This window comes from Ectothiorhodospira variabilis, assembly GCF_022227625.1.
GTDB classification, from domain to species: domain Bacteria; phylum Pseudomonadota; class Gammaproteobacteria; order Ectothiorhodospirales; family Ectothiorhodospiraceae; genus Ectothiorhodospira; species Ectothiorhodospira haloalkaliphila.
Genome location: NZ_JAJNAO010000006.1, coordinates 57,672 through 172,223, shown reverse-complemented (window position 1 = coordinate 172,223; position 114,552 = coordinate 57,672). Strand labels below are relative to the sequence as shown.

Genomic DNA, 114,552 nt, shown 5'->3' with positions numbered 1-114,552 from the left:
TGTAGAGTCCGTCGAACAGCGCCTGGCGACCCTCGAACAGGCAGCGCAGGGTGTCGAGCAACAGGCTCTTGCCGAAGCGACGGGGGCGGGAGAGGAAGTAGTACTTATTCTGGTGGACCAGGCGCTCGATGATCGGCGTCTTGTCCACGTAGTAGTACCCCCCCTCGCGGATCTCGGAGAAGGTTTGAATGCCGATGGGGAGTCTGAGCCGCTGTTGGTCAGCCATGCCTGGCCCTCCAGGGACAAGTCGTGTGCCGGGGGCAGTCTATCATGGTCGGAGGGAGTTAGAGCCTCTCTCCCGCTGGGGGGGAAAGAAGAGAGTCAACGTGGGCTGTCCCGGCCTGACCGCCGACTTCACGCACTGCCTCCATCCCTCTCTGATCGGCTACCCTATGGGCCCACCCACCCCGATACCCAGGCCATGGGCAACACCCTCCCCAACCCCCACGACACCCTGTTCAAGGCCCTGCTCGAAGATCCCGAACGGGCTGGTACCCTGCTGCGCGAGAGCCTTCCCAAGGCCCTCACCGACAAGATGGCCGGTGATCCCCGACCCGGCAGATATTGATTTACATCGTCCGGGTCCACACAATGACCGAAGATGAATTCAGGCAAGGGGTGGCCATGGCCAAACCCCATCTCGTGGAGGCACTCACCATGTCGCTGGCTCAGGAATGGATGGATCGCGGCGAAGCCAAAGGGCTCCAGAAAGGCATTCAACAGGGGCTTCAACAAGGCCTTCAACAGGGCCTTCAACAGGGCGAGGCCCAGACCCTGCTGCGCCAGATCGAGCGCAAATTCGGCGCCCAGGCCAGGATGCACTGCCAACAGCGCGTCCAGCAGGCTGATGAGACTCAATTACTCCAGTGGATCGACAACATCCTCACCGCTGAACACCTCGAAGACATCTTCCAGGACGATTCCTCCCTGCAGTAACCCTGGCCACGGACCTGGCCCACAAAAAGGGGTTTGCCCCCTTTTTGTGGGCCCTTTTGCTCCTACACCCCCGCCGCCACTACCCACCCCCCAGGCAAATACCCCCGCAACGCCTCCGGCGGTGGCGGCAGATCCGGGAACGCCCGCCAAAACACACCACTGCGCGGAAACAACACCACCCACACCGTCAACACGATCAACAAAAAATAATTCCGCAACGTCCGATGCTGCACATACCACTCCTCCAACTGCCCCTTGTACGGCATGATCACCTGGTCATACAACGCATCCGCATTCTCCGCGTCGTGCATCATCCGCTCCTCCGCCCGGAACACGATTGACCCCACACCCGACAACCCCGGCGGCACCTTCACAATCTCCCGCTGCGACGACTCCGGAAACCCCGCAAAACACCGCAACGTCTGCGGCCGCGGCCCGATCACGCTCATATCCCCACGCAGGATGTTGATCAACTGCGGCAACTCATTCATCTTCGTGGCCCGCAAAAACTTCCCCACCGGCAAAATGCGCGGATCATCCTGCAAGGTAATGGTCCCCGTCCCCAGGTTCGGGCTGTCCTTGAGCATGGTGGCAAACTTCAGCAACCCGAACGTCTTCCCGCCACGCCCCACCCGCTGCTGCACAAAGAAAATCTCCCCCTCCCCCGTCAACCGCAGAACGATCACCACCGGAATCAACAAAGGCGACAACACCAGCAGCGCCAACCCAGAAAACAGCACATCGAACACACGTTGCATGGCCACACCCCGAATAGCAGACACGACAAAACACCACGGCCCCTCGCACACGGCGAGCCATGGATTCACTTGAAAAAAAGAGTAAAGCGACGGCCTGCAGCAGGAGGCTGCCCCGTCAAGAAATGGCGGGCGTCACACGCACCTCGAGCCCACGAACCCCCTTCAGCCCTGGACGTCTGAAAACGACCCCGGCCTCACCCCCGAGGTTTCACGCACAACCCCATCAACCAGCAAAAGGCCTCGACCTGTGCGGCGTGAACCACAACAGCACCAACCCGATCCCCGCCCCCAGCAGATTGATGCCCACATCCGTCAACGACGCATAACGCCCGTCCACCAGCAACTGCAAACCCTCAGTCCCGAACGACAGCGTCACCAACAGACCCAGCAACACCCACACCCCCAGATCCGCCCGCCACCAGCACAGCCAGGCCGACACCAGCGCGAACAGGATCAGGTGGGCCCATGCACTGGTCTGCTGGGTGACCAGATCCGACTCCTGAGACCAGGGCCACCAACTGGACACCAGCCCTGCCCCCTCACGGATCACCTCCGGCGGCAGAGTCATTCCCGCCAACAGCAAAGCCATCGCCGCCAGAAAACCCAAACGCCAGAACCACGGCATCGGCCGGGCCAGATACCAGGCAGCCAGCAGCACACCCGCACAGATCACATACACCCAGAGCATCACCTGATCATCCGCCTCCAACCTTCACCCCAGCCCTAGTGGGAGCAAGCTGGCCCAGAAAAGCCCATAAAAGGGGACAGACACCTTTTCCCTTCTGGAAAAGGTGTCTGTCCCCTTTTATGGGCTGCCCCTCTTCTGAAAACCAACCCCCTACATCCGCCCATCCAGATACCTGCCCGTCTCCTTATGGGCAAAATCCGGAATCATCTCATTAAAAAGCGCCACCAGATCCGGCTTATCCCAAACCCCAGCCTCCTTCAACTCACCAATACGCGCCTCAAACCAACCCAGCCGATCCGCATCAAACACCGCCTCGTTCCTGATCACCCCCACCGACGCAAACCGCTCCATGTCCAGCACCTCGCGATCCGTGAAAAACTCCTCGAAATCCTTCTCCCCCGTCGTATCACTGTCGAAGAAATAACAAGGCCAGCGCCCGGTCGGAATCAACTCCGCCGCCCGCCCCCGGGCCTCATCCTCCGTCTCGCACACCTGGGGCTCATACCCCCGCGCCCGCAGATACTTCACCGCAATCTCCGCAAAGGTGATCAGATGCAGCTTCTCACTCAGCTTGGGGAAGAAGATGTCCCGATTCCCCCCCAGCAGACACGACATCAGGCACAACTCCCCCGACTCCTGGGGCGTGACGAAATACCGCCGCACATCCCGGGGCGCCGAGATGGGCTGACTCTTGGCCAGCCGCTGATTGAACCCATGCAGCAAACTCCCATCGGAAAACGCCACATTGGCAAACCGCGCCATGGAAATCGGCAGATGCGCACTCTCCCGCATCAGGAACATCTCCATGATGCGCTTGCTCGCCCCCATCATGTTCACCGGGTTGGCCGCCTTGTCGGTGGACACGCAAAAATACTTCTCACTCCCCTGCTCTCGCGCATAAGAGAGGGTGCGCCGGGTGTTGAGAATATTCACATCCACCATGCGCATCAGCGTGAACGGATCCTTCTCACTGCGCACATGCTTGAGGGCCGACAGGTTGAGGATGTAGTCATACCCCCCACTCCAGCGCATGAAGGCCTCGAATTCCACCCCACCGCAATCGATGGCAAAGGTACGGAAATCCCCCTCGATATACCCCAGCGTGCTGCGGATATCCCGCACCAGCTCCACCATGTTGTTCTCGCTGATGTCCACCACATGCAACACCCGAGGATGGCGCTTGAAGATCTCCCGCACCACCGCCTGGCCAATGGACCCGGCCCCGCCGATCACCAGAAACCGCCCCCCCTGCACCAGGGACGACAGTTCGGCCTCATGGCCCTGGATGTCCACATCAAACAGCGGCTCCGACCGCCCGATCAGGTCAAGCACGTTCATCAATCACCCCATCCATTCACGTCCATCACTCAGCCCCGGCAACACCCGGCAGCGCCCCGTCCGGCACACTGGAAGGCAGATTCACCACCCTATCCTCCAGCCAGCGGGCATTGTCCAGGCCATCGTGCTGACAGTCCTTGAACATCTCCAGGCGATGCATCAAGCGCCACACCGGGCGCGTCATCACCCCCTGGGCATTGGTGTACTCCAGAAAGGCATCCCGCTCGGCACTGGAATCCAGCACCAGGGCATTGAGCCAGTAATTGGCCCGGCCCGCCTCGCGCTCCACCACAAAGCTCAGCCCCCGCGCCTCGCACATCCGCGCATACGCCCCCGCCACCTCCCGCTTGGCCGCCAGCATCTCCGGCAACCGCTCCATCTGCGCACAGCCCAGGGCCGCATTCAGATTGGGCAGACGGTAGTTGTACCCCACCTCATCATGCACATACTCATAGGCATGGGACTGCTTGGCCGTGGTGGTCACATGCCTGGCCCGCAGTGCCAGACCCTCATCATCGGTAAGGATCATGCCCCCGCCACCCGTGGTGATCACCTTGTTGCCATTGAAACTGAGCGTGCCCAGCCGGCCGAAGGTGCCCGTATGCCGATCCCCCGCCCAACTGCCCAGGGACTCGGCGGCATCCTCCACCACGGGAATGCCGTATTCATCACACAGGGCCACGATCTCCCCGATCCGGCACGGATGCCCGAAGGTATGCATGGGCACACAAGCCGCCAGCCGACGCCCCGTGAGCCGGTTGTAACACTCCCCGCCCCGGCGCTGGGCATGAGCCTCCAGGAACCGCCGCAGCGCCTGGGGGCCCAGGCCCAGGGTGTCCCGATCCACATCCACAAACACCGGCTGTGCCCCGCAGTAGCGCACGGCATTACAGGTGGCCACAAAGGTGAGCGCCTGGGTGATCACCTCATCCCCCGGCCCCACCCCTGCCAGGTGCAGGGCCATGTGCAGGGCCGCCGTACCGTTCACCGTGGCCACCGCAAACCGCGCCCCGGTAAACGCCGCCACCCGCTCCTCAAACTCGCCCACCCGGGCTCCCACGGACGACACAAAGTTCGAGTCGATGCAGTCCACCAGATACTGGCGCTCGCGCCCCTCAAACACCGGCCGATGCAGGGGAATGAAGCCCTCGCCATAGAGAGCCCGGACTGCGGCCACCACGGCAGCGAAATCAGCTTGCCCTGTGGGCATGCACACACCTCACAAAAAAATGGGAATCGACAGACAGGAGCCGACACAGCTCAATGATCCAGTTCCAGAGCCATCAGCCCCATGTATTCATAGAGCGCCCGCTCCGTCTTGCGCAGATGCTGGGCAGACGGCAGCCAGAAGCGCAGCGGGGAACCGGAGCGATCGCCAGTCTTGAAGCGGGTGGGCGCCGGGATGGGCTCCAGCCCGGCCCGCTGGAAATGCAGCACCGCCCGGGGCATGTGCGAGGCCGAGGTCACCAGCACAAAGCGCTCCCCCGGTGCCAGCACCTCACGCACGGCATAGGCCTCCTGGGCGGTGTCTACCGGGGTGTCCAGCATCACCACCCGGGAAGCCGTCACACCCAACTCCGCTGCCGCCTGGGAATACCCTGCAGCCACCGGCTCCCGGTCCGGATCACGACTGGCCCCGCTCACCAACAACCGGGCCTGAGGCAGGGCCTGCACCAGGCGCACGCCTTCCAGCAGACGTTGCGCCGAACTCTCGCTCAATCGCATGGAAGCAGGCCCCGGGCCATCCGGGTTCCAGCCGCCGCCCAGGACCACCACGGCGGTAACACCCTCCAGTGAAGCCGTATCCGAGAGGGGTGGATGACGGGATTCCAGCGGCGACAGCAAGCCCTCCGACACCGGCCCCCAGGATGCCAGCAGCAGCCCCAGGATCGCGGTGATGACCAGGGTACGGGCGATGCACCTGCGACCGATCCACCATGCCAAGACGCCGAGCAGGGTGAGCGAGGCTGCCAGGGGGAGAGGCATGATGAGGGCGGCAGTGAGGGGTTTGAGGGTGTCGAGCATCGGGCTTTACTCATACGGCCAATTTGGGTGCTTCCAGACTGCCGGGAGGGAATTCAATCATCAGGTAGTCGTTGGGTAGATCTCCCACAACGCGATACTGGGTGACCGCCTCATGGGACTTCAGTGATGCGGCATTGTGACGACTGATCGTGGAACGGGCGCGCAATCCGGCCATGGAGGCCTGCCAGTAAAGGAAACCGACAAGAAAGCGTCCCAACCCTCGACCTGTGTGGCCGGGCTCAACCAAAAGCCCTATGAACGCGGAACCCGTCGGCGAAAGCTTCAACAATGCGTAAGCCACCAATTCATCCTCAACAAACAACCCATAGGTCATGAAGGCACTGGAGCGCAGCACCCTCTCCAAATCGGCAGGCTCGAATCCGTGAGGATGGAAAAAACACAGATGCGACTCAGGCATCCGCGCCAGAAAACGCCCCAGGCATTCGACATCATCCGCCCCCAATGGCCGCATGAACGCTGCTTGGTCACCCACAGCACCCTCAAGCCGCGCAACCGCCAAAGCTCGTGAGCGGCCACATGAGAACCGAACCCCGGTAATTGCCCGGGCCAGGGCCTCGATGCCGCGGAATATGATGGGGAATCGTTGTTTGATTAGATAGGCTAGGCGTTCCATTGAATGGTCTCCATAGTTCCAGGGGTTACAAGCCCGTCGCCTCAAGAATCTGCTCATTCACCCGATTCACATCAAACCGCTCACGCACCATCCTTACACTCTCATCACCCATGCGTTCCACGGCCTCATCGGGCATCTCCAACACACGCATCATCGCTTGATAAAGAGAATCCGCATCCCTGGGCCTGACCAACAATCCGTTCACCTCATGCTCAACCGTCTCCCGACATCCCGGGGCATCTGTGGTGATCACCGGCCGCCCCATGGCCATAGCCTCAAGCACGGAACGGGGCGTACCCTCCCGGTAGGAGGGCAGCACGTAGACGCGGCTCTCTTCCAATGCGGGCCTCACATCGGATAACTGCCCCCTATATTCCAGCACGCCTTCCGCCTCCCAGTGGCCCAGCTCCGCTTGGCCGATCGAAGCTGGATTAGCATCAAGTGCCCCACCCAGCAGAAACCGAGCCTGCGGCACCTGCTGCTTCACGCGCTTGGCCGCCTCGGCATATTCCCGCACGCCCTTATCGGCCAACAAACGAGCCAGCATCAGAAAAACCGGTGCCTTTGGTAAAGGTTGCCTGGAATACCACTCCATATCCACTCCCGACCCATGGACCCGCACCGTCCGAGCTCGATCTTTCACCAACCCCAGTTCCAGGAATAGATCCTGATCATCCGGGTTCTGGAAAATCACCCGATCCGCCGAAGCCAACGCCTGGCGGTAGAGCACGCGCGTCACGCGATTTAAAAGCCGGCGACGCAAGCCGCCGCCCTCTGTGAACGCATATCCCAACCCGGTAATCATTGGAAAGAAACGTCCGCTCCCACCCAGCCTGAGCGCCAACCCCGCATAAATCACGGGTTTGGCGGTATAAGCAATCACCACATCCGGCTTATCCTTACGAATCAGCTCGCGCAGGGCCTTTAAAGTGCGAAGATCCTCGAGCGGGTTCATGCCACCGCGTGCCACGGGAACAGGGTGGAAGGGTATGCCCCAGGCATCCAGGACTGGCCTCACCTCAAGCGCGAGAACGTCATCCGGGGCTGCTGCCAGGACAGTGTGTTCACGTTTCTGTAAGCACCGGAGTATGGGGCCGCGGAAGTTGATTAATGATTTAGAGATACTGCCGATGACGAGTACTTTGAGGGCTTTTGGGGGCATTAGGTAATATCAATCGCTAAAGAGGTGAATGAAGGATCAAACCTAATTAATCAATTTTCACCCAAACAGTCAGGTTCGTAACAATTTCCGTAAACGCCTACCCGGGAACCTCTTCCCCACGAGTGACTTCGTCAATACCCAAAAAAACCACATCCGCAACTTCATCCATGGTCATCGATCTCATCCCGTGACTCTGCCTAAGCCTTTCGAACTCATCCAATATATCTTCCAACGCTGTCAAGTTTTCGTCCATATTTTTCCCAAAGTTGTGCGGATGCCACCAAAGATGAAAGATCTCCCCACTACGAGCCGCTGCGCGAAGACCTGCCTTAACGCGATGCCGCCGCAATGGCTCGAATGCTCGTAACTTGTGACTGTAAGGCCGAAGCAATTGGCTCGCACGCACATTCACCAATGAACCTTCTCTCAGTGACGACCATGGCACGGTGTGATGGCCTGTGAGATTAACAAAGCTATCAGCAAGTCTTAATCCCCTTATCACTGCCCGCAGTAAGCGATAATTCCCTGGTAGCCCAAATAGGCCTCTAGCTGGGTTTCCACGGTACACATCCAGGCCCACCGTGTGAAGTACCGCTAGATAATCTGGAAGCACCTGATTACGAGGGAACACAAATGATCGACACTGCACACCTTCCCGGGAAGTAATCGTGCATGCAGCCTCCAGATCCGCCTGGAACGAATCCACATCCTGCCCGGCCTCGTCACAGTAGTAGTGTGAAAAAGTATGACAAGCCAATTCCTGACCGGGTGTATCTTTTATCATTTGAACCAAAGATGGTGCGAAATGTAAAGGATCCTCCTGCTCAGAAGTGCCTAAGGGGAGTCGATACGTGTCCACCGCCTTGTTGTGATAGGCTGGCCGCCTCGTCGGCACGAAATGCGCCAGATCCTCTGCCCCATCTGCGAATAACTTGCCCACAGTCGCCCAAGTCGCGCTAATTTTGCGGCGTTGGAATAATTCCAGCAGCCGCGGAACCACCTCCCGTGCGCCGTAAAGGTTTGCGTTGTATGGGTGCTCCGGATGGTCAACACGCTCGCTCACTCCCCAATGAAGCTCAAAATCGAGTGAGATCACAAACGCCGGCGGCAGCGATTCGTGCGCCAGAACTGCATTCTCTGTACTTGAAACCATCAGAATGTCTCCAGATCACCCAATGTGAGTCTCCACGAGGCGCGGTCAAGGTAGACCGGTGCATCACCTGACATGGTCACAGGCTTCACTGCCAGGTTCACGTTACGCCATGGCATAGGAATGAAGCCGCGTGAAATCGCTGCACGACGCATTGGCCCTCTTGGGAGCGGCCCCATAACGAGGTAAGCCCCACGTGTTTGTAAGCGTACTTCGCGAAGTAACGCCCTGAATGAACTGGCAGACTCTGTTGGCAAACTATAATCCACCAAAGCCACGCCCACTTGTCCCTTGCGGCGGTCCTCTCGTAGTATCGCCCAGCCCTCGGATGACTGAAGGACCGAATAGGTCAAATTCGGGTGTTGGCCATATCGCCAATCCAGAAACGCGGCATCTTTCAATACAGCCAGACATCCCGGCGGCACCTTATTAGAAGTAACTTCTTCTAGAATACAACCACAACCATCGTAGCGCTTAAGTCTATCAAGACCCACTCTCCAACTCTCTGCTGAGTGAAGCAAACCGAAACTTGGTCTAGGGCTTACCCACAGTATGGGATGCCCAAGTAAGCTCCACCCCATCTTTTGATTTCCTGGCCCACTGCAACGGTTTGGAGTATTAAATATTATCCCGATACCAAGTTTAACGAGATTTTCGACAGAAAGCTTAGTGAGGTGAGAAAAAATACCACATCGTTGCCATTGGGGGTGCACTACTGCATCCACAGCCCTGACAGCCATCACCTCCGCATTATTGTCATCAATTAACCTCCAACGCATAAAAGGCCTGAGCGCAATCAGCTCGCCCTGCTTGCTATACCCAGCCAAACCCAAAGAAGGGCCCGCAGGATTGATTTGGTGCTTCCAGAGCCATAAGGCTTCACTTTTTTCACGTCCAAATGCGTCACCCATCACCGTCGTTAAAAGCCCCGCTGCATCTCGGGGGGCGACCATCTGAATGGGCTTAACAACCAAATTCTGCCAAACGGAATCTTCTCGTACTCTCATGGCAATCTCGTACACATATGTGCCCGCTCCGCTTTTTGACGAGTTTTGCCACGTCCGGATTGCGCGGTCACAATACCTTGCTGCAATCCCTTGCTCGGTAATCTATCCATATCCGTAGCAGCTCTGTCAATTTACTAATTTTAATAAAGTAAATAGCAGGTTTTTAATAAAGTAAATAGCAGGTGAAGCGATTCTTTTCCCAGCCGAGCGCATTACGCATCATGAATTTCAAACAACCAGCGGCCTCCTTATGATCATGAACTATTATTAGCCCTAAGCCTGCCAGATCTACTAACCACGGCACTGCCCGCATTACGCCGACACTTATTATATTGATACCAAATCAACATAAGGAATATCCAAAACATCGTAGACCGTAAACCCATATGCGTTAACCCGTAAAGCATCGGCGCTCCAAAAGCGATCCACGCTTCAATTGGAGTACCGCGCAAAGCACGCCAAAATACGAGGATTAGCAAACCAAACCCCACTACACCATATGAGAAAAATACATTACCCAAAGATGAGTGAATCTCGCCTACTTTGTAAGGGGCGAATCGATCGTTTACTCCTTCACCCGCACCAAGGACCCAATACTGAGGGAATGCGAGAATTCGTTCATAATTTCTCTCTCCTTCTATATCATCAATCTTTGTCTCCATCCTGTCTATCCGCATGGCAATTCGGTCCGTCAATACACCTTCCTGAAATTGATCAAGATAAAGAAAAGAAATAAAAATAATTGGCACGGGAAGCGCCAACCTTACCACTCCACCGATATTCCGCCAGTTCGCTATAAGTACGGCAAAAATCAGGAGCAAGAGTCCGCCCCAAGCAGCAAGCGAGGTAGGTGCAATTGCACCAAGGGTACCTGAAATCAACGCAGCTACAGACAAAGGACGAAATTCCATATGGAAACGCTGTAGAACCAAAATTGCTCCAAGAGCACACAGCGAGAAATAGGCTAATTGATTAGGATTATTGAAAAACCCAGTTAGCCGCGCTGGAGTCGCAGCATATCCAAGGATGCCACCCCCAACAATTTGAAGAAGCAGCCCTAACCCGGAAATAACCAGCGAAATCTGAATCAGCTTTAGCAAAAAAACGGTAGAATTTGACCTTCTACTCATAAACTGAATTAAAGCAAAAATAATCACCAAATTAAAGAGATAGTAAAGAGGGTGAAGCAATGAAATTTCGGGGACAAAAAACGACCAAGACAACTGAACAATAAATATCCACATCACAAGAACAAGTAGCGGCCCAATAAATTCACGCCCAATTAAGGGCTTCTTGTTGATGACCAAATGACCTAGAATCAAAACTGAAAAGATCACGAGAAAAAGGTCGGTAATTTGAGGCTGACCGCTGGGAAACATATATACTGAAGCGAGCCCCACACCTAGCATCAGAAAAAATTTTTCCATCACGAATACTCTAAATGGACCTTCGACTGAAAAATCAAGCCACTATTCGATGTAAACTTCGAACCAACACCTACGTCGCAACACTTACTGCAACGCGCAAATAATCGAGTCTTATTATCAGCCATTTACAATCCGACTGATGACTAATAAGCACGTAGCTTTGGTTGTACTCAGGCCTTCACAAATCCAAAACCCACATCGACTCAGGCTTTTGAATCAGTAGCAGAAGGAAATTTACCTTGTTTGCAAGCATGAACAATAAGATTTGTGATAAGATCAGTCGAGTCGCCGAGCTCAAGGTGATGACCAACATAGGCTCCCGCCCGCGCTTTAGCCTCTTCTTCAGGCATATCCAGAAGCTCATCTAAGCCGCTGCTAAGATCTTCATTGGCCGAGAGAGGAACAGCGGCTCCAGCGGAAACATAATCGTGAGCGAAGCCGTAGCCGGGAATCTCGAGAACGCCTAATGGTAGATTAGAACGAAGCGCTTCCAAACCTACTGTAGAAGCCAATATGATCGCCGCTTGAGCTGCCCCAAATAAGGTCGATAGCGGAATCCGCGGCGGAAACAGAATGCGATCGTGCAGCCCATGGCTGCGCACAGCGTCCTTAAACGGCGCTAGATTTTCCGCTGGATGTGTTCGGACGGCGATACGCATTTTGGGTACTCGCTCGAACGTAGAATGAATACCCGCCAAAAATCGTTCGAATAGGGCTTCCTTCTCAACAGAGGTACAAAACGCTTGGGCGTCAATAGGGTTAGAGAGATACAGTATTAAGGGGCCATCCAAGCCTTGACTTGCAAGCCAAGCAGATCCCTCATCACGGTTTTTTTCAATGTCTAGAGCCAAGAAACGTGGTGTGCCGGTGACATGTACTCTCTCTCGTTGTACTCCAACCCGAAGAAAGTGTAGCGCGCTGCCCTTCCCCCAAACTGCGAGATGCGCTCCAGAGAGGCCATAGGTGGCACGTTCCTTTGCCGGGAGAGGAAACCTAATCCCTTCTTGCATAACCAAGACAGGACGACCAAGGGCCAGCAATAGCGAACAGATACGGTTGTATGGAAATGCCACATCATTGGGCAGCACAAATACATCGGCTCGAGCAACCCGCGGCAGAAGTAGAGGAAATAACCCACCAAACCACACCGCGTTATGTAACAATCGTCTCCTGCGCGAGGGTCGTCCGGGCATCTCAATACGCACCCCTGGCTGCGACCGAGGTGAGACCGGCCACAGCCTCCTTATGGGAATATCCCACTCACGACAAAGTTCTATGGGGGATGACAAGCCTCTTATTTCGCAGAGTGATAGAATCTGTGACTCGATTCCTTGTTTGCGTAACCGTGCAGCCACAGGCGCCATGGCCTCCGCATGGTGGGTCGGGTTCGTGAGCAGAAAATTCACCATAACCATATTAAGGCCTCTGGCAGTCAGGGTACCCGCCCAACATCGCCACTTCGTATCGCGTGATTGACTGCTCGAGGCAAAACTTCTGCACAGCATCCCTCCCCTTCTCACCCACTGCGCGGGCTTTGGACGGATTAGCCAAAAGCCAGGCCAGGTGATCCCCCATGGCTTCGTCGTCACCCACATTCACTAAGAAACCGTTGTCACCCGGCTGGCTGATGATCTCGCTTGGCCCCGCTGGGCAGTTGGTGGACACGCAGGGCGCCCCAAGGGCCATGGCTTGGATAAGGGCCCCCGGGAGCCCCTCTTCTGTCGACGAAAGTACAAAAGCTCCAGCCCGGGCCATATATCGAAAAGGATTTTCATCGAAGCCTGGAAGATCGAAATCCTCTGAGATCCTCAGGGCCTTGGCATGCGCCATTAACGACTCGCGCAGGGGGCCTTCGCCAAGTATTAAAAGTCGTGCAGGGTGCCGAGCACGTGCCTTCGCGAAGGCCCGCAATAAAGTGGCATGGTCTTTTTGATCCACCAAGCGCCCAGCCGCCACAACCACTGGCACGTCACTGTTGAAGAAAGGATGACCCACAGGCTCCTTTGCCGCCTCAATCACGTCAGGCCCGACTACCGGGTTGTATACGATCTGTACCCTTTCTAGCGGCAGGAACAGTTTCGCCATGAGATCAGCGCGAACACCCTCCGATACTGCGGTTATGCCGTCGGCAAAGCGATAGAGAACAGCCTTGATAGGCACCTGAGCGAGACGTTTCGGATGTCTATTCCCGTGAAGCAAGACGTTGCGCTCCGAGAGAACCAAACGCGCCTTGGGTGCCCCCACGGCTCGGGCAACCACGGCAGGCATATTCATGCCGCTGCATGTCGAAAAAATAATGTCAGGTTTTATCCGACGCAACGTTCTGGAAAGGGAAATCCATGCCGACCAGAGCGATGCCGAGCCTAGATCCAGAACCTCCACGTCTCTTGGTACGCGGGGTAGCAGAGTTCCTTCCGCCCGCATTAAGCCTAGCATCAGCTCATAACGCTCGCGGGAGAGTTGTTCTAGAAGGGTGAGTGTCACCCGATCGGCACCGCCCTGTCCTAATCCCGTCCGCACCAACAACACTCGCTTGCGGCGGGTGATGCTCATAGGCTGGCCTCATTCACGCGAGCAGGCAGATCCTTGAGATCTGGAGATCCGACCACACCTAGGGTCCGCCACCGCTGTTGCATAGACGCCCGAACACGTGCGAAAAATGGAACACCCACTGCCTGCGAGGCAAGGTAATCAGACTCACCATCGCCAATAAAGAGCACTTGAGCCGGCGAAACGCCTTCTTGGCTCATAATTAAACGGAGTAAGGTGGACTTTTCACGGGGTGACCCATAGACGCCGCGGAAGTATTGCGAAAGCCCACGCGCCCGAACAATCTCCAATAACTCATCTTCTGGAGTGCCCGACGCGACATAGAGGGGAAAACAAGGGGCCAAAACCTTAAGCGCCTCCCTGGCCCCGGGAACGAAGGGGCAAGACAGGACTTTAGAAAAGCATAGCTCAGAGAAATGCTGTCCAAGGCGTTGGCTTTCTTCTTCATCCAGTGGTTTGCACAAAAGGTTTTCGTAGATGAACCGAAATTTCTCGAAGCGAGAGATTCCCACATTATCCAGATGATGAGCCCGGATCGCCTCATGATGCTCCGGATATTCTGGAAACAGTGCGGCGAAGGCCTGAGTTTTTATGTCATTAGACTCCAAGATGACACCATCAAAATCAAAGACCAATACCTTCGTCATGAATACCGCCCCTTTGCTTCGATTTCTTCTATCACCTGCAACAGGCCCTGGCCAAGGTCCACATGTGGATTGGCCACCAACTTATAACCGACCTTTGGCGTATAGGCATAAGGTGTTATTTGGTAGTGGCCATGTTTTTCATTCCGATAATCCACTTGTAACGGTGCGCCCAACATCTCTTCGAACATGGTGAAGAGATCCCCGATACGCATACCTGCAGCCCCGGTAAGCACCAAATGCCGATTCCGAAACTCCATATTTAAGGCCTCAACACTCAAGCGAGCCGCATCGAGCACATGGATATACTCCCGCTGATCACCAGGCCCGCCCGGATGGGAGACCCTACGCTCCTTGATTGCCGACTGGAGCAAGCGATACACCCCGTTGCTTTCGTCTGCCCGCGGGCCGTACAGACTGCCATAGCGAAGGATTGTGAAGTCAATGCCAAAATGGCGCTGGTACTCCTCGATATACCCCTCGCAAGCCTGCTTACTACATCGGTAAAAGCTACCTTCACGGCTATAGACGTAGACCGTGCTTGAAAAAAGGAATCGTGAGACGCCTGCCTTACGCGCCGCCTCCAGTACCCTTACCGTTCCCAACACATTGAGCTGCACGGTGTCCAAGGGCCGACTTTTTGCATCATTAAGATCAGCCAACGCAGCCAGGTGGTAAACCACATCCTGACCAACCATTGCCTCACTGAGCACCTCTTCATCAAGCACATCCCCCACGATCTCTAGCTGATCTTTGCGGCGGTGGGGTGAAGGACGCCGATCAAAGAGAGTAACTGCATGGCCCGCATTGCTGAGCGCATCTGCCACATGGCTGCCCAAAAAACCCGACGCGCCTGTGATCAAAACCCTCTTCATACTGCCTCCGCGAACGCTAGTAGCGCATTCTCCACTGCCTCAGCCTCCATGCGCACTCGCGCTTCCATGGCGTAGGAGCCAATATGTGGCGACAGTACGCAGTTACTAAGCTCTCGCAGTGGGCCAAAGTACGGCTCCTGCTCAAAGACGTCGAGATATGCACTCGCGGATGGATTAGCTTGCAAAAAACGCAGAAGATCCTCCTCGACAATCACATCACCCCGCGCGGTATTTACCAAAACAGCCGTTGGAGGTAGTCGTTCCAGCAGAGAAGTATCTATCATTCCCTTAGTATCAGCGCCTCCGGGCAGGTGCAAGCTCACTACCTCCGCGCGTTCGAATAGCTCTTGGATAGTAAGCAATTCCACGCCTTCCGCCTCTGCTACGGCAGGGCTAAGCGCAGGATCAGTTGCCAAAAGCCTTACATCAAACGCCGTGAGCAAATGCTTCAGTGCCCGCGCCACACCTCCATAGCCCACGAAGCCCACGGTTCGTCCGCGTAAAAGTCGCCCCATGGGCTTTTTCCAACTTCCTGACCGGACGCCTCTATCAGCAGCACTAAGTCCTCGGCAGAGATCGAGTATGCCGGCCAAGGCTAACTCCGCGACCGCATCGACATGCGCGGAGGGGGTGTTGCGCACGGTGATGCCCAAGCGGCGAGTAGCGTCGTGATCGATCTTATCCATACCCATGCCAACCCGAGAGATCACCTTAAGGCGCCCCGCGAGCTGCTCAAGGACGGTGGCGCCGAGGGGCTCAGTGCCAGCAATAAGAATGTCATGATCTCGAACCTCAGTGAGTACTTCCTCGGCTTTTAGCGCTCTCCCAAAGGGGTTGAGACTGATCTCGAAGCCCGCTTCCTGCAAGCGGACGATGGGTGCTTGATCGACGGTACCAAATGAGGATGTAGAGATGTAGGCGCGTTTATCAGTCATATGTCGCTCTCCTGGCTTTCGGTACGTGCCCGCGAAGTCCACTCATCTTCGATGGCTCGTTGAATCCGTTCTGGATACCGAATCCACCATTCGTGAAAAGGCACGTCAAAAGGGCCGTTAATATCGCGTCCGGTAATCCATGGCCGCACGATGGGATAAACGTTCTTACCCATCCACCACCAAGGACGTGGACCCTCCTTCGCGTCGACACAAGAGTGACGGAATGCCCACACTCCTTGATCGTAGTAGTAGGCCTTGGGGTAAGACTGCCGCTCGGTTGAAACCGTGGTGTCATTGAGGTTGCCATAGGGACAAACCTGGCCGTCGCGAATCTCCAATGCCCTTAAGGGGTGGTCATCGCCAGCCTCCCAGACTGTCATGACGGAATCAAGCTCATCGCGCGCCTCAAGTAACGACACGGCCTCATCGATAAGAGGTCCATCAATCATCACTGTGTTGCCCAAAAGCACGACAACGTTCCGCAGGTCCGGGTGGCGTGCCCGCACATGATGCACATCGTATTGGATGACATCACCATGATTGACATGGTCACCGGCTAGCTCCTCCGGCCGATCAATCACCTCGACGCCCATATCACGAGCCACAGCGGCTATTTCCGCACCGTCAGTATCAACAAATACACGATCTATTCTTGCGGCTTTTTGGGCGGCATCAATAACATATGCCAAGAGCGGCCTGCCATCCAGCTTCAATATATTCTTTGAAGGGATTGACTTGCTTCCTGCGCGGGCTGTAATAATTACAACGTTCATTATTTATCCTCAATTAGCGAGCAAGGTAGTTCGCTGGCGGCAGCTGTATCTAGAAGAAAGGTGACTTGGGGAGCTCGCCGTAAAACTTCCGCCGCAACCACATCCGACTCGCCGGCAACTGTACGGGCGAGTATTGCGGCCTTCCTATACCCTGATACCAAAAAGTAGATATGCTCGGCACGCTCCAATAAAGCGAGAGTAACCGTTAATCTTGGGATCTCTTCACCTAGTGGATGTACCGCGACGCAAAAAGCATTGGCTGGGGCCTTCGAGGCGGTACTGTCTGGAAAAAGAGAGGCAACATGCCCATCCTCACCAATCCCCAGTAAAATAGTCCCAGGACGCTCCTGCGAGAAACGCTGTCGCAGTAATGCGTCATATTGATTTGCGCCTTTATCCGGAGTGAGTTCACCCTCCATGCGGTGCACTCTTCCAGAACAGGGAACAACGTGATTCAATAATGCATCATGGGCCATGTGATAGTTACTGGCCTCGTGATACGGTGGAACGCACCGCTCGTCGCTGAAGAAGATATCTATCTCGCGCCAAGGCAGATCTTTTCGAGCACGCATTGCTAAATAGGTAGACTGAGGTGTAGAACCACCAGCGAGAAAGAATGTGTGTGGGCCACGCCATCGGCCTAGTGCATGACCTAATACTTCTGCGGCACCTTCGGAAAACTTATCGGGATAAAAGATACGTAGCTGACCAGGCTTTACTAGCAAGATATTCTCTCTCAAATGACCCCAAGCAGCACAGAAAAAAACGCTAAAATGAAATAGGGATATAAGAATTTAAATCTGAAGAATTCAAGGGCAAATAGAGCGCTTGCGGTTCTTTCCAAGTGAGGGGTACAAGGGGGACAGGCACTCTTGACCTTGGCACTCTTGACCTTTTTGCTTAACTATTCGCCTGCTGCCGCTGCGCCCTATGCCCCTTTTTCGCTTATCCTCAAGGCCCTGGGCCTGCCCCCCCATCAGACGCCCATTTCCCCACTATCGGGCAGTGGATTTTGTACGGCTCTTCCGTTCCGGAGTCCGGAGCGGACTCCACCGTCAGGGTGAGTTGGTAGCGCTTCTGGTCGCTCTTGAGACGGGCCATTTGAAGCCGTGTGCTCGGGAGTCAGTGCGAGATGGCGCTGAGCCTCGATTCTGTTTGCCGCCTGATGAGGTGCCCAGCGACGCGCGTTGGCGGCGAGATCCACCCACCGGATCGGCTGCGTCTCGGACTCCAGCCGGGGTATTGCGCGGCGGTCCAACACCCCGGTGCCTGTCCCTGTGTGTGTGTGTGTGTGTGTGTGTGGCCAACACCCCGGTGCCTGTCCCTCTGTGTGTGTGTGTGATCCTGAACAGCTGCACGATCTGCTCGCGGCTATATCCCAGTTCGTACAGCAGCCGAACCAGGGGGATCTTGACCTCCTTGCACGTGGCACCATCCTTGACGCGCTTGGCCTTGATCTGTGCCATCACCACCAGGGCAAAGATGTTGTCGCTGGCTTCCAGGTCCGCCCAGCGGGCTTCCCAGTTGACTTTACCACGCTCTATCCCGCTTCAAGACCGGCCCTTCCCTGCGCTAATCTATCCACAACCCGGCCACCGGATCGGATCGGGAATCATCGTCCAGGAGGGACCCATGCCACGCCCCCGTAGCCAACAGATCTCCATCACCGACACGCCCTACTACCACGTGGTCTCCGCTGTGTACGGCGCACCTTCCTGTGTGGACAGGATCACGCCACCGGCAAGAGCTATGAGCACCGCCGGCAATGGATCGAGGATCGGATCCGGCTGCTGGCCTCCCTGTTCGCCCTGGACATCGCCGCCTATGCGGTCATGTCGAACCACTATCATGTGGTGGTCAAGCTGGACCCCGCCCAGGCCGAGCACTGGTCCGATGACGAGGTGCCCGGTGCTGCGGCGCTGGAGTTGTCTGTTCAAGGGGCCGCTGCTGGTCCAGCGGTATCTGGCCGGGGATCCGCAGGAAAGCTACGAGCTGGCCCAAGTGGCGGAGTTCACCCAGTGCTACCGGCAGCGACTGGCGGACCTGAGCTGGTTCATGAAGTGCCTGAACGAGCCCATCGCCCGGCAGGCCAATCAGGAGGACGGTTGTACCGGGCACTTCTGGGAGGCGCGGTTCAAGTCCCAGGCGCTGCGTACCGAGGCGGCGCTGATCAGTTGCATGGCCTATGTGGATCTCAACCCGGTGCGGCCCGGAATGGCGGCCACACCGGAAGCGTCGGAACACACCAGCATCCGGGAGCGGACCACACCCCGGTTCGACTTGGCCCAGGCCGTGCGTGAACAGGTGCAGATGGAGGCCCTGCTGCGGTTCGATCGCCCGGTGAAGCCGCTGCTCCCGTTTGAAGGGGCATTTGCTGACCGGGAACAGCCCGGCATCCCGTTCGCATTTGAGGATTACCTGGCGCTGGTGGACTACACTGGGCGGGCCATCGACCCGAAGAAGAAGGGCGCCATTGCCCACACCCTGCCGCCGATCCTGCAGCGCCTGGGGTTCACCCCGGATCAGTGGCTGAACCAGAGTACGCGGTTTGAGGTGTTGTACCGGCTACAGCGACGACAATCCATGGTCTGAGAGCCTTTCTCCCGAGTGGTTGCTTCCCTGCGGTGGCCATGCCGAGGCAATACCGTGGGTAGAGTTCAGTGGAGGGGGAGAGATCGGGGAAAATCGGGGCTGAAGACGGTCCAGGACGGGCATCTGGGCTCAGCCGAGCGGGTTCGGGGGTTGTCATAATGGCGCGTTATGCGAATATCCGACTCATACAGTCAAGATTGCCCAAACAAGAGTCAAGAGTGCCTGTCCCTCAGCCAGCCCACCCTCTTTTCGCTAACAATTGGCTCAAATGCTCGCCGGTCTTTGAATCCGATTCTTCCGATCACCCATTTAGCAAGCTGCTGGAAGCTCTTTGACACCGATGATATTGCAGTCAGCCCAAGCACTAGCACCCCTTTTGTGGTGATAGACTCATCGATTGATTTGCGGGCTAGAATTGAGGCGCTATTCAGGTGGCCATAATAAAGGTATTTAGCGGACATCTTTGCATATAGATTTGCGAGACGGCGATCTTTATCTCTGAAAAGGCCAGCCTGCATACCATACATATCAACCGGATCAGAACCCCAGCGATCACGATGAGTAGCGCATTGCCTTGCAAACACGGATAGTGTTTGCTGAGTGAGCACTTTCTTGGCAGATGCAGAGACTCCATCCGCTTCAAAAGTTCGCCGTTGGTAAAGTACCTCGGGGATCAGAGAAAAAGTACCTAGCTCACTCAACCTTAGCCACAGATCTCTATCCTGAGCGAACCGAAAAAATTCACGATACCCACCGACTTGCTCATACTCAGAGCGCCGGAACATCACTTCGCCATGGGTGAATGAATTCGACAACAAAAAGTCATCTCTTGTAATGCCTTCACGAGGGATACCTGTAATTACGACCTCCCCTACCTTGCCGTCTTGATCAATAGTACACTGCTCTCTCAGACAGCCCACACCGACGCAGGTAGGATTTCTATGCAAGTATTCAAATTGCAGCCTCAGTCTCTCGGCAAATGAAATATCTCCAGCACCCTGGGTTGCGATTATCGGAGCTTTAGCCTCTGATATGGCTCGGCGGATGGCCCCAACGAAGCCAGTATTCTTCTGATGAATCACCCGCAAACGGGGGTCATCATAGGAGTCTAGAACCTGCGCAACTCTGGGGTCGGTGCTTCCATCATTGACAATGACGACTTCAAAGTCCCCCAAGTCCTGTGCGAGAAGACTATCAACGGTATCCCGGATGTAATCCGCACGGTTATACCAAGCACAGACGACCGATACCTTTGGGGTTGGACTTTCATCATGATTTACCATTAGCCAATCTCTTTGAATACCTGGGATATTTTAAGAAAGAGCCAGGGGGCGCTGCATTATGAATAGAAATTACTTGCCCTCCAAGTGTAACGTAACGTATTTCTGGTTCCATTCTATACCCGGTGGCGGCACATACGGTATCCCTAACATATAAAATTAGACGTAGCATGTCATCAGCGCTCGCCTTGCCAGCATTAACAAAGAAATTAGCATGACACGGTGAGATAAGTGCATCGCCTATCCTATAGTTTTTTAAACCTAGTTTTTCTATTGCCGCTCCTGGTGGCCCGATATCTGCGTACATCTCAGGGTTACTTTTGAAAACGGACCCGCAATTAGGTTGCTTACGAGGGAATTTACGACTGCGCTCACGCAGGATGGATAGCATCTCTCGACGGATGCTCTCTGGCTTAGGTGCGCGGTTAAACAGGAGCTTGGACGCTGCCACCACCGCGCCATTCCCCTGAAACACTGACTGGCGATAGCCAAAGAGACAGGCATCGCGGTCTAGGGTAAAAACACGGCCCTCAGGGTCGACCGCAGTGACTGAAACCACCGCGCTGCCGATGCCCTTGCGCTGACTACCGCCATTCATGCATATCAGCCCACCTAGAGTGCCGGGGATGCCGCACGTGTGCTCAGCACCAGTTAGGCCCGCCTGCATAAGTCGTCGTGCAAAATGCGGCACCCAGATACCTGCTTGTGCCATAACGGTGTCACCGGAGATACTAATGGATGACATCTTTCGGCCCATGCGAATACAGATAGCTCTGAGTCCCTCATCAGCGAAAAGAAGATTTGAAGTGTCGCCAATGACGATGCTGGATAGGCCTTTCTGAGCAATGAAAGACCTCAATCTGCATAGCTCATCTAGCGAAGAGGGCTCGACAATAACATCCGCTATTCCGCCGATACGCCAGCGGCTGATCTGTGCAAGTGAGACATTTTGGTGCACGCCCGCAGGGCATATATTGGAAAGCTCGGCGATCAGAGTGTCCTGTGACATTCGGCACCCAAACCCTTTAATTTCTCTATAATACGGTCGTATCCACGCAAGATTTGCCAAGAATCGTGGATCTTCGTCTCGCCTTCGGCTGTTAATCCGCAAAGGATTTGTGCCGCACCAGCACGGAGATCAAGGGCGCGCACATCTGCTCCCTTCAGGCATCCACCTTGGCCATGAATACAAAGCATATCCCCTCGCACTTTATACTTAAGACCCATCCGCGCCAGCTCCTCGGCATAGGCGTAGCGGCCTGGAAACCGTAGATCGATGATGCGTGACTCACCTGATGCGTGAGCAGCCCAGGCGGCCAGAATTGGCTGAACGTCCGAGTTGATGCCTGGGTGGGGCCCGGTGCTAATCTCCAGCGGATAGCAAGGCCCTCCCCGCACTATGACTGATCCATCGCCATGATAAAGTCTTGCGCCTGCGGCTTTGAGATGTGCCAATACGACTTCCATGTCGGTGGTTGGAAAGCCTTCGATCTCTATGTCGCCACCAGTGATCGCAGCCCCCACCAGCCATGTGATTGCTTCCATGTTGTCAGGGATGACAGCATGTTCCGCGCCACCAAGTTCCTCGGCACCAGTAATTTCTATATGCTCATGACCAAATACGCGGATAGTTGCGCCCATCTTTCGCAGCAGTACGATGAGGTCGAGGATTTCAGGTCGGATATGCGGGTTCCATATGCGCGTTACTCCCTGGGCTAGACTACCAGCTAAGAGTGCGTTTTCCGTGGCCCCGGTTGACCGGATGCGCAAGTGGATATCAGCCCCGATCAACCCGCGGGGGGCGGCGGCGCATAGCGTATCGTTCTCTGCCCAGACTTCTGCGCCCAAACGGTCCAGCAAGTCTACATGTAAGTCATATTGCCTCTCTCCGAGTTTACATCCGCCCGGCAGGGGTACGGACCCTGCCCCAGTGCGAGCAACCAATGCACCAAGGATCAACAGTGTGTTGCGTATTGAACGACCTTGCCAATTCAGCGTCGAGGACAGTGCTTTGGCCTGCGTAAGGGTAATCTGGTCATGGCCATGCAAGTCGACTCTCTTCCCTAGCAATTCCAACATTTCCACATGAACCTTCGCATCCAGCAAGGTAGAGGGGTAATTATTAAGAATCAGCGGTTGGTCGGTCAGTAGGCTGGCTGCCAGATGACGCAGTGCGGCGTTTTTTGCGCCCGAGAGGCGCACCGTGCCGCAGAGGCGGGCAGGGGTGATGGTCAGTACGTCCGCCTTCTCGGAAGACAGTTGCAAACCTGGCATAGGAATACTCACTTTGTATTTCCTTTCTCAGACTGACATATCAGTACGTTCGATACTATCGAAACTCACTGGGTTGGCTGCTCAAGAATATGCCGTCATGCTGGGTTTTTCGAGGGGTGGGAGTGTCAAGGTACATAGCTCAGGAATTTTTCGGAAACAGTGACGGCTACAAAGAGAGCGTCGAGAAAGCTCAATTTTCATAATTCCAATATGATCCTAATTCAAAGTCAAATTCACAAGGATCAAAAGGAGAAAAGCCATTCGCAGGAGTTTGTGTTATTTCACCAAAGTAAATATCGCCGTCCACTACGTATAAGTCAACTCTCACAAAATCAAAGTAGCCACCAACCTTCTCGGCTGACAGAATTAATTGCGCAAATTGCTCGGGAAGCCTATGGTTTCCGTTTTCTTTTCCGACCCTACGAATATCAAGATGATTTCCCTTAGGGTCAAAATGTGTAACCTTCCTATTCCCTTTGCTACCAGACCAAACCTGTACCAAGCGAACCTTCCCGTGAAAAACAAAAAACTTATAATCGCATAAGGGCGCCAAATCGCCTACCTTACTTAGATCATGTTCAGCAATAAACCTACGTGGCATTTGAGTTTGTGCCCAGACCAAACGCTTCGGGTGATATTCTGCTCCAAGCCATTCAGTGAGCTTACCCTCTATCGCTCGCAAATTATGCGAGTCTTCAGTTGAGATTTTAATATTCTGACCCGATGCCCATGCTGCTTTAATAAATATACTTCCTGAGCAATCTAGCTCGCGCACAAGCGCAGGATCACTAAAAGTAGAAACCATTGGGATTAGGCGCACATGTTTATCCAGTTGTTTTTCTTTAATCCATGTCCTCGCACTTACTTTTTCCGTGACAATTGGCCAAACTGGATTTCTGTCGAAAAGCCTGCGATGAGTCGCTTTTTCATTAAATGAACGCGGACGCTTAAGATCAAACTGATACCCCAGCGCTACATGTGCTTTTTCCCGCGTATATTTGAAATCTGTTCGCATTTCGTAGTCCAACATTTCGTCATAGTTGGAAGGAAAATCTATAAGACGCCACCACTTCATCCGAAGTCGATGCTTTAGTTTTTCGGCACGAATTGACATGATTTCTCCCTGGCTCTGGGATCAACGCGAGTGATATCAAGGCTTGGGGGCTTCGCCTTTCGCCTGCAGGCCAGCTTCCACGGAGGACATGTTGGGTGGGCGGGGGCTGGACACCATCACCCCGCCGCCGATCCCGCCATGGCCTTGAATTCAGCATGCCCATCCAGCAACTCTTCATACCCACCCGAGGCCACCACCTCCCCCTGCTGCAGCATATAGATCCGATCACACCCCTTCACCGTGCTCAGGCGATGCGCGATGAGAATGATGGTCTTCTGTTCATGCAGGCTGTTGATGGCTTCCATCACGGCCTTTTCGGTCACGTTGTCCAGGGCGCTGGTGGCCTCGTCGAATACCAGGATGGCCGGGTCGTGGTAGAGGGCGCGGGCAATGCCGATGCGCTGGCGCTGGCCGCCGGAGAGGCGCACGCCCCGCTCCCCCACTTCCGTGTCGTAGCCCTGGGGCAGGTCATTGACGATGAAGTCGTGCACCTGGGCCATGCGGGCGGCGCGTTCCACGGCGGCGGGGTCGATCTGCTCCCGGGGAATGCCCAGGGCAATGTTTTCGGTGATGCTGGCGTCGCTGAGGAAGATGTCCTGGGGGACGTAGCCCAGGGTTTGCTGCCAGGCGCGCAGGTTGTCGCGGGTGATGGGGGTGTTGTCCACGCTCAGGTGGCCCTGGGTGGGCTGGAGCAGGCCGAGGATGAGGTCCACCAGGGTGGTCTTGCCGGCACCGGTGCTGCCTACCAGGCCCACGGACTGGCCTACGGGAATGCTGAGGTCGATGTGGTTCAGGGCCGGGTTGGGGGCGTTGGGATAGGTGTAGCTGACCTGGTTGAGCTGGATGTGCTGCTGGGGGATGAAGGGGCTGGGGGCGCGTTTGTGGATCTCGGCCAGGGCAGCGCGCTGGGTGAGGTCTTCGTGCAGATCGTCCACGGCAGCGGCGCCGAAGCGCAGGTTGCTCATGCCGGAGTAAATGTGCTGCAGGGCGGGCATGAGCTTGTAGCCGGCGAAGGCATACAGGCCCAGGATGGGCAGGAGTTCGCCGACGTTGCCGATGGTGGCCATGAGGAACAGGGTGAGCGCGAGTACGCCGCCGATGGCCACGGCCTCGATGCCATACCGGGGCACCTGGGAGAGGGTCTGGCTGGTGGCCACGTGACGGGAGAAGCGCACGGAGGCGGGGCGGAAGCGGGAGAGGTAGGCATATTCCCGGCCCAGGAGCTTGATGTCCTTGATGCCGCCCAGGGCCTCGCCGGCGGTGGTGAAGCGCTCGCGGTTGGCATTGGCACGCTCGCGGCCGATGCGGCCCAGCAGGCCCTGCACACTCAGGTAGATGGCCACATACAGGCCACCCATGACGGCGGCGATGGCGAGTGCCATCAGCGGGTCGACGATGAGCAGGAGGGTAATCAGGGCCAGGGCGACGATGATGTGGGACAGGGCCGTGAGGCCCGGTCGGAAGACCTTGCCGACCACCTGATCCACCTCGGACAGGATGCTCTTGGCCATGTCGCCGCTGTGGCGGTTGAGGAAGTAGGCGTAGGGCTGGCGCAGGTAGGTTTCCAGCAGTCGTTCGCCCAGGCTGTGGCGGCGCATCTCGATGAAACGGTTCATCACATAATGGGTGAGGATGCGGAACACGGCGGAGATGAGCATGAGGGCGAAGATGGCGCCGCCCAGGGCCATGAGAAAGGCCTGGGTGCTGGTGAAGCCCAGGCCTTCGTAGAGGCTGGCGAGGATGGCGTTGGTGTGCACCACCTCGGGATTACCGAGTACGGCCAGGAAGGGCATGATGGAGGCCACACCGGCGGTTTCCAGCAGGGCCATGAGGATGACCATGGCGAGCACGAGGCTGCCCCGGCGGCGTTCTCGGGGGGTGAGCAGGGCCAGGGCCTTGGAGAACACTGTGATCAAGGTTTGGGGTCCGGGTTCATGTGGTGGGCTATTGTGGGGACTTTCAGGCACGCTACCGCCATCCCCGTGCACCCTTGAGTGCAAGGAGTTACCTGCTCCGTGGGCGTTTGCAGGCCCTGTGGTGCGGGTCGGCGGCTGTCATGCAGCCCGTATCTTTCATCAGCGGGGGTGGCTGCGAGGTAATTTCCCGGCGCATAGCTCCATCACGGGGTTGATCACGCACTCGTCCAAGCGCTGTCTTGCCGGAGTCATCTCCCCAATACAAAGTGTCAGCCGTGGACCGAGAGGCACTGCGCAGTGCTCCCACACGCGGTAATTGTCGAGGATGACCTGGCGAAGCTTCACTTGGTGGGCTGACAGGATTCTGATGCTTCGTTGGAGTCGCGAGCCTTGAGCATATACATGGGAATGGGGATGGGGGGGATACCCATACGGGCACACGTGCCCTGTACATATTCCCGCCAGTAAGGCCAGATGTGATAGCCCACGTTGTAGCGAGAAAATTCTTCAAGCGCGGGCCGCAGCGTTTCGTCTTCGATGCCGTCACGGATGTCGTATTCGGCGCAGAAATCCGCCGTGATCTCCAGGTACACGTCCTCTTCATCCACTGGGGCAGTTTCCGTCACATTGGCATTGTCCACGAGACGGACACCGGCCTGGAAGTGGCACATGGCTATGCGGCGCGGGATCGCTTTCGTCTGCTCCTCAAAACCCAGGATATCGATCCTGGCGCCCGGCTTGCCACGGAACTGGGGTGTGAGATCCAGTTCATCATCAAGATACGGCGGAAGAACGCCCTCCTTGCAGCGGATGTGGCTGCCGCGCAGGTGAACCGCGCGGATACTCAAGGCCTTGGTGGCGATCTCGATGAGTGAGCGATCCATGCTTCAGGCTGCGGTCTTCCAGCAATCCATGGGGTGGAGCACGTTGCCGGTTTCCGTGTAGCGGATCTTGGTGTGCCCACAAGTGAATTTTTCAACGGGCCTGAATTCCCAGCCGTCCGCCTCGGCGCCATTCAGGGAGATATCAGGGCTTTTGCCCAGGGCGAAGCAGATATCCGCCAGGGTGCGCAAGGTCATGTTGCGGGATCCACTCAGGATCTGGGAGATGTAGCCTCGGGTGGTGCCCATGCGGGCTGCCAGGTCGGCCTTGTTGACTCCAGCCTCTTCCATTTCCTGCCAGAGTGCCTCGGTGACCTCGGTAATGAGGCGTTCCTGGGCTACCAGCCGGGCGTTTTCCGGGCTCTCGGTGGCCCAACGGTCCAGAAAATCGGTCATGTCTGTCACTCCTCAATCTTTCGCCAGTTCTGGATCACGCGATGCGTGTCCTTTTGAGCGAGCTTTTGTCCCTTCTTGAAGGCGAAGTGACTGATGTAAAACACCCCGCCATGGCGATTTGAGTACCATCCGTAGGCCCGGATCTTGCCCACCTTGATGGCATAGAAGTTCTTCCCATTGGGTAAGTCGCCCTCGGTATTCCAGTAATCCGGCGACCGTAGCCTGCCTGTGTTGGCCAATTGCTTGCGGCGGGCGGCAAAACCCGCAAGCCAGCGGGCGTGCTTGCCTGCCTGGATTGAGTCGAGTGCCTCCTGCAGACTCGGCGGCATCCAGGCCTCGGCACCGCTCCCCGGCGGGGGTTGTTCGCAGTAGCGAATGGTCAGCTTGGCACCTTGGTACTCTTCCATGGAGTTTACCAATAAGTAAACAAATGTCCAGGCTTGCGTGCAGGAGTCCGGTCACGCCGCTGGATGCGATCCCAGTTCACGCCCGAGCGCGTGCCCAACGCCACTCGGGTGTAAGGGGCCAGCGCATTGCCCTGCTGGCGGATGTCTCCCGTCTTCTTGAAGGTGATGCCCGACACCCCTGGGAGATGAGTGAGGATAGCGCCCACATTTGCTCCTGACTCTGTACGACGTCTGGCTGCCACGGGGCTGCTGTCGCAGCGATTCGCTGGCAAGGCCAGCTCCCACGAGGGTGAGACTTTTCAGCGCCCAGGCTTGCCTGGTTGAGCGGGTTCGCGTGGCTCGGTTTTCACATCTTCCCCCAGCTCTTTTTTCAACACCTCAATCTCCCCCTGAATCGCCGCGCATTCCTTTTGCTTGCGCGCCAGGAAGGCGCGGGTGATGTGCAGCTTTTCCTTGAGGCCCTTGGGGGTGAGCAGGTAGGCGTAGGCGCGTTTGTTCTGGCTGTTGCGGAAGTTCTCGGCCTTCACCAGGCCCTTGTCGATGAGGGCGCGCAGGCTGTAGTGGGTGGCGCCCAGGCTCACGCCCAGTGCTTGTGCCAGTTCCCGCTGGGTGAGCTGGGGGTTGTCGGCCAGCAGGCGCAGGAGCTGGAGGCGAATGGTGTCGCTGGAGTGCCTCAGGATTGGATCCTTTTGGATGCTGCCTTGCGGGGTGTTGCAGTGCTTTGGGCACGCTCCCGCCATTTCCGCACGTTTTTTTGGGTGCGAATGGGGGGCTTGGGTCCGTTCAGGGGGTGAACGGGAGTACGTTTTGGCCAGTATTAATGCGGGAGCTCGGGATGGCCAGCGGGTTTGGTTCCACTTTGGAGGTTTTTGGGAGGGGTATGACAAGCCGAAGAGGGGAAGGCCCTGGCGCAGATCAGGGGGAAAGGTGAAGTGGCTTCTTGGAGCGGATCTTTCATCATTGGGGGTGCCTCATCACCGTGATGCATGACAGTCAGGGCGTTGAGCGGTCACGGGGAAGTTGGGTTACCATCGGGAAAGGCATTTCAACCGGGCGGTCAGCATGGTCAGGAAACACCTCCACGAACAGGCTCAGGCCATTCTGCGTGACAGGGCCTGGGGGGATTTAGGCCATGAGATGGAGCGGGGTGAAATCGACCTGGATGGCCTGCTGGAGGCGCTGCACATCTACCATGCGGAGCTCGTCCTGCAAAACGAGGCCATGGATGAGCTGAATCAGCGGCTGCTTGAGGAGCAGGAGCGCTATCGAATCCTGGCGCAGTTTTCACCCGACTGGGACTACTGGATGGGTGAGGACGACCGATTCCATTATGTGTCGCCCGCCTGCGAACGGATCACCGGTTACCCCGCGCAAGCGTTTCTGGACGACCCGGATCTGTTGTCTCACCTCATCCATCCGGATGATCGGGCCGATTATCACGGGCATGTGCATGCGGGTAGGCAGGACAACCACGCGCTGCTGCATTTCCGCATCCTTACTCGCTCCGGGGAGGTCCGGTGGATCGAGCATGACTGCCGCGCCGTGAGGGATTCATCAGGCTGTTACCGGGGGCACCGCGGGACCAATCGGGACATCACCAGGCGCAAGCTTGCGGAGGAGTACGGCGAGCGACTGGCCTATGCGGTGGAGCAAAGCCCCGGTGTGGTGATGCTCACCAGCACAGACGGCGTGATCGAGTACGTGAACCAGCGTTTCTGCGACATCACCGGTTTCTCCCGGGAGGAGGTCATCGGGCAACGACCCGGCATGCTGCGTTACGGTGAAAAAAACGTCACACAGTACGAGGACCTCTGGAATACGATCCGCAACGGTGGCACCTGGGAAGGCGAGTTCAACAATCGCACCCGCGCGGGCGAGCCTTACTGGGAGCAGGCTTGGATCTCGCCTATCCGCAATACTCTGGGCGAGGTGACGCATTACATCAAGCTGGCGGAGGATATCTCCGACAAGCGCGCCCTGACCGAGCGCCTGGAGTATCTTGCCTTCCATGACCCGCTGACCGGCTTGCCCAATCGAAATCTGATGCTCGATCGGATCGGCTTGGCGGTGGCACAGGCCCGGAGGGATCAGCGTGCCGTGGCCGTGGTGTTCATCGACCTGGATGATTTCAAGGTGGTCAACGATTCGCTGGGCCATGCCCAGGGTGATCAACTGCTAATACAGGTTGCGCAGCGTCTGCGTACCCTACTTCGGGGTGGCGACACCTTGGCCCGCTTTGGCGGCGATGAGTTCATCCTGCTGCTGTCCAACCTCGCGCATGTGGAGAACGTGATCCCCGTGATCGAAAAGCTCCAGACTGCGTTGAAACAGCCCATATCGCTGTCTGCCCAACAGGTGTCCGTGACGGTGAGTATCGGTATTGCCGTGTACCCCGGCGACAGTGATCGTCCTGAGGAGCTGGTACGTTACGCCGATGCGGCCATGTATCGCGCCAAGGCCGAAGGTCGCCGTTGCTACCATTTTTACACGCCGGAAATGGACGCGGCGCTGCAGGAGCGCATGGAACTGGACCAGGCCATGCGCCAGGCACTGGAACAGAACGAATTCCAGCTGGTGTACCAACCCCGAGTGGAACTGGTCACCGGACGCACCCTCAGCCTGGAAGCCCTGGTGCGCTGGCATCATCCCCAATGGGGCATGATTTCCCCGGGGCGCTTCATTCCCCTGGCGGAGGAGACCGGCTTCATCCTCTCGCTGGGGCCAGAGGTGCTGCGACAGGCCTGCGAGCAGCTTCGCGACTGGAAGGCCCGGGGTGTGCCAACCGTGCCGATGGCGGTGAACCTGTCAGCGCGTGAGTTTCGGGAGCCCGGCGTTGTCGAACGCATCATGGGTGTGTTGGCCGATACGGGTCTGGACGCCAGTGCTCTGGAAATCGAGATTACCGAGAGTGCGGCCATGAGTTCCATCGAACAGACCATAGGCACCCTCACCGACCTCAATGCCCATGGGGTGCGCGTGTCCATTGACGACTTTGGCACCGCCTACTCTTCCTTGAACTACCTCAAGCGCCTGCCGGTGTACGCCATCAAGATTGATCGCTCCTTCGTCTCCGATATGGAGGAAGACCCTGCCCATCATCCCGAGGATGCCGCCATCATCCGGGCGATCATCGGCCTGGGCGAGACCCTGGGCATGAGGGTCATCGCCGAGGGCATCGAGAACACGGTACAGCGGGATTTCCTGCTGGATCATGGCTGCGTGAAGGGACAGGGCTATCTGTTCAGCCGTCCGTTGCCGGCCGAGGAGGTGGAGACACTGTTCTTGAACTCCCTGGATTCGGAAGATTGCTGACCTGAGTGCACCGCCCCACAGCTTCCGACTCACGCCCAAGCAGCCGCTCGGCCGCATCCAGAAATGTGCGACCGCTCATGGGCACGGCCCAGATTGTCCGAAGACCCCAGCATCCACTCCAGAAAACCCACTTCCAGCCACCCTCAAATCGCCACAAATTCACGCAAACATACGCTTTATGGCGCGCAAAAATGCGCCATCATAATCCTTTTTTGCGCAAATTTACGCAATCAGGGTGTCATTACCTGAAGGTCACTCTTTAGGGTTGTACTCATTCTATTGAGTTATTTTGGACAGAGACTTGAGCCCATGCGAGGCCCGAGCTAGTGCCACAAAAACCACATCCTGGCTGGCCTTAAATGACCACAGATGGGCTAAAGTGCTGATTTCACTGGGGAGGGATCTAGAGAGGTAGGGAAACGCAGAAATACGCGAACCATGTCAAGGTAGTGCTCTAACCAGCTGAGCTACGCGCCTGTCGTGTTCGAATGGCGCATTATACAGGCTGCCTTCGGGCTGTCAAACGCTATCTGCCTCATCCGAAATAGCTGAACTCATTCCCCGGCAAGGGCGGCAAATCAATGCCAAAGACCCACCTGATCCAGCCCCGCTCACGCGTTACAATCCTGCCATGACAGGTCATCCCATACAGGCACTCACCGACCCTGTGACTCCCGCAATGCCCGGAGTCACGCCATGAAGCGCGTGTACAGCGCATCGGATGTGGCCGCCGCCGGCTTCATTCAGGGAGTGTTGGAGAGTGAGGGGATTCGCGCCTACGTCAAGCATGCGCTGCTCTGCGGTGCTGCCGGGGAACTGCCCCCCACGGAATGCTGGCCGGAAATATGGGTCATGGAGGATGACGATGAGGCCCGCGCCCTGGAGATCATTGATGCGGTCACCATGACCGTGACCGACAGCGAAAACTGGACCTGCCAACGCTGCAGCGAGCCCATGGAAGCACAGTTCACCCAGTGCTGGAACTGTGGCGCACAACGGCCTGACAGGGAATGGCCCTCGTCACCGCCGCCCGGGAAGGATCCTGGCAGCCTGAAGGGTTGAAGCCGCCCTGCCCCATCACCCCCAGGGGGGATTCACTCCCTCCACCCGGTATTCCCGGCGCAACGCGCGCGTCAGGCTGAAGCAGCAGAACCCCAGGATGATCGCCACCGGCAGGCCGGCCGTCAGCGAGCCGGTTTGCAGGCTGTCCAGAGCCCGTTCGCCACCCACGATCAGCAGCGTGGCGGCCACCGCCCCCTCGGTAATCCCCCAGATCACCCGCTGGCGCTTTGGCGAGTGTTTCGAGCCGCGCGAGATCAGTGCATCGATCACGTAAGTGCCCGAGGCCGATGAGGTGATGAAGTACGTTGCGATCAGCAACGTGGCCACTCCCGAGGCCAGAGTGGTCCAGGGCAGTTGGGCCAGCATCGCGTACAGCGCGACTGTTGTGTCCTCGGCCACTGCTGCCGCAATACCGGCGTTCTCGTCGAACAATTCCATATGCAGCGCGCTGCCGCCGAAGATGGCCATCCACGCGAACACGAACAACGAGGGCAGCGCCAGCACCCCGAAAATGAACTCGCGGATGGTGCGTCCGCGAGAGATGCGGGCGATGAAGATGCCCACAAAGGGCGACCAGGCGATCCACCATGCCCAGTAGAACATGGTCCAGTCCTTCTGCCACTGGGAGCCGCCGATGGCGTCGGCATACAGGGACATTTCAACCAATTGCTGCAGATAGGCACCGGTGGAGTCCAGAAGGAAACGCAGGATGAACAGGGTGGGACCAGCAAACAGCACGAACAACATGAAGACGACTGCCAACCCCAGGTTGAACACGCTAACCCACTTGAGACCCCGATCCAGCCCTGACAACACCGAGAATACGGCCACCAGGGTGATGGCGGCAATGATGCCCACCTGATACCAGTGGGATACCGGCATGTCGAAAAGCACATTGAGCCCGGTATTGAGCTGCATGGCACCGAAACCCAGCGATGTGGCCAGACCAAACAGGGTGCCGAATACCGCCAGAATATCGATCACATGACCGATCGGCCCATAGATACGGTCGCCCAGCAGCGGGTAGAAGATCGAACGAATCGTCAGTGGCAGACGGTGGCGGAAGCTGAAGTACGCCACCGACAGCCCCAGCACCACATACACAGCCCAGGCGTGAAGCCCCCAGTGGAAGAAGGTGTAGACCATGGCCTGGCGCGCGGCCTCCATGGTTTCGCCCTCCCCCGTGGGCGGGTGCTGATAGTGCAGGATGGGTTCGGCAACACTCCAGAAGACCAGCCCGATGCCCATGCCGGCCGAGAAAAGCATGGCGAACCAGGCCCCGTAGCCGAACTCCGGACGATCATCCGGCTGACCCAGGCGGATGGACCCGTAGCGGCTGAAACCAAGCCAGATCAGGAACACCAGAAACACGGTCACCGCCAGCAGATAACCCCAGCCCAGATACTCGGTGATGAAGCCCTGGATCCCCTCGAACACCTGGCTGGCGGTGGCGGGAAAACTCACTCCGAAGCCGACGAACGCCAGCACCATGATCGCCGAGGCGATGAAAACCGTGGGATTGACAGTGGCGAAGAATGCTCCTGGGCGATACGGTCTCATGATCCGTGATCCGGCTCCGGCGTTGGCATGCACAGCGCGCCCGTAAGACGGGCTTCGGCCAGCACGTGCCCCGATGCGGCGTGTTCGAATTGCGAACGGGTGGCACCTGCCTGCAGGTCAAGCTCGGCGTCCAGCGCCAGCAGGCGGAAACGATAATGATGACAACCCTCCGGCGGTACCGGCCCCAGATAGCCGACCTTGCCGAACGCATCCATGCCGGTCCTTGCCTGGCTGGGCAGATTCAGCGAGTCCACGCGTTGGGTGGTCGGGGGTAAATTCCACACCAGCCAGTGGGTCACCTCCCCCAGCGGCGAATCCAGGTCCTCCAGGAGCAGCGCCAGACTGTGGGCATCTCCCGGCACATCATGGATTTCCAGCGGAGGGAGTTCGTTGGCGTGGCGGGCCGAGACATCCACGGGCATGGCACCACCATCCGGGAACGAAGGACTTGTCAGCTTCATGACGGTTCCGCTCAAGCTGCCCTCTCAGCCTCGCATCCTCCCCATTCGAGGCTGCCGGGTCAACTTCAAGAGCCTTTTTCCAGACGATGGCCGGGCGCCAATTGCTCCACCACCCAATCCACCACCTCACGACTCAAGACCTCCATGGCCTGGTTCATCGCCTCCACCACCGCCTCGATCTCCTCACCCTCGCTGGGCTGGCGGACCTGAAAACGTCGGCTGGCAATGATATTGCGGCTGGCATCCTCCATCAGCTGTACATCCAGTCGAACAAAGGCTTCGGGGGGGCCATCAGCGCCTTGAGACGGGTATTCACTACGCAGGGCACCGAGCTGACTCACCAGAGAGACCTGGCTGCGTGCAGAGCTGGAATCGCTGATCACCGAGGCCACTCGGCCATCCTGGCGCAGTGCCTCCACCATGTAGGCTGCCACCAGCGGGGGCGTGCGATCCGCCCAACGAGCCCCCCCATAGAAGCTGATTTCCTTGCCGCTGGGCGCCACCAGGATGCGGGACGTGGTCAACGGGAAGGGGGCCTCGGGTTTCTCCACCCTGAGCACCTTGTCGTGCAGGACTTCGTAAGCCGTCTCCTGCTCGGGTGGCGACAGCAGAAACACCCGTTGCGGTGTCTGTTCGGGCAGCAGGGTGCAGCCCGCCAACCCCAAAAGCCAAAGGGCCGGCACGAGCACGATGAATAGACGGGATATCACGGGTTGAACTCCTGAATGCCATCCTGACCGAGCAGGAAGCGCGCCGGGTTATCTTCCAGTCGACGGATCACGCGGTTAAGGTTGCGCAGGCTGCTCCTGAGATCACGCATGGCCGGGTCCAGTTCACCAAATGACTGTAGCCCCTGGTCCAGCGAACCCTCATGGGTGGCCAGCAGTTTATCCATGCGCGCCGCCGTGGCCTCCACCGAGGCCATGGTCTGGCGAGCATGCTCGAGGATGGCCCTGCCCTCCCCGGCCACCAGGGTGTGCGACTCATCACCCAATCGTTGCAAGGACACCAAGGTCTTTTCCGCCTGCAGGCTGGCCTCTGTGATCGCCCCCATGGCGCTGGCCAGATCGCCACTTTGACCCGCGAGGGCAGAGGTGACCTGCTCCACATCATCCAGGATACGGGTCACCCTATCGGCATTATCGGTGGAAACCAGCCGATTGGCGTTGTGCAGGAGTTGCCCCACCGCCTCGATGAGGCTCTCACTCTCGTCCAGCAAGGTATTGAGCGGAGAGGGGTCCCCCTGGATCCGCGGTGGACTGGAGCGACTGCCCTCCAGCTGCGGGGTATCCGGTGTGCCACCGTATAACTGCACACTCATGGCGCCGGTGATGTTCACCAGTTTGAGGGTGGCACGGGTATCGGCATGCACCGGGATCTCGCTGTCCACACGAACCAGTACCCGAACCTCGTTGGGATCATCGGGATTCAGGCGCAGATCCATCACGTCACCGACGCGAATGCCACTGAACTGCACCATGTTGCCTTCGGCCAGGCCGCTCACTGCCCGCGTAAAGACAATTTCGTAGTAATCATATTCCCGGTCCGAGGCAGCCTTGTGCAACCACAGCCCGAACACCAGCCCCCCCAGAAAGGTGAGCAGGGTGAATAATCCGATCACTACATGATGGGCTCGAGGTTCCATGATCAGCGATTCTCCAGAACATCCGCCGCTTCACGGGCGGCGCGGCCACGGGGGCCATGGAAATAGTCACGAATCCATTCATCAGCGGTGTTCTCCACCACCTCCAGGCGGTCCGCTACCAAAACCCGGCGCTGCGACAGCACGGCCACCCGGTCGCAACTGGTATACAGCGTATCCAGATCGTGGGTCACCAGGAATACGCTCAGTCCCAGCGCGTCGCGCAGGGTCATGATGAGCCGGTCAAAGCCCGCGGCGCCGATGGGATCGAGTCCGGCGGTGGGTTCGTCCAGAAACAACACTTCCGGATCCAGCGCCAGGGCCCGGGCCAGTGCCGCCCGCTTCACCATGCCGCCGGAGAGTTCAGCCGGGTATTTGAGCGCGGCCTCCCCTGGCAATCCCGCCAGGGCCAGCTTGATGCGTGCCAGATACTCGGCATCCCGCCGCGACAGGCCCGCGTGTTCCATCAGCGGCAGGGCAATATTCTCCTGCAGGTTCAGGGAAGTGAACAATGCCCCACCCTGAAACAGCACGCCAAAGCGCCTCTCCACCCGGGATCGCTCTCGATCCGGCAGGCTCTGCAGTTCCTTGCCAAACACCTCGATGCGCCCCGCCGAGGGCCGCATGAGGCCGACGATGCTGCGCAGGAGCACTGACTTGCCTGTGCCCGACCCACCCACCACGCCGAGGATTTCGCCGTGGCGGATATCCAGATCCAGCCCATCGTGCACTACCAGGCTTCCGAATCGGTTCTGGAGCCCCCGCACGCGGATTAGCGGCGGCTGTGTACCCTGATCGTCCGTCACCAGCCCATCTCCATGAAGAACAGTGCTGCCAAGGCATTCATGAGAATGACGATGAAAATGGCCTGCACCACGCTGGAGGTGGTGTGTTCCCCCACCGATTGAGCGCTGCCGCTCACCTTGAACCCTTCCAGGCAGCCCACCACGGCAATCAAAAAGGCAAACACCGGCGCCTTGACCATGCCCACCAGGAAATGCTGGAGAGGGATGTCACGTTCGAGAATGATGAAAAACTGGCTGAAGGGGATATCCAGTGACACGGCACACACCACTGCGCCGCCCATGATGCCACTCATCATGCCGATGAAGGTCAGCAGCGGCAGGCTGATCATCAACGCCATCACCCTGGGCACCACCAGCAGTTCCATGGGGCTCAACCCCTGGGTGCGAATGGCGTCGATCTCCTCGTTGGCCTTCATGGAGCCGATCTGGGCGGTGAAGGCGCTGGCCGTGCGCCCCGCCAGGAGGATGGCCGCCAGCAAGACGCCAAACTCCCGCAGGAAGGAATAAGCCACCAGGTCCACGGTGTAAATGGTGGCCCCGAACTCTTCCAGCACCGTGGCCCCCAGAAAGGCCACCACGGCACCCACCAGGAAGGTCAGCAAGGCCACAATGGGCACCGCATTCAGCCCTGTTTGATGAAGATGGACCACCAGGGCGGTGAAGCGCCAGCGATGCGGGCGCGGCAGCAAACGCAGGATGGTCACCAGCGTCATGCCGATAAAGCCCATGAGCAGCCGTTGCTGATGCCACAGGGCTTCCACCACCTGGCCGGTTCCGGCCAGAAAGTCGCGGATCGGTCGCGACGGGGGTGGCTCGGGCGACCGGGTTGACCCCATGGCGCGGGCCACTGTCTCCAGCAGAGCCCGACGCTCCTCGGGCAGATAAGCCGCCTCGGAGGCCAGAGCCTCCAGGCGCGCCGCCCCCAGTAACTCCACCAGCAAGGCGGCACCGGCGGTATCCAGTTCCCCCAGGTCCTCAAGACTGACCGCGCCACCGAACTCGGCAGCGGCTGATCGCTCCACCTGGCCGCGCAGGTGACGGTAATGAGCCAGCACCCAGTCGCCGGCGATGCTCAGGCGATCTTCTTGCTGGTCAATGCGGCCGGGCGTGGACATCGGGCACATCATTCCTTTGCGTAAAGGTGGGGAATCTGGGATGTTACATTACCGACACCAATGTATGTAACCCGCACTCGCAAGCCCTTCCGGGGGCTAAACCTGATCTTGCTCAACTTTCTCATCCATTCACGAAAGTGGAGTGTTACGCTTGCTTGACATCCAACCCTGTCAACGTAGACTCACACCCATCGCGACAGGCAAGCCGTTGGAACCAAGGTCACCCCGTCGCAGAGCTTTGAGGTTTTCCATGCTCCGGGTCTTGGCGAGAGGCCCGGTTACAAACCAAGAGGGTGTTATCAATGAGCGAATACAGAGCAAGCAAGCCGAGCAACCCCAAGGACGACTGGAAGCTGTGGTTGGTCGTGAATCCTGGCACCTGGCTGATGCCCATCCTGATGGCCGTGCTGGTTGTCGCCCTGGTTGTGCACGCCTTCGTGTACTCCAACGACAACTACAACCCGCTGACCTATGATGCGTCTGCGGAAGTCTCCGAGTAATCTCGAGCTCCAACCGAGCTTCAGACTGACTTTTGTCCTAACTTAGAGGGTATCTACCATGAATGACAGCATTTCCGGTCTGACCGAAGAACAGGCCAAGGAATTCCACGAGCAGTTCAAGACCACGTTCACCGTGTTCATGGTGCTGGCTGCCGCCGCCCACTTCCTGGTGTACCTGTGGAGACCCTTCTACTAAGAAGGCGTTTTCCGCTGCATCACTGAAGTAGCGGTATCAAGCAGAGGAGGGGTTGGCACTGCCACCCCTCCTCTGTTTTTTTGTGCCCGTGCTTTTTTGTGCCCGTCCATCCTGACCACGCCCGTTCCAGCGGCCCCCACCTGGGGCATCGACCTCGTGCCGAATCTCAGGCGCGCTCGTTTTCGCCCTCTTCCTGGTCTGCCTGACCCTCCTCGGCTTTTTGCTTGGCAAGACGATCCCGAATGGTGGCAATCGCCCCTTCGGTGGAATGGAACACGTTGTCTTCGCCCATGAAATCCACCAGGTGGGTGCGCTTCATCACCATCAACACCTGTGGCTTGATGCCGGCAAACACCAGCGTGGTACCCCGCGCCCGTAGTCGCTGCACCAGTGAACGGATCACCTCCTCGCCGGAGGCGTCGATCTCGTTCACGCCCTGGGTGACCACAATCATGTAACGGGCGTGGGGATAGCGGGCGGCCTGCTCCAGCACCGCGTCTTCAAAGTATCCGGCATTGGCGAAATACAGTGAGCGGTCGAACCGCAGCAGGCCGATCTCCTCGTCGGCCCTGAGGCCGTAGCGACGCGCCTCGCGCAGCGTGCCATCCTCGTAGCGTGTCAACTCGGATACGCGCGGCCGCATGGTGCGGTACAGGAACAGACCTACCGCCAGGGCCACACCAATGAGGATGCCCACATCCAGATTCGGTGCCACTGCCAGAGTGGCCACGAAGGTCACAATGGCGGCGATGCCATCATGCCGGCTGGCCAACCAGGCATGCTGAATGGCCTTGAAATTGATCAACCCCACCACTGCCATGACAATGATCGCGGCCAGGACCGCCTCAGGCAGGTGGTAAAACAAAGGCGTGAAGAACAGGAGCACCAGCAGGATGAATACCGCGGTGAACACGGAAGACAGACCGGTTCGAGCTCCGGCATTGAGGTTCACGGCCGAACGGGAGAAGGATCCGCTCACCGGGTAGCCCTGGCTCACGCTGGCCGAGAGGTTGCCCAGCCCCTGGCCAATCAACTCCTGGTTGGGATTGAGCCGCTGGCCGGTTCGTGCCGCCAGGGCACGGGAAATGGCGATGGCCTCAGTGAATCCCACCAGCGCAATGACAAAGGCCGCGGTAAAAAGCGCCGTCAATGTAGCAGGCGTGAGATCCGGCATGGAGATGGACGGCAGACCCGCCGGGATACTGCCGATCACCCGCCCCCCCGCATCCATGCGGATCTGTACCCCATCGACCTGAGTCACTCGCCATTTAGGGTGGACCTCCTCCCCCCTCTCATCCAGGGCTTGAGCTACCACAAAGGCATCCGGCTGCCCTTCTTCTCCGGGAAGGCGAGCAAAACGCACATCCCGCATTTCTTCCCGGTACAACTTGAGCACCCGCGACACGTGCTCCTGACGCAAGGAGAGCAGTTCGATCTTATATCTCAGCGCTGCCGCCTCGGTGGAGTCGGCCGCTTCCAGAAGCGCCTGCTGTTCGCGGATCTGCAGCTCCAGATCGGCTTTCTCTTCCTTGAAGTCGCCCCATTTGAGCAGTTGTTCCGCCACTGCTGGAGGCGACACCTGATCCAGGTGGACATCCGCCTTGCGCTCAAAGCCCATCAGCCAGCTAATGGCAGTGGCCAGTATCACGGCGGCCAGCACACCAGGTACCCGGGGGATGAACCGTTTGAGCCCCACCATGATGAGGATGGCGCCCACGCCGAAGGCCAGGGTGGGCCAATGCAGATAGGCTACATCGCCGAGCATGTCCCACAGGCCCATGAGGAAATGCCCTCCGGTGTCCACCGGAATGCCCAATAGCTTGTTGAGTTGCGAAAGGCCGATGACCAGCGCTGCTGCATTGGTGAAGCCCACGATCACCGGATGAGAGATGAAACTCACCAGTGCCCCCATGCGCAGCACACCCATGGATAACTGCACCACCCCCACCAAAAAGGCCAGCGCCACCGCCAGGGCCACGTATTCGCCGGAACCCGGCGCGGCCAGCGGAATCAATGCCGTTGCCGTGAGCAGCGAGACCACCGCTACGGGCCCCGTGGCCAGCTGATTGGAAGAGCCCCATAGGGCCGCCACGATCACGGGCAGGAGGGAGGCATACAGGCCATAGACCGGCGGCATGCCCGCCAACTGGGCATAGGCCATGGACTGCGGCACCAACACCAGGGCCACGGCAGTGCCCGCCGCCAGATCGCTCTTGAGAATCTCGCGGCTGGGCTTTTGCCAGCGCAGGAAGGGGAACAGTTGGTAGTGGATGGAATTCATTGAACAAGCATATCAATATTCGCTTATGACATATAGATCCTTGTCATGATTCATGCAGTGGGCCGCCCCTCCCTGATCCCATAGCCATGCGAGCGGCCAGCGGAACCTGAGTCAAGAAAGGTTGAAACTCGCCGAGGCGAAGGGTGATTGAGGCAGTCAACCGCCCACCAGGATCGGTAGCCAGTTGAACGAGGCGGGTAGCAGGAAGGCTGTGATGATGCCGGCCAGGGCGAGGCCGAGGCCGGCGAACGCCCCGGCTGTGGCACTGATGCCGAAGGCCTGGGCAGTACCGAACCCGTGGGCTGACAACCCCATGGCGAATCCCTTCACCCGATCATCGCGGATACGCAGCAGCCGGATCAGGCCGGGCGCCAGGATGCAACCAATGGCCCCGGTCAGCAGCACCAGGGCGGCAGTCAGCGAAGGCAGGCCTCCCAGTTTCTCGGACACCCCCATGGCAATGGGTGATGTCACTGACTTGGGCGCCAATGACATCAGCGTGACCCATTCCGCGCCCATCAGATAAGCGATCGCCACCGCACTCAGGGCGGCCGTCGCCGCGCCCGCCAACCCCGATACCAGCAGAGGCAGCAGCAGTGCCCGGATCTGCTGGCGATTCTCGTAAAGGGGGATGGCCAGGGCTACCGTGGCCGGGCCAAGCAGGAAATGGATGAACTGGGCACCGTCGAAATAGGTGTCGTAATCAGTGCCGGTGAGCAACAGGATGCCAATGAGAATGGCCATGGATATCAGCACCGGGTGCAGCACGGGGCTGCCTCCCAGTCGCTTGTTGATCCAGAGGCTGCCCTGGAACACCACCAGGGTCATGGTGAGCCAGAGCAATGGGCTGGCGGCCAGGAAGGCCCAGATGTCCGTGATCTCTTCAGCCATCTTCGGCGCGCCGACTCCGCAGCCGGATCAACCGGCTCAGTATCAGCATGGTCACCCCCAGTGCAAGGGCCGTGCTCACCACCAGCCCCAGCAGGATCGGCGCCCAGTCCCGGGCCACCAGGCCGAAATGGACCATCAGGCCCACGCCTGCCGGAACGAACAACAGGGCCAGGTGACGCAGCAGGGTGTCAGTGGTCTGCTTGAGATACTCGGGCACGCCACCACGAATCAACAGTGCCCCGAACAGGATGAGCATGCCCAGCACCGGCCCCGGAAAGGGCAAATCCAGCCAGAGCACAATCACCTCACCCGCCAGTTGGCAGGTGAGCAGGATGATGATGGCGGTAATCAGTGAGCTCACTCACATTCGCCGATGCGCTCCCCCGTGATGTCCGTGCGCATCACCAGCGGACCCATGGGGCTCTCCAGGTTGGCCGTCATGTGACCTTCAATGCGATCACCCATGAACTGCAGCTCGGCACGCATATCCACTTCCATGCCGTCTTCCACACAGACCATGTCGTAGGTCATGGTGGATGAGGTCATGTCCATATTGGACACCTCGCAGTTTTCCTCCACCTGCAGGAAGTCCGGCCCCCTGGCCACGTCTTCGGCAGTGATGCACTCCGAACTGGTGTGGGTCTGCTCCGGGAACGGGGTATCACCCTCCACGCTGGTCACGTTGGTGAATTCCCATTGCCCGGGCTGGATATCCAGTTCATCGGCCTGAACGCCCAACGGCAACAGCAAGGCGACGGCGGCGGTCAGGATCAGTGGACGGACGCGCATGAGCTCTCTCCGATACATGAATGTCGCGCCATGGTAGCAGTGGGGCCAGATACTGGCCACCGAAGCCCCCATCAGGTAATGACCGGATCCGGGTCCTTCTCGATATCAAACTGCAGCACCGCCAGTGCCTCGTCGTACTTGTCCAGCATGTCTGTCTGATCGCGCCCGCCGATAAAGACATTGGCGATCTCGAAGCTGTACATATCCTGCCCCTGCAGGTCCTTGAGGTGCTGACCCGGCTTGACCGGGATCTTCACATGGGTGCCGGGTTGGCGCTGCCGCAGCTTGTCGATGGCCTTGGTGCTGGGAACCCGCACCACCTTGCCGCTCTCCACGGTACGGAACATGAAGTGGCCGGCCACATTGAACTGACCCTTGCGCTCCATGGGCTTGGGCTTGCGGCCCAGGGCCAGATCCACCATCACCGACAGATGCGATACACCATGCACCTTCTCGAAGATATCCGTATGGGCCTGGGATACCCGGGGGTTGATCTCCAGGAACCACACCTGATCGGATGTCTGATCGTAGAAGAACTCGGCATTGAAAGCGGAATTATCCAGCCCGAACTGCTGCACCACCATGCGTGCCACGTCCATCATGCGATGCTGGATCTCCAGCGGCAGTGAGGAGGGGTATTCATAGCGGGCAAAGGATGAGCTGTCCTGCTCGTGAACCGAGTCCACCACCCCGTAGATGTGTACCCGCCCGTTGTAGCTATAGCCCTCCAGGGTGCACTGCCAACCGCCGATGGGGCTTTCGGCCACGAAGCTCTCGGGCATCTCGGCGATTTCCGGCGGGGCGCCGAAATGACGCATCAGGTAGAGGAAGGGTTCGCCCATGAAACCCACCTTTTCCCGGCACAGGGGCATCACCGCCCTGAACTGACGCTCATCGTTGATCTGGAAGGCCAGGTAGGAGCGGAAGGACTTGATGGGCTTGATCCAGAACGGCGGCAACAGACCCAGGCCACCATAGGCCTCTTCATCAAAAGGATCGAAGGCCCGGAACTGGGGAATATGTTCCGGGATCACCTTGCGCTGCTCCAGGCGACTCCAGTACTTGTTCTCGCACTTGAGCACCGACTCCAGGGTGGGCCCGGGCAATCCAAAGCGCTCGGCCAGGATGGGCGTCATCACCGTGCCGGGGAAGTCGTAGTAGCTGGTGATCGCATCCACCGTACCGTCAAAGGCTTCCATGGTGCGTGTGGCCTTGTCGATCAGGTGCTTGATGTCGTACTGATCCACGTTACGGATGTCACTGATATCCAGTGCCGCGTGGAATTCACATTCCTCAGCCTGGGGCAAGCGTTCGAGCTTGTCCCGGTTGAAGTCGTCCAGACCAATGATGAAGACGTTTTTCTTGGGCACTTGGCTTGTCTCCGCAAAAGCGTTCGTGTTTACACCAGATCACGTGGGAGCGTCTCGTCCCATGTCTTGGAAAAGACGCGCACATCCCCCTCGTAGGCATCCAGCGTGGCACGGATGATGAAGTGGGTCCGGGTGGATGTGAGCACCGTCCGGGTGACCGTGCGTGCATCCCAGTCGCCGCGAGCAAACTGGCGCTCGTGCGTCACCTCGCCCCTGAGGGTATCGTAGCGCTCGTTACTGTAGCTGTAGCGCTCGCGCACCTGGCGCCCGAACGTCAGATCAATGTCGTCCAGCCGAACCTGCGGATCATTGTTCACCACATCCAGGGCCACCTGATTGCTGGCCAGGTTATGCACCACCTGCCACTCACGCTGAGCCGGGGCCAGCAAGGTGTTGGGTGGTGTGGGGGCCTGACGGGGCTGCCCAAGGCTGGGCAGGCTGGCATCGTCGAACTCTGGGCAACGCTGAGGCAGACGCAGGCGGCAACCGGCGGTATGCAGGGTCAACCTCACCGGCTCGGGTGCCGGCCAGGCCAGTGGCCAGTAGGAGCTGGAGATGGCCAGGCGGATGCGATGCCCCGCATGAAATCGCTGAGCCACTTCATTCAGGCGCACGGTCACCCGGTAGGGGCGCCCCGGCTCCAGCGCCTGTGGATCTTCATGGCCGTCTCGATGCGTGAGGTTCAGGATACCGAAGGTCACCCGTGTGGCACGGTCATCCGGGGCCAGATCCGAGATGCGCACCGCCACCATGGCCACGGGCTTGTCGGCACTGATTTCCAGATCCACCTCGGCGGCCCCCAGCATCTGTAGGTCTTCATGCAGGGGTTGTGTGTCGAACACCAACGCGCCGCCGTCCTCCAGACGCTGATCCGAAGGCAGGTCGGTGATCTCGGCATAGGAACACCATTTGCCGGCGAACAGGCCCACGCTCAGGGGGCTCTGGATGGTGAGCGTCTCCGACTCGCCCGCATCATCCTCTCCCGGGACAAGGCGCCCGTTACTGAGTTGGTATTCCCGGGGGCGAATGGCCGGGCTGGGCCAGTGTGGCTCGGCCACCCAGCCTCCGGTGGTCTCGGGTAGCAGGGGGTTGCGGCGGTCATGCATCCACACCCGCAGTATCGGATCCTGCTCCACCTGCCTGTCGATGCCCTTGAGCCAGTGATCCCACCAGCGCACGCATTCCCCCAGGAAGTCGATGGTGGGTCCTGGACCGCCCATATGGGGATACTTGTGGCCCCAGGGGCCTACCAGACCGCGACGCGGCCCCTTCAGGTGACGCATGAGACGAAATACGGTATTGGAATAACCGTCGGCCCATCCGCTGACCGCCATCACCGGCACCTGGATGGCGTCATAGTTCTCGCACACCGAGGCATGACGCCAGAAGGCATCCCGGCGTTGATGCTGCAACCAGTTGTGAATCCACAGACCACTGCCCTCCAACCGCTCCAGCCACATGTCTCGCCAGCGCTCACCCACCACCTGAGGGTCCGGCGGGCAGGAGTTGAAGCCGAACATGGTCGAGGCCCAGGAGAGGTTGTCAGTGAGCAGGCAGCCGCCCATGTAATGCACATCATCGGCATAGCGGTCGTCCGAGGAGCACACGGAGATCACGGCGCCCAGTTCCGGAGGCTGCAAAGCGGCCAGTTGAAGGCCGTTGAAGCCCCCCCAGGACAGCCCGAACAGCCCCACCTTGCCGGAGCACCAGGGCTGGGCAGCGATCCAGCGCAGGATCTCCAGCCCATCGTCCAGTTCCTGCTGCAGATACTCGCCCCGCAGGATGCCCTCGGAATCCCCGCTGCCGCGGATGTCCACTCGCACGCCAGCAAACCCCTGACTGGCAAAGAAACCATGGATTTCCGCATCCCGCAGCGCCTTGTGGTCCCGCTTGCGATAGGGGATGTATTCCAGAACCGCCGGCACGGGATTCTCTTCGGCACCCTCCGGCAGCCAGATCTTCGCCGCCAGACGGCAGCCGTCCGCCATGGTGATCCAGGTGTTTTCGATCAGATGCACTCGGCGCTCGAATGAGGCGTCGTTCATGGTGAGGTTCCTTGACGCTGCGTGTTTGGCCGGCCCGGCAGACAATGACAGGGCGCGTTACAGCGTTATATTATCCATCAAATGACCAGACACAAATGCCTGGAAGCGAAGTTTGTTGTCTTGTTGATCATTCAGCCCGCGGGAGCACCCCATGAGCATTGACGTGGCCATCGTTGGCGGCGGCCTCTCCGGGCTCGCATGCGCCCTCACCCTGCGTGAACAGGGACGCGAGCCTCTCATTCTTGAAGCCTCCGACAACGTGGGCGGCCGAATCCGCACGGATCATCACGATGGATTCCTGCTGGATCGTGGGTTTCAGGTGCTGCAAACCTGGTATCCGGAGGCGCAGCGATTCCTGGACTACGAAGCCCTGGATCTGCGTGCCTTTCAGACAGGCGCCCTGGTGAGGATCAATGGGCGCGCCCGCCGTGTGAGTGATGTCTGGCGTCAACCCACCCGGCTACCGGAAATGCTCTGGTCTCCCGTGGGCCATCTGAGCGACAAGATCCGGCTGCTGCATCTGCGGCACCGTTGCCTGCAGGGCGATCTGAACGATCTTTATCAGCGCCATGAACGGGATGCGGTCACCCACCTGGCGGAACTGGGATTCTCGCAACGGATCATCGATCGTTTCTTCAAACCCTTCTTCAGCGGTGTGTTCTTCGAGCCGGATCTGCATGTCTCATCCCGAGCCTTCGAGTTCGTGTTCAGGGCGTTTGCCCTGGGCGATACCGCCCTGCCGGCCAAAGGCATGGAACAGATCCCCCAACAGATGGCTGCCCGCCTGCCGGCGGATACGTTACAACTGCACACCCGTGTGGAGCGAATCGAGAAGAACCTTCTGCACCTGACCTCAGGCGAGGTGCTGCAAGCACGGGTCATCGTCATTGCGACGGAAGGCCCGGAAACCGCTCGACTGCTGGGGCAGAATGCCGCCGATGTACCCACCCGTGGAACCACCTGCTTTTACTTCTCCGCCAACCGGGCACCCATCGACGGCCCCTACCTCATGCTCAACGGGGAAGGCAAGGGCTGCATCAATAACGTGCTGTGTCCATCGGTGCTCTCCGAACACTATGCACCGCCCGGCAAGACCCTGGTGAGCGTGAACGTGCATGGCGCCGAGCATGATCTTGATGAACTGGAAGCCCGGGTGCGAAGCGAATTGGCCGCCTGGTTTGGTGACGAAGTCCTGGACTGGCAACGGCTGACCGTGTACTCCTTGCCCCATGCCCTGCCGGTGCAGTCACCGCCGGTTCAAAACCCGGCCGAAGTGGCGCTCAGGCAAAGCGAATTCGTGTGGACCTGTGGTGAATACGGGTGTGCCCCCTCCATCCACTGGGCGCTGCACCGGGGCCGGCGCAGCGCACGGGAGATCGCCGCCGCACGGCACTGACCGTACAAGCCTCGGGGTTTTGTCTATACTCGAGGGATCAAGCCCCACGGGAAACCCGCACAGCAGGAAAGGCGCCGCTTATGGTCAAAGCCCAATCCAGGACACTCATCAAACGTCCGCTGGAGCAGGTATTCAGTTTCATCGTGGATGATTTCATCCAGAACTATCCGCGCTGGTCACCCGAGGTCAAATCCCTGCGCGCGCTCACCAGCGGTCCGCTGCGACCGGGTTGGACGGGCCATCAGGTACGCGTGGACCAGGGGCGGCGAACAGAAACGGAGTTTCGCGTGGTGACACTCGAGCCCGGATCACGCGTCTCCTTCCGCGGCATCAAGGATCCTTTCCAGATCGACTATAAGTTCACCCCGCGGGATGGACACACGGAACTGACCTTTACCTTTGAACTGGCCAAGCTGGGTTTTGCCATGCGGCCTTTCGAAAAGCTCATCCGCATTGCCGTGCAGGAAGGTACCGACAGGACGGCGCGGAACATCAAGGGCCTGGCCGAGACCGAACTGGAACCAGCCAGCCCAACCCCGCCCCCACGCTGACCATCGATTCTCTTACCGGAGTCATCGCACCATGCAGTTCACCGCTGAAAAAGACCCGGGCCTGATCCCTTCCGTGCTGGCCCAGATTCTGGACACCTGCGTCAACGGCGTCACCCTGTCGGACCCGGATCAACCGGACAACCCCATCGTCTATGCCAACTCGGTCTTTGAACAGCTCACCGGTTACAGCCAGGAGGAGATCCTGGGCCGAAACTGCCGCTTCCTGCAGGGCGAGGAACATGATCAGCCCGGCCTTGACGAGATCCGCAAGGCGCTGGCGGAGCATCGGCAGGTGGAAGTCACCCTGCGCAACTACCGCAAGGATGGCTCCCTGTTCCATAACCGCCTGAACATCCGCCCGCTGTTCGATTCCGAAGGGAACCTCATCTATTACCTGGGGGTGCAATACGACGTCACCGACCTGGTGGAGGCCCAGGCGGAAGTCGCCCGCCTGGAGGGCCTGTTGAAAAAGGATACCGGCAAGGCCTGACCCTTACACCGGTTCCTCCTGGATCTCACGGGTACGCTGGCCAAAGCCACGGCGTTCCAGGAAGTTCTCCACCAACGAGTAGGCGATGGGGATCAGCAGCAGGGTGAGCACCAGCGCGGCAATCATGCCGGCGATGATGGCGGCCGCCATGGGCGCATTGGTCTCAGCCCCTGCCCCAAAACCCAGGGCCGCCGGCAACAGGGCCAGGATCAGGGTCAATGAGGTCATCAACACGGGGCGCAGCCTGATGGGACAGGCCTCCTGAAGGGCTTCATCCACGCTCAGACCCCGATTGCGGCGGTACTGATTGGTGAGATCCACCAGCAGGATGCCGTTCTTGGTGACCAGCCCCATGAGCAGCACCATGCCGATCATGGAGAAGATGTTGAGGGTGAATCCGCCCACCCATAGCCCGACGATACCGCCCACCAGGGCGATGGGCTGGGCCGCCATGATGATCAACGGCTGGGTGAAGGAATTGAACTGACTGGCCAGCACGATATAGACCAGCGAAACCGCCAGGAACAACACGAACAGCATGGCGCCAATGGCCCGCTGCATCTCCTCGGCCTGCCCCATCAGCTCCACGTTGTAACCCAGAGGCAGCACATCGTCGCCAATGGCCTGGAGTTTTTCCACCGCCTCGCCCAGGGGCATGCTCGGGCTGCCATAGAACTCGGCTGAATAGTTCAGGTTGTAGCGGTTGATCACCGCCGGCCCGATGCCCGCCTCCATGCTGGCCACGGTATCCAGGCGCACCAGTTCCCCGTTGCCCGCCCGCAGATACAGTTTTTGCAGATCATCAGGGCGGGTAAAGGCATCCTCACGGCCCTTGAGCCGGATATCATAACGCTGTCCGCCGCCGTCCGGGTCGTTGAAACGCGCCACGTCGATGCCGCCCACCATCACCTCCACGGCCTGGGCCACCTGACGAGCGGACATACCCAGGTCGTGGGCCCGTTCACGGTCCACGTTCAAGGCCAGTTCCGGCCGCTCCAGGTCCAGCTGCATGTCCAGACGCCCCATGCCATCCACCTCTTCCAGGCGCGATCGCATCTCGCGAGCCAGGCGGGCCACCTCGGTCAGATCGGGCCCGGTGATGGCGAACTGCAGCGGGTCACCCCGCTGCCCGGGCACAAACGGCACCTCGGTGGCAAAGGCCCGCACACCCGCCAGTTGCCCGAGCTTGGGCGAGATACGGTCAATCACCTCCTGCTGACTGGCGCTGCGCTCATTGCGGGGCACCATGCGAATGAATGAGATCCCCTCGTACACCTGCCCCGCATCCCCCAGGCCAATGGCCGCGAACATGCGATCCACCTCGGGTTGATCCAGCACGATTTCTTCAATCTCGGCCATGCGCCGATCGGTATAATCGATGCTCGACCCCTGCGGGGTCTGGAAAATGACCACGAATTGCCCCGTATCCTCGGAAGGTGCGAACTCCCCACCCACCCGGGGGAAGATCAGGCTGCCCACCACCACCAGGCCCACCAGCGATGCGGCCAGCACCGTCCAGCGCCAGTTCAGACCTGTTGCCAGGCTGCGCCGGTAAACCGACTCCAGGCCCCGGAAGCCCTTTTCCAGGGCGTTGTACACCGGTCCATGCTCTGTTTGCACCGTCAGGAACCGGGAGCAGAGCATGGGAATCAGGGTGAGGGCCACAAGGCTGGAGGCCAGCACACCAAAAGTGACCACCACGGCAAAGGATTCAAAGAACCGGCCCACCGTTGCTTCCAGGAAGATCACCGAGGCAAAGATGGACACCAGGGCCAGGGTGGAGGCGATCACCGCGAAGAACACTTCCTTTGAACCGGAGATGGCTCCCTTCACGGGTCCTTCCTTGTATTGCTCCCGATGCCGATAGATGTTCTCCAGCACCACGATGGCATCGTCCACCACAATGCCAATGAGCAGCAACATGGCCAGCATGGTGATGGAATTGAGGGTGTAGCCAAAGAAGTACACCACCGCCACGGCCGCCATCAGCGAGACGGGAATGGACAGGGCAATGATCAGCGTGGACCGCAGGTTCTTCAGAAACAGCCACATGACCAGTGCCGAGAACAGTATCCCCAGCGCGATGGTGAGATAGAGCGAGTCGATCTGCTCCAGGATGAACACCGATTCATCGGATGAGATGGTGATCTGCATCCCCGGCGGCAACTGAGGGCGAATCTGATCATCCAGGATCTCCTTCACCTCCTCGATGATGGCCACGGTATTGGCACCGGAGACCTTGACGATCCCCAGGCCCACGGTGGGTTCGCCATTGAAGCGGGCCAGGCCCCGACGATCCGCGAGCCCATCGATGACATCGGCCACGTCCCGCAGGTATACCAGCGAGTCGCCATGGGCGCCGATGACCATCTCTTCCAGTTCCTCGGGGCTATGGTATTCCAGGTCCAGCTTGAGTTGATCCTCCCGGTCACCGCCCACCAGGAAGCCCCCGGGCATCTGCACGTGCTCTTCCTCGAAGGCGGCCATCAGATCCGGGATGGTCACACCGAAGGCATTGAGCCGGTCGGGGTCGATCTCCACACGGATGTTCCGCTCAAGCCCCCCACCAATGCGCACCTCGCCCACGCCGTTGATGTTCTCGATCTGCTGGCGAATCTCGTTGCGGGCGTAGGTATCCAGTTGCTGGCGGGTGCGGTCCCCTTGCAGGGCCAGCCACATGATGGGCTGGGCATCGAACTCCACCTTGTCCACCACGGGTTGATCCGCATCGGAGGGCAGCTCCGCCACCACCTGACTCACCTGGGCCTGCACCTCGTTGAAGGCCACGTCCACATCCTTTTCCAGGTCAAAGATGATGTTGACGATGGAGGCCCCGGGTACCGATTGGGAGGTGATGTTGTCGATCCCGGGCACGGTGTTCACCGCCCGCTCCACCTCGCTGGTGATGGCGGAGTCGATGATCTCCGGGTCCGCTCCGGTCTGGGTGACGGTGACACTGATCACCGGGAAATCGATATTGGGGATGCGGTCAGTGCCCACGTCCTGCAGCGAGATCAAGCCAAACAGCACGATCACGGCACTGATCATCACCGCCAGCACGTGCCGGCGAATGGAGAGCTCGGAGAGTGTCATCATTGTTCGTCGTCACCCTCTTGGGGTGAGGCGTTCACGGAGGCACCGTCAGTGAGGAACCCGGCGCCATCCACGGCAACCTTGTCACCGGCTTCGAGACCATCCAGGATCTCCACCCAGTCGGCGGTGCGTTGCCCCACTTCCACGCGTCGGGCCTCCACCGTCTCTTCGTCCGCATCCAGCACGTAAACCGTATCCCCGTCGGGTCGCTGCACCAGCGCCTGGCGCGGCACCGTGAGACCTTCTCGCTCCGACAGGACCAACTCCACGTTCACACTGGAGCCGCTGCGCCAGCCGCCGGGGTTCTCCACCAGGGCGATGGCCCGGATGGCGCGCCCATCCAGGCTGATGGCCGGACGTATCTCGCTGATCTCGGTGTCCAGCTCGCTCACCCCGGCGGCGCGGTTGCTCACCTTGAGGGGCATGCCGATCTCCAAATCGTTGGCCAGGGTCTCGGGGAAGGACACCCGCACCTGCAACATATCCGAGGTGGTCAACCGATACAGGGCGGTGCCGGTCTGAACGTAATCGCCCTCACTGACCAGGCGTTCATCGATCTCGCCATCAAAGGGGGCCTTCACACGCGTGCGTTCCAGATCCCGCTCCGCGGCACGCAAGGCCAGGCGCGAGGCCGCCAACTCCTCCCGGGTTACATCCAGTTCCGCCTCCACTTCGTCCAGTTCCTGGGACGACACGTGGTTGTTCTCATGCAACTCCCGATAGCGCACCACCGTGAGTTCCTGCAGGGCTGACCGGGCGTTGAATCGCTTCACGTCAGCTTCGGCCTGGTCCCGGCGGAGCACGTAGTCCTCCTCATCCAGCTCGGCAATGAGATCCCCGGCCCGGACCCGGTCCCCCTCGTTCACCAACAGTCGTTTCACCGCACCGGATACCTCGGCGGCTACCCTGGGGTCATTCCTTGACCGCAGTTCCCCCAGGGCCCGTTGTGTACGGGTGACCGTTTCCGGTTCCAACTCCACATAGGTGATGGTCACGGCCCGGCTCGAGGGGCCCGGCCCTGCACTCTCGTCGTCCTGGGCATCCCCCGAACAGGCAGGAAACACCAGGGACGCCAGCAAGGCCAGCGGGAGTGTCCAGCGAGCCAGCGGACTGCGGGCTACGCAGTAAGCGGGAAGGGAGCGAGGAGTGAGGCGGGATTGAGGGTGATGGTCTGCTGTCATGTGTCCTGTGACCGTGGTCGGTCCTTGCGGTTCATCGAGTGGATCGGTCGAACGGGAAGCTCGACGCCTGATCTGTTATATGATTTTGCTCATGAGCGCATAAAACAGGCATGGGATTCACCACGTGCCCTCTTTCACCTTACCGGAGACAAAACCATGATGGCCAGCACCCGCATGGCCCCTGATGCTGCTTGGGTTATCGCACCGATCTGTTTCATATTAACAATGTGAGCGCCGCCCACCTGAGTATCTGCCCCGACTGCCGCACCGGCGCCATGGGCATGACGGCCATGACACCCCCGGAGACCCGATGACCACGAGCACCCTGCCCTTGCTGGGCTTCGCCGCCTGGAGCGGCACGGGCAAGACGACCCTGCTGGTACAACTCATCCCCCTGCTCAGGGCCCGGGGACTGCGCATTGCCATGATCAAGCATGCCCACCATGCCTTCGACGTGGACAAGCCGGGCAAGGACAGCTTCGAACTGCGCAAGGCCGGCGCGGCCCAGATGCTCATCGCTTCCCGTCACCGCTTTGCCCTGATGGTGGACGCGGAAGAACCCCAAGAACCGGATCTCCGGACCCTGGTGGAACACCTGGACCCGGCACGTTCAGATCTGATCCTGGTGGAGGGATTCAAGTCGGAGTGCTTCCCCAAGATCGAACTATACCGCCCCTCCCTGAGCCAGCCACCGCTGCATCCGGACGATCCGGACATCATCGCCGTGGCCACGGATGCGCCCGGCTCCCTCAACACCCCCCTGCCGATTCTGGATCTGAACAACCCGGAGGCCATCGCTGAATTCATTCTGGACTGGACCAGATCAGGGACGCATCCCGCACAACAGTACAGGCCATCGACGCAGCGCTGAGCGCAGCGGCAGGATTGTGTTCAAGGGGAACTAGCCAAGCCAGGCATCCACTTCGGCCAGAAAGCCTTCCACGTCCAGGGGCTTGGTGAGATGACCCTGAAATCCCGCCTCACTGAGCTTGGCCGAGTCCCGCTGGGAAGCGTAGGCCGTCAGGGCCAGCACGGGTATATCGAACGTTTCCGGGTGCTGCTTCAGACGATCGAGCACCTGAAAGCCGTTCATGTGTGGCATGTTGATGTCCATGAGGATCAAATCCGGTCGTTGCGCACGGGCCAACTCCAGGCCCGTGCCCGAGGTGTGCGCTCCGATGAGCCGCACGCCCTGGCGCCGCCGTTTGAGGATCTGTTCCACAAGATTGAGATTGGAGGGGTTGTCATCCACATAGAGCACGGTGTGGCGGATCACCTGATCTTCCGTCGTGCCATGCGGATCTGGAGTCCGTGCGGTACTGATCTCTCCTGTGGCTTCCGGATGATCGTCCTCGGGCACGGGGAGTTCAATCCAGAAGGTGCTGCCCTCGTCCTGCGTACTGATGACACCGATCTGGCCGCCCATGGCCTGGATCATGCTGCGCGACAGGGACAGTCCGATGCCGGTCCCCTCCATCCCGGTGGCATCAGCCCCCAGCCGGTTGAAGGGTTCGAACAACTGGGCCTGACGGGCCTCGCTGATACCTGGGCCCGTATCCTCAACGCCAATACGCAGTATCCTTTCGGCCTCCTTGGGCCAATAGTGAAGTTGAACCCGGCCGCCATCCCGGTTGTACTTCACGGCATTGGATAGCAGGTTGATCAGCACCTGCTTGAGTCGCACCCGGTCGGCCCACACTCGCTGGCCAGCCGGCTCCCCCAGATCCACGACAATGCCTCGCTGATCCGCCAGAGGCATGACCAGTTGCGCACATTCTTCCACCACCTCTTCCAGCCCCAGATTTTCGGGAGACAGATCCATGCGCCCCGATTCCACCTTGGCCAGATCCAGCACCTGATTGATCAGGGCCAACAGGTGCCGCCCCCCCTTGAGGATCTCCTGAAGGTTTTCCTGTTGCTCCTCACCCAGGCTGGGATCCGCTTCCAGCAGTTGCGAGAAACCCAGAATGGCATTCATGGGGGTGCGCAACTCGTGGCTCATGGCAGACAGAAACTCCGACTTGGCCCGGTTGGCATATTCAGCTTCATCCTTGGCCTGACGCATGGCGGTCTCGGCGCGCTTGATCTCCGAGACATCCACATGACTGACCACCACATGTTCCGGCTGCTCCGTCTCGTGTCGAAGCGATGAGACTCGCAGGATGTAGTAATCATTTCCCATGTCATAGTCAGCCTCGTAGGCATCGCTCTCACCCCGCAGCACCTGACGGATACCATCAGCGATCGCCCGAACGCTTTCCTCGCCCTCGGCAATGGCCCGATCGCAGATTTCCAGGTAATTCACGCCTTCCGCCACACGACCGTTCACCCCGCCGTTGCTGTTGGCAAATTCCCGCCAGGCACGATTAACGGTAATGATGTCTCCGCGACGATCCAGGACGCAGATGCTGGACTTGAGGGAATCGATGATGGACTGAGTGAATAGCAGATCCCGGTGTTCGCGATCGCGCAGGGACTGTTCGGCCCGCCGGCGCCGGGTGATGTCTCGATTGACGGCCCGACGCCCCAGGTATTCGCCGCTCTCAGCCACCACTGGAAGGCATTCATGCTCGATCCAGCGCTCTTCGCCATTGCGATGGCGGATGCGAAACTCCATCTGATGCCTGGGCAACGAGGCACCATCCGCATTGATTTCGTCCATGTGGGCCTGCCAGCGCGCGGCGTCCTCGGGAGGCATGAGCCTCTTGAGCAGTTCCGGATCCCTGAGAAAGTCCTTCCGGGTATAGCCGCTCACGGCCTCACAGGCCGGCGAGACATACTTGAGGCTGCCATCGGCGCCATACCAGTAATCCCAGTCCGGCGAGTAATCGGCAGCAATGCGGTAGCGCCGCTCACTGGCCTCCAGGGCCTGCAGGGCCGCCTCCAGACGGGCCTCGGCATCCTTGTGGACGCTCAGGTCCACCAGCACGCAGGCGAAGTCCGAATCCCGCCCGTCTCGCCCCGGGAGCCGATGCACGTGCAGATCCCCCGGAAAGGCACGGCCCTCCTGATGCCTGAGCTGTATGTCCCTGAGCACGGCCTCACCTTCTCGGCCCGCCTCCTCAAGGGTGCGGTTCACGTGGTCCAGCCCCTGCACATGAAACAGACGCCTTAGCAGTTGCCCGCGCATCTGTTGAGTGGAGAGCCCGAACTGGTCCACGGCCCTTTGATTGGCATCCAGGATGATACCGGTCGGGTCCACCACCAGGGCCGCCAGGGGCAGGCCGTGAAACAGGGCGGAATAGCATCCCTGAAGCTTCCAGGAGGTGAGCTGACTCTCGCGCAGTTCGGCGTTCTGGGTTTCCAGTTCCACCTGATAGGTGCGCAAGGTCTCGGTGAGTCGCGCCAGATCCACGTCGCCCGAAGCCAGCAGGCGTTCGGCCAGTTCAAAATCCCCTGACTTCAGGGCCTGTGCCGCCTGCTCCCTGACCCGCTTGTCCCGCCTGTCATCGGGTTCGTTCATGTTTCGCCTTCTTGCTCCGTTCAAATGCCCACTGCAGTCACACAGAAGCCTGCTGCATCGCAGCATTCTGACACCAGCACAAGTTCCAGACTAGCCGGTCTCGAAGAAATGGTAGCGGTTCTTGCCCGACTCCTTCGCCCGATACATGGCCTGGTCTGCATGTCGCAAAAGCGTATCCGGATCGGCCTGGTCCGTGGGATAAAAGGTCACACCCACGCTGGCGGAAATCTCCAAGCGTTGACCTTCGATGGTCACCGGCTCTGCCACCGCCTCCAGTAACCGGGAGAGGGCCTGATGCGCCTGCTCCATGGTTCGTACGTTGTTAAAAAGGATGACGAATTCATCCCCTCCCAGACGCGCCAGGGTATCATCAACCCGCAGCAGGTTGCGCAGGCGCGCCGTGATGGCCAGCAGCAGTTGATCCCCCATGGCGTGGCCATGATGATCGTTGATGGGCTTGAAGCCGTCCAGATCCAGGTAGCAGATCGCCAGAGGCCAACCATTGCGCCGGCTGCGGGCGATGGCCTGGTCCATGCGGTCAGCCAGCAGGCGCCGGTTGGGCACCCCGGTCAGAGGATCATAGTGGGCAATCCTGTCCAGTTCCGTCTGATGCTTGCCGATTCGCTCGATCAGATCGTTGAACGCACCCACCACCTGCCCCAGCTCATCGTAACGATGCATCCGGGGAACTGCCAGGGGGCTGAAGGGCCCCGCGGGGGATTGCCGCGTCTGCAGGGAGAGATCCCGCATGGGAATGGCGATGGAACGGGTCAGAAACACCAGCAACCCGCCCATCACCAGCAAAATGAGCGCACCGAGCATGGACACGGTTCGAATGAGGATGGATCCCTCCTCGCCTGCACCCTCTGTACTCATGACGATGCCGACATCGGCCTCCACACTGTCCGGTTCGAGCAATCGCCAGGCCACACGGCATTGATTCAGTATCGCGATCTGCTCAGGAGCGCCGATGGGTACATCTTCGAGGTTTGCAATCTGCATGGCCACCTCCGAAGGGCCGGGAAATAGCTGCCCGTCCAGCACCAGCGCCACACCCGTGAGATTCGCCCGAGCACGAATCTCCGTGAACAGGGAGACCCGTGCCGAAAGCGCCACCAGGCCGAGTAACTGCCCCACCATCCGACCCGAGTCAGGGTCCCGGAAACTCTCTTGCGTGACCACCGCCATGATGGACTCCCCTTCTCCCGTCTCGACCGCCACAAGCCGGCTGGGGGTGGCGACGGTGGCCTGTTCCTGATGCGCAAGCCATCGAATCAGGGCGTCACTGTGTCGAAGCGCAAAACCGCCCGCCACCCAGGGGAGTTCGTCCTCACGGGTGATCACCAGGGCGTCGAACAGGCTGCGCCCCTGCAAGCGATCGTGAAGGTTGATCAGGTGCATGGCGGCTTCAGGGTCATCGGCGTACACCGCCTCTCGCAAGGCCGGAAGCCTCACAAGCTCGCTGGCCACCCGCTCGGCGGATTCAATCTCCTTGTCCAGAATCAGGGAGGCAATGGCGGCACTGCCATCGAAGCTGCGGTGCACCTCCTGCAGGTTGGCCTGACGGGCCCCCTGAATGGTGAGCATCACCGCCAGCCCGGCAATCAGCATCATCGCCAGGCCCACGGCCAGAATGATGGTTCGGGTGAGTGTGGGGCGACAAAGTTGGGTCCCAAGGGAGGTGAACATGATCCCCGGTCGTCCTAGTGACGCACCAAGTCGGGCACACCGGAGTAACGGAAGGCGCGCTGCATCAATGCCTCCAGTTCTTCGGCAGGGGTATCCCGTGTCACCAGGTGCATTCCCCCCGAATAGATCTGCGGGATCTCGTGCCCCATGCCACGAACCTGGAGTGCGATGGCCTCGGCCATGGCCACACCTGCATCATCGTTCAGGCGCATCACCGTTGCCGACAAGGTGCCTTCACGGATGGCCTGCAGTTCCGCGCCACCGCCACCCCAACCGGTCACCTGCACATCGGCGCGCGCCTGGGAAACGAGGGTGCGCACCGAGGCCAGGGCCGTATCCGTGGTGCACGCAAAGATGAACCGCAAATCCCGGTGGCGCGCCAGGGCATCCAGCGTCGCCTGTTCGGCGATATCCACATTCTGATCGGTCAGATAGGTATCACGCAGTCGTGGCGCCGACGCATCCACAAGGGATCGGGTCAGGGTATCTCCACGGGCGCGACTGACGTAGCCGTCCGTTCCATACAGCACCACGATCTCATCGCCTTCCAGGGCCTGGGAACGAATATGGTCCAACAACAGATGCGAGCCCTGAAGATGATCGAAGCCCACATACATCAGGGGCTGCAGGCCATTCCAGGCGCGCACGGGGGTGGTGATGTTCTGCAGGATGATATGGGGCCTCTCGGCCCCTGGGGCCCGCGCCAGCAACCGATCAATCAAGGCCATATGCGCGGGAGTATCCAGGGTGTAGATGAGAAAGTCCGGTTCATGGGCCAGGGCCTCCCGCAACTGCTGCACCTGCAGAACGGCCTGATCCCGTGCATCACCACTGAAAAACACCCGCAAATCCAGAGGTAGATCCAGTTCACGGGCCCGACCTTCGAAGGCCACCAGGTTACGCCGCCAGTAATCGGAGATCTGTAATCCCGGGTAGATCACGGACACCGTCACCGGGACATCAGGCCTCTGCTCGGCGGGTATCGATCTGCCTGATTCGCTCACCCGGCGTTCAAAGGCGTGCATCAACGGACGCTGTTCGGCATGCCTTTCCAGAAAAGCCTCCATCGGCCAGTATTCGCGCAGATCCTGAGCGCTGGCAGGCAAGCCCAAACCCAGCAGCATCAGCGCCAGGTAACATCGCTCCAGGAGGCCTTTCCCCTTCGGCATCGGACTCTTCTCCCCGCAAGGGTGTTGGGTTCACTATCTTAAAGCAACGGTAAGCGTTTGACAGACCCGCGGAACCTGAAAATGATACGCCGGTCCATGGGCCAGTGGGTCATATCGTGAATCCCGGGATGGGAACAGCTTTGGGGAGGCCTTGATTTGTCCATCCGTATCTTCGTTTACGGCACCCTGCTCCGGGGGCTGTGCCGTCACGATGCATTGAAAACGGCCCGTTTTCTTGGGCCCGCCCACACCCGCGGGCAACTCTTCAACCTGGGTAGCTACCCGGGCCTCAAGACGGGCCAGGGCAAGGTCCATGGCGAGGTGTATGAGGTGGATCCACTCACGCTCTCCCGTCTCGACCGCATCGAAGACTATGACCCGAAACACCCGGCGCATTCCCTGTATCTGCGGGTTCCCCGCGAAGTCACGCTGCAGGATGGACGTCGATTGCAGGCTCACACCTACCTGTACAACCGCCCTACCCGACCTGCGGATCGCATCCCCCATGGTGACTATCGGGCCCATTGCCTGCCCGCGGCGGGGTCGGGTCAAGACCCATGATCCCGGCTCAGTGCCGCCAGAAGGCCGGCGTCAGCAACACCAGCAAGGTAAAGACCTCCAGGCGTCCAAGCAGCATGGCGAACATGAGCACCCACTTGGCCAGATCACTGATGGCCGCATAGTTCTCTGCCACTGCCCCCAGGCCCGGGCCCAGGTTGGTGATGGTGGCCGCCACCGCCGAAAAGGCCGTCACCTGATCCAGCCCAGTGGCCATCAGGGTCAGCATCATCAAGGCGAACAGGGCAATGTAGGTCGCGAAAAAACCCCAGACTGCATCGATCACGCGATCCGGCACGGGTTTCCCACCCACCTTGATGGGCACCAGGGCCTGGGGATGCACCAGGCGAATCACCTCCCGATAGCCCTGCTTGATCAACAGCATGAACCGGATCACCTTGATCCCACCGCCGGTGGACATGGCGCAACCGCCGATGAAAGCGGCCATGACGAGAAGCACCGGCAGGAAGATCGGCCAATGGGCGAAGTCATCGGTGGCGAATCCAGCCGTCGTACCGATGGAGACGGCCTGAAAGACGCCATGGTGCAGTGCCTCTCCCCAATGATCGTAATGCTGCTGAATGAGGAGAGTGACCACCATGACAACCATCAGTATCCCCATGATGCCCAGGAACCAGCGCACCTCGGGTTCCTTCAGGTAATGGGTGAGGGATCGGGTACGCCAGGCCATGAAATGCATGGCAAAATTGATGCCGGCAATGAGCATGAAAACCACGCAGATCATGGAGATCACCGGGTTGTCAAAATGCCCGATGCTGGCGTCGTAGGTGGAGAACCCGCCGATGGCCACGGTGGAAAAACTGTGGCCGATGGCGTCGAACCAGTTCATCCCCGCCAGCCAGTAAGCCGACGCACAGGCCACCGTGAGTGACAGATAGATATACCAGAGGGCCTTGGCCGTCTCGGCGATGCGGGGGGTGAGTTTGGTGTCCTTGACGGGGCCCGGGGTTTCGGCACGGTAAAGCTGCATACCCCCCACCCCGATCATGGGGAGAATGGCCACGGCCAGCACGATGATGCCCATGCCCCCCAGCCATTGCAGTTGCTGGCGGTAAAAGCGTATCGACTCCGGCAGGTCATCAATGCCCACCAGCACCGTTGCGCCGGTGGTCGTAAGCCCGGACATGCTCTCGAAGGCCGCATCGGTGAACGAAACGGCAGGGGCCTGGGACAGGCTCAGAGGCAAAGCCCCGGAGAGGCCCAGCACGGTCCAGAAGAGCACCACAATGAGAAAGCCATCCCGGGTGCGCAGATCCTGGCGGGAACGGCACACCGGCAGCCAGAGCAGCAACCCCAGCGCAAGCAACACACCAAAGGAGACCACGAACGGCAACAGCCCGCCGTCGTCGTAGATCACGGAGACAATGGCCGGGGGCAGCATGGTCCCGCTGAAAAGCATCAGCAGCAGCCCGACAACGCGCAGCACGGAGGCCCAGTGCATGAAGAAACCCGGATGGTGAGCGGGCGCATAATGTACGCCACCCGGGCCGCCCGGGCAAAGCCGACAGCCCGGGCAGCCGCCCCAAACGTCGTGGCCCGCGCTTGACCCCCGAAAAGCACACGACTAGGGTAAGCGCATAAGACATCGCCTCAATCGCATGCAGACGGGCCGATTTCCTCAGTGATTGTCTTGTGAGCGCGTCGGCCCTCTGACGGCATGCCGGTGGCCCGGTGGCCAAAGGAGCGTGACTTGCCTCAGTCCTCACGACATTCAGGCCGTTTTTCGCTTACCCTTCGGGTGGCCGTCCCTGCAGTGCTGGCCCTGTTCCTGCTGCCCGTCCCCATCCTGGCCGAAGCCCCCAAACCCCACCTGGAAAGCACCACGGATCTTGCGCGGGCCGGATATTTCCAGTTGCGCTGGTCTCTCGATGAAGGCGAGGTGGACCATTTCCGCCTTGAGGAAGCCACGGAGGAGGACTTCTCCGACGCCCAGGTGTTCTACCAGGGGGCCGATGGCGCCACAGTGATCAGCGGGCGCAGCAACGGCACATTCCATTACCGGGTTCGGGCCCAGCTGGACGATGGCAGCCAGACCGATTGGAGCCAGACACAAAGCGTGGAGGTCAGGCATCACTCCATCGCCCAGGCCTTCGGAATCTTCACCCTGGGGGGGGTGGTCTTTCTGGCCACCGCCGGCGTCATCGCCTTCGGTACCCGGGCCAACCGGATCATCCCCAAGGATTCATGACTCCGACTACGGTACATTCAGGGTCCGCCTGCTGGCGGGTCCGGCATGAGGAGCGCCTATGAGCATCCAGGAAACCGCCATCCTGGAGCCAGGAGTTGCCTGGCTGCTGATTGCCCTGTTCACCGCCCTTTACGTGGGGCTGGGCTGGTATTTCGGTCGAAAGGACAAGGAACTGGACCAGTTCGTCCTGGCGGGCCGCAAGGTGGGGCTGGCCGTGGGCACCGCCACCGCCATGGCCACCTGGGTGACCAGCAACACCACCATGATGGCCCCGCAACTGGCCTATCAGATGGGCATCTGGGGCATGGTGGGTTATTCCCTGGGCGCCGTCGGGCTACTGCTGTTTGCCCCGCTGGCCAAGCGCATTCGCACACTCATGCCCCATGGCTATACCAGTGGCGACTTCGTGCGCCTGCGCTACGGCAACGTGGCTTGGCGGGTCTTTCTGGGCATCTCCATCTTCTACAGCTTTGGCTGGCTGGTCAGCCTGGGCATGGCGGGTGGCGTGCTCACACATGCCCTGTCGGGCATCCCCTACTGGCAGGGCATGACCGTGATCCTGGCCGCCTGCGTGGCCTACACCCTCATCGGCGGTTTCCGGGCGGTCATCGGCACCGATTTCATCCAGTCCATCCTGATCCTGATCGGCCTGGTGGTGTTGGCCTGGATGGTCATTGGCCGCATCGGCTTTGACGAGATTCACTTCAGCCTGGAACTGGAACGACCCGAACTGCTGACCCTGATGATGCCCGCAGCCATCATGTTCCTGTTCAACAACCTGCTGTTCGGCATGGGGGAGATCTTTCATTCCAATGTCTGGTGGACACGCGCCTACTCGTTCCGTGAGGGCGTCGGGCTGTGGGCCTACCTGCTGGCCGGCCTGTTCTGGGCCCCGATCCCCATCGTGGCCGGCTTCATCGCCCTGGCCGGACCTGCCCTGGGGACCAACATCCCCGCCGCGGATATGGTGGGCCCCATCATCTCCGCTGAGTTGCTGGGTCTGGCGGGCGCCGTCATCGTGCTGATCATGGTCTTCGCCGCCCTGGCTTCCAGTCTGGACTCACTGCTGGCAGCCACCGCCATGCTGGTGGTGCGGGACATCTACTATCGTCATCTGCGGCCTCACGCCAGTGCCGATCATCTGCGCACCGCCACCAAGGTCACCATCCTGCTGTTGGGGGTGGTCACCTGGCTGTTATGTCTGCCCCGCATCACCACCCTGGCGGAACTGCTGCACTTCACCGGTGCATTCGTGGCCAGCACCATCTGGCCCATTGCCGCCGGTCTGTACTGGCGTCGTACCAACCGGTGGGGCGCCACACTGGCCATGGTGGCTGGCAGCGCGGCCGGTATCACCGCCTATTTCCAGATCGGGTTCTACGTGGGTGCCCTGGTGGGAGCCGCGGTGTCCATGGTGATCGTGCTCCTCACCACCTGGCTCAGACCCCAGGAGTTCGACTGGGAACAACTTAAAGAACCCCCGCCAAAACACTGATCCGAATGGGGTTAATCTCATGGCATCTGTCGAAATTCTTTCCATTGTCGTGACGGTGGCAACCATCATCACCACGCTGTGCATCTTTGTGCTCATCGGCCTCGTGATCAGGGACTGGCGCAACGGCACGCTTTGGTGAGAGGCACGGCGAGCCCCGTCCCGCAGCTTCGATCATGCGGATGGGGCCACAATAATCGAAATTTCTTTCCCTTGATCGGTGTCATACGGGCACATCCGGCACGGTTTCTGCGTTAACCTTCACCCGGCAGGGATTTACTGCAACCCAAGTGAAGATGCGACTCTCCCCGGGCGGCACGGGGTGGACGCGAGGTAACCCAGGAGTGGCCCCAACATGACGCGCATCCCGCTGCGCTATCTGACGGTTCTGATCCTGCTGGTGTTTATCGCCCTGAGCAGCTTGCTGGCCTACCGATTCGGCCTCAACGCCGCCGCAAATCATGTGGAAACCTCCGAAGCACGCCACCTCAAGGCACTGACCCAGCGCTTGCAGGATCATGCCGCGGATATGCTGGCGCGAGGTGAGCACGCGCGCCTGCAGCAGACATTGCAATCCATGAGCGAGGAACTCGATGTCAATCTGGCCGTGATCCTGGGCGCGCAAGGGAAGATCCTTGTCGGCATGGATGACCAACGCCTGGGAGAGCCCTGGGAAAGCCTGATTCCCCATCCCCTGAACCCGGCCCTCTATCCCGACCTGTCGATCGCGGCCCTGCTCGAAGACACCAGCCGTGTCGGAAAAGTTTTCACCAGTGAATCCCGCAATGCCCTCCTGGCCGCCTTCACGCTCAATCAGATATCAGACACGCCCAGCCTCTCGGCGCAGGTTCCATCGCAGGGGCTGATGCTGGTCCAGCTGAACCTGATGCCGGCGAAGGCAGCAGCCCAGAGCAATGTGCGCGAACTCGTGCTCCGGTTCATCGGCTACCTGGCACTACTGGCCATCCTGGGGCTGATCTTCTTCCACTGGACAGTGACCAAGCGTGTCGAGCGTCTGGCCCGGGCCACGCGACAGTTTGCCGAGGGTGATCTGAATACCCGTAGTGGCGTGACTGGAGGCGACGAACTGGCGGATCTTGGGCGCACCTTCGATCAGATGGTCACCCGCATCGCCGAGACCCAGCACACCCTGGGAGAGCGAGACCGACGCCTGTTGCGGGCCCAACGCACCGCCCGCATTGGCACCTGGGAGATGCACTTGCCCGAGCAGGCGTTTTACTGGAGCGACGAGATGTCCCGTGTGCTGGGCACCGCCCCTACGGAACGCCACCTCAACTACGAGAGCTTCATGGCACGCATCCACCCGGATGACCAGGAAGCCGCGCGACAATCCGACCGCAAGGCCATGGAAGAAGGCATCGCCGGCGAACTGGACTACCGCATCATCGGGGCCGACGGAAACGTGCGTCACGTCCATGAACAGACGCAGGTGATCCGCCGTCCGGATGGGCAGGTGGGCACCGTGATCGGCACGGTGCAGGACATCACGGAACGCAAGCGGGCCGAGGAAGCCGTCTTCAATGCCAAGGAGCGCGCCCAGGTCACGCTGGATTCCATTGGCGATGCGGTGGTCACCACCGATGCCGATGGACGCGTGGACTACCTCAATCCAGCGGCCGAAGCCCTCACCGGCTGGCCCATCCTGGAAGCCCGCGGCAAGCGCCCCGACGAAATGTTCCAACTGGTCAATGAAACCAGCGGTGCCACGGTGCGCACCCCCTTGGACGCCTGCCTGCGCGAGGGGCGCAATGTGGGTCTGGCCAATCACATCGTCATGATCACCCGCGATGGTCGCACCCGTGCCATCGAGGACTCTGCCGCGCCGATCCGCGACCGTCAGGGGAATACCATCGGCGCCGTGCTGGTCTTTCATGACGTCACCAAGCCCCGACAAATGGCACGCAAGCTGTCATGGCAGGCCACCCATGACCCCCTCACCGGGCTGTTCAACCGGTTTGAATTCGAGCGCCGCCTGCAGGTGGCGCTCAAGCAGGCCCACGAACTCCAAGCCCACCACGCCCTGCTCTACATGGATCTGGATCAGTTCAAGGTGGTCAACGACACCTGCGGGCATGTGGCCGGAGATGAACTGCTCAAGCAACTGGCCTTTACCCTCCTGGCGAAGATTCGTGACTCTGACACGCTGGCTCGCCTGGGTGGCGATGAATTCGGCGTCCTGCTGGAGCATTGCCCTCGCGAAAAGGCCCTGGAGATCGCCAATAACCTGCGTCAGACGGTGCGTCAGTTCCGGTTCGTCTGGCAGGGGCGGGTCTTCGAGGTGGGCATCAGCATCGGCGCCGTCATGCTCGAATCCACCGCCGAAGACATGACGGCAGTCCTCAGCGCCGCCGACATGGCCTGTTTCGCGGCCAAGGAGCGTGGCCGCGACCGCATTCATGTTTACCATCCTGACGATCAGGAGCTCATCCAGCGACACGGAGAGATGGAGGCGGTCTCACGGATCAACGAGGCACTGGCAGAGCATCGCTTCAGGCTTGATGTGCAGCCCATTGTGCCCGTTATCGATCAGCAACATCCCCCGCACCAGGAGATCTTGTTGCGCATGCTCGATGAGGAAGGCCGGGCAGTCATGCCCGGCGCCTTCATTCCCGCCGCTGAGCGCTTTGGCCTGATGCCGGCGGTGGACCGCTGGGTGGTGCACCATTTCTTCAGTCAGTTCGCCCATGTTTTGAGGGAGGATCCCCGCCACGCATCCTCTTCCAGCGGAACCATCTATGCCATCAACCTCTCTGGCGCCTCATTGAACGATGAACAACTCCCCGGTTTCGTCATCCAGCAACTGGAGCGCTACCAGATCCCTGCCTCGCGCATCTGTTTCGAGATCACCGAGACGGCGGCCATCGCCAACCTGACCCGGGCCGGGCTGTTCATGAATGAACTGCGCCAACGGGGTTGCCGTTTCGCCCTGGATGACTTCGGCACCGGCCTGTCCTCATTCACCTATCTCAAGCAACTCCCGGTGGACTACCTCAAGATCGACGGCAGCCTGGTGAGGGATATCGCCCGGGACCCCATCGATCGTTCCATGGTGGACGCCATCGCCCGCATCGGCCGGGTGATGGGCCTGCATACCATTGCCGAGTTCGTGGAAGACGATGCGGTGCTGGCCACTCTGGCCGAGCTGGGCGTGGATTTTGCGCAAGGCTACGGCATCGCCCGGCCCGCGCCCCTGTCCCAGGCCACACCGCTTCAAGGGCCGCCTCGCCAGCCATCGGGGCCCGCATCATCCGATCACTCATACCGCAACACCATGGCGCGATCCCGGGTGCGATCCCGTTTGCCAAATTCCGAAGTTTGATGTATCTTTGCGCACCTTGTCAGGCGGGGTTTCCCTCCAGCCTGGCAGACACCCTTGTGACCCGGACTATCCGGTCAGGGTGACGCACTTTGGAGAGGTGGCCGAGCGGTCGAAGGCGCACGCCTGGAAAGTGTGTATACGGTAACCCCGTATCGAGGGTTCGAATCCCTCCCTCTCCGCCAAATTGCACCGAAAAGCCACCGAAATGGTGGCTTTTTCATTTGTATGCCCCCCCTCATGTCCAAACCTTGATCCCGGGCATTAAAAGCCGCAATGCGCCGCTGCTGCCTTGCAACATGCCCCTCGATGTAAGAACATCCGCCCGTTTAATCATTGCACTTATACCCACATAAAAAGCATAAGGGTATATCCATTCTTCTGTGCACAAAGCGGGAGCATTCATGGACCAAAGCACCATCGACCGCATCAAGGCGGATCCCAACTTCCAGAGGCTGGTGAAAAAGCGCTCACGCCTCGCCTGGAGCCTGAGCGCCATCATGCTACTGGTTTACTACAGCTTCATCATGCTGGTGGCCTTCCTGCCTGACGTCCTGGCCATCCGTCCCTTTGGCGACAGCATCATCACCTTGGGCGTGCCCATGGGCGTAGGCATCATCCTGTTCGCCTTCATGCTCACCGGCATCTACGTGTACAAGGCCAACACGGAATTTGACAAGCTTACCGCCGCCGTCAGGGAGAACGCTGAATGAAACCCTTACTGACCTTCTTGCTGCTGGCCGCCCTGCTGACCGTGGGCGTGGCCCTGGCCGAGCCCAGCGACATCACCGAGGCCGTGGGTGGCAGCAGCTGGACCTCCAGCATCATGTTCATCGTCTTTGTGGTGGGCACCATGGGTGTGACCTACTGGGCCTCCCGCCGCACCAAGACCGCCTCCGACTTCTACACCGCCGGTGGCGGCATCACCGGTTTCCAGAACGGCCTGGCCATCTCCGGCGACTACATGTCGGCGGCCTCCTTCCTGGGGATCACCGCCCTGGTGTACACCTCCGGCTTCGACGGCCTGATCTACTCCATCGGCTTTCTGGTGGGCTGGCCGGTGATCATGTTCATCATGTCCGAGCGCCTGAGAAACCTGGGCAAGTTCACCTTCTCCGACGTGGTCTCGTTCCGCTTTCAGCAGATCCCCATTCGGGTGTTCTCCGCCTTTGCAGGCATCACCATCGTGCTGCTGTACCTCATCGCCCAGATGGTGGGCGCGGGTGCCCTGATCCAGACCCTGTTCGGCATGAGCTTCGAAGTGGCGGTACTGATCGTCGGCATCCTGATCATCGGCTATGTGACTTTCGGCGGCATGCTGGCCACCACCTGGGTGCAGATCATCAAGGCCGTGCTGCTGCTCTCTGGTGCCACCTTCATCGCCGGGATGTCGCTTTACTTCTACGGCTTCAGCCTGGAGGGCCTGTTCCAGGGGGCCGCCGATCGTCACGCTCTGGGTGAGGACATCTTCAAGGTGGGTGGTCTGGTGAGCGATCCCATCTCCGCCATCTCGCTGGGTATCGCCCTGATGTTCGGTACCGCCGGTCTGCCCCACATCCTGATGCGGTTCTTCACCGTGCCCAGCGCCAAGGAAGCCCGCAAGTCGGTGTTCTACGCCACCGGTTTCATCGGGTATTTCTACGTGCTGACCTTCATCATCGGCATGGGCGCCATCGCCTTCGTCATGGGCAACCCGAACTACTTCGACGAGACCGGGCGCATGTTCGGCGGCGACAACATGCCGGCAGTCCACCTGGCCCACGCCCTGGGCGGTGACCTCTTCCTGGGCTTCATCTCCGCCGTGGCCTTCGCCACCATCCTGGCGGTAGTGGCCGGCCTGACCCTGGCGGGTGCCTCGGCCATCTCCAACGACCTGTATGCCAACGTGATCAACAAGAACGCCACCAGCCAGCAGGAGATGCGTGTCTCCCGGGTGGCCACGATCATCCTGGGCATCATCGCCATCCTGCTGGGGATCGCCTTCCAGAGCCAGAACATCGCGTTCCTTGTGGGCCTGGCCTTCACCATTGCCGCCTCCACCACCTTCCCGGTGCTGATCATGTCCATGTACTGGCATGACATGACCACCCGGGGCGCGGTGATCGGTGGCTCCCTGGGCCTGATCTCCGCCGTGGTCATGGTGGTGCTGGGCCCGAATGTGTGGGTCGAGGTGATGGGCAACGAAGAGGCCATCGTGCCCTACAGCAACCCCGCCCTGTTCACGGTGACCATCGCCTTCCTGGGCATCTGGGCCTTCTCCAGGCTGGACCGCTCCAAGCGGGCCGCCGAGGACCGTCGCCGGTTCGAGGCCCAGTACATCCGTTCCCAGACGGGTATCGGCATCAACAAGGCCGCAGAGCATTGATGCCACCGGGCGTCACCTGCCGGTGACGCCACGCCAGGTGGGTGGGAGACATGGCATACTGAACGGGCCATGTCCCTGCCCACCACCTATCAGTTGTACATCCATCTGCGTCGACCCTGCCGGATACAGGCAGGGCGACTTCCCACCCATCGACTGCCGGCCGGCTGGTACATCTACACCGGCAGCGCCCGGCAACATCTCGATGCCCGTGTCGAGCGGCATCTGCGCCGCCAAAAGACCCGACGCTGGCACATCGACTGGCTGCTCACCCGCGCGGAGGCCCGCGTGGTTCACGTCACACTGCATCACGAAGCCGAATGCGCTCTCAACGCCCGCATGGGCGGAGACAGCCTGATCCCCGGGTTCGGGGCCAGCGATTGCAGGGCGGGCTGCATCAGTCACCTACGCTACCTGGGCGAACAGGTTCCACACCCCGTGCCACCCTCCCAGCTCACCCAACGCAATGCCGGCCTCAAGGCCTTTCGTCGTGCGCGCCGGTGATGTGGATCCCCGGCCGCTCAGGCATTACCCTTGACCCCTCATCTGTTGACGAGATCAGCCATGGCCCCTCCCAGCAACATGCCCCCCGCCCGCCAACGGACCGCCCTGATCATTCTGGCGCTGCTCCTGATCCTGGCGGTGATCGTCCTGGGCGCCAATCACCTGGTGCATCGTGCCGCAGCACAAGAGGTCGAGGCGACGCTTCAGGCCTGGCAGGATCAGGACACCGACACGCCCGGACTGCACCTGCGCTGGGCCGATTACGATCGTGCCACCGGGGAACTCCAATACCGGTTGCGCTACATCCCTGAGGCACACGGCCCCGTCTGGGAACTGCTGGCCGACCTGCAGGACACCCGCACGCCCCGCCTGGAAACCTCCGGCACCGCCCAGGTCACCACGCGGGGACTGGCCGGCCTGCTGGGCACGATCGCGCGCGTGGAGGGCGGCCTCACGCTCTCCGACACCTGGCGATCCATCCTGCCGGACTTTGAGGACGATGACTGGCTTCGCTACCAGGTGGACGTGCACACACGGGGCCGGCATCAAGCCGCCCTGAGCGGAATCGCCTACGCCGGTCGTATCCTGGACGCTCAGGGCGAGCGCACGGGCGAAGCCTCCTGGCGCCCCTGGTCCCTGCATGCCCGCCTGGCCAATGAGGACCGACTGGCGCATCTGGAAGCCTCCCTGCCACGCCTGTGGCTGCGGGAGCAGGACGGGGACCTGGATGCCCTGCTGGAGGACCTGAGCCTGTGGCTGGAAGACGCCATGCTGGACGGAGGCCTGGTGATTGTGGGTGATTCCCGACTGTCCCTCGGGCATCTCTCCGTGGAGGAACCGGAGGGCACCCTGTCCCTGAAGCAGCTGGCCATGAACTGGAACAACCACCGTGATGGGGATCGGTTCCGCGACCGCATGGCCTTCTCCCTCGGGCGCGTTTCCCTCAATGGCGAACGGGTGGTGGATCAGGCCCAATTTCAGCTCAGCTCGGATCTCGGCTACGAGGTCCTGCGCGACCTGGCGGCCCTGGCAAACAATCTGGATCCGGAGGCCGACCTGACCCGGCAGGACGAGGAACGTCTGGAACGGGCCTTCACCGCCCTGCTCCGCCAGGGGGGCGAGATCATTCTGGAGCAGGTGTCAGTGGCCAGGGACGATACCGGCGCCCTCTCGGGCCAGGTCAGCCTCGGTCTCAGGGAAGACCCCGACTTCGAACTGGACGGAGAACTCCAGCAGCTGCACAACCTGTATGGCGGCCTGCGGCTCACCTTTGACGAACCTTTGGTCCAGTCCATCATGGAGCGCTCCCTTAGGGCCCAATGGCCCCACGTGAGTGAGGCCCATCTGGCGCAGATGGTGGAGCAGCAGTGGCGGGAATGGTCGGTGATCCTGGGCATGATGCCCTTCGTCACCGAGTGGGAAGACCAGCGCGTCACCCTGGCCCTGGAACTGGAGGACGGCGTCCTCAAGGTGGAAGGCCGTCAGGTGATGAACCTGCGCGACCTGATGGGGATGTTCTGAGCCCCCCTGACGAACTAGCTGAAGACCACCGTCTTGTTCCCATGAATCAGCACACGGTCCTCCAGGTGGTAGCGCAACCCCCTGGAGAGCACCGTGCGCTCCACGTCACGCCCCAGGCGGACCAGTTCATCCACCGTATGGTCATGCCGCACCCTGACCACGTCCTGTTCGATGATGGGCCCCTCATCCAGCTCATCGGTCACGTAATGGCAGGTGGCGCCGATCAGTTTCACCCCCCGCTCGAAGGCCTTGTGGTAGGGCCGGGCCCCCACGAACGAGGGCAGGAAACTGTGATGGATATTGATCACCCGCCCGGCAAAGCGCTGGCACATCTCCGGGGGCAGGATCTGCATGTACCGGGCCAGCACCACCACATCGGCCCGGGCCTCCTCCACCAGGGATGAGATCCGCTCGAAGGCGGCTGTCTTGTGCCGCGGATCCACCGGCACATGGTAATAAGGGATGCCATGCCACTCCACGTAGTCCCGCATGGTCTCGTGGTTGGAGATCACGCAGGGGATCTCCAGAAACATCTCCTGGCTGCGCCAGCGATACAGCAGATCCGTCAGACAGTGATCCTGACGGCTCACCAGCGGCACCACCCGGCGGGGCCGGCTGGCGTCGGTCACCTGCCAGTGCATGCCATAGGCCTCGGCCACGGGCGCAAAGGCGCCCCTCAGGCCATCGGCATCGAAGGGGAGCGTGCCCGCGTCGATCTCATAGCGCATGAAGAACCAGCCGGTCACCGGATCACAGTGCTGGCTCGCCTCGGTGATGGACCCCCCATGACCCGCCAGAAAGCCGCTCACGGCGGCCACGATACCTACCCGATCCGGGCAGGATACCGTCAGACGAAAACGAACGGGTGTACCAGGCACCGACAGACCCTCAGCAACGTGCACCAAAGGTCAGCTCAGGGCAGGAACGGGTCACCGACTTGCCCGACTCGATCCAGCCCATGATGCCCTCGGTGACATTGTGTACGTTCTCATACCCCCCCTGCTCCGCCATGGCCTGGGAGAGGAAGGCCGTGCGGTTGCCCACGCGGCAGATGATGGCAAAGGACTCGTCCCGTTCAACCAACCGGTTCAGCTCCGCCGGAAAGGCCGGGTTGAAACGCCCCTGCTCATCGAAGGCCGTGAGCAGCACGCTCCCTTCCAACACGCCGGTCTGCTGCCATTCATCGGGACGGCGGATGTCGATCAGGGTCACACCCGACTCCAGCAGGGCTTCCAACTCAGCATTGCTCACGTTCGAGTAGGCAGGCCCTTCCACGCGCACCAGTTCCACTTCAAAGCGCAGCGTCGCGTCCGGTGGAATCACACCACCCGCCCCCCGGGACCCGTAGGCCAGGTGCGGCGGGATGACAAGCTCCCGCTTGCCGCCCTCCTTCATTCCCTCAAGACCCATTTCCCAACCAGGAATCACCTGCCCATGGCCCAGCACAAGGCGCAGCGGCTCGCCCCGGTCGTGACTGGAATCAAACTGCGTACCATCCTCCAGCCAGCCGGTGTAATGCACATGCAACGTGTGGTGCATCGCTGCCCGATCACCCTCGCCCGCCTCGATCTCCTTGATCTGGACCTCTGCCGAAGCATGCCCCGCAGCCAGCAGCAAGAAAGAACACAGCACAGCAAAAAGTCGTGGGATCCGCATGGTTTCACCTCAAAAACGGGACACAATCAGCCAGGGCGCACCACAATACCATCTTCATCCGCAAACAGCAGATCCCCCGGTCGGAATTCCACGCCCGCAAAGCGCACCGGGATATTCTCCTGCCCCACCCCCATCTTCCTGCTCTTGAGGGGATGCGTGGCCATCGCCTTCACCCCCAGGGACAATGCCCCGCAGGCCCGGGAATCCCGAATGCAGCCATACATCACCACACCGGCCCAGCCATTCTTCACCGCCAGGATGGCCAGCTGATCCCCCAGCATCGCACACCGCATGGAGCCCCCGGCATCCACCACCAGCACCTTGCCGCGTCCATCGGTGCCCAGCATCTCGCGCACCTTGGAATTGTCCTCAAAGCACTTCAAGGTCACGATCTCGCCGGAGAAGGCCTTCTCCCCGCCAAAATCCCGAAAGATCGGCTCACACACCTGGATATCGCCGTCCTCGTGCTCATCACACAAGTCCGCCGTACCCTGAAAATTCAATCGCTCGGATGTCATCTGCACACTCCTGATCATTTAACGTCAAGCCACAATGCAAGGGCCTGGGTGGGGCCAGGTGGCCTGTAAGCGGGTGTCAGCCGCATGGATGCGGCTGCCAAGCCTACAGGGACGTATTCACGGCGCCCCGCGGTCAGGACACCTGGCCCCACCCAGGCCCGTTCGCAAGCCACTGAAACACCGCAATGCCCCGATGCCCGTCGGCCCACCACCCACACCCCGAGGGGCCGCATATAACGAAAAGGGCCGCACCCCCCGTTTCCGGTTGATGCGGCCCTTTGAAGGTCCCGTTCAGTTCGGGCCAGCCCAGGCAGGCCTTAGCCGCTGAACTGATCTTCCTCGGTGGAACCCTTCAGCGCGGTCACCGAAGAGGTGCCACCCTGAATCACGGTGGTGATGTCGTCGAAGTAACCGGCACCCACCTCCTGCTGGTGAGACACGAAGGTGTAACCCTTGTCGCGTGCCGCGAACTCGGGCTGCTGCACCTTCTCCACATAGTGCTTCATGCCCTCGCCGCGGGCATAGTCGTAGGCCAGATCGAACATGTTGTACCACATGTTGTGGATACCGGCGAGGGTGATGAACTGGTACTTGTAACCGTACTCGGACAGCTTCTCCTGGAAATGGGCGATGGTCTTGTCGTCCAGGTTCTTCTTCCAGTTGAAGGAGGGAGAGCAATTGTAGGCCAGCAGCTGGTTCGGGTTCTTGGCGCGCACGGCCTCGGCGAACTCACGGGCAAAGCCCAGATCCGGCGTGCCGGTCTCGCACCACACCAGGTCAGCATACGGGGCATAGGCCACACCGCGGGAGATGGCCTGCTCCAGACCATTCTTCACCCGGTAGAAGCCCTCGGCGGTACGCTCGCCGCTGACGAACGGACGATCGTTCTCATCAAAGTCAGAGGTCAGCAGGTTGGCGGCCTCGGCGTCGGTACGAGCCAGCAACAGGGTGGGCACCCCCATCACGTCGGACGCCATACGGGCGGCGATGAGCTTGTGCACCGCTTCCTGGGTGGGCACCAGCACCTTGCCACCCATGTGACCGCATTTCTTCACCGCGGCCAGCTGGTCTTCGAAGTGCACGCCCGCGGCGCCGGCGGTGATCATGTTCTTCATCAGTTCGTAGGCATTCAGCACACCGCCGAAGCCAGCTTCTGCATCTGCCACGATGGGCAGGAAGTAATCGATACCGTCCTTGTCTTCCGGGCTGATGCCACGGGACCACTGGATCTCATCGGCACGCTTGAAGGCGTTGTTGATGCGACGCACCACCGTGGGCACGGAATCATAGGCGTACAGGGACTGGTCCGGATACATGGTCTCGGAGGTGTTGGCATCCGCCGCCACCTGCCAACCGGACAGATAAATGGCCTCGATACCGGCCTTGGCCTGCTGCACGGCCTGACCACCGGTCAGGGCGCCCAGGCAGTTCACGTAACCCTTCTTCGCGTCGCCATTGACCAGCTTCCACAGCTTCTCGGCGCCGCGGCGGGCCAGGGTGTGCTCAGGCTGAACGGAGCCACGCAGGCGCACCACGTCCTCAGCAGTGTAGCCGCGCGTCACATCCTTCCAGCGCGGATTTTCTGCCCAGTCCTTTTCGAGCGCCTTGATCTGTTCATCTCGGTTCATCATGCCTAATCCTCTGTCACTATATCGTTGTGGCCCGTATCCCGGGCGGGGGTCTCTCGGTCCGGACAGGACAACGTATGGCCGAACGTTCTCGTGTGGGCCCCGGTGACGCAGACCGGAAACCCGCTTATCTGCTTACCCGACGACTCCACCCGACTTCTCGAATGGAGGGGCCAAGCGTAGTCTAGACTCAGACAAAAGCCAGCAAGAAATTTCAATAGTAACCATTTGCTGGTGCAATGCAACATAGCAACTGATGCAAACAGAGTAAATACTGTAGTAAATTCGACATGACGACGGCACACACCGCTCAGGCGACCAAAGGCGACCAGCAGACCATGAATGACCGCGCGCGGCAGATCGCCCGCTCCATCCTCACGGGTTTTGAACGCCACTTCTCGTTCTTCCAGGAAATCACCAGCAGTGCCCGGGAACGCTTCGAGCATGCCGACTGGGAGGCCGTTCGGGCCGCGTCAGTCAAACGGATCAGTTCCTACGACGGGCGGGTGCAGGAAACCCTCTCCAAGGTGCGCGCCACCTTCGGTATCAATGGCCTGGAGGAACAACTGTGGCAGCGGGTGAAGATCTCCTACATGGACCTGCTCCAGCACCACTCCCGCCCGGAACTGGCAGAAACCTTCTACAACTCGGTGTTCTGCCGCCTTTTTGAGCGCAAATACTACAATAACGACATGATCTTCCTGGAATCCGTGGCCAACCGACAGGAACTGGCCGAGCGTTACCGGGGCTATCTGTCCTTCCATACCCGCGATGGGGGCGTGGAAACCTGCATCTGGGAGATCCTCTCCGCCTTCTACTTCAACCTGCCCCACGCCGACCTGTCCCAGGATGTGAGCAACATCACCGAGGCCCTGATCGAGCGATCCGCATTCGGCTCCGAGGCCATGTCGGATCTGCGCATCGACGTGCTGGAGTTCCCCTTCTTTCGCAACAAGGCCGCCTACCTGATTGGCCGTGTGGTGCACGAGGGGCACTGCCACCCGTTCATCGTGCCGCTCACCAACAACGAACACGGCGGCATCGTCGCCGACGCGCTGCTCACCACCGAGGAGGAGGCCGAAGCGGTGTTCAGCTTTGCCCGGGCCTACTTCCTCGTGAAAACCCCGGTCCCTGCGGCCACCGTGGCCTTCCTGCAGGATCTGATGCCCAACAAGGCCGTGGCCGAACTCTACATGAGCCTGGGCTTCCACAAGCAGGCCAAGAACGAATTCTACCGGGACTTCCTCCACCACCTGGCCGACAGCGACGACCTGTTCGCCCTGGCCCCGGGTACGCCGGGCCTGGTGATGATGGTCTTCACCCTGCCCTCCTACCCGTATGTATTCAAGGTGATCAAGGACCGCTTCCCGCCGCAGAAGGATGTCACCCACGAATTGATCGAGCGACGTTACCTGCAGGTGAAGATGCACGACCGGGTGGGCCGCATGGCCGACACCCTGGAGTTTTCCGAGGTGGCCTTCCCCCTGTCACGGTTCTCCCCGGAACTGCTGGAGGCCCTGCAGAACGAGGTGGGTTCCCAGGTGGAGGAAAGCGACGGCATGCTGGTGATCAAGCACCTGTATATCGAAAAGCGCATGCTGCCGCTGGACGTCTTCCTGCAAAGTGCCAATGAGGAAGAAGCACGTCATGCCCTGCATGAATGGGGACTGGCAGTGAAGCAGTTGATGGGCGTGAACATCTTCCCCGGCGACCTGCTGTTCAAGAACTTCGGGGTCACCGACAGCGGCAAGGTGGTGTTCTATGATTACGATGAGATCTGCTATCTCACCGAGTGCCATTTCCGCAAGATCCCCGAATCCCCCTTCCCCGAGGACGAACTCAGCTCGGATGCCTGGTATTCAGCCGGCCCCAACGAGGTCTTCCCCGAGGAATTCCCCACCTTCCTGAGCACCGACCCCAGGGTGCGCCGCACCCTGATCAAGCTGCACCCCGACCTGTTCGACTACCGCTACTGGCAAGCGCGACAGGAGGACGTGAAGAAAGGCATCCATGGCGATGTCTTCCCGTATCGCCAGTCGGTCCGCTTCGACAAATCGACCGCTCAGCGACCAGCGGCCCAGGCCGCCTCCGCCTGAACCGATGGCTCAGGCTACTCGCTGATGCGCATGGCTGCCCGCAGGTAGTGGAACATGGACCACAGGGTGAGGCCAGCGGCCACGTAGAGCAGGACCATGCCAATGCTCATACTGGGCAGAGCAAGGATGGGCTGGCCGTAGAGCAACAGGAAGATGGCCACCATCTGCGCGGTGGTCTTGAGCTTGCCGATCCAGGACACCGCCACCGCCCCTGACTGCCCCAGCTGCGCCATCCACTCCCTCAGGGCGGAGATGGCGATCTCCCTGCCGATGATCACCACCGCCGCCAGGGTGAGCAGAACGCCACCTGGGTTGTCTACCAGCAGCACCAGGGCCGTGGCCACCATGAGCTTGTCGGCCACCGGGTCGAGAAAGGCACCAAACTGGGATGTCTGCTCCAGGCGCCGCGCCAGATAGCCATCCAGCCAGTCCGTCACCCCTGCCAGGGCGAAGATGAAGGCGCTCACCGGGCCGGAGAGCGGGTGAGGATAGTAGTACGTGACCACGATCAAAGGGATCAGGGCGATCCGCAGCCAGGTCAGCAGATTGGGGATGGAGAATGTCATGAATCAGTCGTCGTGTAGCGAATCGAATATCTGCTGCGCCAGCTTGCGACTGATGCCGGGCACCTTGGCGAGCTCTTCCACCCTGGCACTGCTGACGCCCCTCAAGCCACCAAAATGCTTGAGCAGTTGCTGGCGACGCTTGGGCCCCATACCGGGAATCTGCTCCAGCGGTGACGTATTGCGTGCCTTGGCACGCTGCTGACGGTGTCCCGTGATGGCAAACCGGTGCGCCTCGTCACGGACCTGCTGAATCAGGTGCAGTGCCTTTGAGCTGGGCGGCAGTATAGACGGGCCGCGTTCATCGCTCAATATAAGCGTTTCCAGGCCCGGCCGGCGATCCTCGCCCTTGGCGATGCCCACCACCATCACACCCTCCACCTGCAACTCCTCCAGCACCTCCAAGGCCTGACGCACCTGCCCCTTGCCACCATCGATGAACAGGATGTCGGGCAGACGCGCCTCCCCCTCCTTGAGACGGGTGTAACGCCGATGCAAGGCCTGGTGCATGGCCGCGTAATCATCCCCGGGGGTGATGTCACGGATGTTGAAGCGTCGGTAATCCGACTTGAGCGGACCTTCGGGGTTGAAGACCACACAGGAGGCGACAGTGGCCTCCCCCTGGGAGTGGCTGATATCAAAACACTCCATGCGTGTGGGCACCTCCTCCAGCTCCAGGGCTTCCCGCAGGGCCTCCAGGCGCTCACGCATCCCGGCCCTGCCGGCCAGACGCGTGGCCAGCGACATCTGAGCATTGCGCTGGGCCATCTCCAGCCAGCGCGCACGCTCGGCGCGCACGTTCCAGGCAAGGGTCACCTTGTGGCCCCGTTGCATGGCAAGCATTTCCTCCAGCAGTTCCGGTTCCTCCGGGGCATGACTGACGATGATCTGGGGCGGCACCTCCCGGGACAGGTAATACTGCCCCAGGAAGGCCGTCATCAGTGCTTCGCCACTGGTTTCCTCCGGCAGGCTGGGGAAGAGGGCCCGGTTGCCCAGGTTCAAGCCACCGCGAATGGAGAAGACCTGCACACACACCTGCCCCCCCTCCAGGGCCGCGGCGATGATATCCACATCCCCGCCCTCACCGCTCACATACTGCCGCTCGGAGATCTGCCGCAGTCGGGTGATCTGATCACGCAGCTGGGCCGCCCGCTCGAACTCCAGGCGAGCCGAGGCCGTCTCCATCTCGGCCACCAGATCCCGCATCACCTGATCGCTGCGACCCTCGAGAAAATCCACCGCATGCTTCACATCGCGGTCATAAGCCAGGGGATCGATCAGCCCCACGCAGGGAGCGGTGCAACGCTTGATCTGGTATTGCAGGCAGGGGCGTGAGCGATTCTCGAAAAAACTGTCCTTGCAGGGGCGGATCAGAAAGAGTTTCTGCAACAGGTTGAGCGTGTCGCGCACCGCCGGGGTGGATGGATACGGCCCAAAGTAGCGCCCTGGCTTCTTGCGGGCGCCACGATGAAACGTCAGGCGTGGATAGGTGTGCTGGGAGAGGTGGATATAAGGGTAGCTCTTGTCATCTCGCAGCAGCACGTTGTAGCGCGGCCGGTGCTGCTTGATGAGGTTGTTCTCCAGCAGCAGGGCCTCGGCCTCGGTGGTGGTCACCGTGACCTGCACATCCCGTATCTGCGCCACCATGGAACGGATGCGGGGGCTGGGCAGGTTGCGGCGAAAATAGCTGGACACCCGGTTTCTGAGGTTCTTCGCCTTGCCCACGTAGAGCACCACGCCATCCTCGTCCAGCATCCGGTAGACACCCGGATGGCGGGTCAGTCCGGCCAGGAAGGACTTGGCATCAAAGCCCGGTTCCGGTGCAGACTCTTCCGTCACCATGGGATCAACGGGAGTCCAGGCGCTGGCGCAGATCCGCGAAGACAGCCTGAAACATCTCCGGCGTCAAGCGGCGGGTCTGGGTGTTGTAGCGACTGCAGTGGTACGAGTCCACCAGGGTGAGACCGCCGGGCAGATCATGGAGGCGATGATGACCGAAGGGATGATCCTTGAGTTTCAGGTTCCGTGCCCTCAGGACGGCCTGATGGGCGATGGCACCCAGGGCCAGCACCACGGCGGAATTGGGCAGGGTTTCCAGTTCCGCGGCCAGATAATCATTGCAGGCGCGAACCTCTGTCCCCTGGGGTTTGTTCTGGGGCGGCAGACACTTCACCGCATTGGTGATGCGGCAATCCTTCAGGGTCAGCCCATCGTCACGGGAACGGGATTCAGGATGGCTGCCAAAGCCCATGTCGTACAGGGTGCGGTATAGCAGGATGCCCGCATGGTCGCCGGTGAAGGGCCGGCCCGAGGCATTGGCACCGTGCATGCCCGGCGCCAGCCCGACAATCAGCAAGCGGGCATCGGGGTCACCGAAGGGAGGTACGGGGGCGGCATGATAACCAGGATGCGCCTCGCGCACCTGGGACAGAAACCCCACCAGTCGGGGGCACCGGGTACAGTGGAGGTCAAATACGGTTCGGGACACGACAGCGCACAGACCTCAGGCGTCTTCGGAAGGATCCGGAGCGGTGATGCCATGATCCATGGCCATGCGCAGCAGCTCGATATCGCTGGAGCACTCCAGCTTGTCCCGCAGGCGGGCCTTGTAGGTACTGACGGTCTTCACATGCACGCCCAACTCATTGGCAATCTGCTGTTGCTTGCATCCCTTCACCAGAAGCACCAATATCTGGCGCTCTCTGGGAGAAAGACGGGCCAGGGCATCCTTCGTCCCGGCGCTATCGCCCCCCGACAGTTGATGGGCGATTTTCGGGCTCACATGCCGGTCACCGCGCACGGCCAAGCCGATGGCCTCGATCAACTCGTCCACCTGACACCCCTTGGTGAGATAACCCGAAGCCCCGCTATCCATCAGCCAGCGGGGGAACGGCCCCTCGTCCTGAACGGTGAGCACGATCACCTTGGTCCCCGGGTAACGGGCCAGTACCTGCCGGGTGGTCTCAAGCCCCCCCATGCCGGGCATGTTCAGGTCCAGCAACAACACATCCGGGCGCAGACGTGGCAATTGCTCCAGGGCCTCCTCACCGGAACCGGCCTCGCCCACCACATGGATACCGGTCTGCGCAGAGCGGGATTCCAGCAACCCACGAATACCGATGCGCACCAGTTCGTGATCATCCACCAGCAGCACGTCCACCATGCGCGGACTCAACCCGCTACCGGCTCCGTCGTGATCTCGGGACATTGCGACTACCAATCCTTGTAAGGGTGTTGCACAAGACTCGTGTTGTAATAGCGCGGGTCATGGGAGACCTCTTCGCCGGCCCAGGGGGGTATGGCCGGCTCCTGCTCGGCATGCTCCAGCTCCACCTCAGCCACCACAAGACCGGCATTGTCTCCCTCGAACACGTCCACTTCCCACAGGTGATTCCCCACCGGCACGAAATGACGGATCTTCTCGATCAAGGGATGATGGCACAGGGATTCCAGCAGGTCATGAGCATCGGCCGCCGGGATGGAATACTCGAACTCCTGACGCTGCACACCCAGCGTGGCGCTCTTGATGTTCAGGTCCGCTTGCTCATCGGACACGCGCACCCGCACCGAAGCGCTCTTGTTACCACACAGATAACCCTGCCTGAGCTTCACGCTCTTTGTGACATGCTGCTTCCAGGCATCAGAAACCACGAGGAATTTTTTTTCGATTTCCTGTCCCATGGCACCACCGAAAGATTGCGACGACCCATACCTTAGCATGATCGACGGACATTCGGTTCACGCCCACGCAAACGCCAGGCCCACGGGCAGGAGCGAGCCTAAAAGTACACCAACGCCGAACCCCAGGTGAAACCGCCACCAAAGGCTTCCATGAGCACCAGCTGACCGGGCTGGATACGCCCATCGCGCACCGCCTCATCCAGGGCCATGGGTACCGAGGCCGCCGAGGTATTGCCGTGATTCTCCACGGTCACCACCACCTTCTCCATGGGCAGTTTCAGCTTGCGCGCCGTGGCCTGAATGATGCGGATATTGGCCTGATGAGGGATGAGCCAGTCCACCTGGGATTGCTCCAGGCCATGCTTTTCCAGGGTTTCCTCGACGATCCGCCCCAGGGTGTTGACCGCCCACTTGAAGACCTCGTTGCCCTTCATCTGCAGATAGGCTTCGCCGGCAATCATGTCCTTGTAGCCACGCCCCACTCCCCGGGGCACGCTCAGCAGATTCTCGTAACGGCCATCCGCGTGCAGGTGCGTGGAGAGTACACCGGGCTTGTCCGATGCCTCCAGAACCACGGCGCCGGCACCGTCTCCAAAGAGCACGCAAGTGCCCCGGTCGTTCCAGTCCAGGATACGGGAGATGGTCTCTGCTCCCACCACCAGGGCGCAACGGGCACTGCCCGCCCGAATGAACTGGTCGGCCACGCCCAGGGCATAGACAAAGCCCGTGCACACGGCCTGCACATCGAAGGCCGGGGAGCCGTTGTGCACGCCCAGACGCTGCTGCAACAGGCAGGCCGTGCTGGGAAAGACCTGGTCCGGGGTGGTGGTACCCACAATGATCAGATCAATGTCCTCGGGGCGGCGCCCAGCCATTTCCATGGCTCGACGGGCCGCCTGCTCCGCCAGATCGCAGGTGCTCTCGTCGTCCGCCACCACATGGCGCTGAGCAATGCCGGTGCGCTCGCGGATCCACTCATCCGAGGTCTCCACGATCTTTTCCAGATCCCGGTTGGTCAGAACCTTCTCCGGAAGATAGCTCCCGGTCCCTGTTATACGGGAATAGATCACGATGCCGACTCCTCATTCAGCAGCTCTCCCAGCCGCTTGTCGATGCGCTGCGGTACCCGCTTGCGAGCCTCGATGCGGGCAATGCGGATGGCGTTCTCGAAGGCCACTGCATCGGCCCCACCATGGCTCTTGATCACCACGCCCTGCAGCCCCAGCAGGCTGGCCCCATTATAGGCTCGGGGGTCAATGCGACCACGGAACTTGCGCAATACCGGCATGGCCACCAGGGCGGCCAGGCGACTCAGCAAGCTGCGCTTGAATTCGGCCCGCATGTAATGCGAGACCATCCTTGCCACGCCCTCGCTGGTCTTGAGCGCCACGTTGCCCACAAAGCCGTCGCAGACCACCACATCCACGTCACCGCAGTAGATGTCGTTGCCTTCAACGAAACCGATGTAGTTCAGGTGGCTCTGCTCCAGCATATGGGCCGCTTCCTTCACCTGGTCATTCCCTTTGATGTCCTCCTCACCAATATTCAGCAGGCCCACCCGTGGATTGCTGACATTGTCCACGGCGCTGGCCAGCTCGGAGCCCATCACGGCGAACTGGTACAGATGACTGGCCGAGCAGTCCACGTTGGCACCCAGATCCAGCATGTGGGTGTGGCCCTTGATGGCGGGGATGGCGGTGATGATGGCGGGGCGATCGATCCCCGGGAGGGTCTTGAGCACGTAGCGGGCCGTGGCCATCAGGGCGCCGGTGTTGCCGGCACTGACGCAGGCATCCGCCTGCTGGTGCTTGACCAGGTTGATGGCCACCCGCATGGAGGAGTCTTTCTTGTTACGCAAAGCCTGTGTCGGGGGCTCGTCCATGCCCACCACCTGGGCCGCGTGATGGATGCGCAGCCGATCCGAGGGCGCCTTGCCAACGGCGGCCAGTTCCTTCTCCAGCCGTGCCTTGTCGCCCACCAGGATGAGGTGGATATCGGAAAACTCGGCCAGTGCCTTGAGTGCCGCCGGAACAACCACATGGGGGCCGTGATCACCCCCCATGGCATCCAGTGCGATGGTAAAGAGACCGCTCATGGACAAACTCTTTTTTGATCTGCACAGGAAAGCCTCGCGGGATACTTGACCCCACGAGGTCGATAGCGGAGGACCAAACGGCCCACCGGCAATGGCCTCGTCGGTTGCCCGGCAGTCCGTCGACTCATACCCCTGACCGGCGTGACACCAGTGTCCCAAGGGTCATGCATCAACATCACCGGCAACCCGGGACCCGATTTTACTCGTCGTCTTCTTCCAGATCCTTGGCCTTGATCACCTGACGACCACGGTAAAAACCGTCGGCACTGATGTGATGACGACGATGCAGCTCACCGGTGGTGGGCTCAACGGACAGGGTGGGACCGGTGAGGGCGTCGTGGGAACGACGCATGCCGCGACGGGAACGGGTGGTACGACCTTGTGCAACAGCCATGATGTCTCTCCAATTATAAAGCGTTCTGTGCCGCCGGGGTTTCCCCGCCGGCGGCCGTGTCAATCAACCGTCGTCGTCCAGGCGCCCCTTCAGGGCACCCAGGGCAGCGAACGGGTTGTCTTCCTGCTTGCGGAGTGTCTCCACCTCCGCCTGCGAAAATTCTTTCAATGGCTGATCCGGGCAGCGGTCATCCGCATGCATGGGGACCGTCGGCAACGCCAGGAGCAGTTCGTCCTCCACCAGCGCCCAGACCGAAATCCGCCCGTCTTCCAGCATGACCGGCTCAAGCTCGACCGGCAGCTCCTCGATGGAGCGTCCTTCATCGAGCACCACGCCCTCGAAGGTGGTATCCACTGGCCAGGTCATGGACCCCAGGCAGCGCTGGCATTGCAAGGCCAGCTCAGCCTGGGCGCTGCCGAACACCTTCACCTGCCCACCATGCTCCCGCCCGAATCGCAGCGACACTCGTGCTGGCGCGGCCAGTGCGATACCCGCTGCAACCAGACGCGGCAGGCTCGATGCTTCCAGCAGGCCCTCCAGAGGGCGCGTGTTACCGGCGAGGCGAAACGGGTCGACCCGCTCGGGAAGGGTGGTCTCGGACATAAGCGCGCAATTCTAGAGGGCTTATCGCGGAACTGTCAAAACGAATTCGCGATCACGGCTTGAAAAACCGTGCTTCGTTCACGGATACTGACGGTTTGATGACAATCTGCGGGCTGCACGCGGCCCGCTCCTCTTCCCCATGCTTGGGTCGAGAGTCGGCTTTTTCAAGGTGCACGGGCCAGGCCCCGGGCAGCGAATCCTGCCCCGACCAGGCCAGGCACCAACCCATGAATCAATCGCCTCAGCGCAGGCGCGGGACCTGTTCGTGATAAAGAAGCTTCTGATCGCCAACCGCGGTGAGATCGCCGTTCGTATCATCCGCGCCTGCGCGGAGATGGGCATCACTTCCGTGGCCGTGTACACCGATGCGGACCGCCACGGGCTGCATGTCAAAAAGGCCGATGAATCCTACTCCATCGGCCCCGACTCCCTGTCCGGCTACCTGAACGTGCACCGCATGGTGAACATGGCCCGCACGGCCGGCTGCGATGCCATCCACCCGGGCTACGGATTTCTCTCCGAAAACCCCGAATTTGCGCAGGTTTGCGCCGACCGCGGCATCCAGTTCGTGGGGCCGGACAGCAAGGTCATCAGCCGCATGGGCGACAAGGTGGCGGCGCGCGAGGCCATGATCGAGGCGGGCGTGCCCGTCATCCCGGGCAGCGAGGGTAACCTCTCCGATGTCGAGGAGGCTGTCAGCCTGGCCCGCGACATCGGCTACCCGGTCATGCTCAAGGCCACCAACGGGGGCGGTGGCCGCGGCATCCGTCGCTGTGATGACGAGGCCAGCCTGCGCCGCAATTATGACCGCGTGCGATCCGAAGCCACCAAGGCCTTTGGCAGCACCGAGATCTTCATGGAAAAGGCCATCGTCAACCCGCGCCACATCGAGGCACAGATCCTGGCCGACCGCCACGGCAACGTGATCCACCTCTATGAGCGGGACTGCTCCATCCAGCGGCGCCATCAAAAGCTGGTGGAGATCGCCCCCTCGCCCCAGCTCAGCCCCGAGCAGCGTGAATACGTGGGCGAACTGGCCGTGCGCGCCGCCCGGGCGGTAGGTTACGAGAACGCCGGCACCGTGGAATTCCTCATGGATGCCGACGACAGCTTCTACTTCATGGAGATGAACACCCGCCTGCAGGTGGAGCACCCGGTTACCGAAATGATCACCGGAGTCGACATCGTGCAGGAGCAGATCCGTATCGCCGCTGGTGAGCCGCTGCGCTACAGCCAGGATCAGATCAGCTGCCGAGGCTTCGCAATAGAGTTTCGTGTCAACGCCGAAGACCCGAAGAACGATTTCCTGCCCAGCTTTGGTCGCATCACCCGCTATTTTGCCCCCGGTGGACCGGGGGTACGCACCGACGGTGCCATCTACACCGGTTACCACATCCCGCCCCATTACGACTCCATGTGCGCCAAGCTCATTGTCTGGGCGCTGGACTGGGAATCCCTGATCCCTCGGGCCCGCCGCGCCCTGAACGACATGGGCGTATACGGCGTGAAGACCACCATCCCGTATCATCTGGAGATCCTGGACAGCGAGGCCTTCCGCAAGGGCAGCTTCGACACGGGTTACGTGGATGCCCACCCGGAACTCACCCAATATTCCGTTCGTCGCCCCACCCGGGAACTGGCGGCCGTGATCGCCGCTGCGATTTCCGCTCACAAGGGTCTCTGACCAGAAGGTAATGCACTGATGTCCAAGGTAACGATCACCGACCTGACCCTGCGAGACGGCCACCAGAGCCTGATCGCCACGCGCATGCGCACGGAGGACATGCTCCCCATCTGCGAGAAGATGGACGCGGTGGGCTTCTGGTCCCTGGAAGTCTGGGGCGGCGCCACCTTCGACGCCTGCCTGCGCTTTTTGAAGGAAGACCCATGGGAGCGCCTGCGCCAGTTGCGCGAAGCCCTGCCCAACACCCGCCTGCAGATGCTGCTGCGCGGCCAGAACCTGCTGGGCTACCGCCATTATGCCGACGACGTGGTGCGCGGCTTCGTGGCCAAGAGCGCCGATAACGGCATGGATGTCTTCCGCATCTTCGACGCCATGAACGACACCCGCAACGTGCGCGTGGCCATCGAGGCCGTCAAGAAGGAAGGCAAGCACGCCCAGGGCGCCATCAGCTACACCACAAGCCCGGTGCACACCCCGGAGCAGTTCGTGACCATGGCCCGCGAGATGGTGGACATGGGCTGCGACAGCATTGCCATCAAGGACATGGCCGGCCTGCTCACACCCTATGCCACGGGCGAGCTGGTCTCGGCCCTCACCGACGCGGTTGCCGTTCCCATCCACCTGCACACCCATGCCACTGCAGGTCTCTCCGAGATGTGCCACCTCAAGGCGGTGGAGCACGGTGCGGCCAACATCAACACCGCCATGTCGGCCTTTGCCGGCGGCACCAGCCACGCCCCCACGGAGAGCATGGTGGCGGCCCTGCATGACAGCCAGTACACCACCGGCCTGGATCTGGCCGCACTCCAGGAGATCGGCTTTTACTTCCGGGAGATCCGCAAGAAATACCACCAGTTCGAGAGCGAGTTCACCGGCGTGGACACCCGCGTGCAGACCACCCAGGTGCCGGGCGGGATGATCTCCAACCTGGTCAGCCAGCTCAAGGCCCAGGGAGCCCTGGACAAGGTCAACCAGGTGATGACCGAAATCCCCCGGGTGCGAGAAGACCTGGGCTATCCGCCCCTGGTCACGCCCACCTCCCAGATCGTGGGCACCCAGGCGGTGATGAACGTGCTCACCGAAGAGCGTTATCAGACCATCACCAACGAGGTGAAGAGCTATCTGCAGGGTCGGTATGGCCGCACCCCGGGTCAGGTGAACGCCGTGGTGCGCCGCAAGGCCATCGGGGATGCGGAGGTGATCGAGTGCCGCCCTGCCGATCTGCTGCAGGACGAGATGGACGCACTGCGCAAGCAGGTGGGCGACCTGGCCCGGTCGGAAGAGGACGTAATGATCTACGCCATGTTCCCGGACCTGGGTCGCGAGTATCTGGAACATCGCCGCGACGGCAAGCTGGTGCCCGAGCCGCTGGAGCCTGTGGGCGCCAAGGCCGAGGAAAAGAACGCCCCGGTGGAGTTCAAGGCCACCCTCCACGGCGAGACCTACCACATCAAGGTCACCGGCACCGGCCACAAGCGGGATCACGAGCGTCCCTTCTATGTGACCGTGGACGGCATGCCGGAAGAGATTGTCGTTGAGACCCTGGACGAACTGGCGCTGGATGGTGACGGTGGTGCCCGACGCGATGGCCCGCGGGGCAGCGGTCGTCCCCGTGCCACCAAGCCCGGCCACGTGAGCACCTCCATGCCTGGCACCATCATTGATGTGCTGGTGAAGGAAGGCGACGAGGTCAAGGCCGGTGACGGGGTGCTGATCCTGGAAGCCATGAAGATGGAAACCGAAGTCCAGGCCCCCGTGGGCGGTGTGGTCAAGGCCATTCATGTGGCCAAGGGTGACAGCGTCAACCCGGACGACGCCCTGGTGGAGATCGAGGGCAGCTGATGAACCCCGGACTCGTCCTGGCCTCGACCTCGCCGTTCCGCCGCGAATTGCTGCAGCGCCTGGCCCTGCCCTTCGATACCTGCTCACCCCAGGTGGATGAGACCCCGAAGGCAGGAGAGGCCCCGGGTGCCATGGTGGCCCGCCTGGCCGAGGCCAAGGCCCGGGCGGGTGCCGAGCAAAAACCCGACAGCCTCATCATCGGCTCCGACCAGTGCGCCGAGCTGGATGGTCGGATACTGGGCAAGCCCGGCAGTCATCAACGGGCCGTGGAACAGCTGGGGGCGGCCTCGGGCCGCACGGTGGTCTTCCACACCGGGCTGTGCCTGCTGAATGCCGTCACCGGTGAGGCGCAGGTGGACCTGGCAACCTTCAGGGTGCGGTTTCGCTCACTGAGCGCCGAGCAGATCGAGAACTACCTGCGCAAGGAACAGCCCTACCAGTGTGCTGGCAGCATCAAGTCGGAAGGGTTGGGAATCGCACTGTTCGAGGCAATGGAGGGAGACGACCCCACGGCACTGGTGGGACTCCCGCTCATCCGGCTGTGCAGCATGATGGAGCGGGCAGGCCTTGCGGTCGTGTAGGCCCGGTCGTGCGCCGGGCCCGGGGCACGATCAGTGGGGCACGGAAAAGCTCACCAGATGCGTATCGTCTTCGGCTACCGGGCGTCCCAGGCTGATCAACCCCTCCCCCACCAACGGCAATTCCTCCCCGTTGAGCAGGCAGATTTCGTCATTGCCCTGCAAACGCACATAGGTTCCGTTCGTGCTCTGATCGATGAGCACGAACTTGCCCTTGCGATAGATCACCCGGGCATGATGCCTTGAGGCCACGGGCACCGACACCATCAGGTCGCAGTCATGGCTGCGGCCCAGCACGAACACCCGGGCACCTGCGGTAAACCAGTGTTCCTCCCCGTGCAAACCGAACACCATACGGGCATTGAGGTCATAGAGTGCACGCATGCTCTCCGCACTGATCCGCTGCGTGGGGGAGCGTTCCTCGTGATCGTCGCCTGGATTATCCGGAGAAGCTGTCATATACCGCGTATCCTCTTGAAAGGCCTGAAGAGAAACAGGCCCTGACCAGTCCGTGATTATGCCGTGAAACCTGCGGAAGTTTTGTGATGTTCTACCAGAATCAGTCATCATGACAAGCGTTGCCATACCACAGCAGATACATTGCCCCTCTTGAGGGGGGCACCCAGCCCAGGAGAGTTCTGCCATGGCCAAGAATAGTGTAGGCATCATCGGCACCGGCAACGTAGGGGTTGCCGCCGCCTATTCCATTTTTCAACGACAGATCGCCGGCAATCTGATCCTGGTGGACCGGGATCATCAGCGGGCCGAAGGCGAGGCCATGGACCTGATGCACGGCCAGTCCCTGGTGGGACGGGTCATGGTCCGGGCCGGCGACTATGCCGACCTGGCCGACTGTAGCGTGATCGTCATCACTGCCGGCGTCAACCAGAAACCCGGCGAGTCGCGCCTGGAACTGCTCAACCGCAACGCCGCCGTGTTCCGCGAGATCGCCGGTCATCTTGACCGCCACGCGCCCGACGCCGTGCTGGTGATTGCCACCAATCCGGTGGACATCCTCACCTACGCGATGCAGCGCCTCACACAACGACCGGCCCAACGCGTGATCGGTACCGGCACCATGCTGGACACCTCCAGGTTCCGCGCCGCACTGGGTGAATACTATGGCGTGAACCCCCGTTCGGTGCACGCCTACATCATGGGCGAGCACGGTGATTCCGAGGTTCCCATCTGGAGCAGCGCCAAGGTGGGCGGGCTTAACCTGTTCGAGCAGACGGTCAACGGGCGGCAGTTCGACGCCCAGGCCATGGAGAGATTATTTCAGCAGGTAAAGACTGCCGCCTTTGATATCATCTCGCGCAAGGGCTACACCAACACCGCCATTGGCCTGGTGATCGCCTATCTGGTGCGCGTGATCCTGGAAGATCAGAAGAGTGTTCTGGCGGTGAGCGTGGACCCTCAGGGAGACTATGGCCTTGAGGATGTCTGCCTGAGCGTCCCCTGCATCGTCGGTCGGGATGGCATTGAGTCCCGTGTGGCGCCATTGATCAACGATGCGGAACTCAAGGGCATGCAGGCATCGGCGCAGGTCCTCAGAGACAGCCTCAAGGGCATGTCCATCGATTGAACGACAAAGGCCCGACTGAACGGGTCCCGACCCCCTTCTCCCCATCGGGCAGAAGGGTTTTAATGGCTTGAAAGACCCAAGGAATCCTCAAATGCACGCCGTGGCCGGTCCACGCGCCCGTGTGGGCGCCTTTATCGAATCCGACCGCATTCAGCGCTGGATCATCGCGCTGATCCTCATCAATGCAGCGGTGCTGGGTCTGGAGACCTCGCCGACCGTCATGGAGCACACGGTGGGGCCGTGGCTGCTGGTGGCAGACAAGGTCATTCTGGGCATCTTTGTGGTGGAAATCCTGCTCAAGCTCTTTGCCCAGGGCTGGGGCTTTTTCCGACGCCCCTGGAACGTGTTCGACTTCCTGGTGGTGGGCATCGCCCTCGTCCCGGCCTCCGGCCCCATGGCCGTGCTGCGGGTGCTGCGACTGTTGCGCCTGGTGTCCATGATGCCCAAGCTGCGCTTCATCGTGGAGGCCCTGCTCAAGGCCATCCCGGGGATCCTGTCCATCCTGGGCCTGCTGGTGCTGCTGTTCTATGTGTTCGCGGTGATTGCCACCGGCCTGTTCGGCAAGAGCTTTCCGGAGTGGTTCGGCAGCCTGGGACAATCCATGTACACCCTCTTCCAGGTCATGACCCTGGAGAGCTGGTCCATGGGCATCGCCCGACCGGTGATGGAACAATACAACTGGGCCTGGGTGTTCTTCGTGCCCTTCATCCTGATTGCCACCTTCACCATCCTTAACCTTTTCATCGCCATCATCGTCAACACCATGCAGTCGATGCAGGAGGATCAGCAGCAGTTCGAGCATGACACCATCGAGGAAGTGGTCCACGCCGAGAACACCCAGTTGCACGAAGACCTCAAGGCACTGCGCCAGGAAATCCGGGAGCTGCGCAAGGAGATCTCCAACGACCCCCCATCCGGCTCAGGTTAGCCCTCCACTTGATCACACATTCGTTGCGAAGGACTCCGGCATGAGCGAAGACGACCCACAGACCGAAGCCCCGTCAAGGCCCTACACCGGCCCGGAGCGCCGCAAGGGCGAGCGCCGCAAGAGCCAGCACGACCGTCGGGAAATGTTCCGCTTCGAGCCGGAAAAGGACCCACGACGCTCTGGCAAGGACCGCCGCAAGGCCAATCAGGATATCTGGAAGCAACGGGACATTTGATCCCTTTACGCGAACCGGGTTGAAATCCAAAGGGCCATGGTCTGAAATCATAGGCCCGATAGCGCGCGTCGGGCTCCGGGGTGGACGAAACACGGTATGATGACACCTCGGACCCTGGCCCCATGGAGAGCGTCTTTCAGGTCTCCATCCACCAGTCTCGGCATGCTCTTTGCCTCAAAAGACGGGTTCAAGGCTTTTTCACTTCACAACCCCGAGGTCTTCATCATGATTTCCACTGCCATGGCCGAAAAGATCAGCAACCAGATCAACCGCGAATTCTACTCGGCGTACCTGTACCTCGCCCTCTCCACCGAGGCCGACAACGCCAACCTGCGCGGCGCCGCCGAGTGGTTCATGGCGAAATACCACGAGGAGTCTGCACACGGATTGAAGATGGTGCGCTACCTGCTCGACCAGGGCGCCGAAGTCACCCACGGCGCGATCACCGCACCACCTTCCCAGACGGGCTCGCTGCTGGCCATGTTCGAGCGCACCCTGGAGCACGAACAGCAGGTCACCGCGGCCATCCACGACATTGTCGACCAGGCGCTCAGCGAAAAGGACCATGCCACCAACATCTTCATGCACTGGTTCGTCACCGAGCAGATCGAAGAGGAAGCCACCGTCAGCGACATCCTTGGTCGACTGCGCCTGTTCGGTGACCGCAGCGAAGGGCTGCTGATGATCGACAACGAGCTGGCCGCCGCCGCAAAGAGTATGGGACAGGGAGAGTCGGTGGCCTGACCGGTTCTTCACCTGCTGGCTTCATGGTCAGGATGACCGACATCCACCACAATCCGGCCGCGCGAAAAGCTCCCTGATGTCAAAAAAGAAGAAGGACAAATGTTGCAAGAAATACAAAGAGGGCAAGCGCTGTAAGGATTGCCCCAAGCGCAAGGACTGATGTGCCGGCACTCGGGCATCAGACGGCCCGATGGTTTGCCAACGACACTCACTGCCCCTCACACCACACACGTGGCCCCGGGCCTCTCGGCCATGGTGGTCAGGCGTTCATGGTCGCGAACGAAGGGCTCGGTGGGGGCAATCTCCCGGGCGGTGCGTTCAAGGATGTCGCGCACCCAGACAGGGAGGTCGGGATTGATCCGGTAAAAGATCCACTGGCCACGTCGATGATCGGCGACGATGCCGCTCTCGCGCAGCAGGGCCAGGTGGCGGGATACCTTGGGCTGGGGCATCTGAATGGCGTGGGTGAGCTCGCACACACAAAGCTCACCCTCCTGACAGAGCAGGGTGAGGCATCGCAGGCGTGTGGAATCGGACAGGGCCTTGAAAACGGTTTCCGGTAACTTGTTCATGGAAATCAGGAGTCCTTGGGCAACTCACATGTCGCGGGTTGCCGACGGCGGTAGCGGGCGAAGATGCCGTAACCAAAGTCCATCACCGGCAACACGCCCGGGATCGCCGATACCACCCTGGCCAGCCAGCGATAACCTGGCAGGGCGCTCCAGACGGTAACAAAGGCATAGGCACCGGTGGTCAGCCGACCCTCGGCATCGCAGGCATGCATCCGCTTCATGGCTTGCTCCCAGGTCACCCCCAGGCGATCGAGCTGCTCGGGATGACTGTGCAGATCAAGCCAGTTGACCCGTCCAGCCTTGTCCAGGCGCCGATAGTGGCCGATCTCGCGGCGGCACAGGGGGCAGCCACCATCGTAGAAGACCATGGGTCTGCCATCGAAGCCATCGTCTTGCGACGGACTGGAAGAGACGGAACTGTTTTCGGCGGTATTCATGGGATTTGCCCTCAAGATAGGCGGGGGCCGGGCTTGTGCGTCATGAGCATGTAGTTCACACCCATGTACCCGGCCAGACTCATGCGACGGTTGAACGGATTGACCCGCACCCCCGTGCGTTCGATCACCTCCAGGCCATCCGGCGTGAGCAGGGCCTCGAGTTCACCCGGCGTGGGGAAGCGCTTCCACTGATGAGTCCCCCGGGGTAACCAGCGCAGGATGTACTCCGCACCGACGATGGCGGCGACAAAGGAAGCCGCCGTGCGGTTAATGGTGGCAATGAAACCATAGCCCCCGGGGCGCAGCAGGCGGTTGCAGGCCTGCATGAAGCCAGGCAGATCCGCCACATGCTCGACCACCTCCATGTTGAGCACCACGTCGTATTGGGTGTCTCGGTCCGCCAGCGTCTCCACGGAGACCTCTTCATAGGTGACCGGCAAACCGGAGTGTTCCCCGTGCATCCGCGCCACGACGATATTGCGGCCGGTCACGTCCACACCGTGCACATGGGCACCCAGCCTCGCCATGGACTCACTGAGAATCCCGCCTCCGCAGCCGATATCCAGCATGGTGAGACCGTCCAGTGGGCGCTCGGCATTCGGGTCGCGTCCCAGATACTGGCAAAGCCGCTCCAGGATGTAGCGGGTGCGTACCCGATTCAGGGTGTGCAGGGCCCAGAAAGGCCCCTGATCGTCCCACCACAGATCGGCCAGAGCAGTGTAGCGGGCCACCTCATCCGGATCGATGGAAGACTCCTGGGTCGGGGTCGTCATCAGTGATCTCCTGCCTCTTTGGGTGGTGGCGTCAAGCGGCGCAATACCTCGGCAATCACCGCGGAATCATCTTCACCATATCCCTGCCCCACGGCTGCGTTGATCCACTGGGCCGCCTGGGCCGTACCCGGCAGCGGCAAACCCAGGTCGGCGGCGGTCTGCAGCACGATCCCCATATCCTTGGCGTGCAGCCGGGTCTTGAAACCAGGCGGATAGGAGCGATTGATCATGCGCTGGCCATGCACCTCCAGTACCCTGGAGTAACCCAATCCACCCAGCAGGGCCTCGCGCATGGCCTTCGGGTCCACGCCCGCGGCCTCGGCCAGGCGGATGGCCTCGGAGACGGCGGTCATGGTCTGGGCCACAATCAACTGATTGCAGGCCTTGGTGATCTGACCGGCCCCGTGGTCGCCCACATGGGTGATGCACTTGCCCACCACCTCGAGCACCGGACGCACCCGTTCCAGCACGTCGACCTTGCCGCCCACCATGATGGTCAGGCTGCCCTCCTTCGCTCCCTGCTGACCTCCCGAGACCGGTGCATCCAGCATGTCCACGTCCCGATCGGCCAGGGCCGTGGCCAGCTTGCGGGTGGCCGTGGGGGAGATGGTGCTGTGATCCACCACCACCAGGCCCGGCTGGGCACCTTCGATCACGCCGTTATTGCCCACGAGCACCTGCTCCACATCGCGGGTATCGGAGACGTTGGTCAGCACCACGTCCACCTGGCGGGCCAGCTTGGCCGGACTCGTGTCCACCTGAGCACCCGCGTCCTTGAAGGCCTCCGTGGCCTCGGGACGTCGCGCCCATACATGAACTTCATGGCCGGCCTTGAGCAGATTCAGGGCCATGGGGCCACCCATGATGCCCAAACCGATACAACCCACCTTCAACGTCATCATCGACTCCAGCAATTCATTGAATGAGATCCCATTCCGCCCGGCCAGGTTCAACCCGCGCAGGGGCTCAGCACATCAAACGACGCCGCAGCAGCCACGTGGACAGGCTCAACGCCACCAAACCGTAAGCGGCCACCACACTCAGATGCAGCAGCACATTCACCGGCCATTCGCCGATCATCAGCGGCCGAACCACCTCCACCACATGCACCAGCGGCAGCAGATGGGCCAGGATCACGATCACGTCCGGCAACTGATCCAGCGGAAAAAACACCCCCGATAGCAGCAACATGGGCGTGATCGCCAGGGTGAAGTAGTACAGGAAGAAATCATAACTGCGTGATAGGGCCGTGACGATCATGGCGCAGGCCGCAAAGGCAAACCCCGCCAGCAGGATCACCGGCAGCGCCAGCAGTGCCCGCAGGTCGCTGACCAGCCCCAGCAGAGCCGCCACCACCAGGATGGCCGTGGCGCTCATCAGGGCCTTGGTGGCTGCCCACATGATCTCCCCCAGGACAATGTCATCCAGGTTCAATGGCGCACCCAGCAGCCCGTCCCAGGTCTTTTGTTCGGACATGCGCGTGTACGCGGAATACATGCCCTCGAAACTGGCCGTGTACATGGCGCTGGAACAGATGATGCCCGAGGCCAGGAAGACCATGTAGGGCAGGTCTCCCAGGTCTCCCACCAATTGGCCGAATCCATAGCCGAAGGCCAGCAGATACAGCACTGGCTCACCGAAGTTGCCCAGCACGGACGGCACCATGATCTTGCGCCACACCAGAAGATTGCGGCGCCACACGGGAATGAACCGCAGACTCAGCTGCGGCATCAGGGAGGTCATCATGGTTCAGTCCCTCAACTCGTGTCCGGTGAGTTTCATGAAGACATCTTCCAGATTGGCCGGACGATGCAGGTAGCGCAGCCCGGCCCGCTCCAGGCGCTCCAGCACGGGGGCCGCCTCACGGCAGTACAGCAGGGCCATATCCCCCACCCGGTGGGCCCGCGCTGGCAGGTCGTCCGTCTGACCGTCCAGCCAGCGCATGGCCGCGTTGCCATTGATCTCCAGCACATAGGGATCAATGTGCTCGGCGATCAGGGCATTGGGGCTGTCCTGGGCAACGATCCGCCCCCGGTCCATGATGGCCAGCCGATCACAAAGACGTTCCGCCTCCTCCATGTAATGGGTGGTGAGGATCAGCGTTGTACCCTGCTGCTTGAGGCCTCGCAGGCACTGCCAGATATGATGGCGCGCCTGGGGATCCAGCCCGGTGGTGGGCTCATCCAGCACCACCAGTTCCGGGCGATTGATCAGCGCCCGCGCCAGAGTGAGGCGGCGCTTCATCCCTCCGGAGAGGGAATCAATGCCCATGTTTTCCCGTTGCCCCAGGTTGGCAAAGGCAATGAGTTCGTCCACGCGACGGCGACGCGCATCGCCCTTGAGGCCGAAGTATCCGGCATAGGTCGTCAGGTTCTCCCGTACGGTGAAATCCGGATCGAGATTATCGAACTGAGGCACGATACCCAGCCGTACTCGAGCCTCACGCGCCCTGGCGGGAATGGGCTCGCCCAGCACATGCAAGGTGCCGCCGTCAGGAGGGGTCAGCCCCAGCATCATGCGCAGGGTGGTGGTCTTGCCTGCCCCGTTGGGCCCGAGCAACCCGAAACATTCCCCCGGGCGTACCTCCAGATCAATGTGATCCACCACCGTCTGGCCGTCGTAGCGCTTGAGCAGCCGGCAGGCCCGCGCAATGTGCGGTCCATCCGCAGTCTGCGCAGTGGTGAAATCGTCGGTTAAAGCAACTGTATCCATGCAACGTCCTTTGAGTTGACCGATCATGTTACTAAGTGGCGGGCCGGCGACGCCAGCAACCCGACCTTTTGCCGGGTGTTGCCCCTTGCCAAACGCGCCGCCTTGAAATACTGTCTATAGATATAGAAGCGAGGACCGGTATGGAAAAGCTCACCCCCAGGCAGGCGGAAATCCTGGCATTCATCCGCGACTACATGCAGACCAGCGGCATGCCGCCCACCCGGGAGGACATCATGCGTGCCTTTGGTTTCAAGTCCCCCAACGCGGCGGAGTGCCATCTGCGCACCCTGGCCCGCAAGGGCGCCATCGATATCCTGGCGGGCACTTCCCGCGGGATTCGTCTGCGCGAACCCCTGGGGCTGCCCCTGGTGGGCCGGGTGGCCGCCGGGGCACCCGTCCTGGCCGAGGAGCATATTGAAGATCACTACCGGCTGGACCCACGCCTGTTCAATCCCCGGCCGGATTACCTGCTGCGGGTGCAGGGGCTCAGCATGATCGGTGCAGGCATCATGGACGGAGATCTGCTGGCCGTCCATCGCACCCCCGAGGTGCGTAACGGCCAGATCGCCGTGTTCCGCCTGGAGGACGAGGTCACCGTGAAGCGTTTCCAGCAGGAGGGGCACACGGTCCGGCTGTTGCCGGAAAACCCGGACTTTGAACCCATTGTCGTGGATTTGCGCCAGGAGGCACTGAACGTGGAGGGCGTCAGCGTCGGCATCATCCGTAATCAGGATGCCTGACCCGCAGGCCCCCAGCGACGCCACTCCAACCCTGGAGAGCCTGCTGCAGCGCCCGGACATCTGGCGTGGCGGCGGCCAGGATGGCCATCACAGGCAGACCCTGTCCAGTGGTGATGCAGCCCTGGATCAACGCCTGGGCGGCGGCTGGCCACAGGGGGCCCTAGTGGAACTGCTGCTGGACCAACACGGCATCGGAGAGGTTTCCCTGCTGCTACCGGCCCTGGCCGCCCTCACCCAGGGCGGGCGCGCCGTGGCCCTGGTGGCTCCGCCCTATGTTCCCTATGCACCGGCCCTTCGGCAGGCAGGCATCCACCTTCGACACCTGCTGTGGATCACGCCCCGGGATGACACGGAGATCCTCTGGGCCATGGAGCAGATCCTGCGTGCCGGCCCCGTGGGTGCGGCACTGGTCTGGCCTCAACGATTGACCTCCCGGCAGTTGCGCCGACTGCAACTGGCAGCGGAGCAGGGTCGCGCCACCGGTTTCATCTATCGTCCCACGCAACATATCCGGGAGCCCTCCCCTGCCGCACTCAGGCTGCGCCTGCACGCCGACAGGGAGGGGTCGCCAAGGCTGGAGATCATCAAGCAGCGGGGACCTAAAACCACTCCACAACCGCTTCCAGAACAGCATCAGGACATTCCTCCTGGGGCACATGACCGCACCCGGGAATAGTCGCCACCGTGGCGTGGGGCAGTGCCTGCGCTGCGCGCCTGGAATCCTCGGGGGGTACAACCCGATCCTCCTCCCCGATGATCACCAGGCTTGGCTGCGTCAGCTCCCCCAGATGAGCACTCACATCCACCGGACTGGCCATGGCGCGCACAAAAAGCTCACCCCAGGCCAGATCCCAGTTTTCCACGCGGGTGTGAATCATGGTGAGCGCGCGCCGCTCATCACTGATGGCCTGCGGATCATGATAGGACAGATCCAGCAGGGTTCCACGGGAGCCCAGTTGCCGGGCCAGCAACAGGTTCAGACGCCGGATCTGGGGCAATTGGGTCACCGCGTCCGGGAAGCTGGGCCGATCCACATACACCCACGGGTTGATCAGGACCAGGCCGCTGACCCGCTCCGGGGCCTCCAGGGCCGCCTCCATGGCCAGGGTGGCCCCGGAGGAGTTGCCCACCAGGATGGCCTGATCGATTCCCCTGGCATCCAGGAAGGCCAGCAGGTGCGTCAAGGCCGCCTCCTTGGTGAAGGGGTTGGGCCCCGACCACTCATCACGGGTGGGCTTGGCACTCAGCCCGTAGGGCACCTGGTCATGGGCCACCACCCGCCCGTGCTCGGCCAGGCCAGGCAGGAGTTCATTCCAGGTATAGGCATTGAAGGTGAAACCGTGAAGCAGAACGAACGTGGGCGCATCTGCCTCGCTGCCCCCATCGGCCTCCAGATAATGCAGTTTCAATCCATCGGTCCCCGCAAAGGGAATGGTCACGAACCGGCTCTCTTCGGTCGCGACCGCCTGGGCCGATTCGAGCCCCTTCAGGGGTTGGCTGGAGATCAGAAATGGGCCCAGCAGCAGAACCAGAAGTCCCAGGGTGAACAGACTACCGAGGATGATCAAGAGCCATCTAAGCATGAGATTCCTTACAAGGTTTACTTTATAATCCGCCGTTTTTCATGCGCTTTAAAGGCATGGATACACGCCATGCCCGCCTCTGGCGCCATTCACTTTACCGTCTCGACCGACCACCAGCCAGTCTGCCAGGCCGCCTGAACGGCCCGAGGCCCGCGGGCTGGCCCGGTTGGCGCAGACCAGTACGCGCCTTATAGTGACCACGCCATGGACAAGCCAGCCCGAACCCAGCCAGACGTTCCCAGCAAGCCCCTTTTCCGACAGCGCCTCGTTGCCGAGGCGGTGCGCATCCACGAGGATCGCGAGGGCCGTGTCATTGATGACGCCATGGCCTGGAAGGTGGGCCGCGAGACGTCTGGTGATCTGGAGGCCCGGGTACTGGCCCGGGCCGCAGCCACCCGCCTGGGGGCACGGGTCGAGGATGCCCTGCAGGGGGTGAGCCGCCTGGGTACCTGGATGGGCATACTGGCATTGCTGCTGGCCGGCCTGTTGGGCGTGGGCGCTGCCGGTGCTTCTCTGGGCGCGCCACTGATGGACGATGCCTCACGCATCAACATCTTCTGGGCCCTGGGCAGCCTGCTGGGCGTACAAACCCTGCTGCTGCTGCTGTGGCTGCTGGTCATGCTGTTGTTGCCTCGAGCCGGCGGTGGACTCCTGGGACATGGGGTGCTGGGGGCCGGTGGTGGCCTGGCGCGTTGGCTGTCCCGCGCCCAGGCCCATGAACTGGCGGTGCGCGCCCTCCTCAATCTGCTGGGCCGGGGCGGACTGGCCCGATGGTCGGCAGGTACCGTGACCCACCTGCTATGGGCCGCCTTTGGCGCCGGGGCCCTGCTCATGTGCATCTGGAGCCTGAGCGTGCGCCAGTATGATTTCGCCTGGGGAACCACCCTGCTCAGCGAAGCCCACTTCATCACCCTGATTCATACCCTGGGCGCCCTGCCCGCCTGGGTGGGCATCCCGGTACCCGATGAGGAACTCATCCGCGCCAGCCGCCTGGGCGTCAGTGAGGGTGCCGACGGTCGCATTGCCTGGTCGGGCTTCTTGCTGGGCAGTCTGCTCTTTTACGGGCTGTTGCCCCGCGTGTCGCTCGGCCTGCTGTGTCTTGGTCTGGCGCGCCGTTCAGCAGCCCGCACCCACGTGGATCTCAGCGCCCCCGGATATGCCCGCCTGGCCCCGCGCCTGCAGCCCGACCACCATCGCCTTGGCGTGATTGATCCACCACCCGCCCCACCCCCGCCAGGGCATGCCCCCCAGGAGCGTCGAGACACACGAGACACCAGCACCCCCATGGCCCTGGTGGGCTTTGAACTGGAGCATGCCCGGGATCACTGGATCCAGAACACGCGTCACCCCCGGTGCATCCCCCTGGGCCAGGTGGACGATCGCCATACCCGCCGCGACATCCTGGCGGCGCTGGCGGCACAGGACCCCGCACCCTCGGTGGTGGTGGTGGTCTGCTCCCTGGCCCGCACCCCGGATCGCAGCACCGAAGGCTTCCTGGCAGATCTCCGTTCCCGCACCACCGCACCCGTCTGGCTGCTGCTGGACGAGGCGCGCATTGCCCGGGAGCGGGAGGTCGACCTGGCGGCCCGGTATCGCGCCTGGCAAGCGCTGTCGGAACGGGCCAGTCTGGATCGCCTCTTGCCCGATGACCCGGGCCAGGCCGATCATCGGGATGCCCGAATCCTGCTGGATGCCTTCGACCCTACCAAGGATCACGCGTCATGAGTCCGCTATTGCAGGTGGCCGTGGTCGGCCACACCAACACAGGCAAGACCTCCCTGCTGCGCACCTTGTCCCGCGACACGGATTTTGGCGAGGTGTGCGACGCCCCGGCCACCACCCGGCACGTGGAGGGCACGGAGATTCTGGTAGACGGCGGGCCGGTCATGGCCCTGTTTGACACCCCGGGCCTTGAGGATGCCTCCGGCATCCTGGACTGGCTGGAGACCGGTCAACAGGATCGCCACGCCGGGGCCGAAGCGCTGGAGCGGTTTCTGCAGGCCCCCGAAGCCAGTGGACGCTTTGAGCAGGAGAGCAAGGTACTGCGCCAGCTGCGCAGCAGCGATGTGGGCCTGTACGTCATTGATGCCCGCGAGCCGGTGCTGGGCAAATACCGGGATGAACTGGCCGTACTGGGCATGTGTGCAAGACCGCTGATCCCCGTGCTGAACTTCGTCGCCTCCCAGGACAACCGTGAGCCACAGTGGCGGGAGACCCTGGCCAACCTGGGCCTGCATGCCGTGATCACCTTCGACTCGGTGGTCTATGACCTGCAGGGGGAACTGCGCCTGCACGAAAAGCTGCGCAGTCTGCTGGACGCCTACAGAGAACCCCTGGGCCGCCTCATGGAGGCCCGCACCCGGGAGGCCCAGTGGCTGGAGAGATCCGCGGCAGAGAGTGTCGCCGACATGCTGCTGGACATCGCCGCCTGCACGCTGCTTGTGCCGCGTGAACCCGCGGCCACAGAGGCCGGCATGGAAGAATTGCAGCGTCTCGTCCGCAGACGGGAGCAGGATTGCGTGGATGCCCTGCTCAGCCTGTATCGCTTTCGCGCCAGCGATTATCTGGCCACCCAGATACCACTGGAGGATGGTCAGTGGGGCATGGATCTGTTCACCACCGACGCCTTGCGTCACTACGGGTTGCGTACCAGTGAGGGCGCAGCGGTCGGCGGCGCCATCGGGCTGGCCATCGACGTGATGGCCCTGGGCACCACCCTGGGTGCGGGTACCGCCGCGGGTGCCACCGCCGGTGCACTCATGGGCAATGGCGTCGGCCTGGGTCGGCGCCTGGGTCAGCGCATGCGAGGACAACGGGAACTGAGGGTCAATGACACCACACTGCGTCTGCTGGCCCTGCGCCAGCGGCAGCTGGCCCGGGCCCTGTCGCGTCGCGGCCATGGCGCCGAAAAGGCCCTGGAACTCAATACTCCTACGGATAACACCTGGCGCCGGGGCAAGTTGCCTGCCCCGGTCCGCAAGGCGCGGCTCCACCCCCGCTGGTCGCGTTTGAATGAGCGAGCTGATGGCGTGGAGTCGAAGCCACGCGCTCAGGCGTTGGAGGCGTTAACCGAGCAGTTGCTGGACGAAGGAAGCCGTGTGTAGCCCCCCTCGACCCTACACCTGATAACCCGACACCCGATTCTGCAAATCCGCTGCCAGTCGCGCCAGTTGTTCGCTGGCGGCAGCGATTTCCTGGGCGCCATTGGAAGTCTGATCCACCGAGTGGGAGATGGTGCTGATGTTGCGGTTGATCTCCTCGGCCACGGCGGACTGCTCCTCGGCGGCGCTGGCGATCTGCGCATTCATGTCGTTGATGCTGACGATGGAGTTGTTGATGGAGTCCAGTGACTGACCGGCCTTGGCGGCCTTGGATACACTATCCTGGGCCTTGGTACGACCCTGTTCCATCACGCGCACCGCCCCGCTGGCACCACTTTGCAACCGCTCGATCATGTCCTGGATCTCGGTGGTGGAACTCTGGGTACGACTGGCGAGTGTGCGCACTTCATCGGCCACCACGGCAAAACCCCGCCCCTGCTCACCGGCGCGAGCCGCCTCGATGGCGGCATTCAGGGCCAGCAGGTTGGTCTGCTCGGCAATGCCCCGGATCACATCCAGCACCTTGCCGATCTCGTCACTGTCGGCGGACAGGCGGGTAATCACCTCAGAGGCGTTCTCCACTTCATGGGCCAGTTCCTCGATGGAGGCAATGGTTTCCTTCACCACCTGACTCCCCGTGGAGGTCTCCTGCTGGGTGTCCTGGGCTGACTGGGCCGCATGAGAGGCATTGCGGGCCACCTCCTGCACCGTCGCCGTCATCTCGTTCATGGCCGTGGCCACCTGATCCGTCTCCGAGTGCTGCCGCTTCACCTGCTCGCGAGTCTCCTCCGACGTGGTGGAGAGCTGTTCTGCCGCCGAGGAAAGCTGGGCCGTGGCCGAACCCACCTGGCGCACCAGTTCATGCACCCGGTCGGCAAACCGGTTGAACCCATCTGCCAGGTCGGCCACCTCGTTTCTGCCCTTCACGACGAGTCGCCGCGTCAGATCCCCACCGCCATCGCCGATGTCACGCAGGGTATGTGCCGCCTCGCGGATGGGTCCGACGATCATGCGGGCGAAGAACACCGCCCCCACGATGCCAACGACCACAACCACCAACAAGGCCATGAGCATCCCGCCAACCAGCTCGGTGACACCGCGGGCGACGATGGAATCGGCCTGTTCCTTGGGGATACCCAGCCCCATGATGCCGATGACCTGATTGCGTTCGTTGAACAGGGGTTCGTAAGACGTCAGATGGGGTACCCCCACGATCTCGGAAACCCCGGTGTAGCGCTCACCCTGAATCACCGACGCGTAGGCGGCCGTGTCACGGCCCAAGGGTGTGCCCACGGCGCGCCTGCCATCCGGCCGGGTCACGCTGGTGATCACCCGGGGAAACTGGTTGCCGTCGCGAGCAAAGATGGTGAACACGATCCCCAGATCGCGACTGATGGCATCGGCCATCTCGTGACGCCCTTCCAGCGGTTCACCATCCGCATCCACCAGTCGTCCGTTGGAAACCCCAACGCTGCCGTAATACTGCGTCAGATACACCCGGGCGGCCCGCAGGTCCCCCTCCGCCTTCACCAGCAGACTGTGATCCACCAACTGACGGGAGGTATTGGCCATGCTGTGATAGGACACCAGCAGGAATACCAGCCCCACCACCGTCAGCCCAACTACCGCGAACAGAATCAGCCTTGCCTGGATCGTTATATTATTCAGCATGTTGACGTCTCTTGTTGAAGCCCTGGGTCATCCGGTATCGGCCAGCGGTCATTCTTCTTATCGGCCGCCAGCGGGCATTCCTTAATCCCCCGCCCTTAATCCCCCGCGCCGTGATCACCCTGCCGGCCCGCGCAACAGGCTCATCATGGCGCTGGCCTTGTGCAGGGTCTCCTGGTACTCATCCTCGCCATCTGAGCCTGAGGTGATGCCCCCGCCGGCCCAGAATCGGACCTGCCCATGACTGTTCACCAGGGTGCGGATGGCAATGCTGGTATCCATGTCGCCATCAAAGCCCACATAGCCGATGGCCCCGCAGTACACCCCGCGCCGATGCGGTTCCAGGGTCTCGATGATCTCCATGGCCCGCAGCTTGGGCGCGCCGGTGATGGACCCCCCGGGAAAACATCCCCGCAAGAGGTCCAGCGCATCACGACCCGCTGCCAGGCGCCCGCTCACTGCGCTCACCAGGTGGTGCACCGTGGCATAGCTCTCCACGCTGAAAAGCTCCGGCACATTCACGCTGCCAATGGCGCAGGTCTTGCCCAGGTCGTTGCGCAGCAGATCCACGATCATCACGTTCTCGGCCCGATCCTTGGTGCTGGAGACCAGTTGCGCCCGTTGCGCCTGATCGGCGCTCCGGTTGGCACCCCGGGGACGGGTCCCCTTGATGGGGCGGGTGCTCACCTCGCCGGCACGCACCTCCAGAAAACGCTCCGGTGAGTTGCTCAGGATGCTGGCCTCGGGCAACTTGAGAAAGGCCCCGAAGGGCGCCGGGCTGATGCCCCTGAGGCGCTGGTAGCTGCCCCAGGCATCCCCCTGAGCCAGGGCGCTGAAGCGTTGCGCCAGGTTCACCTGATAACAGTCTCCGTCACGGATGAAGGCCTGCACCCTGGCGAAGCGGGCCTGATAGTCTTCCCGTGACATATTGGACTGTATACCGCCACGCAGCCTGAATCCCGATCGCATCCGCCCCCGGCCGGCCTTGGATAGCATGCGCAGCAACTCCGGCCAGATCCGGGCCGTATGGGGATCCAGTCCGCGCCCCACCAGCCAGGCCACTTGTTCCTGATGGTCCACCACCACCGCCCAGTCATGAATGCCCACCGCCATCTCCGGCAGGTTCTCGCCGTCCTGGGCCAACGAAGGCAGGCGTTCGAACCGACGTGCCAGGTCATAGCCAAAATAACCCAGCGCGCCCCCTGAAAAGGGCAGGCCATTCACGGGCGGCAATCGCGGCCCCAGGCAGGTCGCCACCAGGCGCAGCGGATCGTCCCCGCTTTCGCGCACGCCACTGCGTTCCTGGATGCGCGTCACGCCCCCCCGGGTGACCACTGTGACGAAGGGGTCGGCGGCCAGGATATCGTAGCGACCACGCTGGCCGGCAGTGCCGCCGCTGTCCAGGAAGACCGCCCAGGGTCGATCCGCCAGCACCTGAAACAGCCGCGCCCCATCCCCGGGATAGGGCAGACGCTCAAGCCGGAAACCGGTGGAACGGGCGGTCATGGTGGCGGGACAAACCTCGTGGATGACGTCGAAACAGGCAGCGGGAGCGCGGATTCTACTATGATGCCGGTGGCAATGGGGGCCGGGCCGGATGGCATCTGCTGGTCTGGACTGAGTATACTGCGCCCGCTGCATGACAAACGCCGCCCGCGTGGCCGGTGCATGAAACCCGCGCCCACCGATGGTGTCTATCCGCAGGGCAGATCACCGCAACTACCCTGTCGGCGAATCCGCTGTCAACGCATGACAGCGTCATGCGTTTACCCCTCATCCAGGCCTTTGCGGCTGCCACCCGGCGTGGCATCCCTGGCCTGAATCAGCCACCGTTCAAGCCCACACGACCCCGCCCTTCCGGCCATGGACAAGACCCGATGAAACGACTCCCGATCCTGATCGCCCCGGTATTGATCCTGGTGGCGGTGCTCATCTGGTGGGGAACCGGATCCGATTCAGACACCGGGCCGGGCCCGGGTGCCGGCCAGGGCGCCGTGGCCGTGAGCGTGGATACCGTCACGCGCGCAGATCTGACGGACCGTGCGTTCTTCACCGGCTCCCTGGTGGCTGCTCACCGGGTGGAAGTGGCCACACGCGTGGCCGGGCGTCTGAAGCGCCTGCATGTGGACATTGGCGATCAGGTGGAGCCGGGACATTTGCTGGCAGAACTGGACGATGACGAATTCCAGCAGGACCTGGAGCAGGCCCGTGCCGAACTGGCGGTATCCAATGCCAACCTGATCGAGGCCCAGGCGGCGCTGACCTCGGCACAGCGCGCCCTGGACCGCACCCGGGACCTGCGCGAACAGCGGGTGGCCTCCCAGTCCGAACTGGAATCGGCGGAAACCGACGTGGAGGCCCGCCAGGCGGGTGTCACCCTGGCCCGTTCCCAGATCGCCCAGCGCCAGGCGGCCCTGCGCAATGCCCAGATCCGTCTGGACTTCACCCGTATTCAGGCGGAACTGGATAACGGTGAAGGCCAGTGGCTGGTGGCCGACCGCATGGTGGATCAGGGCAGCATCCTGCAGGCCAACACCCCCATCCTGGCGCTGGTGAATCTGCAACCCCTGCGGGCCCGGGTATTTGTCACCGAGCGGGATTACGCCCGCCTGGCGCCCGGCCAGTCGGCCCAGCTTTCCACCGTCGCTCATCCCGGCGAGACCTTTGAAGGTGAGGTGATCCGCGTCGCTCCCGAGTTCCGTGAGGCTTCCCGCCAGGCTCGGGTGGAAATCCAGGTGCCCAACCTCGACCAACGCCTGCGCCCGGGCATGTTCGTGGAGGCCAGGATCAGCACCCGCACTGTGGAAGATGTGACCGTGGTGCCCATTGATGCGGTGCTCGAACGGGACGGCCAGCGCGGCGTCTTCCAGGTGGAAGAAGCGGACAATGGCCCCATTGCCCGGTTCGTGGCCGTGAGCACCGGCATTGAGGAAGCCGGGAAGGTGCAAATCACCGAACCCGAGATCAGTGGTCGGGTGGTCACCCTGGGACAGCACCTGCTCAGTGACGGTGTGCGGTTGCGTATTGCCGACGAGGGCGAGGCCCGTGCCGAGGGCGCGCGCTGATGAATCCCGCTCGCTTTACCGTCCCTCGCCCCATATTCACCTCCATGGTGACGGCCATCGTGGTCACCCTGGGGCTCATGTCCCTTTTCCGCCTGCCCATCGATCTGATGCCGGACATCACCTTTCCCACCATTTCGGTGATGACCACCTACGAAAATGCCGGCCCGGAGGAAATTGAACAACTGATCACCCGCCCCGTGGAGGAAGCCGTCTCGGCCGTCCCTGGCGTGGAGGAAGTCACATCCACCTCATCCGAGGGTTCCAGCACCGTCAGGATCTCCTTTACCTGGGGCACCAACCTGGACGACGCCACCAACGAGGTGCGCGACCGGCTTGATCGTATCGTCAATGCCCTTCCCGAGGAGGCCGACCGACCCAGGGTGCGTCGCTTCGACAGTTCGGACCTGCCGGTGATGCTCATCGGCGTGGCCGCCGAGCTGGACCCCATCGAATTGCGCCAACTCATCGATGACCGTATCCGCACCCGCCTGGAGCGGGTGCCCGGCGTGGCGGCCGTGGACGTCTGGGGCGGCCTGGAACGGGAGATCCGGGTGGAAGTGGATCAGGACAGGCTGCAATCCCTGCAACTGGGCCTGGAGGATATCCGTCAGGCACTGCGTGAGGCCAATGTCACGGTGCCGGCGGGCGAGATCGTGCGAGGCCGCATGGACCTGCGCCTGCAGGTTCCCGGGGAGTTCGAGACTCTGGATCAGGTCCGCGGTACCGTCGTCGCCACCCGGGAGGGCTCTCCCATCTTCCTGCATCAGGTGGCTCAGGTACGGGACACCCACCAGCGCATCACCCGCCTGATCCGCATCAACGACACCCCCGGGGTGCGCCTGGCCGTGCGCAAGCAGGCCGATGCCAATACCGTGCAGGTGGCCGAAGCGGTGCGCGCAGAGATCGCGCGCCTCAACCGGGAGAATCCTCAGCTCGATATCGTCGCGGCCATCGACAGCTCCCGCTTCATTGAACGCTCCATCGCCAACGTGGGCCGCTCCATCCTCTATGGCGGCAGTCTGGCCGTTCTGGTACTGCTGTTCTTCCTGCGCCATCTGCGTTTCACCCTGGTGGCCGCCACGGCCATCCCGGTCTCGGTGATCGCCACCTTCGGCCTGATCTACTTCGGCGGCTTCACCCTCAACCTGATGACCCTCGGCGGTCTGGCCCTGGGGGTTGGCCTGATGGTGGATAATGCCATCGTGGTGATCGAAAACATCGCCCGACGCCGCACCGAGGACGGACTGCCCGCCGCACAGGCCGCCACCGAAGGTACATCCGATGTGGCCGCGGCCATCACCGCCAGTACCCTGACCACCCTGGCCATCTTCCTGCCCATGTTCTTTGCCCAGGAGATGGCCGGCGTGCTGTTCAAGCAGCTGGCCTTCGTGGTGGCCTTCGCCCTGTTCTGCTCCTTGCTGGTGGCCCTGACCCTGGTACCCATGCTCATGGGGCGCAAGGGCACGGTGAGCGAACGCCCGGGCAACCCGCTGACCCAACGTGCCGCCGCCATGGCCGGTGGCATCGTCCGGCGCGTGGAAACGGGTTATCTGCGACTTCTGGATGCCGTGCTGGCCCATCGCTGGACGGTGATCGTGCTGGCACTGAGCCTGTTCGTGCTGGCATTGGCCCTCATCCCGCGCCTGGGCACCGAATTCATGCCCGCCACCGATGAGGGGGAACTGCGGGTCAGCATCGAGATGGAGCCCGGCACCCGTCTGGAGATCCTGGACCAGGCCGTACGCCGCATGGAAGATGTCCTGAAAACGCATGTTCCGGAGGTGGAGAACCTGGTCACCAGCGTGGGGGGCTCCACATTCCGTTCCACCTCGCCTTCCACTGCCTCGCTGCGTATCTCCCTGGTGCCCCAGGATCAGCGCAGCCGCAGCACCGACCAGATCGCGGCCGACCTGCGCCGCCAGCTGGGCGACATGCCCGGCGCCACCATTCGGGTGCGCCCCAGCCGCGGCATGATGATGGGCCGTATCGGCGGCGGGGGTAATGACGAGAGCCTGAGCCTGGAGGTACGCGGATTCGACCTGGAAACCATCGATCAGGTGGCCGCCGAACTGGAGACGCGACTGGCGCGGATCGAAGGCATCACCGACGTGCGACTGGGTCGCGAGGAAGGCCGCGAACAACAGCTGGTGCGCATCAACCGCACCCGCGCCGCCGACCTGGGCGTGAGCGTTTCCCAGGTGGCCCGCACCCTGGAGACTGCCCTGAGCGGCGGTAGCGCCGGTCAGTTCAGGGATCGCAGCACGGAGACCCGCATCTGGGTACAACTGCGGGATGCCGAGCACATGACCCTTCAGGAGGTGCTCAATATCACCGTGCCTGGCCGCGACGGCGAGCCGGTGAGCCTGCGCCACCTGGTGGACCTGGAGCCGTCGATCGCCCCCTTGCAGATCGAACGCAAGGAACAGCAGCGCATCAACGAGGTGTTTGCCAATACGGCCGGTCGGGACCTGGGTTCCATCGTCGCCGACGTGCGGGCCGAACTGGCGGATATGCCCCTGCCCCGCAACGTGGACATCACCTTCGGGGGGGACGTGGAGGAACAGCAACGGGCATTCGCGGAGCTGGGTCTGGCTCTGCTCATGGCCGTGGCCCTGGTGTACATGGTGATGGCCAGCCTGTATGAATCCCTGCGGGATCCTTTCATCGTGATGTTCTCCGTGCCCCTGGCCCTGATCGGCGTGGTGGCGATGCTGCTGGCCACGGGCACCACCCTGAACGCCCAGTCCCTGATTGGTATCATCATGCTGGTGGGCATCTCGGTCAATAACGCCATCCTGCTGGTGGACCAGAGCGCCAGACTGCATCGCAACCAGGGTATGACGCCCCATGCTGCCGTGCGTGAGGCCGCCCGCCGGCGCCTGCGACCCATTTTGATGACCTCGCTGACCACCATCCTGGCCTTGATCCCCCTGGCCATCGGCATCGGTGAGGGTGGCGAGGCCCAGGCGCCCATGGCGCGGGCGGTGATCGGCGGGTTGTTCAGTTCCACCCTGATCACGCTGCTACTGATGCCGGTGCTCTACACGCTGTTCCATCGAGAAGATGCGGGGGCTCCCGCTGCCAACCCGATCAGGTCGACATGATGTCCCCAAACCGAACCCTGCGCCCCACCCTTCTGGCCCTGGCCCTCTCCGGTCTGATGTTGCTGCCTGCCACCCAGGCTCAGGCCGATGATCTGCCCACCCCGCCCTGGCTGGAGGAACGCCTGGATGCCTGGGGTCCGGCGCCCCATACGCTTCCCGAAGGAGCCCCCGAGCCCGGTGCGCCAGCGGCCTGGTCCCCCGATCCGGGGCAGGTGTCATCCGGGCAGTTGGAGTTGTCGGTGGAAAACGCCGTCTTCATGGCCCTGCAGAACAATCGCTCCCTGGCCATGGAGCAATTGCAGCCGCTGATCACGGGCACCTTCGAGGCGGTGGAACGGGCGGTGTTCGATCCGGTGCTGTTCGCGGAGATGAGCCTGTCCGAGGATGAGACGGTGCGGCAGTTCGATCAGGCCCAGATACCCGATCAGGTCACCCGCTCCCAGCGGGATCGTGCCGAAGCCGGACTGCGTCAGAGCCTGCCCACCGGCACCGACATCGAGCTTTCCCTGCGCACCGTGCGCAGTGAGTCGACACGAACCGACGAGCAATTCACCTCCCGTGCCGGCCTCACTCTCACCCAGGCCCTGCTGCGCGGCGCCCGCATCGATTCCAACCTGGCCAGTCTGAGGCAGGCCCGGGTGGACACACAGAGTTCCCTGTACGAGTTCCGGGGCTTTACCGAATCCCTGGTGGCCGATGTGGAAACCGCCTACTGGGACTACGTCCTGGCCAGTCGCCGCACCCAGATCTTCGAAGAATCCCTGGCGGTGGCGAGTCAGCAACTGGAAGAAACCCGTCAGCGCATCCGCGTGGGTGATCGGCCCGAGAGCGAGGAGATCTCCGCCCGTGCCGAGGAGGCCCTGCGCCGTCAGGGCCTGATCGATGCGCGCTCGCAGCGGGCTCAGACCCGCATCCGCCTGTTGCAGCTCATCAACCCGTCCGTGGCCCATTGGGGCACCCAGGTCACCCCCCTGGACGCACCTGACCCACAGGTACCCGCTCTGGAACCGGTGGGCGACCATATGCAACTGGCCCGTGAATTGCGCCCTGCACTCAATGAAGCGCGCCTGCGCGTACAGCGCGGCGAACTGGAACTGATCCGCACCCGCCAGGGCCTGCTGCCGCGCCTGGATCTGTTCGTCACCCTGGGCCAGAGCGGCTATGCCTCCGCCTTCGGCGATGCCTGGCGCGAGGTGGACGGCCCGGGCTACGACTACAGCGTGGGCCTGCAACTGGAATATCCCATCGGCAACCGGGCCGCCCGGGCCGATGCCGAACGGGCCGGCCTGAGCCGCCAGCAGGCCCTGGAAGCGCTGGGCAATCTGCAACAACTCACCGCCCTGGATGTGCAGAACGCCTGGTTCGAGGCCAACCGCACCCGCGAACAGATCCAGGCCACGCAACTCACCCGGGAGCTTCAGGAAGAGGTGCTGCGTGGCGAGCAGGCCCGCTTCCGCGTGGGCACCGGCACAGCCCTGGCCTTGTCCCAGGCGCAGCGGGATCTGCTGGAGAGCCAGCTGGAGGAAGCCGAGGCCATCATCCGTCATCGTCAGGCCCTCACCGAACTCTATCGTCAGAGTGGCACGCTGCTGCTGCGCCGCGGGATCGAGGCCCCGGGAGATCAGGCGGTTGAGGTGAGTTTCTAAGGGGCGATCCATGCCGCTGCCCCGTGGCGGTACATTGCCGATATCCTTGCCTCATGACCACACTGCAGATCCTCATCCCCACCTTTGCCCTGATCGTTCTGGGCTTCCTGCTGAAACGACACGCCGGCTTCAACCAGGGCTTCTGGTCCGACCTGGAATGGCTGATCTACTACATCCTCTTCCCGGCGTTGTTGTTTGGCTCCCTGGCCCGGCATCCGCTGGAGATCCAGAGCGCCGCCGGGATGATCTATACCGGGTTCATCTTCATGCTGGGGGGCATGGCCCTGGGCTATCTGGGGCAGCGATGGATGCGGCTGGGGGAGCGTGAATTCGCCTCGGCTTTCCAGTGCGCCTTTCGTTTCAACTCGTATATCGGCTTTGCCATTCTCGGCGGACTTCATGGGGCTGAGGGTGTGGCCGTGTTCGCCATCCTGACCGGCTTCATGGTACCCCTGGCCAATGTAGGTGCCGTGTGGGCCCTGGCCCGGCATGGCAACCACGGCCTGCTGCGGGAGCTGTCCCGCAACCCCCTGGTGCTCTCCACCTTTGCCGGTCTGGCCTGGTCCATCACTGGCTGGCCTTTGCCCACGATGATCGACACCACCCTGGGCTTTCTGGGTGAGGCCGCCCTGCCCCTGGGGCTGATTGCCGTGGGGGCCGGCCTGCGCCTGGCGGGGGTGGGCCGGCATGCCCCGGCCATTGCCTACCTGACCGTGGTCAAGCTCATCGCCGTGCCGGCCATCGCCCTGGGCGCCGCCATGCTCCTGGGGGTGAGTGGCGTCTATCTGGCGGCCGCGCTGGTGCTGGCCGCCCTGCCCACGGCCTCCTCGGCCTATATCCTGGCCGTGCGCATGGGCGGCGACGGACAGATCGTGGCCGCCCTGATCGCCACGCACACCCTGGCAGCGGCCATCACCTTGCCCTTGTGGCTGTTATTGATCGGCTGAGGATGAGGTTGCGGTTACTCAAGCCCGCCGGATCGGGTTACACTCCGGTATAACCTTATGACCCAACCCACACCCATAGCGCCCACTCCAGCCTCCGTCACCGGCGTCATCCTGGCCGGTGGCCGGGGCGAGCGTATGGGCGGGCGCGACAAGGGCCTGGTGGATCTTGCCGGGCAACCCATGGTGCGTTGGGTCATGGACAGGCTTTCGCCTCAGGTGGACAGGCTCATCATCAGTGCCAATCGCCATGCAGATGCCTACGCAAGCTTCGGTGCCCCCGTGGTGGCCGACACACAGCCCGGCTTTGCCGGCCCCCTGGCGGGCATCGCCGCGGCGCTGAGCGCCACCACCACACCCTGGATACTCACCACCCCCTGCGATTGCCCACAACTCCCCGATGACCTGCTGCAACGACTGTCTCGGGCCCTCCAGGCTCAGGGCGGGAGGCTGGCCATCGCCCATGATGGTGAACGCCCGCAGCCCGTCTTCGCCCTGTTGCACCAGTCGCTGCTGCCCGACCTTGAGGCCTTTATCAGCGCCGGTGAACGCAAGGCCTGGATCTGGTGCCAGCGCCATCATGCGGCCGTGGCCGATTTCTCTCACTGCGCCCGGGCCTTCACCAACATCAATACACCCCAAGAGCATCGCCTGTTGGCTGCCACGCTCCCCACCGGCCAATTACCCGGGATGCCCACGCCGCCGGAGGACCGCGCCTCATGAGTCCAACACCCCCGCCCGCCCTCGTAGACCGGTTTGGACGCCGCGTGAACTACCTGCGGATTTCCATTACCGATCGCTGCGATTTTCGCTGCGTGTACTGCATGAGCGAAGACATGCAGTTCCTGCCCCGAAATCAGGTACTCACCCTGGAAGAGATCCAGCAGATCGCCCAGGCCTTTGTGGCGCTGGGAGTGGACAAGATCCGCATCACCGGTGGCGAACCCCTGATACGGCGGGGCGTGACCGGGCTGTTCCGGGGGCTGGGCAGCCTCCCCGGCCTTGAGGAACTCACCCTGACCACCAATGGCTCCCAGCTCGCCCGTCACGCCCCGGCGCTGCGGGCCGCAGGCGTCCGCCGCATCAATATCAGCCTGGATAGCCTGCGACCAGAGCGCTTTCGACGCATCACCCGGGTGGGCGACCTGCACAGGGTACTGGATGGCATTGAAGCAGCCCGCGAGGCGGGCATGGAGCGGGTCAAGATCAACAGCGTGATCCTCAAGGGCCGTAATGAGGACGAGATCATCGACCTGGTGGACTTCTGTCGTGACCGGGGCATGGATATCAGCTTTATCGAGGAAATGCCCCTGGGCGTGAATCCGGATCACGACCGGGCTGAGGTGTTCTATTCCAGCGATCGGGTACGGTCCGATATCGAGGCCCACTACCCCCTGATCCCCACCACCGAATCCACGGGCGGCCCGTCCCGCTATTTCCGTCTGGGCGATGGCCCCACCCGGGTGGGCTTCATCTCGCCCCATAGCCACAACTTCTGTGGTGACTGCAACCGGGTGCGGCTTACCGCCGAGGGGCGCCTGCTGCTTTGTCTGGGCCAGGAGCACTCGGTGGACCTGCGCCGTGTGGTGCGCGAGCACCCCGGGGATTCCTGGGCGCTGACCCAGGCCATCATCGACGCGATGCAGATCAAGCCGCAGGGACATGCCTTCGATCTGAGCGTCAAGCCGGTGATCCTGCGGCACATGAGCGTGACCGGTGGATGACCGCCTCAAAACTCACCACCCAACCCGGGGTTCAGACCATGACTGAAGCCAACACCCGTGCCGCCTCGCACTGCCACGATGACCACGACCCGGACTCCATGACGCTGCACCAGGCCCGGCAACGGATGCTCGAGTCCGTGAACCCGGTGACCGGTCACGAACGGCTTGGCTTGCGGGCCGCCCTGCACCGGGTGCTGGCCGAGCCGGTCCTGGCCCCCATTGCCGTGCCCGGCCACGACAACGCCGCCATGGACGGCTACGCCCTTCGCGGCGCCGACCTGCCCGGGCAGGGATCGGTGCGACTGGAACTGATGGGCACTGCCTGGGCCGGCAAGCCCTACACCGGCTCAGTGGGGCCAGGCGAATGCGTGCGCATCATGACCGGTGCCATGGTGCCGGAAGACTGCGACACCGTGATCATGCAGGAGAAGGTCACGCGCGAAAGCGATCAGATCATCATCCCCGCCGGGCCGCGTGCCGGCGAGAACATCCGACGAGCCGGCGAGGACGTCCAACAGGGTCAGACGGTGCTGGACACCGGAGCGGCGATCACCCCGGCGCGCCTGGGCCTCCTGGCCTCCCTGGGGCTGGTGGAAGTCACCGTGCGTCGCCGCCCGAGAGTGGCCTTTTTTTCCACGGGCGACGAGCTCACGCCCCTGGGTCAGCCCCTGCCACCCGGAGGCATCTACGACAGCAATCGCCACACCCTCTTTGGCATGCTCACCGCATTGGGCATGGACGTGCTGGACATGGGGGTGATCCCCGATGCCCGCGAGAGCCTGACGGCGGCCTTCGAGGATGCGTCGACCTGCGCTGATGTGGTGATCAGCACCGGTGGTGTCTCGG

The 114,552-nt window shown here is 61.2% G+C and carries 106 protein-coding genes and 1 tRNA gene (1 of these 107 cut by a window edge); 39 read left to right on the top strand and 68 right to left on the bottom strand.

What is annotated here, in order from left to right; translation table 11 throughout:
• The coding region (locus LPW30_RS08755; protein WP_239680645.1) for an AAA family ATPase at positions 1–226 on the bottom strand (226 nt) is incomplete at its 3' end.
• Positions 227–421: 195 nt separating this feature from the next.
• Here LPW30_RS08755 and LPW30_RS08750 point away from each other — a divergent pair.
• Together LPW30_RS08750 and LPW30_RS08745 are read left to right on the top strand one after the other, a co-directional pair.
• Complete coding sequence (locus LPW30_RS08750) at positions 422–568, top strand: Rpn family recombination-promoting nuclease/putative transposase (RefSeq protein ID WP_239680644.1); 147 nt, start codon at positions 422–424, stop codon at positions 566–568.
• Positions 569–591: 23 nt separating this feature from the next.
• Positions 592–936, top strand: a complete 345-nt coding sequence (locus tag LPW30_RS08745) for an RpnC/YadD family protein (protein WP_239680643.1) — start codon at positions 592–594, stop codon at positions 934–936.
• A 62-nt stretch (positions 937–998) separates the two neighbouring features.
• Here LPW30_RS08745 and LPW30_RS08740 read toward each other — a convergent pair whose 3' ends face one another.
• The 17 genes from LPW30_RS08740 to pgl form a co-directional block, all read right to left on the bottom strand.
• The gene (locus LPW30_RS08740) at positions 999–1,694 is read right to left on the bottom strand and encodes a sugar transferase (protein WP_238624925.1); all 696 of its coding nucleotides are present in this window, start codon (positions 1,692–1,694) and stop codon (positions 999–1,001) included.
• 223 nt (positions 1,695–1,917) lie between these two features.
• The gene (locus LPW30_RS08735; RefSeq protein ID WP_239680642.1) at positions 1,918–2,403 is read right to left on the bottom strand and encodes a VanZ family protein; all 486 of its coding nucleotides are present in this window, start codon (positions 2,401–2,403) and stop codon (positions 1,918–1,920) included.
• 129 nt (positions 2,404–2,532) lie between these two features.
• Positions 2,533–3,720 (bottom strand): UDP-N-acetylglucosamine 4,6-dehydratase, encoded by a 1,188-nt coding sequence (locus LPW30_RS08730; RefSeq protein WP_239680641.1) that lies wholly within the window; start codon positions 3,718–3,720, stop codon positions 2,533–2,535.
• A gap of 25 nt (positions 3,721–3,745) precedes the next feature.
• Positions 3,746–4,930 (bottom strand): LegC family aminotransferase, encoded by a 1,185-nt coding sequence (locus LPW30_RS08725; protein ID WP_239680640.1) that lies wholly within the window; start codon positions 4,928–4,930, stop codon positions 3,746–3,748.
• A gap of 50 nt (positions 4,931–4,980) precedes the next feature.
• Positions 4,981–5,745, bottom strand: coding sequence for an ElyC/SanA/YdcF family protein (locus LPW30_RS08720; RefSeq protein ID WP_239680639.1), 765 nt, complete (start codon positions 5,743–5,745; stop codon positions 4,981–4,983).
• Between the two features lie 10 nt (positions 5,746–5,755).
• Entirely contained in the window at positions 5,756–6,379 is a 624-nt protein-coding gene (locus LPW30_RS08715) for a GNAT family N-acetyltransferase (RefSeq protein WP_239680638.1), read from the bottom strand.
• A gap of 25 nt (positions 6,380–6,404) precedes the next feature.
• Positions 6,405–7,541 carry a glycosyltransferase family 4 protein gene (locus LPW30_RS08710; RefSeq protein WP_239680637.1) on the bottom strand — a complete coding sequence of 379 codons (1,137 nt, stop codon included), beginning with the start codon at positions 7,539–7,541 and terminating at the stop codon, positions 6,405–6,407.
• A gap of 97 nt (positions 7,542–7,638) precedes the next feature.
• Complete coding sequence (locus LPW30_RS08705; RefSeq protein ID WP_239680636.1) at positions 7,639–8,694, bottom strand: polysaccharide deacetylase family protein; 1,056 nt, start codon at positions 8,692–8,694, stop codon at positions 7,639–7,641.
• Positions 8,694–9,698, bottom strand: coding sequence for a hypothetical protein (locus LPW30_RS08700; protein ID WP_239680635.1), 1,005 nt, complete (start codon positions 9,696–9,698; stop codon positions 8,694–8,696). The genes LPW30_RS08705 and LPW30_RS08700 overlap by 1 nt, the downstream gene beginning before the upstream one ends.
• A 254-nt stretch (positions 9,699–9,952) precedes the next feature.
• Entirely contained in the window at positions 9,953–11,125 is a 1,173-nt protein-coding gene (locus LPW30_RS08695) for a hypothetical protein (protein WP_239680634.1), read from the bottom strand.
• A gap of 203 nt (positions 11,126–11,328) precedes the next feature.
• Positions 11,329–12,288 carry a capsular polysaccharide export protein, LipB/KpsS family gene (locus LPW30_RS08690; RefSeq protein WP_239680633.1) on the bottom strand — a complete coding sequence of 320 codons (960 nt, stop codon included), beginning with the start codon at positions 12,286–12,288 and terminating at the stop codon, positions 11,329–11,331.
• Positions 12,289–12,541: 253 nt separating this feature from the next.
• On the bottom strand, positions 12,542–13,678 hold the full coding sequence (locus tag LPW30_RS08685; RefSeq protein ID WP_239680632.1) for a glycosyltransferase: 1,137 nt from the start codon (positions 13,676–13,678) through the stop codon (positions 12,542–12,544).
• Entirely contained in the window at positions 13,675–14,322 is a 648-nt protein-coding gene (locus tag LPW30_RS08680) for an HAD family hydrolase (RefSeq protein WP_239680631.1), read from the bottom strand. The genes LPW30_RS08685 and LPW30_RS08680 overlap by 4 nt, the downstream gene beginning before the upstream one ends.
• Positions 14,319–15,194 (bottom strand): NAD-dependent epimerase/dehydratase family protein, encoded by an 876-nt coding sequence (locus LPW30_RS08675; protein ID WP_239680630.1) that lies wholly within the window; start codon positions 15,192–15,194, stop codon positions 14,319–14,321. The genes LPW30_RS08680 and LPW30_RS08675 overlap by 4 nt, the downstream gene beginning before the upstream one ends.
• The gene (locus tag LPW30_RS08670; RefSeq protein ID WP_239680629.1) at positions 15,191–16,129 is read right to left on the bottom strand and encodes a phosphoglycerate dehydrogenase; all 939 of its coding nucleotides are present in this window, start codon (positions 16,127–16,129) and stop codon (positions 15,191–15,193) included. The genes LPW30_RS08675 and LPW30_RS08670 overlap by 4 nt, the downstream gene beginning before the upstream one ends.
• Positions 16,126–16,902 (bottom strand): acylneuraminate cytidylyltransferase family protein, encoded by a 777-nt coding sequence (locus LPW30_RS08665; RefSeq protein WP_239680628.1) that lies wholly within the window; start codon positions 16,900–16,902, stop codon positions 16,126–16,128. The genes LPW30_RS08670 and LPW30_RS08665 overlap by 4 nt, the downstream gene beginning before the upstream one ends.
• Positions 16,902–17,627, bottom strand: coding sequence for a 6-phosphogluconolactonase (gene pgl / locus LPW30_RS08660; protein WP_274521660.1), 726 nt, complete (start codon positions 17,625–17,627; stop codon positions 16,902–16,904). Before pgl ends, LPW30_RS08665 begins: the two co-directional genes overlap by 1 nt.
• 1,168 nt (positions 17,628–18,795) lie before the next feature.
• On the opposite strand from pgl, the gene LPW30_RS08655 reads away from it, so the two are divergent.
• Entirely contained in the window at positions 18,796–19,494 is a 699-nt protein-coding gene (locus LPW30_RS08655) for a hypothetical protein (RefSeq protein WP_239680627.1), read from the top strand.
• A gap of 212 nt (positions 19,495–19,706) precedes the next feature.
• Here LPW30_RS08655 and LPW30_RS08650 read toward each other — a convergent pair whose 3' ends face one another.
• From LPW30_RS08650 to LPW30_RS08610, 9 genes are all read right to left on the bottom strand, one after another.
• Positions 19,707–20,777: a glycosyltransferase family 2 protein gene (locus tag LPW30_RS08650; RefSeq protein ID WP_239680626.1), complete on the bottom strand. Its 1,071-nt coding sequence runs from the start codon at positions 20,775–20,777 to the stop codon at positions 19,707–19,709.
• Entirely contained in the window at positions 20,764–21,783 is a 1,020-nt protein-coding gene (gene murB, locus LPW30_RS08645) for a UDP-N-acetylmuramate dehydrogenase (RefSeq protein ID WP_239680625.1), read from the bottom strand. Before murB ends, LPW30_RS08650 begins: the two co-directional genes overlap by 14 nt.
• A complete protein-coding gene (locus LPW30_RS08640) occupies positions 21,765–23,060 on the bottom strand; it encodes a UDP-N-acetylglucosamine 1-carboxyvinyltransferase (RefSeq protein ID WP_239680624.1) in 1,296 nt (431 codons plus the stop codon). The genes murB and LPW30_RS08640 overlap by 19 nt, the downstream gene beginning before the upstream one ends.
• 178 nt (positions 23,061–23,238) lie before the next feature.
• Entirely contained in the window at positions 23,239–24,162 is a 924-nt protein-coding gene (locus LPW30_RS08635) for an ATP-grasp fold amidoligase family protein (protein WP_239680623.1), read from the bottom strand.
• 116 nt (positions 24,163–24,278) lie between these two features.
• Complete coding sequence (locus tag LPW30_RS08630) at positions 24,279–26,075, bottom strand: ABC transporter ATP-binding protein (protein ID WP_239680652.1); 1,797 nt, start codon at positions 26,073–26,075, stop codon at positions 24,279–24,281.
• A gap of 344 nt (positions 26,076–26,419) precedes the next feature.
• Positions 26,420–26,962 carry a hypothetical protein gene (locus tag LPW30_RS08625; RefSeq protein WP_239680622.1) on the bottom strand — a complete coding sequence of 181 codons (543 nt, stop codon included), beginning with the start codon at positions 26,960–26,962 and terminating at the stop codon, positions 26,420–26,422.
• Positions 26,963–26,965: 3 nt separating this feature from the next.
• Positions 26,966–27,355, bottom strand: a complete 390-nt coding sequence (locus tag LPW30_RS08620) for a helix-turn-helix domain-containing protein (protein WP_239680621.1) — start codon at positions 27,353–27,355, stop codon at positions 26,966–26,968.
• Between the two features lie 5 nt (positions 27,356–27,360).
• Entirely contained in the window at positions 27,361–27,762 is a 402-nt protein-coding gene (locus LPW30_RS08615; protein WP_239680620.1) for a hypothetical protein, read from the bottom strand.
• A 299-nt stretch (positions 27,763–28,061) separates the two neighbouring features.
• Positions 28,062–28,418 carry a MarR family EPS-associated transcriptional regulator gene (locus LPW30_RS08610; protein ID WP_420797717.1) on the bottom strand — a complete coding sequence of 119 codons (357 nt, stop codon included), beginning with the start codon at positions 28,416–28,418 and terminating at the stop codon, positions 28,062–28,064.
• Between the two features lie 406 nt (positions 28,419–28,824).
• On the opposite strand from LPW30_RS08610, the gene LPW30_RS08605 reads away from it, so the two are divergent.
• Both LPW30_RS08605 and LPW30_RS08600 read left to right on the top strand, forming a co-directional pair.
• On the top strand, positions 28,825–31,074 hold the full coding sequence (locus LPW30_RS08605; RefSeq protein WP_239680619.1) for a putative bifunctional diguanylate cyclase/phosphodiesterase: 2,250 nt from the start codon (positions 28,825–28,827) through the stop codon (positions 31,072–31,074).
• A 696-nt stretch (positions 31,075–31,770) separates the two neighbouring features.
• A complete protein-coding gene (locus LPW30_RS08600; protein ID WP_238624908.1) occupies positions 31,771–32,136 on the top strand; it encodes a putative signal transducing protein in 366 nt (121 codons plus the stop codon).
• Between the two features lie 15 nt (positions 32,137–32,151).
• Here LPW30_RS08600 and LPW30_RS08595 read toward each other — a convergent pair whose 3' ends face one another.
• The 6 genes from LPW30_RS08595 to LPW30_RS08570 all read right to left on the bottom strand — a co-directional run bounded on the left by LPW30_RS08595 (position 32,152) and on the right by LPW30_RS08570 (position 37,720).
• Positions 32,152–33,696 (bottom strand): BCCT family transporter, encoded by a 1,545-nt coding sequence (locus tag LPW30_RS08595; protein ID WP_239680618.1) that lies wholly within the window; start codon positions 33,694–33,696, stop codon positions 32,152–32,154.
• Positions 33,693–34,118 (bottom strand): YbhB/YbcL family Raf kinase inhibitor-like protein, encoded by a 426-nt coding sequence (locus LPW30_RS08590; protein WP_238624931.1) that lies wholly within the window; start codon positions 34,116–34,118, stop codon positions 33,693–33,695. The genes LPW30_RS08595 and LPW30_RS08590 overlap by 4 nt, the downstream gene beginning before the upstream one ends.
• 104 nt (positions 34,119–34,222) lie before the next feature.
• A complete protein-coding gene (locus tag LPW30_RS08585; RefSeq protein ID WP_051582605.1) occupies positions 34,223–34,867 on the bottom strand; it encodes an ABC-type transport auxiliary lipoprotein family protein in 645 nt (214 codons plus the stop codon).
• Entirely contained in the window at positions 34,864–35,802 is a 939-nt protein-coding gene (locus LPW30_RS08580; protein WP_239680617.1) for an MlaD family protein, read from the bottom strand. The genes LPW30_RS08585 and LPW30_RS08580 overlap by 4 nt, the downstream gene beginning before the upstream one ends.
• Before the next feature lie 2 nt (positions 35,803–35,804).
• Positions 35,805–36,605, bottom strand: coding sequence for an ABC transporter ATP-binding protein (locus LPW30_RS08575; protein WP_025281774.1), 801 nt, complete (start codon positions 36,603–36,605; stop codon positions 35,805–35,807).
• Entirely contained in the window at positions 36,602–37,720 is a 1,119-nt protein-coding gene (locus LPW30_RS08570; RefSeq protein WP_238624904.1) for an ABC transporter permease, read from the bottom strand. The genes LPW30_RS08575 and LPW30_RS08570 overlap by 4 nt, the downstream gene beginning before the upstream one ends.
• A 302-nt stretch (positions 37,721–38,022) precedes the next feature.
• Between LPW30_RS08570 and pufA the strand changes: the two genes are divergently transcribed.
• Together pufA and pufB are read left to right on the top strand one after the other, a co-directional pair.
• Positions 38,023–38,220, top strand: coding sequence for a light-harvesting antenna LH1, alpha subunit (pufA, locus tag LPW30_RS08565; protein ID WP_025281776.1), 198 nt, complete (start codon positions 38,023–38,025; stop codon positions 38,218–38,220).
• 58 nt (positions 38,221–38,278) lie between these two features.
• Complete coding sequence (gene pufB / locus LPW30_RS08560; protein WP_025281777.1) at positions 38,279–38,416, top strand: light-harvesting antenna LH1, beta subunit; 138 nt, start codon at positions 38,279–38,281, stop codon at positions 38,414–38,416.
• Between the two features lie 166 nt (positions 38,417–38,582).
• Here pufB and LPW30_RS08555 read toward each other — a convergent pair whose 3' ends face one another.
• The 6 genes from LPW30_RS08555 to LPW30_RS08530 all read right to left on the bottom strand — a co-directional run bounded on the left by LPW30_RS08555 (position 38,583) and on the right by LPW30_RS08530 (position 45,792).
• Positions 38,583–40,697 (bottom strand): SulP family inorganic anion transporter, encoded by a 2,115-nt coding sequence (locus tag LPW30_RS08555; RefSeq protein WP_239680616.1) that lies wholly within the window; start codon positions 40,695–40,697, stop codon positions 38,583–38,585.
• Positions 40,698–40,853: 156 nt separating this feature from the next.
• Positions 40,854–41,588: an LrgB family protein gene (locus tag LPW30_RS08550; RefSeq protein ID WP_238624903.1), complete on the bottom strand. Its 735-nt coding sequence runs from the start codon at positions 41,586–41,588 to the stop codon at positions 40,854–40,856.
• Positions 41,581–41,949, bottom strand: a complete 369-nt coding sequence (locus tag LPW30_RS08545; RefSeq protein WP_338018815.1) for a CidA/LrgA family protein — start codon at positions 41,947–41,949, stop codon at positions 41,581–41,583. The genes LPW30_RS08550 and LPW30_RS08545 overlap by 8 nt, the downstream gene beginning before the upstream one ends.
• A complete protein-coding gene (locus tag LPW30_RS08540; RefSeq protein WP_025281781.1) occupies positions 41,946–42,377 on the bottom strand; it encodes a DUF3617 domain-containing protein in 432 nt (143 codons plus the stop codon). Before LPW30_RS08540 ends, LPW30_RS08545 begins: the two co-directional genes overlap by 4 nt.
• 71 nt (positions 42,378–42,448) lie before the next feature.
• Positions 42,449–43,747 carry an ATP-grasp domain-containing protein gene (locus tag LPW30_RS08535; RefSeq protein WP_025281782.1) on the bottom strand — a complete coding sequence of 433 codons (1,299 nt, stop codon included), beginning with the start codon at positions 43,745–43,747 and terminating at the stop codon, positions 42,449–42,451.
• Between the two features lie 29 nt (positions 43,748–43,776).
• Entirely contained in the window at positions 43,777–45,792 is a 2,016-nt protein-coding gene (locus tag LPW30_RS08530; protein ID WP_239680615.1) for a CocE/NonD family hydrolase, read from the bottom strand.
• 151 nt (positions 45,793–45,943) lie between these two features.
• On the opposite strand from LPW30_RS08530, the gene LPW30_RS08525 reads away from it, so the two are divergent.
• The 3 genes from LPW30_RS08525 to LPW30_RS08515 all read left to right on the top strand — a co-directional run bounded on the left by LPW30_RS08525 (position 45,944) and on the right by LPW30_RS08515 (position 48,229).
• Complete coding sequence (locus LPW30_RS08525; protein WP_238624901.1) at positions 45,944–47,188, top strand: protoporphyrinogen/coproporphyrinogen oxidase; 1,245 nt, start codon at positions 45,944–45,946, stop codon at positions 47,186–47,188.
• An 80-nt stretch (positions 47,189–47,268) separates the two neighbouring features.
• Positions 47,269–47,739: an SRPBCC family protein gene (locus LPW30_RS08520; RefSeq protein ID WP_025281785.1), complete on the top strand. Its 471-nt coding sequence runs from the start codon at positions 47,269–47,271 to the stop codon at positions 47,737–47,739.
• A gap of 31 nt (positions 47,740–47,770) precedes the next feature.
• Complete coding sequence (locus LPW30_RS08515; protein ID WP_025281786.1) at positions 47,771–48,229, top strand: PAS domain-containing protein; 459 nt, start codon at positions 47,771–47,773, stop codon at positions 48,227–48,229.
• A gap of 3 nt (positions 48,230–48,232) precedes the next feature.
• On the opposite strand, the gene LPW30_RS08510 is transcribed toward LPW30_RS08515, so the two are convergent.
• Positions 48,233–51,325 (bottom strand): efflux RND transporter permease subunit, encoded by a 3,093-nt coding sequence (locus LPW30_RS08510; protein WP_239680614.1) that lies wholly within the window; start codon positions 51,323–51,325, stop codon positions 48,233–48,235.
• Positions 51,322–52,503: an efflux RND transporter periplasmic adaptor subunit gene (locus LPW30_RS08505; protein ID WP_239680613.1), complete on the bottom strand. Its 1,182-nt coding sequence runs from the start codon at positions 52,501–52,503 to the stop codon at positions 51,322–51,324. The genes LPW30_RS08510 and LPW30_RS08505 overlap by 4 nt, the downstream gene beginning before the upstream one ends.
• A 310-nt stretch (positions 52,504–52,813) precedes the next feature.
• Between LPW30_RS08505 and mobB the strand changes: the two genes are divergently transcribed.
• On the top strand, positions 52,814–53,374 hold the full coding sequence (gene mobB, locus LPW30_RS08500; protein ID WP_238624898.1) for a molybdopterin-guanine dinucleotide biosynthesis protein MobB: 561 nt from the start codon (positions 52,814–52,816) through the stop codon (positions 53,372–53,374).
• 30 nt (positions 53,375–53,404) lie between these two features.
• Here mobB and LPW30_RS08495 read toward each other — a convergent pair whose 3' ends face one another.
• The 3 genes from LPW30_RS08495 to LPW30_RS08485 form a co-directional block, all read right to left on the bottom strand.
• Positions 53,405–55,966, bottom strand: a complete 2,562-nt coding sequence (locus LPW30_RS08495; RefSeq protein ID WP_025281790.1) for a hybrid sensor histidine kinase/response regulator — start codon at positions 55,964–55,966, stop codon at positions 53,405–53,407.
• A gap of 90 nt (positions 55,967–56,056) precedes the next feature.
• A complete protein-coding gene (locus tag LPW30_RS08490; RefSeq protein ID WP_025281791.1) occupies positions 56,057–57,655 on the bottom strand; it encodes a diguanylate cyclase domain-containing protein in 1,599 nt (532 codons plus the stop codon).
• 14 nt (positions 57,656–57,669) lie between these two features.
• Positions 57,670–58,824 carry a substrate-binding domain-containing protein gene (locus LPW30_RS08485; protein WP_239680612.1) on the bottom strand — a complete coding sequence of 385 codons (1,155 nt, stop codon included), beginning with the start codon at positions 58,822–58,824 and terminating at the stop codon, positions 57,670–57,672.
• Between the two features lie 156 nt (positions 58,825–58,980).
• Here LPW30_RS08485 and LPW30_RS08480 point away from each other — a divergent pair, with 156 nt between their 5' ends.
• A complete protein-coding gene (locus LPW30_RS08480) occupies positions 58,981–59,385 on the top strand; it encodes a gamma-glutamylcyclotransferase family protein (protein WP_025281793.1) in 405 nt (134 codons plus the stop codon).
• Positions 59,386–59,392: 7 nt separating this feature from the next.
• Here the strand turns inward: LPW30_RS08480 and LPW30_RS08475 are convergent, their stop codons facing one another.
• Positions 59,393–60,844, bottom strand: coding sequence for a TrkH family potassium uptake protein (locus LPW30_RS08475; protein WP_238624895.1), 1,452 nt, complete (start codon positions 60,842–60,844; stop codon positions 59,393–59,395).
• A 249-nt stretch (positions 60,845–61,093) separates the two neighbouring features.
• On the opposite strand from LPW30_RS08475, the gene LPW30_RS08470 reads away from it, so the two are divergent.
• From LPW30_RS08470 to LPW30_RS08435, 8 genes are all read left to right on the top strand, one after another.
• Complete coding sequence (locus LPW30_RS08470; protein WP_051582606.1) at positions 61,094–61,591, top strand: hypothetical protein; 498 nt, start codon at positions 61,094–61,096, stop codon at positions 61,589–61,591.
• A gap of 58 nt (positions 61,592–61,649) precedes the next feature.
• Entirely contained in the window at positions 61,650–63,086 is a 1,437-nt protein-coding gene (locus tag LPW30_RS08465) for a sodium:solute symporter family protein (RefSeq protein WP_238624894.1), read from the top strand.
• Between the two features lie 352 nt (positions 63,087–63,438).
• A complete protein-coding gene (locus LPW30_RS08460) occupies positions 63,439–66,423 on the top strand; it encodes an EAL domain-containing protein (protein WP_238624893.1) in 2,985 nt (994 codons plus the stop codon).
• A 91-nt stretch (positions 66,424–66,514) separates the two neighbouring features.
• Positions 66,515–66,605: transfer RNA gene (locus LPW30_RS08455), tRNA-Ser, on the top strand.
• 219 nt (positions 66,606–66,824) lie between these two features.
• The gene (locus LPW30_RS08450; protein WP_025281798.1) at positions 66,825–67,133 is read left to right on the top strand and encodes a DUF485 domain-containing protein; all 309 of its coding nucleotides are present in this window, start codon (positions 66,825–66,827) and stop codon (positions 67,131–67,133) included.
• Positions 67,130–68,785 carry a cation acetate symporter gene (locus LPW30_RS08445; protein ID WP_239680611.1) on the top strand — a complete coding sequence of 552 codons (1,656 nt, stop codon included), beginning with the start codon at positions 67,130–67,132 and terminating at the stop codon, positions 68,783–68,785. Before LPW30_RS08450 ends, LPW30_RS08445 begins: the two co-directional genes overlap by 4 nt.
• A gap of 69 nt (positions 68,786–68,854) precedes the next feature.
• Complete coding sequence (locus LPW30_RS08440; protein WP_239680610.1) at positions 68,855–69,286, top strand: GIY-YIG nuclease family protein; 432 nt, start codon at positions 68,855–68,857, stop codon at positions 69,284–69,286.
• A gap of 60 nt (positions 69,287–69,346) precedes the next feature.
• Positions 69,347–70,807 carry a DUF945 family protein gene (locus LPW30_RS08435; RefSeq protein ID WP_239680609.1) on the top strand — a complete coding sequence of 487 codons (1,461 nt, stop codon included), beginning with the start codon at positions 69,347–69,349 and terminating at the stop codon, positions 70,805–70,807.
• Between the two features lie 14 nt (positions 70,808–70,821).
• On the opposite strand, the gene purU is transcribed toward LPW30_RS08435, so the two are convergent.
• The 4 genes from purU to aceA form a co-directional block, all read right to left on the bottom strand.
• Positions 70,822–71,709, bottom strand: coding sequence for a formyltetrahydrofolate deformylase (gene purU, locus LPW30_RS08430; RefSeq protein WP_476588313.1), 888 nt, complete (start codon positions 71,707–71,709; stop codon positions 70,822–70,824).
• Entirely contained in the window at positions 71,696–72,463 is a 768-nt protein-coding gene (locus LPW30_RS08425) for an FKBP-type peptidyl-prolyl cis-trans isomerase (RefSeq protein WP_025281803.1), read from the bottom strand. Before LPW30_RS08425 ends, purU begins: the two co-directional genes overlap by 14 nt.
• Before the next feature lie 26 nt (positions 72,464–72,489).
• Positions 72,490–72,981 (bottom strand): ribonuclease E activity regulator RraA, encoded by a 492-nt coding sequence (rraA, locus tag LPW30_RS08420; protein WP_029762480.1) that lies wholly within the window; start codon positions 72,979–72,981, stop codon positions 72,490–72,492.
• A gap of 317 nt (positions 72,982–73,298) precedes the next feature.
• On the bottom strand, positions 73,299–74,609 hold the full coding sequence (gene aceA / locus LPW30_RS08415; protein ID WP_025281805.1) for an isocitrate lyase: 1,311 nt from the start codon (positions 74,607–74,609) through the stop codon (positions 73,299–73,301).
• A gap of 338 nt (positions 74,610–74,947) precedes the next feature.
• Here aceA and aceK point away from each other — a divergent pair, with 338 nt between their 5' ends.
• Positions 74,948–76,705, top strand: a complete 1,758-nt coding sequence (gene aceK / locus LPW30_RS08410; protein ID WP_239680648.1) for a bifunctional isocitrate dehydrogenase kinase/phosphatase — start codon at positions 74,948–74,950, stop codon at positions 76,703–76,705.
• Positions 76,706–76,719: 14 nt separating this feature from the next.
• Here the strand turns inward: aceK and pgsA are convergent, their stop codons facing one another.
• The 9 genes from pgsA to LPW30_RS08365 form a co-directional block, all read right to left on the bottom strand.
• Complete coding sequence (gene pgsA / locus LPW30_RS08405; RefSeq protein ID WP_025281807.1) at positions 76,720–77,271, bottom strand: CDP-diacylglycerol--glycerol-3-phosphate 3-phosphatidyltransferase; 552 nt, start codon at positions 77,269–77,271, stop codon at positions 76,720–76,722.
• A gap of 3 nt (positions 77,272–77,274) precedes the next feature.
• Entirely contained in the window at positions 77,275–79,110 is a 1,836-nt protein-coding gene (gene uvrC / locus LPW30_RS08400) for an excinuclease ABC subunit UvrC (protein ID WP_239680608.1), read from the bottom strand.
• Positions 79,111–79,114: 4 nt separating this feature from the next.
• On the bottom strand, positions 79,115–79,756 hold the full coding sequence (locus LPW30_RS08395) for a uracil-DNA glycosylase (protein WP_238624889.1): 642 nt from the start codon (positions 79,754–79,756) through the stop codon (positions 79,115–79,117).
• 15 nt (positions 79,757–79,771) lie between these two features.
• Positions 79,772–80,476 (bottom strand): response regulator, encoded by a 705-nt coding sequence (locus LPW30_RS08390; RefSeq protein WP_238624888.1) that lies wholly within the window; start codon positions 80,474–80,476, stop codon positions 79,772–79,774.
• Between the two features lie 5 nt (positions 80,477–80,481).
• Positions 80,482–80,949, bottom strand: a complete 468-nt coding sequence (locus LPW30_RS08385) for a CYTH domain-containing protein (protein ID WP_239680607.1) — start codon at positions 80,947–80,949, stop codon at positions 80,482–80,484.
• A 98-nt stretch (positions 80,950–81,047) separates the two neighbouring features.
• Positions 81,048–82,019: a beta-ketoacyl-ACP synthase III gene (locus LPW30_RS08380; RefSeq protein ID WP_025281812.1), complete on the bottom strand. Its 972-nt coding sequence runs from the start codon at positions 82,017–82,019 to the stop codon at positions 81,048–81,050.
• A complete protein-coding gene (plsX, locus tag LPW30_RS08375; protein WP_239680606.1) occupies positions 82,016–83,044 on the bottom strand; it encodes a phosphate acyltransferase PlsX in 1,029 nt (342 codons plus the stop codon). Before plsX ends, LPW30_RS08380 begins: the two co-directional genes overlap by 4 nt.
• A 199-nt stretch (positions 83,045–83,243) precedes the next feature.
• Positions 83,244–83,438 (bottom strand): 50S ribosomal protein L32, encoded by a 195-nt coding sequence (gene rpmF, locus LPW30_RS08370; RefSeq protein ID WP_025281814.1) that lies wholly within the window; start codon positions 83,436–83,438, stop codon positions 83,244–83,246.
• Positions 83,439–83,501: 63 nt separating this feature from the next.
• A complete protein-coding gene (locus tag LPW30_RS08365) occupies positions 83,502–84,041 on the bottom strand; it encodes a YceD family protein (RefSeq protein WP_025281815.1) in 540 nt (179 codons plus the stop codon).
• 265 nt (positions 84,042–84,306) lie between these two features.
• Between LPW30_RS08365 and LPW30_RS08360 the strand changes: the two genes are divergently transcribed.
• From LPW30_RS08360 to LPW30_RS08350, 3 genes are read left to right on the top strand one after another with little or no spacing between them, the layout of a single operon-like run.
• A complete protein-coding gene (locus LPW30_RS08360) occupies positions 84,307–85,725 on the top strand; it encodes an acetyl-CoA carboxylase biotin carboxylase subunit (RefSeq protein ID WP_239680605.1) in 1,419 nt (472 codons plus the stop codon).
• Positions 85,726–85,743: 18 nt separating this feature from the next.
• Positions 85,744–87,567, top strand: a complete 1,824-nt coding sequence (oadA, locus tag LPW30_RS08355; protein ID WP_025281817.1) for a sodium-extruding oxaloacetate decarboxylase subunit alpha — start codon at positions 85,744–85,746, stop codon at positions 87,565–87,567.
• Positions 87,567–88,148: a Maf family protein gene (locus LPW30_RS08350; protein WP_239680604.1), complete on the top strand. Its 582-nt coding sequence runs from the start codon at positions 87,567–87,569 to the stop codon at positions 88,146–88,148. Before oadA ends, LPW30_RS08350 begins: the two co-directional genes overlap by 1 nt.
• Before the next feature lie 30 nt (positions 88,149–88,178).
• Here LPW30_RS08350 and LPW30_RS08345 read toward each other — a convergent pair whose 3' ends face one another.
• Positions 88,179–88,604, bottom strand: a complete 426-nt coding sequence (locus LPW30_RS08345; RefSeq protein ID WP_025281819.1) for an FHA domain-containing protein — start codon at positions 88,602–88,604, stop codon at positions 88,179–88,181.
• 184 nt (positions 88,605–88,788) lie between these two features.
• On the opposite strand from LPW30_RS08345, the gene LPW30_RS08340 reads away from it, so the two are divergent.
• From LPW30_RS08340 to LPW30_RS08325, 4 genes are all read left to right on the top strand, one after another.
• The gene (locus LPW30_RS08340) at positions 88,789–89,730 is read left to right on the top strand and encodes an L-lactate dehydrogenase (protein ID WP_025281820.1); all 942 of its coding nucleotides are present in this window, start codon (positions 88,789–88,791) and stop codon (positions 89,728–89,730) included.
• Positions 89,731–89,821: 91 nt separating this feature from the next.
• Positions 89,822–90,658, top strand: a complete 837-nt coding sequence (locus tag LPW30_RS08335; RefSeq protein WP_239680603.1) for an ion transporter — start codon at positions 89,822–89,824, stop codon at positions 90,656–90,658.
• A 40-nt stretch (positions 90,659–90,698) separates the two neighbouring features.
• Entirely contained in the window at positions 90,699–90,893 is a 195-nt protein-coding gene (locus tag LPW30_RS08330) for a hypothetical protein (protein ID WP_025281822.1), read from the top strand.
• A gap of 162 nt (positions 90,894–91,055) precedes the next feature.
• Positions 91,056–91,637, top strand: a complete 582-nt coding sequence (locus tag LPW30_RS08325) for a ferritin (protein WP_238624879.1) — start codon at positions 91,056–91,058, stop codon at positions 91,635–91,637.
• 218 nt (positions 91,638–91,855) lie between these two features.
• Here the strand turns inward: LPW30_RS08325 and LPW30_RS08320 are convergent, their stop codons facing one another.
• The 6 genes from LPW30_RS08320 to LPW30_RS08295 form a co-directional block, all read right to left on the bottom strand.
• Entirely contained in the window at positions 91,856–92,209 is a 354-nt protein-coding gene (locus tag LPW30_RS08320; RefSeq protein ID WP_025281824.1) for an ArsR/SmtB family transcription factor, read from the bottom strand.
• 5 nt (positions 92,210–92,214) lie between these two features.
• Positions 92,215–92,577, bottom strand: a complete 363-nt coding sequence (locus LPW30_RS08315; RefSeq protein ID WP_026623600.1) for a thiol-disulfide oxidoreductase DCC family protein — start codon at positions 92,575–92,577, stop codon at positions 92,215–92,217.
• Positions 92,578–92,657: 80 nt separating this feature from the next.
• Positions 92,658–93,419 (bottom strand): bifunctional 2-polyprenyl-6-hydroxyphenol methylase/3-demethylubiquinol 3-O-methyltransferase UbiG, encoded by a 762-nt coding sequence (ubiG, locus tag LPW30_RS08310; RefSeq protein WP_025281826.1) that lies wholly within the window; start codon positions 93,417–93,419, stop codon positions 92,658–92,660.
• Positions 93,419–94,318, bottom strand: a complete 900-nt coding sequence (locus tag LPW30_RS08305; RefSeq protein ID WP_026623601.1) for an NAD(P)-dependent oxidoreductase — start codon at positions 94,316–94,318, stop codon at positions 93,419–93,421. The genes ubiG and LPW30_RS08305 overlap by 1 nt, the downstream gene beginning before the upstream one ends.
• Before the next feature lie 67 nt (positions 94,319–94,385).
• Entirely contained in the window at positions 94,386–95,165 is a 780-nt protein-coding gene (locus tag LPW30_RS08300; protein WP_238624878.1) for an ABC transporter permease, read from the bottom strand.
• A 3-nt stretch (positions 95,166–95,168) separates the two neighbouring features.
• Positions 95,169–96,131 (bottom strand): ATP-binding cassette domain-containing protein, encoded by a 963-nt coding sequence (locus tag LPW30_RS08295; protein ID WP_239680602.1) that lies wholly within the window; start codon positions 96,129–96,131, stop codon positions 95,169–95,171.
• A gap of 140 nt (positions 96,132–96,271) precedes the next feature.
• Here LPW30_RS08295 and lexA point away from each other — a divergent pair, with 140 nt between their 5' ends.
• The gene (gene lexA, locus LPW30_RS08290; RefSeq protein ID WP_025281830.1) at positions 96,272–96,871 is read left to right on the top strand and encodes a transcriptional repressor LexA; all 600 of its coding nucleotides are present in this window, start codon (positions 96,272–96,274) and stop codon (positions 96,869–96,871) included.
• On the top strand, positions 96,864–97,547 hold the full coding sequence (gene imuA / locus LPW30_RS08285) for a translesion DNA synthesis-associated protein ImuA (RefSeq protein WP_239680601.1): 684 nt from the start codon (positions 96,864–96,866) through the stop codon (positions 97,545–97,547). Before lexA ends, imuA begins: the two co-directional genes overlap by 8 nt.
• Here the strand turns inward: imuA and LPW30_RS08280 are convergent.
• Entirely contained in the window at positions 97,471–98,454 is a 984-nt protein-coding gene (locus LPW30_RS08280) for an alpha/beta fold hydrolase (protein WP_026623603.1), read from the bottom strand. The genes imuA and LPW30_RS08280 overlap by 77 nt on opposite strands.
• A 204-nt stretch (positions 98,455–98,658) precedes the next feature.
• Here LPW30_RS08280 and LPW30_RS08275 point away from each other — a divergent pair, with 204 nt between their 5' ends.
• Positions 98,659–100,179, top strand: a complete 1,521-nt coding sequence (locus LPW30_RS08275) for a DUF2868 domain-containing protein (protein ID WP_239680600.1) — start codon at positions 98,659–98,661, stop codon at positions 100,177–100,179.
• Complete coding sequence (locus tag LPW30_RS08270) at positions 100,176–101,558, top strand: GTPase/DUF3482 domain-containing protein (RefSeq protein WP_025281834.1); 1,383 nt, start codon at positions 100,176–100,178, stop codon at positions 101,556–101,558. Before LPW30_RS08275 ends, LPW30_RS08270 begins: the two co-directional genes overlap by 4 nt.
• A gap of 12 nt (positions 101,559–101,570) precedes the next feature.
• Here the strand turns inward: LPW30_RS08270 and LPW30_RS08265 are convergent, their stop codons facing one another.
• Together LPW30_RS08265 and pabB are read right to left on the bottom strand one after the other, a co-directional pair.
• A complete protein-coding gene (locus tag LPW30_RS08265; RefSeq protein ID WP_239680599.1) occupies positions 101,571–103,226 on the bottom strand; it encodes a methyl-accepting chemotaxis protein in 1,656 nt (551 codons plus the stop codon).
• Positions 103,227–103,340: 114 nt separating this feature from the next.
• Positions 103,341–104,729: an aminodeoxychorismate synthase component I gene (pabB, locus tag LPW30_RS08260; protein WP_239680598.1), complete on the bottom strand. Its 1,389-nt coding sequence runs from the start codon at positions 104,727–104,729 to the stop codon at positions 103,341–103,343.
• Between the two features lie 371 nt (positions 104,730–105,100).
• On the opposite strand from pabB, the gene LPW30_RS08255 reads away from it, so the two are divergent.
• The 7 genes in view from LPW30_RS08255 to moeA are tightly spaced (at most 57 nt apart) and all read left to right on the top strand, a layout consistent with a single transcriptional unit that may run on beyond the window.
• The gene (locus LPW30_RS08255) at positions 105,101–106,288 is read left to right on the top strand and encodes an efflux RND transporter periplasmic adaptor subunit (protein WP_239680597.1); all 1,188 of its coding nucleotides are present in this window, start codon (positions 105,101–105,103) and stop codon (positions 106,286–106,288) included.
• Positions 106,288–109,392 (top strand): efflux RND transporter permease subunit, encoded by a 3,105-nt coding sequence (locus tag LPW30_RS08250; protein ID WP_239680596.1) that lies wholly within the window; start codon positions 106,288–106,290, stop codon positions 109,390–109,392. Before LPW30_RS08255 ends, LPW30_RS08250 begins: the two co-directional genes overlap by 1 nt.
• Positions 109,389–111,038, top strand: coding sequence for a TolC family protein (locus LPW30_RS08245; protein ID WP_239680595.1), 1,650 nt, complete (start codon positions 109,389–109,391; stop codon positions 111,036–111,038). Before LPW30_RS08250 ends, LPW30_RS08245 begins: the two co-directional genes overlap by 4 nt.
• A gap of 53 nt (positions 111,039–111,091) precedes the next feature.
• Positions 111,092–111,985 carry an AEC family transporter gene (locus tag LPW30_RS08240; protein WP_239680594.1) on the top strand — a complete coding sequence of 298 codons (894 nt, stop codon included), beginning with the start codon at positions 111,092–111,094 and terminating at the stop codon, positions 111,983–111,985.
• A 57-nt stretch (positions 111,986–112,042) separates the two neighbouring features.
• On the top strand, positions 112,043–112,705 hold the full coding sequence (mobA, locus tag LPW30_RS08235; protein WP_025281841.1) for a molybdenum cofactor guanylyltransferase MobA: 663 nt from the start codon (positions 112,043–112,045) through the stop codon (positions 112,703–112,705).
• The gene (moaA, locus tag LPW30_RS08230; protein ID WP_239680593.1) at positions 112,702–113,706 is read left to right on the top strand and encodes a GTP 3',8-cyclase MoaA; all 1,005 of its coding nucleotides are present in this window, start codon (positions 112,702–112,704) and stop codon (positions 113,704–113,706) included. Before mobA ends, moaA begins: the two co-directional genes overlap by 4 nt.
• A 38-nt stretch (positions 113,707–113,744) precedes the next feature.
• Positions 113,745–114,552, top strand: partial view of a molybdopterin molybdotransferase MoeA gene (gene moeA / locus LPW30_RS08225; RefSeq protein WP_239680592.1) — the 5' portion only. Its footprint extends 467 nt past the window's final position; only the first 808 of its 1,275 coding nucleotides appear in the window; it begins with the start codon at positions 113,745–113,747; the stop codon falls past the right edge of the window.

What these genes read in the sequence shown, in the direction of transcription:
- LPW30_RS08750 (WP_239680644.1), top strand. Translation starts at nt 422, where the DNA reads ATGGGCAACACCCTCCCCAACCCCCACGACACCCTGTTCAAGGCCCTG.
- LPW30_RS08745 (WP_239680643.1), top strand. Translation starts at nt 592, where the DNA reads ATGACCGAAGATGAATTCAGGCAAGGGGTGGCCATGGCCAAACCCCAT.
- LPW30_RS08740 (WP_238624925.1), bottom strand. Translation starts at nt 1,694, where the DNA reads ATGCAACGTGTGTTCGATGTGCTGTTTTCTGGGTTGGCGCTGCTGGTG.
- LPW30_RS08730 (WP_239680641.1), bottom strand. Translation starts at nt 3,720, where the DNA reads ATGAACGTGCTTGACCTGATCGGGCGGTCGGAGCCGCTGTTTGATGTG.
- LPW30_RS08725 (WP_239680640.1), bottom strand. Translation starts at nt 4,930, where the DNA reads ATGCCCACAGGGCAAGCTGATTTCGCTGCCGTGGTGGCCGCAGTCCGG.
- LPW30_RS08720 (WP_239680639.1), bottom strand. Translation starts at nt 5,745, where the DNA reads ATGCTCGACACCCTCAAACCCCTCACTGCCGCCCTCATCATGCCTCTC.
- LPW30_RS08715 (WP_239680638.1), bottom strand. Translation starts at nt 6,379, where the DNA reads ATGGAACGCCTAGCCTATCTAATCAAACAACGATTCCCCATCATATTC.
- LPW30_RS08710 (WP_239680637.1), bottom strand. Translation starts at nt 7,541, where the DNA reads ATGCCCCCAAAAGCCCTCAAAGTACTCGTCATCGGCAGTATCTCTAAA.
- LPW30_RS08705 (WP_239680636.1), bottom strand. Translation starts at nt 8,694, where the DNA reads ATGGTTTCAAGTACAGAGAATGCAGTTCTGGCGCACGAATCGCTGCCG.
- LPW30_RS08700 (WP_239680635.1), bottom strand. Translation starts at nt 9,698, where the DNA reads ATGAGAGTACGAGAAGATTCCGTTTGGCAGAATTTGGTTGTTAAGCCC.
- LPW30_RS08695 (WP_239680634.1), bottom strand. Translation starts at nt 11,125, where the DNA reads ATGGAAAAATTTTTTCTGATGCTAGGTGTGGGGCTCGCTTCAGTATAT.
- LPW30_RS08685 (WP_239680632.1), bottom strand. Translation starts at nt 13,678, where the DNA reads ATGAGCATCACCCGCCGCAAGCGAGTGTTGTTGGTGCGGACGGGATTA.
- LPW30_RS08680 (WP_239680631.1), bottom strand. Translation starts at nt 14,322, where the DNA reads ATGACGAAGGTATTGGTCTTTGATTTTGATGGTGTCATCTTGGAGTCT.
- LPW30_RS08675 (WP_239680630.1), bottom strand. Translation starts at nt 15,194, where the DNA reads ATGAAGAGGGTTTTGATCACAGGCGCGTCGGGTTTTTTGGGCAGCCAT.
- LPW30_RS08670 (WP_239680629.1), bottom strand. Translation starts at nt 16,129, where the DNA reads ATGACTGATAAACGCGCCTACATCTCTACATCCTCATTTGGTACCGTC.
- LPW30_RS08665 (WP_239680628.1), bottom strand. Translation starts at nt 16,902, where the DNA reads ATGAACGTTGTAATTATTACAGCCCGCGCAGGAAGCAAGTCAATCCCT.
- LPW30_RS08655 (WP_239680627.1), top strand. Translation starts at nt 18,796, where the DNA reads ATGACGAGGTGCCCGGTGCTGCGGCGCTGGAGTTGTCTGTTCAAGGGG.
- LPW30_RS08650 (WP_239680626.1), bottom strand. Translation starts at nt 20,777, where the DNA reads ATGGTAAATCATGATGAAAGTCCAACCCCAAAGGTATCGGTCGTCTGT.
- murB (WP_239680625.1), bottom strand. Translation starts at nt 21,783, where the DNA reads ATGTCACAGGACACTCTGATCGCCGAGCTTTCCAATATATGCCCTGCG.
- LPW30_RS08635 (WP_239680623.1), bottom strand. Translation starts at nt 24,162, where the DNA reads ATGTCAATTCGTGCCGAAAAACTAAAGCATCGACTTCGGATGAAGTGG.
- LPW30_RS08625 (WP_239680622.1), bottom strand. Translation starts at nt 26,962, where the DNA reads ATGGATCGCTCACTCATCGAGATCGCCACCAAGGCCTTGAGTATCCGC.
- LPW30_RS08620 (WP_239680621.1), bottom strand. Translation starts at nt 27,355, where the DNA reads ATGACCGATTTTCTGGACCGTTGGGCCACCGAGAGCCCGGAAAACGCC.
- LPW30_RS08615 (WP_239680620.1), bottom strand. Translation starts at nt 27,762, where the DNA reads ATGGAAGAGTACCAAGGTGCCAAGCTGACCATTCGCTACTGCGAACAA.
- LPW30_RS08605 (WP_239680619.1), top strand. Translation starts at nt 28,825, where the DNA reads ATGGTCAGGAAACACCTCCACGAACAGGCTCAGGCCATTCTGCGTGAC.
- LPW30_RS08600 (WP_238624908.1), top strand. Translation starts at nt 31,771, where the DNA reads ATGAAGCGCGTGTACAGCGCATCGGATGTGGCCGCCGCCGGCTTCATT.
- LPW30_RS08595 (WP_239680618.1), bottom strand. Translation starts at nt 33,696, where the DNA reads ATGAGACCGTATCGCCCAGGAGCATTCTTCGCCACTGTCAATCCCACG.
- LPW30_RS08590 (WP_238624931.1), bottom strand. Translation starts at nt 34,118, where the DNA reads ATGCCCGTGGATGTCTCGGCCCGCCACGCCAACGAACTCCCTCCGCTG.
- LPW30_RS08580 (WP_239680617.1), bottom strand. Translation starts at nt 35,802, where the DNA reads ATGGAACCTCGAGCCCATCATGTAGTGATCGGATTATTCACCCTGCTC.
- LPW30_RS08570 (WP_238624904.1), bottom strand. Translation starts at nt 37,720, where the DNA reads ATGTCCACGCCCGGCCGCATTGACCAGCAAGAAGATCGCCTGAGCATC.
- pufA (WP_025281776.1), top strand. Translation starts at nt 38,023, where the DNA reads ATGAGCGAATACAGAGCAAGCAAGCCGAGCAACCCCAAGGACGACTGG.
- pufB (WP_025281777.1), top strand. Translation starts at nt 38,279, where the DNA reads ATGAATGACAGCATTTCCGGTCTGACCGAAGAACAGGCCAAGGAATTC.
- LPW30_RS08555 (WP_239680616.1), bottom strand. Translation starts at nt 40,697, where the DNA reads ATGAATTCCATCCACTACCAACTGTTCCCCTTCCTGCGCTGGCAAAAG.
- LPW30_RS08550 (WP_238624903.1), bottom strand. Translation starts at nt 41,588, where the DNA reads ATGGCTGAAGAGATCACGGACATCTGGGCCTTCCTGGCCGCCAGCCCA.
- LPW30_RS08540 (WP_025281781.1), bottom strand. Translation starts at nt 42,377, where the DNA reads ATGCGCGTCCGTCCACTGATCCTGACCGCCGCCGTCGCCTTGCTGTTG.
- LPW30_RS08530 (WP_239680615.1), bottom strand. Translation starts at nt 45,792, where the DNA reads ATGAACGACGCCTCATTCGAGCGCCGAGTGCATCTGATCGAAAACACC.
- LPW30_RS08525 (WP_238624901.1), top strand. Translation starts at nt 45,944, where the DNA reads ATGAGCATTGACGTGGCCATCGTTGGCGGCGGCCTCTCCGGGCTCGCA.
- LPW30_RS08520 (WP_025281785.1), top strand. Translation starts at nt 47,269, where the DNA reads ATGGTCAAAGCCCAATCCAGGACACTCATCAAACGTCCGCTGGAGCAG.
- LPW30_RS08515 (WP_025281786.1), top strand. Translation starts at nt 47,771, where the DNA reads ATGCAGTTCACCGCTGAAAAAGACCCGGGCCTGATCCCTTCCGTGCTG.
- LPW30_RS08510 (WP_239680614.1), bottom strand. Translation starts at nt 51,325, where the DNA reads ATGATGACACTCTCCGAGCTCTCCATTCGCCGGCACGTGCTGGCGGTG.
- LPW30_RS08505 (WP_239680613.1), bottom strand. Translation starts at nt 52,503, where the DNA reads ATGACAGCAGACCATCACCCTCAATCCCGCCTCACTCCTCGCTCCCTT.
- mobB (WP_238624898.1), top strand. Translation starts at nt 52,814, where the DNA reads ATGACCACGAGCACCCTGCCCTTGCTGGGCTTCGCCGCCTGGAGCGGC.
- LPW30_RS08495 (WP_025281790.1), bottom strand. Translation starts at nt 55,966, where the DNA reads ATGAACGAACCCGATGACAGGCGGGACAAGCGGGTCAGGGAGCAGGCG.
- LPW30_RS08490 (WP_025281791.1), bottom strand. Translation starts at nt 57,655, where the DNA reads ATGTTCACCTCCCTTGGGACCCAACTTTGTCGCCCCACACTCACCCGA.
- LPW30_RS08485 (WP_239680612.1), bottom strand. Translation starts at nt 58,824, where the DNA reads ATGCCGAAGGGGAAAGGCCTCCTGGAGCGATGTTACCTGGCGCTGATG.
- LPW30_RS08475 (WP_238624895.1), bottom strand. Translation starts at nt 60,844, where the DNA reads ATGCACTGGGCCTCCGTGCTGCGCGTTGTCGGGCTGCTGCTGATGCTT.
- LPW30_RS08465 (WP_238624894.1), top strand. Translation starts at nt 61,650, where the DNA reads ATGAGCATCCAGGAAACCGCCATCCTGGAGCCAGGAGTTGCCTGGCTG.
- LPW30_RS08460 (WP_238624893.1), top strand. Translation starts at nt 63,439, where the DNA reads ATGACGCGCATCCCGCTGCGCTATCTGACGGTTCTGATCCTGCTGGTG.
- LPW30_RS08450 (WP_025281798.1), top strand. Translation starts at nt 66,825, where the DNA reads ATGGACCAAAGCACCATCGACCGCATCAAGGCGGATCCCAACTTCCAG.
- LPW30_RS08445 (WP_239680611.1), top strand. Translation starts at nt 67,130, where the DNA reads ATGAAACCCTTACTGACCTTCTTGCTGCTGGCCGCCCTGCTGACCGTG.
- LPW30_RS08440 (WP_239680610.1), top strand. Translation starts at nt 68,855, where the DNA reads ATGTCCCTGCCCACCACCTATCAGTTGTACATCCATCTGCGTCGACCC.
- LPW30_RS08435 (WP_239680609.1), top strand. Translation starts at nt 69,347, where the DNA reads ATGGCCCCTCCCAGCAACATGCCCCCCGCCCGCCAACGGACCGCCCTG.
- LPW30_RS08425 (WP_025281803.1), bottom strand. Translation starts at nt 72,463, where the DNA reads ATGCGGATCCCACGACTTTTTGCTGTGCTGTGTTCTTTCTTGCTGCTG.
- rraA (WP_029762480.1), bottom strand. Translation starts at nt 72,981, where the DNA reads ATGACATCCGAGCGATTGAATTTTCAGGGTACGGCGGACTTGTGTGAT.
- aceA (WP_025281805.1), bottom strand. Translation starts at nt 74,609, where the DNA reads ATGAACCGAGATGAACAGATCAAGGCGCTCGAAAAGGACTGGGCAGAA.
- aceK (WP_239680648.1), top strand. Translation starts at nt 74,948, where the DNA reads ATGAATGACCGCGCGCGGCAGATCGCCCGCTCCATCCTCACGGGTTTT.
- pgsA (WP_025281807.1), bottom strand. Translation starts at nt 77,271, where the DNA reads ATGACATTCTCCATCCCCAATCTGCTGACCTGGCTGCGGATCGCCCTG.
- uvrC (WP_239680608.1), bottom strand. Translation starts at nt 79,110, where the DNA reads ATGGTGACGGAAGAGTCTGCACCGGAACCGGGCTTTGATGCCAAGTCC.
- LPW30_RS08390 (WP_238624888.1), bottom strand. Translation starts at nt 80,476, where the DNA reads ATGTCCCGAGATCACGACGGAGCCGGTAGCGGGTTGAGTCCGCGCATG.
- LPW30_RS08385 (WP_239680607.1), bottom strand. Translation starts at nt 80,949, where the DNA reads ATGGGACAGGAAATCGAAAAAAAATTCCTCGTGGTTTCTGATGCCTGG.
- plsX (WP_239680606.1), bottom strand. Translation starts at nt 83,044, where the DNA reads ATGAGCGGTCTCTTTACCATCGCACTGGATGCCATGGGGGGTGATCAC.
- rpmF (WP_025281814.1), bottom strand. Translation starts at nt 83,438, where the DNA reads ATGGCTGTTGCACAAGGTCGTACCACCCGTTCCCGTCGCGGCATGCGT.
- LPW30_RS08365 (WP_025281815.1), bottom strand. Translation starts at nt 84,041, where the DNA reads ATGTCCGAGACCACCCTTCCCGAGCGGGTCGACCCGTTTCGCCTCGCC.
- oadA (WP_025281817.1), top strand. Translation starts at nt 85,744, where the DNA reads ATGTCCAAGGTAACGATCACCGACCTGACCCTGCGAGACGGCCACCAG.
- LPW30_RS08350 (WP_239680604.1), top strand. Translation starts at nt 87,567, where the DNA reads ATGAACCCCGGACTCGTCCTGGCCTCGACCTCGCCGTTCCGCCGCGAA.
- LPW30_RS08345 (WP_025281819.1), bottom strand. Translation starts at nt 88,604, where the DNA reads ATGACAGCTTCTCCGGATAATCCAGGCGACGATCACGAGGAACGCTCC.
- LPW30_RS08340 (WP_025281820.1), top strand. Translation starts at nt 88,789, where the DNA reads ATGGCCAAGAATAGTGTAGGCATCATCGGCACCGGCAACGTAGGGGTT.
- LPW30_RS08335 (WP_239680603.1), top strand. Translation starts at nt 89,822, where the DNA reads ATGCACGCCGTGGCCGGTCCACGCGCCCGTGTGGGCGCCTTTATCGAA.
- LPW30_RS08330 (WP_025281822.1), top strand. Translation starts at nt 90,699, where the DNA reads ATGAGCGAAGACGACCCACAGACCGAAGCCCCGTCAAGGCCCTACACC.
- LPW30_RS08325 (WP_238624879.1), top strand. Translation starts at nt 91,056, where the DNA reads ATGCTCTTTGCCTCAAAAGACGGGTTCAAGGCTTTTTCACTTCACAAC.
- LPW30_RS08320 (WP_025281824.1), bottom strand. Translation starts at nt 92,209, where the DNA reads ATGAACAAGTTACCGGAAACCGTTTTCAAGGCCCTGTCCGATTCCACA.
- LPW30_RS08315 (WP_026623600.1), bottom strand. Translation starts at nt 92,577, where the DNA reads ATGGTCTTCTACGATGGTGGCTGCCCCCTGTGCCGCCGCGAGATCGGC.
- ubiG (WP_025281826.1), bottom strand. Translation starts at nt 93,419, where the DNA reads ATGACGACCCCGACCCAGGAGTCTTCCATCGATCCGGATGAGGTGGCC.
- LPW30_RS08305 (WP_026623601.1), bottom strand. Translation starts at nt 94,318, where the DNA reads ATGACGTTGAAGGTGGGTTGTATCGGTTTGGGCATCATGGGTGGCCCC.
- LPW30_RS08300 (WP_238624878.1), bottom strand. Translation starts at nt 95,165, where the DNA reads ATGATGACCTCCCTGATGCCGCAGCTGAGTCTGCGGTTCATTCCCGTG.
- LPW30_RS08295 (WP_239680602.1), bottom strand. Translation starts at nt 96,131, where the DNA reads ATGGATACAGTTGCTTTAACCGACGATTTCACCACTGCGCAGACTGCG.
- lexA (WP_025281830.1), top strand. Translation starts at nt 96,272, where the DNA reads ATGGAAAAGCTCACCCCCAGGCAGGCGGAAATCCTGGCATTCATCCGC.
- imuA (WP_239680601.1), top strand. Translation starts at nt 96,864, where the DNA reads ATGCCTGACCCGCAGGCCCCCAGCGACGCCACTCCAACCCTGGAGAGC.
- LPW30_RS08280 (WP_026623603.1), bottom strand. Translation starts at nt 98,454, where the DNA reads ATGCTTAGATGGCTCTTGATCATCCTCGGTAGTCTGTTCACCCTGGGA.
- LPW30_RS08275 (WP_239680600.1), top strand. Translation starts at nt 98,659, where the DNA reads ATGGACAAGCCAGCCCGAACCCAGCCAGACGTTCCCAGCAAGCCCCTT.
- LPW30_RS08270 (WP_025281834.1), top strand. Translation starts at nt 100,176, where the DNA reads ATGAGTCCGCTATTGCAGGTGGCCGTGGTCGGCCACACCAACACAGGC.
- LPW30_RS08265 (WP_239680599.1), bottom strand. Translation starts at nt 103,226, where the DNA reads ATGCTGAATAATATAACGATCCAGGCAAGGCTGATTCTGTTCGCGGTA.
- pabB (WP_239680598.1), bottom strand. Translation starts at nt 104,729, where the DNA reads ATGACCGCCCGTTCCACCGGTTTCCGGCTTGAGCGTCTGCCCTATCCC.
- LPW30_RS08255 (WP_239680597.1), top strand. Translation starts at nt 105,101, where the DNA reads ATGAAACGACTCCCGATCCTGATCGCCCCGGTATTGATCCTGGTGGCG.
- LPW30_RS08250 (WP_239680596.1), top strand. Translation starts at nt 106,288, where the DNA reads ATGAATCCCGCTCGCTTTACCGTCCCTCGCCCCATATTCACCTCCATG.
- LPW30_RS08245 (WP_239680595.1), top strand. Translation starts at nt 109,389, where the DNA reads ATGATGTCCCCAAACCGAACCCTGCGCCCCACCCTTCTGGCCCTGGCC.
- LPW30_RS08240 (WP_239680594.1), top strand. Translation starts at nt 111,092, where the DNA reads ATGACCACACTGCAGATCCTCATCCCCACCTTTGCCCTGATCGTTCTG.
- mobA (WP_025281841.1), top strand. Translation starts at nt 112,043, where the DNA reads ATGACCCAACCCACACCCATAGCGCCCACTCCAGCCTCCGTCACCGGC.
- moaA (WP_239680593.1), top strand. Translation starts at nt 112,702, where the DNA reads ATGAGTCCAACACCCCCGCCCGCCCTCGTAGACCGGTTTGGACGCCGC.